Below are 115343 nucleotides of genomic sequence, written 5' to 3'. Positions count from 1 at the left end.
ATTAACTGCCTTGCTGGGTGGTGAGGATATGGCTAAAACAATACAGTTATTACTTGAATATGCGCCCCTGCCGCCATTCAATGCCGGTTCGCCCAAAGTAGCCGAGCCGCGTATTGTACAGCAGGCCATGGACCTAACCCAACAGGCATTTGATGTAAGGCTGAAATTGCTTGGTAATATTGTTGAACATCGTTAACCGGGGGAATAGCCAAAGGATAATATAGCGGAAGCCATTGGCTAATAATATTATACGATTACGGGTCAGCAGGAAAGCCGTCGGATTTTACCCGATGGCTTTCCTGTTAATGTAGGGTTGATGTTGCAATGTTCAAAGGCAAATGGAGCAATTTTTCTGAATTATATGGTAAATCGCATAAATCAGATCTATCTATAGTTAATGAAGCAGGATAACTGCTTTAAAAAAAGATTTAAAAACACTTGCGTAGTTAAATGGCTACATTTATATTTGTAGTCAAATAGCTACACGATGAATTTACGACGAGATGTATTTCAAGCCATTGCCGATCCAACCCGGCGGGCTATCCTTTTGCTTGTGGCCACACAAGCTATGACGGCCGGTGTAATAGCGTCAAATTTTGATACCGCCAGGCCTACCGTTTCCAAACACCTGCAAATACTTACCGAGTGCGAATTGCTTAAACAGGAGCAAAACGGCAGGGAGATCTATTATCATATCAACGCAGAAAGAATGAAAGACGTAGCCGACTTTATCGAGCCATTCCGCGCTATGTGGGAAGACAGGTTCAACAAATTAGAAGACATCATGAAAAACTATAAAGGGAAATAACATGGAAAAGAAAACAAAAATAGACGCCGAAAACGGCAAACAGGACTTAACCATAACCCGGGTGTTTGACCTGCCGGTCGAGCTGCTTTTTAAAGCCTATATAGAGCCCGAAATTGTGGAGCAATGGATGGGAACAAAAGTGCTGAAGCTTGAAAACAAAAAGCACGGCAGCTGGCAGTTTGAAACAAAAGACCCCCACGGCAACGTAGTTTTCAAAGCCAACGGAACAATTCATGAGTTTATTCCCGGCCAAAAAATCACCCGCACGTTTGAAATGGACAATGCACCGTTTGACGTACAGCTGGAGTTCCTGGAGTTTGAAAAACTTACCGACGATACCAGCAGGCTCAATATGCACGTGGTGTACAGAACGCCCGAACTCAGGGATCAGATGCTGAAGCTGCCTTTTGAATACGGTATAAACATGGCGCACAACCGCCTGCAGGAAGTATTAAAGAAATTGAAATAATAACCTGTTATGAAAAGGAATAAAATTATTTATTGGATTGCCACCCTTTGGCTGGCACTGGGGATGATATCAACCGGAGTTGTACAGTTAATGAAAATGAAATCAGGCGCCGGCGGTGCCGACAGTATTGCTCATTTAGGCTATCCTGCGTATTTTCTGACTATATTGGGGATTTGGAAAGTTTTGGGTGTTATTGCAGTATTGATGCCTAAGTTTCCGGTAGTTAAGGAATGGGCATATGCAGGTTTTTTCTTTGCCATGTCGGGAGCAATATTTTCGCATCTTGCAGCAGGTAATGCAGTAAATGAGATATTTCCTGCTTTGCTTTTACTGGTACTAACAGTAATTTCGTGGTATTTCAGACCGGCCGATAGAAAGATGAGCCCGGTTAACCAATAATAAACAACATGAACCCAAAGGTTGATTTTTATTTTAACGAAGCCGAAAAGTGGCGGGAAGAAATAGAGCAATTGAGATTGATTGCACTTGATTGCGGATTGACCGAAGAATTGAAATGGGGCTGCCCATGTTATACTTACCGCGAAAGTAACGTCGTTTTAATACACGTTTTTAAAGAATACTGCGCGTTTTTATTTTTCAAAGGCGCGCTGTTGAGCGATACACATAAAATACTGATCCAGCAATCGGAGAATGTGCAGGCGGCCCGCCAGATCAGGTTTACCAACGTTGAAGAGGTAACGGATCAAAGAAGTATCCTGAAAGCCTACATTTTTGAAGCCATCGAAGTAGAAAAAGCCGGTTTAAAGGTAATCCTGAAAAAAACGGAAGATTTTGCCGTGGCCGACGAGTTTCAAAGTAAATTAGACTCGATCCCGGCCCTCAGAGCCGCATTTGAGGCCCTAACGCCGGGACGCCAAAAAGCCTATCTGCTGCATTTTTCACAACCCAAACAATCATCAACCCGAGAGGCGAGGGTTGAAAAATGGATGCCACAGATTTTAAATGGTAAAGGATTGAATGATTAATTAAACATTCCCCAAAAGCGTGGTCTGCGCGATTCCCCTCTTGAGAGGGGCGTAGGGTGTGTTTATCCCGAAGGTAATGAACGCCGAAGAAACACACCCCAGCAATCACACTATCTCACGCGCCCCCTCTCAAGAGGGGAATTAAAAATAAACCACAAAACGATAACAATGAAACTATCACCAGAACAGCAGAAAGAACTCTTCGGTATATTAAAAAAACGCTTTGAGAAAAATATGAACCGTCATAAGGATATCGAATGGGTGAATGTACAGGCAAAGCTGGAGGCCGGCGCGGAAAAACTATGGTCGCTCAACGAAATGGAAATAACCGGCGGCGAACCCGATGTTGTCGCTTATGATAAAAACACCGGCGAATACGTTTTTTATGATTGTGTTGCCGAAAGCCCTAGGGGGCGGCGAAGTGTTTGTTATGACCATGAAGCCCTGGAGGCCCGGAAAGAATATAAACCGGCAAACAGCGCAGTTGAAATGGCGAAGGATATGGGGATTGAGCTTTTGAATGAAGAACAATACCGCGAACTGCATAAGCTGGGAAAGTTTGATACCAAAACATCAAGCTGGATAAAAACACCTGCCGGCATCAGGAAACTTGGAGGGGCTATTTTTGCCGATTACCGCTATGAAACTATCTTCATTTACCATAACGGAGCCGAATCATACTATGCTGCCCGGGGCTTCAGAGGAGCGTTAAGGGTTTAGGCTTTTGCATCCTCGCTTTAATACGGATTTATGGTATGGAGCATCAGGAATAACTATGCATTTGGATTCAGTTTTTAGTTAATGTTCGCACTCTGGGTGCTGGCAAATTTTGAGGATATGAAAGCTCGGAGGAATTTTGTGAGGTAACATTCGCCGGATGGGAAAAATTGTCGCCAGGGAATTAGTTCTTAGCCGACTCTTTTTCCCAGAATTTTTAATCCTCTTTCCTCTCCATCCAGCACAGCTATATCAGGTAGGTTTCCCCATTCTTCAAACCCAAAGCTTTTGAATAATTTTAGGCTGGGATCATTGTGTGCGAAAATAAAGCCGATGAGGGTTTTTATTTGAAGCGTTGGGGCAGTAGCTATACTGTATTCAAGCATTTTTTTTCCGAGCCCCTTGCCCCGGTGGTTAGCATCAATATAAATACTGATCTCAACAGTGGCATTGTAGGCCGGTCGGCCGTAGAAGGATTGGAAGCTAACCCAGCCAACAACATTATTATCGTTCTCCTCTGCTATCCATAATGGCCTCGTGTGGTTATGTTCATCAAACCACTTCTTCCTGCTCTCAACAGAAACGGGTTCGGTATCGGCCGTTGACATCCGTGATGCAACGGTTGAATTATATATTTCAACTATTTTATCTAAATCAGCTTCAGCTGCATCTCTAAAGTTTATCGGCTCCATATAGTTTAAAACTTCTTTTATTCAAAGGTAGAGGGATGTTATATGTTAAAAAATGCTGATTTGTTATCTATTGATGCGGGCGTTGCATTAATGAGGCAACCTATGGTCAGTATTATCACTGCACCATTATTTAACCTGATATTTAATATAAACAAAAAGCCTTCAGATTGTTCATCTAAAGGCTCTCTGTTCAAGTCGGGATGGCGGGATTCGAACCCACGACCTCCAGCACCCCATGCTGGCGCGATACCGGGCTACGCTACATCCCGAAGAAAAAGATTAGCTCTATCTAACGATTGTAACCGTCTGTAAACCTTTGTCTTGCATTTAACAAGCAGGGTCAGTAAATCTGTTAATTGTCATTAGCTAAAACGATGCTCTAACACGGTAGTACAACAAAGAGTACAAATGTTAGAGTAGCAAATATAAAAACTATAAGAAAAAGGTCAATAGATACTTTAAGTTTCTACGGGTACCCTCTTGGAGTAAAAGCGATTGAGGTTATCATAAGCTATTGAGTTAAGTGAATAAATGAATTATGGAGCTTCGACACGCTTATAGCAATCAAGTGCAAGGAGGAACGGAATAAATGATAGGTTGCGCGTAGGCTTGTGTTTATGCCGTAGTTCCTTGCAACGCTTCAGCAGCTATAAGCGTAACTTTGCTTAATAATTCATTTACTCATATATTAATAGTCAGCTTTTTTAGTTCCTCTGCTAATCTTTTGACTTCACTTTTAAGCTTAGCGTTTTCTTCGAGTAGTAAATAGGCCTCATAACTGCCAATTTCATTTAATTTATTCATTACTGGAAGAAGGTAGCTATGCACAAAGCCAGGAAAAGCAACGAGGCTTGGTATCTTGATCTGACAAGGCCTATTTAATCTTACATCAAGAAAAGTCAAAAGTCCCGTAACGTCTATATCCAGTAATTCGAAATCACCAAATTTTAGATAACGGCGCTCATCATTTGTTGTTATGAGCGCTATTGACTTATAATAATGTGGGTAAGATACTTCGAGTATTACTCTAAAAAGATATTCAATACCCTTTATTTCCTCTAGTTCATTTAATGTGGATTTTTCTACGTGAAGTCCATTTGAAAAAACACCTATATAAATCATATTTGAAAGTATGGAGATTTTTCCATTTAACTACTACAGATTTTATAAGATAGGGCTTTTATAGCCCCCAGTTATCTAAAGTGTAGTAGATCGTAAATTGAAGAAAGTAATTTTAGAAGAGTAAAAGCCAGTTTAACCGGCTTCATTTAAAAGGTAGACATTGCAAGTGCCTTTCTAATTTTCTTTATAATCTTGTAATTGCCCTATAAAGGTGAAAGATCAAGAAAAGTTAGAATTTGAGAATGAGGTTGTAATGTTAGTTTGATTGGCTGTTTAAGGATTGGGGAATACCATTTTCATTCGCTCGTCCTAAAAGGTAACTGAATCCGATAGTTTGCAAAATGACTTGTCCAATCACTCAAACGTCAATAGAATTCAGTACCTTCTAATAATAGTATTGTACGTTTTATCGGTAAACAACATATTGCTACTTCAGCCAAATGAAGAAAAGACCGTCCCCATACTTCGAGATTACTGATGGCAGCGACATTGTGCGTGTTACTGTTGACGGCTATGCTACTAAACCAAGTGAAGCTAGAGCGGGTAGTCAATGGTTGGAATCCGTCATTACTGTTAAAGGCTGCACTCTGGGTGGTCAGTATATTGCTGAATTCCGGCCAATAGAATTTAACCGATTCAGGCAACAACTAGTGTCGCTCATCTATGGGCTTGAAAGAACAGCAACTTTTGAAAGCGAATCAGAATTCCTTCGCTTGCAATTGGAGATGATATATGAAGATTTTGCTGAAATAGATGTCAGAGCATGTGATGTTCCGGGAGTCGGTTCTGTATTGAACTTCAAAATGGGAATGGCTGTATCGGATATTAATGGTCTCGTGCTGCAACTCGAAAACATACTAAATCGGTATCCTCTACATGAAGCATGATTCGGCATTGGAGGTTAGACCGTTACACACCTGAAAGCTCAAATTCAAAGTTAGGACACCTTCATAAGGTAGGTTTTGTTTATAAATGGGAGCTCTTTTAAAGCACTTGCTTTATAAGAGATCTAATCCGATAACGTTCCGAGTAATCTGCAAATGACTTTGCCCTCAATCGTAATCAATAACCTTTTAATACAACCATCAAAACGTTTCTTCGATTGATTTGTAGTTAGTTATGATTATAGATTATGGCAGCAGAGAATACTACTTTAATTGTTAGCGCATTTTCAGGGCTTGCAGGTGCTTTGATATCCCAGGCATTAACTGGTTTGTTCGCCTACTTTGGGGATAAGCGAAAGGCAGATATTGAACTTAAGAGTCAATACCGGAGCAAGCAGGTTGAAATAGCCGAGAGCTATTACTACGTCACTGGTGAAACGATGTCCATCCTGAAGAAAAGCGTACAGCTATGGAAAGGTCGGAATATCCCACGTAGTGAGGCCAGTTATAAATCCATAACTGAAAGCCTTAAGCAAGCAGATGAGCGGCTTAAGCAGATGAACATTGATAATTGGAAGCATAATCTCGTCGGCCTTTACTTCAATGTATCCCTATCCTACAATGATCTAATTGCCGCCAATAACAAATCGCACGAGTTGTATTTAAAGGTGCTGGATATCGAAAGTAGATTACGAGGTGCAGATAACGAGGAAGATAGAGAATTGTACTTTGGCCAATATAGCGTGGCCATATTCGACCTGTGCAGTCAATATGATGCTGTATATGACATCCTTGCCGGGGATATGAGTAAAGTTAAAGCCGAGTTGTTAAATAACTTTCAGATTTGAGTGAGAGGGCTCGAACCTCAAAGATTTTATTTGCAACTAAAAACTGAATAGGCAACCATCCAATGTTAATCATTAGTTACTATTACAATACTTTTCTATCAGACTATTAAACTGGTTTGTTTGAATTAGTTTTTTAGCCATCTTCAAATCATCACAGGCAGACTCTTTTCCTAACTTAGCTTTAGCCAATCCACGGTAATAATAAGCAAACGCATTGCTTTGATTTAATGATATCGCGATATTACAATCATCTATAGCTTCAATATATCGATTGTATTCGATGTATATTTGAGCGCGGTTGATAAGGGCGTCAGCGTCTTTATTATTTATTTTAAGACTATGATTAATGTCTATTAAAGCACCAACCCAATCTAGTAAATCAATTTTAAGATTTGCCCTGTCTCTATAAAGGTAAGATGTCCTTTGAGGTTCTTTATTATATTGAATAGCATTTGTATAGTCTTCTAAAGCATTTATAGGCTGTTTGGTCTGCTCTAATAACGCCCTTTGTTCATAAGCTGGGGCAAATTGCCTATTGATGTTTATAGACGCTGTAAAGTCATGATAGACGCTATCATAGTCATACGGGTTAATATACATTGCAGCATTACCACGTACATAGTAAGCTAGATAATTGTTAGGGTTTATTTTAATGGCTTTTGAAGCAAGTTGTTTCGCCTTTTGATAATTACTATTATTGTATTGTTCCTTAATGGCTAGCTGAACTATTGGAGTCAATATTGAGGTTTGGTTTATGCGTTTTTGTTGCGCTTGAAGTTTTATACAACATATCATTACCATGCTTATTAAGATGAGGAATTTCATTTATGTGAGAATTTGGGTATCAAATGTAATAAGTTAGTTGCCATTCCAACCACATGTCCTAAAAGGTCACTGAATCCGATCTCTTGACAACTGATCCTTTAAATGAACTTTGCAGGCACTCGAAATCAGTAACCTTTTAATAAAAGCATTAGAAGCTAATCTTCACTTTCAGCCTGTATGATCTTTGTGTATTCGCTCCAAGCGTTATCGTTTACACCATTGTTTAGTTCTGCCAATAGCCTTCGTACGTGGTTAAGTTCTGTAGTGAAGCTATCCACTTCTGCCTGGTATTCTTTTATTACTTCTAAAAGCTTTTCTTCCTCTCGTAGTAATCTCTCACGTTGTGTTTGTTTGTTCATGAAATTCCAAAATAAATAAGTTGTGCATAGTACTGCCAACCATAAAAGTTATGGCTTACGTAGTTTGAAAAGAGTTGCATATCTAATGATCAATTTTTTTCGTCCCGCATTTGAAAAGTCTATTGAAGCAATCGGGCCTTGGGTATTATCTAGCTCTATTTTGAATATCTGTCCAGTTCCAAATCTTTCGTGTTCCACGAGATCATTAACCCTGAAAACCTCCCTGTCGATTTCAAAACTTTCTAACGGCTCAAGATCATCTATATTTAGATTGATCTCCTTTGAAGTAGGCTTAGGTTGAGGTTTGCTTTCAAGGCTCCCCAGTCGCAATGATATATCTTGTAGGGATTTCAATATAAGTTCAGTATCAGCGGAGATTTCGACCTTTTCAGTAACCTTTGCCTTACTTATTCCGAGTAACTCTATAATTGAATTTACATCGTTGCCCTTATTTTGAAAGGTATCAGCTAAGTTCTCTGCAAGCTTTGCCACCATTCCGTTTACATCATCTATTCTAAGGGAGCTATTATATTCAATATCCCTAAATCCTTGAATATCAAATATCCGCTTGGTTATATTATCTTTTATAAAACTTACCGGTAAATCGAACGCCTGCCTAATTCCAACTTCATACAGGACGTTTGGATTCTGTGCGCTTAGGTCACATATAGCCATATCTGAATTTAGGAGCTTACGAAGAATATCGATTACTATGACGTTGGTCATTTTCACGTCATCTGCTCTCACTGGGACAAATCCGGCTGCAAGGCAAGCTGGTTTAATTATGTAGTCGTAAACACGTTTAAAATGACCTGTTTCATATCCTTCAACATCAGAAATAGGCATAATTATAAAACAAGTCTTTTCAGCTTTTATTTCTTCTTCTAGCATCTAACAAATTTATTTTGGCAGTAAATGTTTCTATATCTTACCTTTTACAAACACCACAGGTCAAACCTTCCTTAGCGCAACGTTTGCAATACTTACAGTTCTTGCAAGCACGACAAGGATTTTCACCTTTACAGGTGGCGAACATTTTGTTTGTTGTTGTGGGAGATGGATTAAAGCTGGTTGTACTCACGAGAGTTCCAACAGCCAGGCTGAGGATGATAAGGTGTCTTTTCATAACTGTATTAGGTTGTCAATATAAACCTAACAAATACTTACGACATATCAAAGCCAATCATTCTGTTTACGAGATAGTAGCGCAGCTTTCGTTATGTTGTATTCTTGGTCGAGATAAAATGTATGCCAATGACTTATCTGTGAAACCTTATGACGAACAGTTACAGTTATATGGACTTTCTCTTTGCCCATACCAATCAGTGTGGCTTTAATGATGATACAAACCTTTCTGACAAACTCATCGATCATTGGCTTCTTCTCTTCAGGAGGAAAGAATACCTCATTGTAATAGGTCAAATCAAAGCGGCACAAGTCAATTGACAGACCTCTACGGCTATGAAACTCAAACAGATATTTGAGGTCATGTGCGGTGATTTTGTCCTTTAGCTTTGGGTTATCCTCTATCCATCTAATGAGGTTTTGTTGTACTACCTCGTAAAACTTGCCTATTGAATGCTCTGTCATACACCATCAATTATAAAACAAACTTGCTAAAATAATTAGTAAAAAGTCAAATAAAGATTTCCACCTCTCATTTGCTTTCATACATTTGCCATATGAGAAAACAAGTATTATCAGTAGCATTGATAGCCATTTCGGCGGCTTTAGTTTCATGGGGATATAAAGGTCATAGAGCCGTTGCAACGATAGCGCAAAAGCATTTAACCGCTAACACCGCTTATGCAGTTTCAGCTTATTTAAAGGGTGAAAGCATGGCCGATGTAAGCACGTGGGCAGACGATCATCGCAATCCCACAACAGGTAAATGGCACTTTCTAAACTTGCCTTTAGGATTAAACCATCAACAGTTTGTAGACTTCGTTAATCAGCAAAGTAATGATAACGTATATGGTGCTATCCTCAAAGAAGAGGCTATTATAAAAGACAAAGCTTCAACGCCTGACCAACTTAACAATGCCCTTAAATACCTTATACATTTAGTTGGCGATGCTCACCAGCCTATGCATATCAGTCGTGCCGAAGATAAAGGCGGTAACACTATACAGGTACGTTTTGATAATGCCGGTACTAACTTACACAGCCTTTGGGATAGCAAGCTTATTGATCATGAGGGCTTAAGTGAGGAACAAATTGCAAAGCAGTATGACTGGGCAAATGAAGCTCAAATTAAGAAATGGCAAGCTGATAGCCCTATGGAATGGCTTTGGGAAAGCTACCAAATCAGCAGTGAATTATATGCAGATGTTAAGCCAGGGCAGCAAATTGACGAGGCCTATTACAAGAAATACATTCAGACTATCCACCTCCGCATAGACCAGGCTGGTATCAGATTAGCCGGTGAACTTAACCGGTTGCTAAAAGACGCTAAAGCTGACGTTACTCCCGTATCTTCACTGAAGAAGGTTGCAGCTTCAAGCAATAAGAAAATTGATGTTACACAAGATTCGGTGGCACCAATGATCGAGTTAAAAGACGTAAAGGACTTCCTGCAAAAAGATGTAGCTGTAAGTGGTAAGGTATATAGTGTTAAGGATATCGGTAGCATGGTGCTTGTAAACTTAGGGGCTGCCTATCCAAATCAATTGCTTACTGTTGTATTAAAAGGTGACGCTAAACAATTAGCTGTTCAAATAAAAGATAAGACCATAACAGTGGTAGGAAAGGTTATTGACTTTAAAGGCAAGCCTGAAATTGTAGTTACAGATAAGGAATCAATTACCATCGGAAAATAGTCAATGGAGACACATCACAGCTCTCTATAGGCTTTATTAATTATTTTGATATCGAATATAATAAGTAAAGACGTGTATTATTGATAGGATATATTATATTGCATTTATTAATGTAACCAATACTTTAACCTTATGCAACATGTTAATCGATTAATTCACTACTATGAATTAAACATCACTTTTGATAATAGATTCAATCCGGTCGATGGCCTTAGATTTAGGGAGCTTTTTCGTATAATTACTCAAATGGCTCGAGAGAGAAGAGAACAGCGCTACCAAAGGCTTGGAGATAAAGTCATTTTTGTGCATGAGATAGTCATTAATCCAGAGGAGCACGTTCTTTATGGCAAGTTAAGATGCATTCGCAAAGATTTATTCCCAGAGTTGATGAACACAACGACTGACGAAGAGCGAGGGATCGAAGCTGCAGAAGATGAGGGCGTTGTTGAAACTACGCATTTTGCGATTTATCATAGAGGTGATAGGCAGAAATTGGCGTTGGAATATAATCTCTACGGAGCAAAAATAAATGATTTTGCAGCGTACTTAGAACGTATTGGGCGTATTCACGAAGCATTAACGATTGTAAGATATATTCCTATTGTTCGAAATCAACTTGACACTATACAGGATAGAATAATTAGATGTGCCTCTTTTGAAGTGAAAATTCACAAAGACAATATAGGAGCGGTTCGAGACATCGATACGGGTACATATGCTGCTTTGCAAGCCTCTGTAGATCATTTCAATAATGACTACGCTTCTTTGACGTTAAATTTTGATTATAAAAAGAAAACGGCAACACCGGAGGTCAATAATGTAATATTCAGATTTGTGCGTGAATTAATCAATCATCAAGAAAAGGTTGATTTATTCGATACATTAAGGGTTGTGGCTGAAGATTCTGACCGAAATAATAAATTACAAGCATTCGATCTATTAGTTGATAAAGTGAAAAGCAGTATTAACGTTGAAAAAAAACAGAATCATAGATCGATAGTTTCGAACGATATTTTTGATAAAATGTATAGTGAAATGCGAACACTAAGAATGTTATAAACTGATCATGTATGATAACAAAAGCAATGGACGCTTATTTAAAGCGTCCAATCATTACAGATTTTATCGCTTTAATAATAATATGGGCGGTATCTTCAAGATTAGAGATTTTTAACTTCAAAATAGGCGAGCAAGATAAGCTTTTGGATATTTTATCTTCTTTAATCGGCACTATGATATCGCTATCTGGCTTTATTTTAGCCGCCTTAACGATTATTGTTACATTTAAATCGAGCCTGAGAGCTAGAGGCATAGAAGATGCAACTAACGCATTGGAGATGTTATTTTCTTCAAGACATTATGCTGGTATTGTTAAGGTTTTCAAGGATGCCATTGTAGAATTTGTCTTGTACAGCCTCTTGGGCTATATAGCTTGGCAATCATACAGTAATTTTACATTGGCGACTTTCAATAAAGTTATTGCTTCGATAATTTTATTGATTGCTCTTACATCATTTCGAAGCCTATTTATAATGTTTAAAATTTTAAATTTAGAAAATCATCAACGTAGCTAAGCATTTATACGATAGCGTAAATTAGGTGGCTAAGTCTTTGATGGCGCAGACGCCAAGCTGCCTGGCGTTTGATTTGCTAACCATTTCCTGTATGCCCTCCTTCCGATAGAGTACTTGAGTCTGAAATCATTTCATAGCTCGAGTTACGAACTTGAAGTTGGTAGTTTAAATACTGTTCGTAAAAGTGCTTAGCTTTCCTATGATCGCTTATGTAATAAAGCTCGTTGATCCCAGAAGGGCTTTTAAGGTGGATCGATCCATATAAGACAATAGGAATTTTATAGTTACCTACAAATCGTCTATCGGGAGAGCCATCTTTATTCACTCTATACCAAGTTTCGCCAATCGATGTTGCATCGCCTACTATGTCTTCTTTCCTTTCTAAAAACTGTTGTTCCTTGTATTCGATATAAATGTCTGTATAATCAATGATAGCAATTTCCTCACGTCCTTTGAAGTAAATAATAAACATCGGGTAAAAATAAAAGTCACCACCGTTGAAGTTCGCGACATGCAAAACCTTTTCATTGGTAGACAGGATATCCAATCCTTTAAAATCGAATTTAACCTCATGCCGGTCAATAGATGTACCCGCTGCTGCTTTGGTGTCTAAATTCATTTGTGCGGTGGTGACATCCCAAATCTTATTAGCTGATTTCATGGTGGTGAAAGAGCTTGTTAGGTCTGAATAAGCATCTGTTAGCAGAGAGTTTTCATACTGATATTTAAGATCAACTCTTGATCCCAATTGCGATTCTTTAAGAGAATTAACTTGATTTGAAAGCTGTTCTACTAACACGGTTTCCGTTGCTATCTTTTTCTTGTACAGGAAACTAAGTAACGATGACTTGCGCTTATCAAGGCTTTGAGACTTAGCACGTAATTCATTAGAGAAAAGATGAAACTCTGATGTTAACTTTTTTCTTAGGTAATGAGTGCCAATTACGAGCTCCTTGAAACCAGTGAAGTTGAAAGAGTTAAGGCGTTCGGTATTGAAATGGCTTTGAATATCTCCATATTCAACTGACTTTGGGAATAGTTTATTTACAACGCCTTTGGCAAATTGCTCCCCAAATTCCTTAGCAGTGATTTGATCGCTGGTATTTGAATTGGCTAAAAAGCCTTCGCTGACCTTTAAGGTCACTTGTTTTGTTGTAATTGTATCAGGGTTCATATTTGTCTTCAAGAATGATTAAACTACAGATCTTAGGGTACTGCGATACTTTGCTTCTTCAACACGGTCTATAAAATTTATCAAGCCATTCGGCCCCATGTTCGTTGTAACGAATACAATCTTAGAGCCTCCATCAGAAGAAACAACACATACGTGCTTTCTCGTGGCAAAATACATCGAAATCAGAATGACAGCTAAGGCAATTGCAAAAGTGCTGCCATAGGATAAATAGTTGTGGGCACCAGGAAATAGTCCCGCAAGACCAACTATAATACCTATTATCAAAAGCAAAGGGTAACTCTTGTAGGTTGCTTTTATCGAACTGATTTTGTCCAGCATGATTGAAGTCGTTTCCCGATGCCCCCAATTAAAACTGTTAGTAGATCGAATACGATGAGTTGTAAGAATGACAATGTTGTCGTCGGCTGTGGTAAGTATCTTCTCACCTTCAAATAGGTTCATAACGTGATATTGTTTGGTGATACAATATAATAAGTTGTGAAATAATATACAAGGGTGCTTAAAATAAGCTACCCTGCACTCCATTGATAGGTTGCGCTGCCCTAACAGGTTCAAAAGGTTTAGGAAATGTTGACTTTAACTGAGTGGAGTTCAATTCATGTAGCCAAATGTTGCTTTGCTCCGGCTGTGTGAACTCAACATAATATGGATAGTAAAAGCCATTTACTAAAGTTATATTAACCTCATAACCGGTGTAAAAGGCATTGCTAAGTGAGTTCATATGTGCAATTTCACCAGTTAGTGAATTTAACAGCAGATTTAACAATGCCATTTTACAACAGGTGTTGTCAAGATCAGCACCGTACAGCTTTAGGTACCGGTTAATCTTTGCTGCAGCTAAAAATGTTCTACCAGAACCGCATGCACAATCTGCCACCGATTGCCCTGGCTTTGTATCGTTTCCAAGATTCATTATAGCCAACATATCACATATTGGTGTTGGGGTGAAATACTGACCATTGTGGCCATTTGAAATTGCTTGCATATAAAGTTCCCCAAGAGGATCATTAAAGCCTTCTGACAGGTCGCCAATGAGTGTAATTAGTGCTGTGAGATGTTTGATCTTAGGGTGCGACTGGTACTTTTGAAATGCAATGTTTTGCGATTCTGCATCGTCCCATTTCCTAAAAGGTAACAGCGCCCAATCTAAAAGATCAACAAAGGCAGTATGTAAAGATTGTCCATAAGCAAAGCGTTCAAATGCAGTTAGTAGCTGTTTAAAATCTGTCATAGCAGTAAGTTTTATGTCGAGTGAATTCTCGAACGACTCACTGCTGATTAGCAGCACTAAGGCAAGGTGGAGATTGAGTAATTGTGGTGGGGTCCCTTCGGGATACCCAATTACGAGATACTACCTTGAAGTGAAACGGCTATGTGCTGCTTATTAGCTAACTTTGTTAAGAGAATAACCTCACAACGTTTTTATATATGCCCTTAATAACTCTCACGGTACAGCGTACAGGGACTGTCAATAAATATCGATTGGGTATAAACCTTTATGATTCACTTCATTACTTTCATTTAAGAGGCACTCGTGTAATTATGACGATAAACAATCATACCATGCAAGTAAAAACGACATGTGGGCCCCCGTTAGCGAAAGGCTTTGATTTGTATAATCTGTGGTTAAGCCAATGGATAATAAGTCACCAATATCACAAATATCCAGATAGGCATCCTACCAAGCTTCGCTTCGACTTGCAAGAAATCGATGGGAATATAGTTTTAACCTTTATTGGACTAACATCTTTATGTATAATACCGGTATGCCCAGATACTACCTTGAAGTGAAACGGCTATGTGATGATGTATCAGCTAACTTTGTAATGAGAATAGATTAGGGTTCCCAAGGGAATTTCCCGAAATAGTCTTCCTCGATTTCTTTTCCAATATTAAAGTCGCGTTCTGCTCTAGTTGTCATGAAATCTCGCAACCCCTTATAGGGCAAGGGTTCTCTTTCACTTCCTCTATATTCAACCCTATAAGTGTTCGAGCCAAAAATATCACCTCTAGTAATCAATAATGCTCCTTCTTCGATACGAAACCCCTCAAAAAGACATGTTCGAATCGCATCGCAAATATAATTGGCGGCTCGTGTCAATTCTAAAAGCAAATCTTCTAATAGAGCAACATGATAATTATATTTGGAAAGAGCCTCTAATTCAGCGTCACGACTATAAGTTCTTCCTGAATACAGACATTTATCATAATAATACTGCTTGTAAAATCGATCAACCGCATAATTGGCACTATCGCTTTTGCGTTCACTAGGAAATTCAAAATAAACTTTAAAAAAATCGTTTAAGACGTTCTTGAAATTAAACATCGCAGCTTCAAGGTTATCATAACGATGTGGCCAGATTCTTGAAATTATATAATCCGGCACTTCTCGCAATGATTCGAAAATATGTCGAGGAATTATCTCAGACGAACCTAAGAACCAGGAAGTCCAATTATTCCAATTATGTAACTCTGTAAGTTCAATGAATTTCTCTAAATATGTCGCATAACGCTCATCATCCTTTTGTTTAGCGCTGTCAACTATTAGGTTGTCTAAAACATATTTCAAGTGATTTGATTTATAATCTTTTAGCAAATCGACTGTGTACTTTTCCTCTTGATCGTCTATGACTTTGTGATGATTCCTACATAATAAGATTAAATTATCAAACTTATCTCTTTGTTCCGTTGAAAGTTCACTACGACCACGAGGCCCTTCATCTTTTTGACCAACAATATGCGCTTCTTCGCCTATAATTGATGGATCGTCTGTTTCTGTTTCATCCACAACAAGTACTGTCTTACAATTTGGGAACGAGCACATATTACCAGATCTTCCCCAAAGCATTTTATGTGTTTTTAGCGAAATAGCCATATAGTTACGGGAACTTTGGTAATTATTTTAAAGCCCTATTTACACTCTCAAATAATCTTACAAATCCGTCGGTTTCGCCGGGAGCCAAATCGCTTGCTGTGTGATTTCTCGTCCAACGTATATACGCCTTAGCAAGTTTGTATTTAGAAAAGTCAGCAAACTCAGTTGTGAAAATGTCTATTATCGGTCTCCCCGGTTGTTTGGCGACACTTGTTGAGAAATCTACTTTAAATTCATCTTTCATGATTTTGACTAACGTGAATCTTAACAAATCTTCGATTTCAGGTTTAGCAATGCCTTCGACATAATCTTTTGTTCTCAAAATATTTTTGTTTCCTAACGTGTGTACTAAATTAGACTGTTGTGCTGCCTGATCTCCTGCCGCATCGGAATCTAATAATGCTGCGACTTTCAATTTATGGGCAAAGAGAATAGTTGCGTAATACACAACTTTACCTGCCGAGTTTGCAAATACAAGAGCAATTTTGTCATTTAAAGCACCAAGCCCTGCCTCCCTCATAAGTTCTGAGGTTGCGTCCATGTACCAGTAATCAGTGATTCCTTCTAAGATTAAGTTTCGTTGTTGGGAAAAAAGACTTTGTGCTAAATCATATCCTAACGCTTCTTGAAGCGGCAATAATCCAGCTGGATCACTTGATGATATGGTCGTGTGAACTTTTGTGCCATCTTTCCTATTTTTCATTTCGACAACCCGAACTATGTCTAACTCATCCGGACCTACTAAAAAAGGAGAATGGGTTGTATATACGGTTTGGTTATTTTCTGCCAACCTCGATATTGTATCTCTGAAGTCTCGTTGCTTTAGGGCATGTAAGCTCATTCCCGGTTCGTCCAATAAAAGGATTGCATTCTTGTGTTTATCCATCGCTTCAGCAAAAAAAACAACAAAGAAGGACACCAGCCATTGGAATCCTTCTGACCGTTGATCAAGCTCTATTTCAACACCAAGATCGTCCTCAACGACAACTTTTAAATATTGCCCGTCAGCTGTTACTTTTAATTTATCTGCTTCAGGGCGTTCGGGGTTGGGCATCCAAACAGTACGTATTTCATTTGTCAATCTAACACTTGCGGCATTTAATTGGTACGTTCTACTATCCAATTTGTCTTTATAAGCTTGCAATTCACCTGAATTCGATATGCTTGGGCTAGAAATATTTCCTAATTCAGAAAGCTCTCGAGGAGTAAAACCTAGCAGTTTAAGTAAGCAAAGATTCCCATAATCATAATAATCGTCATCTAAAATATTTTGTTCAGTCCTTTCAGCAAGATGGGCTAGATGAATTGATGGCTTTACTTTAAAATAATTATTAAATAAGATAAATATCGGTGTTCTGTCAGATAGCGTATTTAAAGCGGATTCATATGTTGTATTAAACTCGATGTTCTTCAAGAGAGAGGAGTGTCTTGATTCTTCAACTGAATTGCCTTCCTGTACGTAAAGAAAGTTCTGCGTTAAAAATGATTTTAACTTATCAGCGATATCTTTCACGATGATTGTTTCATCAGCTATATTTTGTGTTAAGCTGGCAAACAATACAGAGGGTTTCTTCAAGTCTTCACTCGGGTTTTCCTTGATATATTGCTTCTCTAAATGACCAACCATTCGAAGTAAGTCAGCTTTTAAATCAACATACTTCACTTTATCTGGGCCTCCCGAAAATTCGTGTAAAATTCTGTTATCAAGAGTCTTGTGCCTTATATATACAGAGTCATGGAAGTCTGAGGGGATATGTTCTTTGTCGGTATCTTCCAATGTAAAGTGCCCCGTTACGATAATAACATCCTTTTCTAATATCCGCTTTGAAGTAATATCGTTATATAACGCCCTAGGATAGTCACGTAATGCTTTGAATTCCGCTACCTCAGTCGGCTTTTTCAATTGTTGTAACGCTTGTAAAATAACAGTCTTTCCAGCTTCGTTTGGCCCTACAAGAATAGTTTTGAGAGATTCGATTTCAAATGTACCGGTATCAATTATGCTTCTATAGTTTTGTACTCTTGCTTTCGATAATCTCATTCTGTTTTGGTTTAGTGTAATCGCTTGGTTTTGATACTAAGGTATTAAAAATTGAAATAATATATTAACAGATTGTATAATAATAGAACGTATGCGAGCCGCTGCGAATAGAGGAGAGGATCTTTGTGGAGATAGCACGAAGTGCGGCCACCAAGAATGCTTCACACAAAAAACTGGCGTTGCGTTTGACATCTTAGGGCTGTGCTTTGGTCTTTCAAACGCCATGACAGTTGTGAAGTCCTCGACGAGGCGCAGGTGAGCCTAACAATATGAGCGGCTGGCTGAATTAATCTTGAACGTTGCAAGCTCACCTGGTCGAATAGACTAAGTGAAAGCGCAGCATAAGAGAAAGGTTGATGAAGACAGAGAGAGCTCATGTGATGAACGACTTTGCTACTGACAACAAGCATGACAGGCAGGCGATAGCCGATGTAGTTCAATGTGCTGCAAGCTTATTGAACGAAATGAAGCCTGGCGTGATTGTATGTGTAGCTTAAGAGTGAAGAACACCGATGGACCTGGTGTGTGAAAGGCCTCTGCGCCCAGCCATAAGCAGAGCTATCCTTTCCCCTTGTAAGCCACCAAAGAGGGAAGGATAGTGAGTGCTTATGATTAATTATAGGATAGATTATGATTGTATTTTCTTTAGATTTATCAATAATTGTTTAATACCATGTTCAATCATTTAATAATAGAGCAAAGCTTTCCGACACCTATAGGAATCGTTAAGTGCGGTATGAGTAGTACAGGTAGCGTACTTATGTTGATGGGTAACAACAATTACGAGAATGGGAAATCTGTTATCTATAAAACCTTGTCGCATAGCATAGAAGTCATAACGTTCAGGCGAAGGCTACCACTGTACAATGGAGAATCAGTTAAGGATTGCCAAGGATGGATATGGAGAATAACTAAAGAAAGCGGGGATAGTGAACATTTACAATTAAATTGTCTAATAAGTGATATAGCTACAGATGTAATATCGCTCGGCAGTGATCCTGGTGAGCATTTGGATTCGTTTGCTGTTAATAACGATAGGTGGATAACCCATATTGGATCTGAAGATGGTGAGGTAATGCATTATAGGGCTATAAATGATGACTGGATGCCTTCAAGATATAAAGACGCTTTAGATTTTACTACATCTTTTACAAGTATTCAATCGAATGGTTTATCAACCTTAGTACCAGATCTCAGGGAAGGAGAAAGAATCCATTTTCATTATTTAGCGGCGTATGATGAGTACAGTGAAATACGAGTCAACACATGGTTCGCCGTTGATGAAACTAAGCGTAACTTGGAGAACTGGATAGGGATTTGGTAAATCGTTCTTAAGCATTTTAATCGGACAGGCATAAGCATAGCTCACCTTTGATCTCTTAAGCAACAAATGGGGGCTAAGGCAAGAGTAGACTTATGTATACTTATTGAATGCTGTGAACTAACTGCGTTGATTATGACTAACGGGCGTATTTGTTTTCCACATGCGTGTTTGCAAGGTGCATTTACCGGAGCATTCAGATAATGATATCAACTTAGAACAAATCATTACGTTATTGACAATAATTGTCGGCGTGAAGCCCAATATTTTATAGTGTCAAATTATCGTAACCTGCAAACCCTTAGACGATTAATTTACAACTGCATTTATAATTGACTGTTCTCGAGGCTGTTAATTTTTCATCAATATAACAAGTGCCCCAAAAGTGTGGATAACACGGGTGTTTGTGAAAAACTATCATTCACAACTACACATCTCAAACATTAACTTTGCTGTACAAGCAAAAAGGAGCTCTCGCTCCCTTTAGTCTTGATAGTTCATAAGTACAATAATATCAGTCCGGCAAGACTGGTAGAAAAGAGAGTAAACATATACACTCGCATGTGTTATGGTAATCTCGGGAAACCTCGGAGTTCGTACCTTCGGGGTTTCTTTTTGTTATTTGATAGTACAAAGGTAATGTACAAAGCCAAAAATTACATCTATTTGTTTTAGAAGATTTCAACATTTCGAACCACTTTCTAAGCTTAGAAGAGGCTTTTTGCTCGACTGTGTTGAAAAAAACGTGATGTAGAAAGAGTATCTTATGGCATTTTATCAACAAGATTATTACTGTTGCCAACTTTATTAATAGTACGTAAAGTATCTGCCATATGTCCCTTAAATGTAAGACGGTTGTTATCTTGGGTTTCGATTAGTAAATCAAACTCAACTTTGTTCACGGTATAAGTTTTCAAAAGAGTAACATTAGCACTACTTTTGCTTCCATCATGGGCATTTTCATAAGTCCAGGTAAACGATTGGGTATCGCTTGGCTCTTTACTTGAAGTTTGAATAAGTCGCTTCGCAATGATATATGATACGTCACCATAAGTTTGAGTTTCAGTATCTCCCATTATCCCACCAAAAGCTATTGGATTGGAGCCGGTTCGGTAAAACACAAAGTAAGCATTATTAGCTAAGTACCTTTCTGTTACATCTCGGTCATTGATGTAGGCTTCAGTGACGATGAATGTTGCCAGTATCCGTTGCTTTGACTTGTTTCTGTGTGAAATAATAAGCCAGATAAGTCCGGTAATAGCCATTATGTAGGGCATCATATTGGGTTTAAGCGTAAATGAAAGTAAAAGAGCCTACCATTTTAGGTAAGCTCTAAGCTGGTACGTCGAGATATTTTCAGAATCGTTTTGCAATTATTTTCCAATAATTGTGACGATACTGACCTTTGTTTTCAGCAGCAGTAAACGTTAGTTCTACAGATGTAGTGAAACCGACAGTCTTGACAAGTTTTAATGTTAGCTTTAGTGTTTCCACGCTGCCCGGTTTACTTAAGTCCAAAAGGTATTCGTTATCGGTTACCTTATGCATTAGTTTGGCATCCTCATCGGCTAGCTTTACAGAAATTGATGTGTCGTATACATCAAGTTTTAATGGTTTGCCCATTACTTTAGCTTCTATATCATCAAACCTTTTGGTATCGGAAACGAAGCCCGTAACCTTAAATGTTTGTGCATTAGTTATAGTAGATAATAGCACCGCAAGTACGAACAAGTAAATTAGTTTCATAGTCTATAAAGCGTTATGGTAAAGTAGTATTGAATTACTTCTTGATGTAACGAGATGATATGTCGAGGGTGAATAATCGTAGAGTATCATCATTTGTGTCCGCGTAGTCAGTTAGGAACAAATCTGTACGTGAATCCATCGGTAGGCTATCATCACCTTTTCCCGTAGTTGTGAAATGATGCTTAGGCTTATCACTAAAATAGGTAAGCCTACCACCTTTGTATTCACCAGAACCAACAATTGCCTGTTGAAACGCTAAGTATGTTGCTCTATCATAGAAGGCATATCGTATCGAGTATTTAATGGTTTCGGTATCCTCTTCTATATATAGTGCTATAGCTGTGGTATCTGTCTTGCCATCTTTGAGCGTCCAAACATAATAACGTGTATTTTCCGATGTTCCCTTTGAGGTCATCTCCCATTGTAGGTTGTTTGCCCGTAGCTTGTTAAGAACGGGAAACATTGAAACATCCTTTCGTTCTTTCCATGTGTTAAACAGCTCTTTGATTTCGCTGTAATTGAGGTTTTGAGCCTTGGCGTAATTGCATGCCAGTAGTAGTAAGCATGCTGTTATAATCTTTTTCAATGTGATTAGTTAAGGTACCGAACAGTCCTTAATCGGTAGGTTTATATTGCACGAAAGCGCCCGGACTAAACTTAGTAAGCACTTCAGAGGCTCGGCAAAGGGCCCGTACAGCAACAAACAAGTCTTCGCCCAGACGCTTTCGCGTAGGGCGTTGAACTCGTTCATCCGTGCTGTACTAAAATTTTGCCGATTTCTGAAGCAGAACAAACAAAGCTTAACGCTTATATCTTCTATATAATAATATGTCTATGTAATGGTATGTTTGCGGTTTCCTCCTGTTTTTATGCGAAGTTAATAATTAGTGATTAATCCTTTATGCCACTGCATGCATTTGTTTACGCTTAGCTACGGATGGCCTGTATCTGATCTGTTTAAACTGGTGGTGCTTGTTTCTCTCCTCGATGTATTCATACATTTCAGAACATAGGTATATGCAATAGTCTGTACGAACAGCATCCTCAATGTTTACGTCGGTAGCATCCTTATTTGTTACCTTATAGATAGTGCGGACAAATGCAGATGTAATGCGTGCAAATTCATTAAATGACTTGGATTCTTCAAATCCGTAGTGTATAGCGAACGCGTTCGTCGGATGGCATTCCAAACGCAGGTATAACAATGGGTTGATGAACTCGTGAACAATGGTGCCAACTATGGGCTGCGCCTTGTCTTCACGCTCCAATGTATATCGAAGCTCCTCATTTTCAAGTGTAGATAATAGTTGTTTGGCTTGCTTGTAGATAGCGTTATATGCCTGCTGAACGCATTTATTATAAGGTGACTGAACCTGTATTGAGTTTTGTTTCTGTTTCATGTAAAGTGGGTTAAAAGGGTTTGTAAATGAATAGAAAGCAAAAGGCCCTGGTTGATAAACCAAGGCTTTGCGTGTGTTTTGAAGATGTTTGTTAATGAGGTATCGGAATCAGTGACCTTTTAAAGATAGTATCAGTCCGCAGTTCGGAACTCATATAGCCGATTAAGCGGAACGAAGTAAGCAGAATCTAAATACTCCTGGTCATCAAATGCTTGATAGAGTACGCATTCGCTGCGAAACCAATCGGCTTCCATCAAATCCTGAACGAAAGGCCATCTGACTAAAACATAAAGTTCATCGACCGAAGTGGCCGAACTGAACTGCGGTAAGTTATTGCTCATGATATTAAGTTTTAAAGTGTGTGAATGAATTGTGCCCCTTGATAGACCTGTACGCCCCTGAAGAAATCAGCTAAGTTTGGTAGCCTCGGTTTGTATATAAGTAAACCAAGCTCCCTGGCATAGCCAACGCGCCAAAGGACATCTTCGATAGGAGTAAAACCTGCAAAGTCGTATTCAATCTGCATAACGCAATGGAAGTCGCACGTAAGGACGAATGAGATTTGATCGCAAATGAAGCTGTGTAACAGGAAAGGATCAGTCGGGTCGTCGCGGTAGTCGCGTTCAAAATACAGCGTTCTCGGCTGTAAGTAATCACGCTTGATCTTCTTGAGGGTATTGTAATACTGGATTTCAATCGTGGTGTTTTGAGCTTTGAGTTTGTTAGGGTGGGATGGATCGCTGACCTTACGCCAACGTTTGCTGATACGATGATTAGGGTCGATGCGCACTTCGGGTTCTGGTTGAGGTTTGAGGTTGTTAAGCAGTTCCATAGTTTATTATTTACAAGGCTTGTGAAAAGTATTTGCTGTCTTCCAGCCTTGCTGTTCGCTTGAAAGCAGTAATAAGATCGGGTTGCAATCGGATTTGAGTGGTGAAAGGGCTGCGATCAAAAGGCATAAGCAGCTTCCTAATCTGCGCTTCAAAAGGACAGTTAGCAAAGCAGTATTGTACAACGAAGGTTTGGCACTCATCGCAAGACAAATACCAATAAAAGGTTTTGGTCATGAAATGATGAACTGCTCCTGGTATATCCTGAACGGGTTCTTCCATATAGTTCCGTTCGTAAGATAAATCGGGAAATAGGCGCATAAGTTCTGACTTAACGGTCAAAAGAGTTTTGTAGTAGAAGTCGAATGTTTCCTTATTTGATCGATGGGTTTCGGGATCGACGTGTTCGAGAGATAGGGCAACTTGCCATCTCGGTTTTGGTTTGTAGTTGTCTGTTGTTGTTCGTTCCATATCTCGGTTGTTGATTTTGGGTTAGTGATTGGGATGGTTTCTGCTTTGGAGCAAGATTAGCAGTGGTTTCGAGGCAGTACTGATGGTTGAGTTTTGCTTGCCAAAGGCAAGCCATCGTGTCAGCGCGTTTTTGTTGAGTGGGGTGCACTGCTCTTGCTCTTAAAACAGAAAACAATTCTCTTTCCTCAACATCAGGGATAGGGGTTGAATTTCGTACCGCCTGGTTTGCGTTCAACACATTCAAGAAAAATTACGGCAACAAAGTGGCTATATGCAGAATGCACTTACTATAGGGTATGGAGGGGCAAGTTATATTGAGGGCTATATATCAATTGTCGACTGCTCTTATTAAAAGGTTACTGAACCAAATACCTCGCCAATGATTTGCAACGTCTACCTTATAGGAAATGCGGTCGACGGGTACATATACATCAGTATCAAAACGCAGTAAACAAAAAAAGCTGCACTATGGCAGCTTTCTATGAGTTATTTTAACCGATGATTGAAGTTAATATCGCAAAGGTTTCCGTGTATTTCACTCAATTCATCCAGATACTCCTTTTGTGTATCTTCATTCATCCATTCGAGGAATGCAACTTTTAGATTTAATAAGTCCTCAGAGTCTGAAGTCCTAAGTAAATCATCTAACAACCTAGTTAAAATAAGTGTAAGTTGTTTACATCCGATGTATTCAGCTAAAGCGATAACTCGACTTTTAGCTTGTTCGTTTGTTTCAGATTGGTCTTTAAGTGTATAACGATCGCTGTTAGGTAAAGTCTGAGAATCTAAGAAAATTGAGTTTAGTTGTTCAAGGGTGATGGTAAACATTGTCTTTAGTCATTAATAATTTAAACATGGGCATCTTTGGTAAAATGATCTAAGTGTTCGTCACACGGTTAGTGACCCTTACACATTGAGCGAGTGTTTTACAGCTGTTATGAGATAGGTTTATTTTAATCCACGCTTGCACAGTGAGTTATGCTATGCTTTAATTGAACGCAAATAATCTTCAATTTCGTCAAGCTGTTCTTGAGAATCAGGTACTTCAGAGCGAAGTGATTTCAACAACTCTAATAGAATGTCCGTGTATTTATCAAGTTGCCGGTCAATTATCTTAAAAGAGTTTATAATCGAATCCAGTGATTCATCTACGGATTTTAATATATCATTAGTACGATTCTCGAGGGTTTGACATTTAGATAGCAATTGGATATTTGTTTGCTGCAGCTGTTGTATGCTCTGATTCATGGTCATTTAATTTCATTGGAATTTTATGGGTTAAACTTAACGGCTGCACCAATTAAGGAGAACCGAGGGTATCTCAGACTGCAAAGCGATTTCAATTTAATGTGCTGTTTATCAGCTGCTTTGCTAATGTAAAGATACGAAATATTGAGCTTTTAAACAAAGAAAAGATAAACTTGCAGGTGTCAGAAGTCCAACCACTAGTATTAAAAGGTTAGTATTGCGAGAGGTGTTTTCGTATAGCCCTCAATCTATTTTTTACGGTACTATTTGCTGAAAATGCAATATTTATCATTTGGTTTAATTTCCATAGCAAAGAAAAATCTACTACAGTTTAGTTGAATGGGGGGTATAAACACCCTTTTACAAAATACCTGTAGTAGATTGAGTTAGTTATTCCTATTTTGGCAATTGAGTAATAACATAACCTTTGATTTCTTTCCTGGTCTTTGTTTTAGTTTGATATGTGCAACGTTCAACCATGCAAAATTTCTTAAGAAGAGTTACGCCCGGCTTAAGGCCGGATAAATTTAATTCTTGTAAACCTTTTTGAAGGACTGTTTCTATTTGATCAGTATTATAACATTGATGCTTCCTAAAGCTTTCGGCTATAAAGTTTATTAACCCAAAGTGGTCATATTGATCTTTATTATTAAGTTTATTTATAGCTTTCTTAATAAGTTTTGGGTCAAAATTTAATCTTTCAACCTCATTGTATCCAAGACGTTTGAAATCAGCAAGTGGTTTAGGATATTCCATCTGTAGGTGCATCTCGGTGAAAAACATTTCATACATTGTATACTTGCCGGGCTCATATAAATCTTTTAAGATGGGAATAATTATCTCGTAAACAGATTTTAATCTTGAGGAACGAAGAGCCCTCAATTGATCGGCCTCGGTAAAGGCGTTCTGCTCCTTTGAAATTGACAAATTGAATTGGTTACTTAACCTGTAAACAGCGATAAGGTTTTCTTCGGATTTGTAGAAAGATTTTGTCTTTTCTTCGTACACAGTATTATCCACCATGTAATAATTCCGTTCGCCCTTCCAATCAACATATTTTGCGTAGTCAACCCATTCTAACATTTGCCTTAATGTTTCCTTTCCTGCTAAGCTGGTACTGCCTTCGTAAAACCGCCTTACAACTTTATATACCTTATGAGAATCATTAATATCTCGCTTTACTTCATCCTCGGTTTTTGATTTGAGTAAGGGGTTTAAGTTTGTTATGTGTACAAAATCTTTCAATGGTTTTCTGAATCTGCCAGATATTTGAACAACTTCGCTGCATGGATCAAGCATTGAATGTTCTACTGTGATGATATCGGACACAATTATAACAGATGGATCACCGGAATACTCAATATCAACTGCTGAATTGAAGCGGCTTGTAAAAAAATTATATTTTTTAAACTCAGTCAATGAGGTGGATACATTACTGAAGCCATTTGCTCGAAGTTTCTGTTTACTATCTTTCGCGCAGAATATCGCACTCTCTTTCGTGAAGTTGAATGCTTTAATAATGCGGGCGATATGCTCAGTCGATTTGATAAAGATAAAATACTTTTCTCTTGGGTTATCGTCGATAAAGCGCTTTAAGCTGAGCAGCGTATAATCGGTGATTATTAACTTTAAATCTTTTTTATGATCGAACTCAGGCGTCAACGAGACATAAGTAAACTTATGTTTGGAAAACCGGGGGTCCGAAGGCATAATTGGAGTTGCGGAAATAAAAGCTTTGCTTTTGAATTTAAAGAAGTCTTGCATTGGCAAAATTACCTTTCCTCGGTACCCTACATCTTGAATTGCGCGTTCGCATTCATCGAAAAGTAAAAAGAAATCATCGTACAAATTGTATCCTAACGCATTTATAGCGTCTTTTACTCGTTCGAAAGATTCCGGAGTGACAACGATCTTTTTATAGCATATGGTCGAGCCCAAGTAATCAATGATTTGGTCTTCTGTTACACCTTCATAGACGCCACGAATAAGCATTTTGCTTTTTGTATTATACCTTGCCATTTTGCCTTGAATGACGGGTACATTGGGTTCTATAATAATGGAATTGCGTCTTGAAATTAATTCAAGCGTTGTTGCACCGATACCGGGTAGGGTTTTGTTGAAAATAATATTTGATGGTATCGTTTCCCAAATATCCGATAGGTATTGGCCATTCAATATTTTATAGTGTTTATGAGGTATCATGATCTTATATTTATGTTCTGGTATAGATTTGTTTAAGCATTTTTAAAAGCAAAGTGCAGTCGGAGGGAAACTCCGACTGCGTTTTAGGTTACTCTGCTTCTGTTTCGATTTTTGAAGCTTCAACGATTAGCTCGTCAAAAGTAAAGCAAGGCGTGATTTTGCCTTTTTGGCAGTCTTTAATAAATTGAAGCAGGCCGGGATGGTAAATCATCCTGAATTTTTGAGAAGAGTTTGGTAGTTTGAAATTAACCCAAATCGCCATTTCGCCAGTCTCTCTATCTTCTGATCCGATGGGAAGGCTTGTAATTGCAAACCCCTCATTGGTGTATTCAAAGAATAGATCAAGCTGGTCTTGTTGTCCAGATGTCAAAGACTTAGAGTACGTTAACAACTCTATTTTTGACATATAGCCATTTACATTTTCATCGGTAAAAAACTGATCTTTTTTCACTTCGCCAGCGGGCTTGCTGGTCGATAATAACGCTTTATAGCGTTTTTCAGAACCTTTGTTCATTTTTTTAACCGGATTGTTTTTTGCCCGGTGATACAAAGGTTGATTGGGGGAATTTTATGCTAAAGCAAGTGGAGAATAGAAGTTAAATATCTTTGTAATGTGCTGTTCTTCAGTTGGATTAAATAAAAGGGATGTGTTAAAAATAAAATGTTGGGAAATCAAATTTCCCCAACTTGTTTAGCTTCTTTCATCATCAATCGGATTGTTTCAGATGTAATACCATTTTGGTTGTAGAACCGTGACATATCTTCATAGTTCTTAGGGAACTCTTTTGGATTCTTTAACTTCAAAAGCTTGAAGATCGCAAAATAATCAAATAAAAATCCTGCTACAGCAAGCTTACTTTTGATCAGTTTGTTATCAGTTAGATATTCACTAATCACGGTACCTATCTGAATTAATGATTCATTTTGTCTGATTACATTACGCTTGTATTGTCTATATAACTTCTTAAAATCATCTGCCGTCAATGGAGTTTCAGATATCGTTTTATAAAAGTTAGTGTTATTTAACCGATGCTCTTCCAGCATGGAATTGAATGTGTATTTGAAGAGTTCAGCCTGAAGGCTTTGGGGAAGGTCAAATTTGGGAACAATTACACCGTCAAAGTTGCGGAGCTTTTGTTCGCTTGCTAAATTAAAGGCCAAATCGTAAGGCACATAAAGTTCGGTTAGCCCTATATCAAAGCGCATATAGGAAATAATGTCGCCAGGATTATCGTTGGGCCTGAACTCTATGATCTCCTCTATCGGATACTTTTCAACAACAGAGGTTCGCGCAAAGAAATATTCAGTTGTATAAGGATCATGTATAATCTGATAATTTTTGTCCTTTAAATAGCGGTGTATATGAAGTTCCGAATTTCTACAAATGTCCAGGATGAACTTGGTATATTCGAGTAATCTGTTGTACCGATTATTGTCTACACTTTGCTTTTCAACATCTTCACCATAGAATCTAATCAAATATAGTAGCTTATGTTTATGCTCTGATCCAATGCCATGCTTACTTAATATCATGTTAAATGCTTGGTTAAAGGAAATGATCGCTTCTTTTGATCTAAATTGAGTGCCGTAAACGCCTCCAAAAGTATCAATATATGGATCGGGTGTATTCTTCCAGAACCCTCGGTAGGTTTCATTCTCCTGGGTTGTGCCTTTTACTTGAGCCAGCAATGGATGTGCGTAAGTTTTGATTAGGAACTCTCTGGGGATTGATATTTGTTGAGAGTAATATTTAGGTTCTGACATTTCTGTACTACTATTTTTAAAAGTTACTAAGGTAAAAAAAGCAGGACAGTTGAACCATCCTGCTTATACAGTTTACATCTCGAACATTTTATTTTCCCATGTTTCAATCACCCCCTTTTCAAACTCATCGAGATATGTTTGCGTTTGTTCTTGTGTAGCATGTCCCAATGCTTCAGTAATGTATGCCGTGTTTGCACCTGATCGTTTTAGGCCAGTTGCGTAGGTATGTCTAAGTACATTGGTACTTAGCCTTAAATCAGGTTCATCGATCATCTTAGCTAACTTTTTTAAATTGTCATTTACTGCCTTCAATGAGCTTTTACGTCTTGTGTAGCGTTGCTTAGATGTGATGTGTATTTCGGGGTCTATAATGGGGAAAACGTAGCCTTCTTGAATCTGATAGTTCGCTTTAAAATATTCAAGGATAGGCTTGTTGTAATCGTTGATAGGTATTTCAAACTTTCCACGGGTTTTGTTGCGGGTGTAGTATATATGGGTGTTCGTTATAGCTTTCCATTTCAGATTCGCGATGTCACCGAAGTTCATGCCCCGGCAGTAGTAACTAAACAAAGCAATCTGTTGTGCGAAATGTACGGCTGTGCCTGGTTCAAGTATTAATGTTTTAAGTTTGCTAAACTTATCAAGAGCCATCGCTTTCTTCCTGGTTTTGTGATCGAGCCTCTTGTTTATACTGTATTTCTTTTCTCCAAAAGGATAATCGTCCTTGTTGAACAGTTTATCGTCTATTGCTTGGTTTATTACTCTTTGAAGATTCCGCATTTTCACGCTAATGGTAGTGTCAAGATTGCCACGAACGTTCCTCATCCAGTACTCAAAGCTTTCCAAGAATCGAAAATTAACGTCTGAAAGATGAGCGTTAGGATTAAACTTCTTTAAGGCGCGTTGGCTCTCCTTGTAAACGCCAGCCATACCATCCCGATGTTGTTCTTCGAGTATGATAATTTGTTGAGAATAGTATTCCTCAATAGTAAGTTTAGATATAGCTAACAATTGCGTTTCCAGTTGAACTTGTTTGACAACCTGCGGTTTGTTTTTCAAGTCTGCTTCGAAACGCTCGAATGTAAAAGCTATTCCCTCTTCGTCATACCTCTTTAGGATTTCATTTGCCTCTTTTAACTTGCTTTCCAAAATGGCATTACATTCTTTATAGGCTGAGAATGTCTTTAGAAATTTGCCAAGCCCATTGTCTTCGGGTTGGGGAGCCCTCCAGTTTTTTTCTGTGCACCTAAATTTTAGAGATTGATCGGTTAGCAGTGTGTTTATCGAAATGTATTTTCTTTTGTAATGATGTGTTAAACGTAAGGCTACGGGGTGTTCATTGTTTGTTAGTCTCTTAGTATTGTTCAAGACTATTGCTACAGTCGCCATTTGAAAGGATGTTGTAGCTTGTTGGATGGTAGTACAAAGGGGAGTACAAATGAGTTAAAAAAAGCGTGGATTTAGCTATTCTGACCTCCAGCAATGATAGCCGATAGGCTATCGTTGCGAGCGTTAGCGGGCACCCCATGCTGGCGCGATACCGGGCTACGCTACATCCCGATTAATGTTTAGCCGGGTTACAAATATAATTGTTGGTGGGATAATTCAAAATGCAAATAAAACCTATTTACTTTTCCTACCTGCAATGAACAGCGCGATACCTATTATTACAGTCGGAACCCAATATATAAATGAAAACTCTCCAAGTTTAGAAACGAGTGGACTCAAAGCCCCTCCCCGATAGGTGAACATACCTGCGCCAAAGATTAACATCCCTATTCCTAAAAGAAAGATCAGCAGCCCTGCTATTCGAATACGTGGCATATTAGTTTGCAATTGGTTCTCAAATGTAAAAAGTTCGTTTGCTATTCCACGATAAAAACACTGCTATTCCGGGCATATGCTTTATCCGGAAACGTTGTTTCCAAACAGCTGTATCGTTATGAAATGAACGTTAGGCCCAGCCCGGTTGGCTGCTTAACGGACATCCAGTTCAATAAGCTGACACGATCTTGTCAGTGTTCAATTTTTAAAAAAAGGGTGTTCAACCTTTGAAAAAAGGAAATTTGTAACTTATTGATTTTCAGTGACTGTTTGTTCAATCTGGCTTTTAAAGCATATTGGTCAAAATGCAAGTGTTTGACAGTCAGCAGTGTTTTTTTATGGAAATAAAGCAGGTGTTCACACTTTTAAAATTGAACACTTGTAAATTGGCCAGGGCGCGCAACCTGAAAAGCGCAATCACCTCTTAGTCTGTGGTTCGTTACGGGTAATTGCAAACCTTCCGGATAGTTTTACGGGTGCTCCATATTCGTTATAATAAACCCTGCCAGCGGCATTTATTTCTTTTGGCCGGCTGCCATTTAATGGGTTTACGAGGCAGGTTATTGAAAAGTCGGCACCTGTTTTAAATGATTTTTCAACCGCATCCGTAAGTACTGCCCGGTGCCGGGGATCGACAATATCGATAGCCTCATTTAAAACAGGCTTTGTATTTTCCGGAAAGCCGAAGAGCTTTAACCCATATTCGGAAAGCGTAATCTCGTTGCTGCCAAAATCCAGCGACCAGTCCCACATAGTATGGTCATATGCAGCTGGCAATTCAAGATTATCCAGGATTTCTGATAACTGGTCATTAAGCTTGTCCGATTTCATGTACGAAAGCTCCAGCTCCTGTCCCAATGCTAAAAGTTCATTTTTCAGGGTAATTATTTCATCATTTAAATCGGCGTTTGTTTTGGACCCGGTGTTACCTGCAGCCGACATAGCAGACTCGTCTTTTTCACCAGAAGGTTCCGCAACCGGCTGTCCCTTATAAGTTTTCTTTCGCCGGGTTAAAAAAATGTTGATATATATTAGCCCCGATATGGTGGTGTAAAATGCAATATTTTGCCAGGTGCTGCCTACACTAAAATAGTTCAATATGGGGGTATTGAGTTGGATTTGTAGTATCATGATAGGGCAGCGGTTAAATTAATGCAAGATAATAATTAACTATACGTTCAACAACCCGTAAAAACACCCATTTTATGTTAGTTTACGGGGCTAAAATTAATCGATGGTTAAGTTAATGCAGGGTTGAATGAACGGATTGTAATAGTTATTTATAGGCCGGTTGTTGATAGGTATTAATAAAGGCCTGGCTTTTTCTCAATTATTTTAAGGCATAAATTTCCGTACAGGGAGGTATAATTTTTATATAAAAAATCAGTTTATATCTTACTTGTAAACCTTAAATTGTTTAATATCAGTGAGTGCAGAATTTGGTTCCCCGTGCTGCAAGTGGTGTTTTAAAATATCAGCATGATTATAATGCTATATTAAGAAGCTGTTCTGCACGTTACAGAAATGCCCTATTGTTATTTTATTGACAGCTATGTATCTTGTTGACGTCCTTAATAAATTATGAACAGGTCATTTACATATAGCTTAAAAGTATGGTTGCTGATGGTGATCATAGCGCCATTACTGCATCTGGTGTTATCCTGGTTTATTATTGAGAATCCTGAAATAAGCCTTATTGATGAAATAAAAAAGGACTATATCATTTTTGCAGATATGATCCTGCTGGTTACTATTCCTTTCGCTTTTGTATTTTGGATAACGGTGTATTCGCTATCAAAGAAAAAGGAGCCGTTTTATATAAAGCAGTTTTTAACCACAGCCATACTCATAATTACCATGTTTCCTTTTTTTGAATTGCTTTTCGAAAAAAAGGTTTCGGCGGTAACTTCAATTGCGGTGATTATATTCCCATATTCAATTACCGCAATTGCAGGGATCTGGCTGCATAAACTGGAGCCGGCCGGGGTAGAAGAAGAGGAAGCAGTTGAAGAACCCGAATAGTATAGATAGCTCCTGATTTTTTCCGGTAACGTTGTTAAAAGTTGTACATTATCCCAATAATGCGCCGCAATCACTTTTATTTGTCATAAACAATTAACATTTTATTATTATTGCTTTAATTTTTAACTTAAACCAATACGTAATTATATATAATACATAGCTTTTACGTTTAATGAGCATGTGTATTTAATGTTTTTTTACCCGTAGTATGGCCTCGACAGAAAATTATGAACTTTTGCTTGGCAAAATCAATACTTTCACCCGGAAGTATTATTTCAATAATTTTCTGCGTGGATTAATATTTTTAGGTGCCGGTCTTTTCAGTGCTTATGTAGTTATTACCCTGAGCGAATATTTTGGCAATTTCAGTATCCTGTTGCGCACTATTCTTTTTTACTTTTTTATCCTGCTCAATACTGTGCTGGTTTGCTGGCTGGTTTTACCATCATTGCTGGCCTGGCTTAAACTGGGTAAAACATTAACGCATGATGAGGCGGCCGAAATTATAGGCCGGCATTTTAACGATGTTCACGACAAGCTGCTTAATACGCTGCAGCTTAAAAAGCTTGCTTCCGAAGACGAAAATCACCGTGCGTTGATTGAAGCCAGTATCGATCAAAAAATAGAGGCGCTTAAACCGGTAAGTTTTCCATCGGCCATCAACCTTAAAGAGAACACCAAATATTTAAAATGGGCGCTTGGTCCGCTGGGGGTGATTATCATTATTGCATTGGCTGCGCCATCAGTACTAACCGAAAGCACAAAAAGGCTCATCAGGCATAACGAGTATTTTGTGCCCGCCGCTCCGTTCAAATTTATTGTGTTAAATAATACGCTTTCGGTTGTTCAGGGAAACGATTTAAAACTCGACCTAAAACTGGAAGGGGATAAGCTTCCTGCCGATGTTTATGTTGAAACAGGCGAAAACACTTTTAAATTGGATAAAGACAACATCAGCCGTTTTCATTATCAGTTTAGCAATCTGCAGCAAAATACGCGTTTTAAATTTTCGGGCAACGGGTTTAGCTCGGCGGTTTACGAAATTAAAGTGAACCAGAAGCCGGCGCTGTTGCATTTTGATGTTGAACTGAATTATCCGGGCTATCTCCATAAAAAAAATGAAAGATTGCTAAACGCTGGTGATTTGACAATACCTGCCGGTACAACAGTAAGCTGGCAATTGCATACCCAATATGCCAGTGCACTTATGTTTGATATGAATGGTCAAAGCCATCCGGCTGCGCAAAGCAGCGCTGATTTGTTTGAACATCGCGAACGGGTATTGAAAAATTCGGTCTATAAGCTTTTGCCGATTAATGCACTGGTGAACCAAAGTGATTCGGCCATATACCGCATCAACGTTGTTACTGACGAAGCGCCGTCTATCTCTGTTGATGAAAAGCCCGATTCGGTAAGCATGAAAGCGTTTTATTTTAATGGTAAGATCCAGGACGACCATGGTTTTTCATCACTAACGTTTCATTATACAATCGAAGCTGCAGGCAACAACAAGGAAAGAGAATTTACCAAAAAAGTTAATGCCGACCTGGCCCAAACCCAAACCGATTTCTTTTACTACTGGAACCTGAAGGAAATGGGTATCAACCCCGGTGATCATGTAAGCTACTTTTTTGAGGTTGCAGATAACGACGAAGTGACCGGATATAAAACAGCACGTACAGCAAAACGTACACTAAATGTTCCTGACAACAAGGAGATTAACCAGCAGTTAAATGCCGGAACAAAAGCTATAAAAGAAAAAATGCAATCTGCCATTAAGCTGGCCGGGCAGGTTGAACGGGATGCACAAAAGCTAAATCAAACCCTGCTCAACAAAAATACACTGTCGTTTGATGAGAAAAAGCAGGTGGAAGACCTGATGCAAAAACGGAAAGACCTGGAAGATTTGGTAAAAGATATCCAGGCAGATAACAAAAAGAACTTATACAACCGCCAGGAAAATCAGCAGCAAACAGAAGAGATATTGGCTAAGCAAAAACAGATAGAAGACCTGTTTAATAATGTGCTCGATCAAAAAACAAAGGAGCTGCTTCAAAACCTGCAGCAATTGTTAAATGAGCAACAAAAGGACGCTACCCGCGATGAATTAGCCAAAATGCAGATGGATAATAAATCGCTTAAGAAAGAGCTGGACAGGGTGTTGGAATTGTATAAAAAGCTGGAGTTTGAACAAAAGCTCAATCAAAACCTTGATCAGCTGAATAAACTGGCCGATGAGCAGCAGAAATTATCCGAACAAACCAAACAACCCAGTGCCGACCAAAAGAACCTGCTGCAACAACAGGATAAACTGAAACAGGATTTTCAGGATGTAAAAAAGGGCTTTGATGAGTTGCAAAAAATCAACGATCAGGCCGAACGTAAGTCCGACTATCAAAACCCTGAGAAGGAAACAAAAGATATCGAACAGCAGATGGATCAAAGCTCCGGCGATCTGCAAAAAAAGGATAATTCAAAGGCTTCAAAATCGCAGCAGCAGGCGGCAAAACAAATGAAAGAGCTTGCTGCCAAAATGCAGAAGGACAGTGACGAAGGCGAATCGAAAGAGAATGCTGTTGATGCGCAGCAACTGAGGGAATTGTTAAAGAGCCTGGTTAACAGTTCATTTAACCAGGAAAAACTGATGCAAACGCTTAAAAATACCAATCCTACAGATCCATCATATGTTACGCTGTCGCAAAGTCAAAAGGATATTAAAGACAACCTGAAAACGGCTGAAGACAGCCTGTATGCCATCAGCAGGAGGGTGCCTCAAATCCAGTCGACAGTGAATAAGGAGATTACGAGTATCAATGAGCATATTGACCAAGCGCTCGAGTTTTTGGGCGACAGGCGAACGCTTGAAGCCAATCGCAACCAGCAATACGCCATGACATCCATGAACAACCTGGCCCTGATGCTAAGCGAAGCGCTTGAGCAAATGCAAAAAATGATGAATAAGGGTGGTAAAGGGGGCAAGGGCAAACAACAGTCGATATCGCAACTGGCAAAAATGCAGCAGCAGCTTAATCAAAACATGCAAAAAGCTCGTGAGCAAATGCAGCAACAGGGCAACCAGGGCAAAGGACAGCAGGGGAATAGCGGCAATATGAGCGAGCAGTTTGCTAAAATGGCACGTCAGCAGCAGATGATCCGTCAGGCTTTGCAACAAATTGACAGGGACGAAAACAAGGACGGAACCGGTGGATTGGGCAATTTGGATAAAATTTCGAAAGAAATGGAACAAACCGAACGTGATCTCGTAAACAGGAAGATCACAGATGATGCGCTAAAAAGGCAGCAGCAAATACAAACCCGGTTATTAGAAGCCGAAAAGGCTGAGCAGCAACGAGATCAGGATCAGCAAAGAGAGAGCAATGCGGGGAAGGATTTGCCACCGGGATATATAAAGGCACTGCAGGGATACCAACAACAAAAAGCAAAGCAGACGGAGCAGATCAGAACGGTATCTCCGGCACTTAATTTGTATTATAAACAAAAAATAAAATCTTACTTTGATCAACTTAATGCCAAATAATATGGAAGAGGCAAATGTTCAAACCAGCGAGCTATACACGTTGCAGCTGCCGTCAAAACCGGAGAGCATAACGTTGCTTGAGCAGCTGATAGAAGAAATTGCTGACAAATATCATGTTGAGGAAGATACCTTCGCCAACATGATGACCTGCCTTAATGAAGCGGTTATCAATGCCATCATGCATGGTAACAAACAGGACGAAACAAAAAAAGTGATTGTTAATGCCGAAGTGGAACCGAAGCGTATCATCTGGACTGTTACAGATGAAGGCCCGGGATTTGACTATAATAACCTTGCCGATCCTACAGCCCCCGAAAACCTGGAGAACCTGACCGGCCGTGGCGTGTTTATCATTAAACACCTTGCCGATCAGTGCATCTTTAACGCCTCGGGTAATGAAATTGAACTTCACTTTAAGATCTGATGCCCGCTATTAACTTTTTTGAAGAAGACACTACTTTTAAACCGAAACAAAAAGCACAATTAAGACAGTGGATAAAGGAGACGGTGATTGCCGAGGGCTTTAAACTGAAAGAACTTAATTATATTTTTTGCTCAGATGCATACCTGCTGCAAATAAACCGGCAATATCTTGATCATGATACGTATACCGATATCGTAACTTTTGATAACTCGGAAGTTGAGGGAGACATTGTTGGCGATATTTTTATTTCGATAGACCGCATCCGCGAAAACGGGGACAAATTTAAAACCGGCGAAACCAACGAATTGCACCGTGTTATCATTCACGGCGCATTGCACCTGTTGGGTTACACGGATAAAAGTGTTGTTACAAAACAAAAAATGACACAAAAAGAAGATGAGTACTTAGCTAAAAGAAATTTTTAGCCTTACTTTTATAGTGGATTATTAAAAATCAATTGTAAAAACCATGAAAACACTGGCACTCATCATCGCCCTGTTATTTGCCACCGCACCATCATCAGTATATGATTTTAAACTGAAAACTATTGATGGCAAAGATTTTAGCCTGGCTAAATACAAAGGCAAAAAAGTATTGATTGTAAACACCGCCTCAAAATGCGGCTTTACCAAGCAGTACGCCGATCTGGAAAAACTATCTGAACAGTACAAAGGCAAATTGGTAGTAGTAGGCTTCCCTGCCAATAACTTTGGCGGCCAGGAGCCGGGCACTAACCAGGACATTAAAACTTTCTGTAAAGAGAATTTCAACGTAACATTCCCGATGAGCGGTAAGGTAAGCGTTTTAGGTTTGGATATTGATCCGTTGTTCCAATACCTTACAACCGCTCCAAACCCTGATTTTACCGGCGACATTAAATGGAACTTTGAAAAATTCCTGATAGATGAAAACGGTAAACTGATCCACCGTTTCAGGTCACAAACAACGCCATTATCTGAAGATATTACCAAGTATCTGAACTAATAGTTTTGGTTATCTAAGAAGTACAGGCCCCGGCAACAGCCGGGGCTTTTTTGTTAAAAATGTCCTTGCGGGGAACATCCAGGGAGAAACCTGAAAAAAATGTTATGACGCGTAAACTATGTTTTAAGGCTGTTGCGAAGGGGCTGCGTTAGGGATAGAAGCGTAAAGCCCACAGCGCGGGTTGGGTCTACGGGCAGGAAAGGCGAGGACTTGCAGCGGATAGCCCGGGCCGCAGGCAACGCCCACATCATAATAGATGCTCCGAAAATGTATTTAATAATCAATCACTTATAGTTTTGCCATTATAATGAACGAAGCAGTCACATGCTATACAGAGTGGTTTTGTTTCCGTGCAGTTGCCACACTTCGCTCGAAGACATAAATTTTTCGACAAGACTGATTTTTTGCGTCAAACAACACAATGCGTTGCTGAAATGGAACTTTTCCCTATCTTTGGTTCATCAACAAATGGTAACAGCAAACATTAAATATGGCACCGCCGGGACTTTGAAATCCCTTATTCGCAATATCCTTGCGTCGGAGCCTTTTTTTAATGATCCGCCACCAGCTCTTTTTTGCTAACAGATCATCGATAATTCTATCGGGTCTGAATATCCAACATTATTTTCAAAACAATTTATTTAATGCGGGCAATTGCAGGTATTGTTATGCTTTGCCCAACCTATTCTTAATTTAGCAAAAAATGAAAAAAACATTTGTTCTGTTACATATAGCTGTAATACTGGCTGGTTTTACCGGAGTATTCGGGAAACTTATTTCTTTAAATGAATACCTGCTTACCTGTTACCGTACCCTGTTTTCTTTTTTATTTCTGGTAATTATCGTTTGGATCAAAAGGCCGCAATTTAAATATTCATGGAGTAACATAACGGAAATGGGTAAGGCCGGATTATTGATAGCCTTTCACTGGGTGTTCTTTTATGCAAGCATCAAATACTCCAATGTTTCTGTGGGCGTAGTTTGTTATTGCCTTACCAGTTTTTTTACTGCGTTTTTGGCCCCGTTGATAAACAGGAAGCCATTTAATATAACCGAGTTGTTGTTAAGCACACTCACGTTGGCTGGTATTGGTTTAATCTTCCGTTTCGATACCTCATTCCGTACGGGCATTGTGCTTGGGGTTATATCGTCTTTCCTGGCGTCGCTGTATACGATCTTTAACGAACGCCTGGTTAAAAAGTACGACGCAACTGCTATGAACCTTTACCAAATGCTGGCCGGAACTATTGCGTTGGTAATAGCATCACCGCTATATCTTCATTTCTTTCCTTCAAAAGCGATACTACCAGGCACATTAGATATCATTTATTTGCTGCTTTTATCGCTTTTTTGCACGGTTGGGCTTTATGTTATGGTAGCCGAGGTTTTAAAAAAGATGTCTGCCTTCACAGTTAATTTGACATTTAACCTGGAACCTGTTTATAGTATTTTACTGGCGATGATTTTATTCAACGAATCCCGGCAACTCAATGTATCGTTTTATGCAGGCCTGTTGATCATTATAATCTCGGTGGTTTTACAGGCCGGATTAAGCCGACGGAAAAGAGTAGGGGCAGATTTGTGATGGAACTCGGAACCCTCCAGACTTACGAAGTTTTAAAAACTTCGTAAGTCTTTAACAACGTTTATTTTTACCCTCGCTCAGACACTCTCGCCGCCGCTTGTGCCGGTAAATCCATATTGCCATCCTGCTTAATGAGGTTAAGTTTATGTTTGGCAATGATCCATTTGTCATTGCTTTCGATAAGTTCGGTATCGTAGGTGCCTTCAACAGTCCAAAGCTCATCGCCAATAAAATGATCGGCTTTGCCATAATAATGAACAAGCGCGGCTGATCCGTTTTGCATTACATAAAAATCGGCCAGTTGGTGATGCGTTTCGTCGAAACCGGGCAGGAAGCCGCGCCACGCTGTAATAATGTCTTCAGACGTTACAGTACTTGCCGGATTGCCGGTCATGGAACTATAGTCAAGCTCTACATTTTCGGCAAGGGCATTTTTAACTTTGCCCCAGTCGCGCTCGTCGGCCCCGGCAAATAAGGCTGTTATGGTTTCAATTATTTGATCTTTCATGGTTTTGCATAGGTTAAATTCACTCAAATATCAATTATCCGGCTCATTTTACATATTAACAACAATCTTTTATATAAACTTGTACTGTTAATGGTTGTTTTCCCAAAACAGCCTCACCATAAAACATGAGTCAGGATTTTTACCAACATATATTTGCTAAACAGCAAAAGCTGGAGGCTGTACCTTCAAACAGGGAAATTACGGCCTGGGCATTAAAAGTTATTCATTTGCTGTACCCCGAACAAACCGGGCAGCAATATGCCTCGGTTGAGGAACTGAAGGATGAGTTTTTAAGGCTTGAGAACGAATTGTGCGAAATTATGCACGCCACCAAAGCATGCAGTAACTGCGATACCTCAAAGCTGGCTAAAAAGTTTTTTGAAGGCCTTCCTGAGTTGTTCCGGGTTCTGAATACCGATATCCAGGCCATTTTTAATGGCGATCCGGCCGCGCGTAGCGAGTTTGAGGTGATCCGTACATATCCGGGCTTTTACGCCATTTCGCTTTACCGGCTGGCGCATAGTCTTTATGTTGATGATATTCCGCTGTTACCAAGGATCCTTACAGAATATGCACATTCTAAAACGGGGATAGATATCCATCCTGCTGCCCAGATAGACGAGTATTTCTATATAGATCATGGTACCGGTATTGTTATTGGCGAAAGCTGCAAAATAGGCAAGCATGTAAAGCTGTATCAGGGCGTTACTCTGGGGGCCTTAAGTGTAGACAAAAGCATGGCCAACACCAAACGGCACCCTACAGTGCAGGATAATGTAGTAATATACTCCGGCGCTACTATTTTAGGGGGCGAAACCGTTATAGGTCACAACAGTGTGGTAGGGGGGAACGTTTGGCTCACCAAAAGCCTGCCACCGAATTCAAGGGTTTATCATACACCGAATCACAGGGTACTGAAAAGATTGAGCATTAAATTGTTCGGCCACAAGAAATAAAACATTTACCTAATAAAAATATATAATGGCTGCATTGATAGACCTGATAGGCAATACGCCTATGGTAGAAATTAAAAAGCTGAACCCTAATCCTAAAGTGCGCATCTTCGCCAAGCTGGAGGGCAATAACCCCGGTGGCAGCGTAAAAGACCGTGCGTCGCTTAATATGATCAGGAGTGCCATTGAGCGTGGCGATATCAAGCCGGGCACTAAATTGATTGAAGCAACCAGCGGTAATACAGGCATCGCACTGGCCATGATAGCCCGCCTGTTTGACCTGGAGATAGAATTGGTAATGCCATCTAACTCCACCCGCGAGCGTACGCTTACCATGGAGGCCTTCGGGGCCAAAGTTACCCTGCTGGAAGGGATAGAACTTTGCCGCGACTATGCCGAAGAAAAAGCAGCCACAGGCGAATATTTTCTGTTGAACCAGTTTGCCAACCCGGATAACTACATGGCGCACGTGAAAACCACAGGCCCAGAAATCTGGCGCGATACTGAGGGAAAGATCACACACTTCGTAAGCGCGATGGGTACAACAGGTACCATTATGGGATGTTCAAGGTATTTGAAAGAGCAAAATGCCAATGTGCAGATCGTAGGCTGCCAGCCGGTTGAAGGTTCTTCAATTCCGGGTATCCGCAGGTGGCCTGAGGAGTACCTGCCCAAGATCTTCGATGCGAAGCGGGTAGATAGGGTAATGGATATTTCGCAGGAAGAAGCTACTCAAATGGCCCGCCAGATGGCTAAGGTAGAAGGCGTATTTGCAGGCATGAGCAGCGGAGGAGCGTTATCTGCGGCAATAAAACTGGCTCAGGAGCTTGGTGAAGGCGTGATCGTGTTTATCTGCTGCGACAGGGGAGACAGGTATTTGAGTAGTGAGTTGTTTGGTTGATAACGTATGGAGCCTACAGAAGATCTCAGTAATTATAAATACGGCGTATTTTACTACAATAAAAACGACAGGCGAATCATCGTACCCAAAAGGATCAAATACCTCGGCTGGACATTAAATTTTGCCCGGCCGGTTAGCTATTTTATTATGGGCGTATTAATAACGCTGATAGTTGTAGCCTGGATGGTTGCGCCGGATAAATAGGTTTGGGCACCGATATATCTTAAATTCATGTCATTGCGAGGAACGAAGCAATCTCTTAGCTATACAGAGCGGATTTGCGTGCGTGCGATCGCTTCGTTTCTTATAATGACATAAATTTATATTCAGAGGCCGTGTCCCCACAACCGATCTGTAAAGTTTTTACAAAATCTCCAATCCCTTCAACTCCACTTCTAAAGCATCTGATGAGGTGAAGTGAATACATTTGATCCCCATTTTTTCGGCTGCTAAAATATTGCGATAGTTATCGTCAATAAACAATGCTTCGCCGGCCTTCACGTTGTAACGGTCGAGCAGGATCTGATAAAAGGCTGGGGTTGGTTTCCGCATTTTTTCGGTGCCAGATACTACAATACCATCAAACCAGTTTAAAAAATCAAAGCGTTCCTGCGCCATCGGAAAAGTTTCGGCCGACCAATTGGTCAATGCGTAGATTTTGTATTTGCCGCTTTCCTTTAGCTGTTTGAAAATCTCTACGGTGCCGTGAAAAGGCTCGCCCAACATTTCTATCCAACGCGAATAGAAAGCGCGGATATTGGCTTCATGTTCGGGAAATTGAGCGACAAGCAAATCGGTACCTTCCTGTAGGGATCTGCCGGCATCCTGTTCCTCGTTCCAGTCGGGAGTACAGATATTGGCCAAAAAATCTATTATTTCCTGTTCGTTGGTAAACAGGGTACGGTACATATAATGTGGGTTCCAGTCAATTAAAACGGCACCCAAATCGAATATTATGGTGTTGATCATTTCTTTTTTGCGTGGGTTTCGTGAACCTCGGCTTTGGTAACCACCGAATCTTTCAGGAAAACAACAAGCGTTTGGGTATAAATTAAAGTTCCCTTATTGTATTGCCTGTCGAGATCATACACCATGCTATCCTTGCTGCTTAATTGTGGGCGGTGGAGCAGATGGATCACCTTTTGATATTTAAGGCCATTGAGTTGCTTACTGGCGATAAGATCTTCAACCATGCCGGGACGGTAGGCAAAGGTAATGCCGTCTCCATCATCCCATTTATCACGATCAAACTTTTGTTTGCGGCTGCAGGCCGTGAGGCAAACTGCCAGGAGGCAGGTAAATATCAGGGTTTTGTTAAGCATTTTTGTTTCGGTATTGAGGCTAACCCGTTATTGCGAGGTACGAAGCAATCGCGAACTATACAGGGCGGACCTGCTAATAGGGGATTGCTTCGTACCTCGCAATGACATGTTGGTGGCGGCTTTCTTTTGAAAGCTTTTTCCAGCAGCTAAAAATACTGAAATTAATCAACCCCTAAAAGGTAGCCTTTAAAATCAGCAAAATCTTTACCGATGGCTATTGCCAGTTTGGTTTTTGACTCCAATTCTTTTACCTGTTCCGGCACATCAATTTTAGCGGCTACTTCTTCGCCGAAAACATCCGGGAACTTACATGGGTGTGCCGTTGAAAGGAATACGCCCGCAGTATCAACAGCGGCATGGTCCTGCTTGTAGTCGGCTAATGCCTGCCATGCGATAGCGGTATGCGGGCAAACCACGTAACCATAGCTGTCAAATACCCAGTTGATGGCTTTTACGGTTTCTTCGTCGTCATATTTAAAGCCAACAACCAGTTCCTTAAGCGCTTCTGTATCGTTTTTAAACAGATCGGCAATACGTACCCAGTTGCTTGGGTTGCCAACGTCCATCGCGTTTGAAAGTGTTGCTACCGACGGCTTGGGCTGATAAACACCGGTTTTTAAAAACGCGGGCACGGTATCATTAACATTGGTAGCCGCGATAAATTTTTCGACAGGTAATCCCATTTTCCAGGCCAACAAACCAGCACCGATATTGCCAAAGTTGCCGCTTGGTACCGAGAAAACTACTTTTTTAATGCCTTGCCTTAACAACTGCGCATAAGCATTGAAGTAATAAAAAGTTTGCGGAACTAAGCGTGCTATATTAATTGAGTTAGCTGATGTAAGACGGAATTTCTCGTTTAGTTCGTCATCAACAAAGGCTTGTTTCACCAAAGCCTGGCAATCGTCAAAAGTGCCATCTACCTCAAGGGCACGAATGTTTTGACCGTTGGTAGTTAGCTGCTGTTCCTGCACGCCGCTCACTTTGCCTTTTGGATAAAGGATCGTTACGCGGGTATTAGGTACGCCCAAAAAACCAAGCGCAACAGCGCCGCCGGTATCACCGCTGGTGGCAACCAGCACGTCCAGTTGCTTTTCGCCGGGCTCAAGGAAATAGCTCATTACACGGCTCATAAAACGGGCACCAAAATCTTTAAATGCCAGCGATGGGCCATGGAAAAGTTCAAGAACGTAAACATTATCTTCCAGCTTTACGATGGGGGCCGGGAAGTTAATGGCATCATCGATCAGTGCTTTCAGATCAGCTTCCGGAATAGAATCGCCAAGCAGGTTTTGGGCTACTTTAAAAGCAATTTCGGGCAGGGTATATTTATCAAGGTTATTGATAAAATCATCATCCAAACGTGGGATGCTGTAAGGCATGTATAGGCCTTTGTCCTGAGGCATGCTATTAAAAACCGCGTCTTTGAACGATACTTCAGATAGGGTATTATTGGTACTGTAGAGTTTCATTTTTTTGATTTCGGAATTCGGATGTTCGATTTCGGATTTATTTGCATTATGTCATTGCGAGCGCAGCGCGGCAATCGCGAACTGTACAGGGCAGACCTGCTTATCGGAGATTGCTTCGTGCCTCGCAATGACATGTTTTTTAGCTTTCTTTTAGAGAGGGCTACTACCCCAAAACCTTCGGCCCCACGTCATTGATAGTTGATACGTAGCTGTTTGAACCGATCTTTAAGCTGGTTAAATGCTGTTGTAGCTTTTGGGTGATGGCACGGGCCGTTGCTTCATCTTTAGTAAAAGCAAAAACCGATGGGCCTGAGCCTGAGATACCAAAGCTTACTGCGCCAAGTTCCATCGCCATTTCGCGCATTTTATAAAAATCGGGGATCAGCATAGAGCGTACCGGTTCAACCAGTACATCTTTCATACTGCGGCCAATCAGGTCGATATCCTGCATAAATAAACCACTCACTAAGCCTGCAATATTGCCCCATTGGGTTACGGCATCCTTCATCTGGATGTTTTTGCGGATGATCTGGCGGGCTTCGCGCGTAGGTACATCCACATCCGGGAATACGATAGCGCACCACAGGTTTTTAGGATGCGGCAGCCTTACCACATCAAGCGGCTCATAACTGCGGATGAGCACAAAACCGCCAAACAGGGCAGGGGCTACGTTATCCGCATGACCATGACCGCAAGCCATTTCCTCTCCTTTCATAGCAAAGGGAAGCAGTTTTATCGGGTCGGCATCGTCGCCTAATAAGGTTTTAATAGCAAACAAACCTGCTACGGTACTGGCCGAGCTTGAGCCCAAACCGCTGCCAATAGGCATTTTTTTGTGCAGCTCGATATCCAAACCAATATCGGTACGGCCAACGCTTTGTAAATAATGCTGTACGCTCACACTTACGGTGTTTTTTGCAGGATCAAGCGGCAGGCGACCGTCATCGCCGGTAATTTTGCTAAGGGTGATGCCTGGTTTGCCAGTCACACGCATAATTACCTCGTCGCCTGGTTCATCAACCGCAAAGCCCAGCACATCAAAACCGCAAACCACATTGGCTACGGTTGCCGGGGCAAAAACGCGGATGCTACCCCCCCCGCCCCCTGAAGGGGGGGCTACCTGGGGGGCGGCTTTTATTTCTTCTAAATTATTTTCCATGTTTAAAATATCAAACTATTCCTCCCCCTTCAGGGGGCCGGGGGGTTAATTCGCGCCCACATTTATTAAATCAGCAAATACGCCGGCGGCAGTTACTTCGGCACCTGCGCCTGGGCCCTTTACAACCAGTGGGCGCTCGCGGTACCTGTCGGTAGTAAAGGATATAATGTTATCACTGCCCGACAGCATGTAGAACGGATGGTTTTCATCAACCATTTGCAGGGTGATGCTTACCTTGCCATCTTCCAGTTTGCCGATGTAACGCAAAACCTTACCGTCTTTTTCGGCGGCATCTTTTAGCCTGGCAAAATGAGCATCTTCAGTTTTTAGTGTCGCATAAAAATCCTCAACAGTTTTAGCTTCAAGGCTCGCTTTAGGCAGTACGCTTTCTATTTCAACGTCGGCTTCTTCCATCGCATACCCGGCGTCGCGGGCAAGGATGAGCATTTTACGCATAAAGTCCTTACCGCTCAGGTCATCACGAGGATCGGGTTCGGTATAGCCTTTTTCCTGGGCTTCTTTAACCACATCGTGGAAATTGGCATCGCCTTTAAAGTTATTAAAGATGAACGATATAGTACCCGAAAGTATTGCCTCGATACGCTGTACCCTGTCGCCGCTGTTCATCAGGTTTTTAAGGGTATTGATAATTGGCAGACCGGCGCCAACGTTGGTTTCATAAAAGAAATCAACACCATGGGCACGGGCGGTATCTTTAAAGGTACGGTATTGTTTGTAGCTACCCGAATTGCCTATTTTATTGCAGGTGATGACCGAGATATTGGCTTTAAAAATCTCTTCGTAAAAACCGATAGGAACAGGGCTTGCAGTATTGTCAATAAACACACAGTTTGGCAGGTTCATTTCTTTCATCCGGTTGATGAACGATTGCAGATCGGCCTCATAAGGTGATGCTTGCAGGTCATTCTGCCAGGTATCTAAAGAGATGCCGTCACTGTTAAAAGTCATTTTGCGGGTATTGCTGATGCCGGCTATTTTAACCTGTATGCCATTGTTATCTTTTAAGTAGTCGCTATGGGCATTCAATTGATTAAACAGCGTTTTGCCGATGTTGCCGGTACCCAGGCAAAACGCATGCAGGGTTTTGGTAAGCTGTACAAAGAAGGCATCATGAACGGCATTTAATGCTTTTGACAGGTCATTAGCCGAGATGATCACCGAGATATTATATTCTGATGACCCCTGGGCTATAGCCCTCACATTAACCCCATTACGGCCCAGCGCATGGAACAACTTGCCCGACATGCCCGGGGTTTGTTTCATGTTTTCGCCTACGATGGCCAGGATAGCAAGGTTTTTTTCGATAACCAGGTGCTCCAGTTTTTTGGCGGCAAGTTCCAGTTCAAATTCCTGCTCAATAACTTGTTTGGCCCTTTCGGTATCCTGGGGCTGCACCGCAAAAGTGATGCTATGCTCAGATGACGACTGGGTAATCAGGATCACGTTGATCTGCTCGCGGGCAAGCAAGGAGAATAAACGGCCGCTAAAGCCCGATTTGCCCACCATGCCGCTGCCCTCTAAGTTGAGGATGCTGATATTGTTGATAGATGAAATACCTTTGATTGGCAGGGTAGAGGCCTTGCAGTCGTGACGGATCACGGTGCCTGCAAACTCCGGCTCAAAAGTATTTTTGATAACGATAGGGATCTTCTTTAAAAACGCAGGGATCATGGTTGGCGGATAGATCACCTTGGCGCCAAAGTACGAAAGCTCCATGGCTTCGGTATAGGTAAGCTCGGTTAAAGAGAACGCTTTTTTCACCATACGCGGATCGGCGGTCATCATACCGTTAACATCTGTCCAGATCTGGATTTCCTGCGCGTTTAATGCCGCACCGAAAATGGCAGCCGTATAATCAGAACCTCCGCGGCCCAATGTTGTAGTTTGTCCGGCGTCATTTGAGGCGATAAAGCCGGTAACGATCAGGGTTTTACCTTTGTTTTCGGTATACAGGCCTTGTACCAATCTTTCGGTAAGCTCGGTATTTACTTTGGCGTTGCCGAAAGCGCTATCGGTTTTGATCACATCGGCGGCATCAACAAATAGCACATCTCCAAAATGCTGGGCTGCAACTTTGCTCACCATCAGGGTTGAGCAGCGCTCGCCGAAAGCCAGTACCTGGTCGCGGGTTTTCGGGGTAAGTTCGCGAAGGGTAAGTACGCCCTGCAGCAATTCTTCCAGCTGGTTGAAGTGAATTTTTAAACGGGTAAGCGCCGGGTTTTGGTTTTGTACATCCAACAGGGCCTTTACCGTATCGAAATGGCGTTTCTCCAATTCGGCCAAACCGGCGGTAAACTCTTTGCCATTTGCCGCGTCTTCGGCCATAGCCGAAAGCAGGTTGGTTACACCGCCCATGGCTGATAATACCACCACGGGTTTTTCATCATTTTTTACTTCATCCTTCAGGATGCTTAACAGGGTTTGGATGCTGCTTACAGATCCAACGGAAGTACCTCCGAATTTTAAAACTTTCATTTATGGGTTAGTAATCGTTCTATAACAAAAAAACCCTCCTCTTTGCGGAGGAAGGTTTTTCTTTTGGCTTTCATTTTATGTTTTTACACCATACGATTATCTTCCTCCGAGGTTTATGCCGGTGGTAATAATAATTGTAGTAATGGTGTTGTTAATTGTCATATATAATGTCTGTAAAGTAAGTAGATTATTTTCTGATTTGCAAGGAATATTTAACAAATTATGATTTTCGCAATAATTGTCAGGTAGTTGGGTGAGTAAATGATGGATTTGATAATGAGGGTGGTAAGTAAAAGGTTTTATCAGCAATTGCATCTTATTGAAGATTGAGACATGGTATCAATAAACTGTTTTGAGACTTACGAAGTTTCAAAAACTTCGTAAGTCTGGATTCTAATTAAAAAGACTAAACGAGCGTCATTGCGAGTAACCATCAGGGAAACCCTGAAAAAATGCGTAATGACGTAAAAAATATATTCCGCGATGCTGTGCGGGAGCCGCGTTAGTGATAGTAGCGGATACCGGCCAATGTCATTAAGTTAAGAGATTTATATACTGCACCAGAGGTGAAAAAGGTTTGTAGAAATCAAATGAATGGCATTTTTGGTGTGCCAGAGGTACACAACTCCGGTGTTCCGTACCTCTGGCACGGTTCTTTTGGGATATAATATTGCTACAAACCTTTACCCCCTCTGGGGGATTTCCTTAACTTAATGACATTGGGATACCGGCCATGTGGCTAATGCCTGTGCAGTATGAGCGGATAGCACGAGCCGCAGGCAACGTCCATATTCACAAAACCGATCAAAAAAACATGCTTAATAATCAATAACTTACAATCACGTCATTATAAGGGACGAAGTAATCCCTAATAGGCAGAGTTGCTACACAGGTTCGCCCTGTAAAGTCGGGGATTGCTTCGTACCTCGCAATGGCGGTAGTATAAGAGTCTGATCCCAGAATCCGCAATAAATTTAATTTGCTACTTTTGAAGCTTGACAATATGCAGGGACTAATAACAAAATCAACAGGAAGCTGGTATCAGGTACAAACCCCCGATGGGCAAAAGATAGATTGCCGTATCAAGGGCAAGTTTCGTATTAAGGGTATCACTACGACCAATCCTATTGCTGTTGGCGATATAGTTGATTTTGAAATGGAGCCCGACCGCGAAGATGGTGTGATCACCAATTTGCATCAACGCAAAAACTACATCATTCGTAAGGCCATTAACCTGAGCAAGCAAGCGCAGATCATTGCCGCCAATCTTGATCAGGCTATTTTGGTGGTTACGCTGGCCTCTCCGCGTACCTCACTTGGCTTTATCGACCGCTTTTTGGTTACTGCCGAAGCATACGATATCCCAGCAAGGTTGGTATTCAATAAACTCGATCTTTTCAGTGATGAAGGCCTGGAAGTATTGGCCGATTATAAAGCTATTTATGAAGATATCGGCTATCCGTGTTTTGAAGTTTCGGCCATTGAGGGAACCAATATCAGCCAGGTACAGGACCTGCTGAAAGATAAGGTTACCTTGTTTTCTGGTCACTCGGGGGTGGGTAAATCAAGCCTGATCAATGCGCTGCTGCCAGAGCTTGAGCTACGCACACACATGATATCCGATTGGAGCGACAAAGGGATGCACACGACCACTTTTGCCGAAATGTTTGAACTGCCACAGGGCGGTTTTATCATCGATACTCCCGGCATCCGCGAATTGGGTGTTATCGACATAGAAAAACAGGAGCTCAGTCATTTCTTCCCTGAAATGCGTGAGCGGATGCACGACTGCCGTTTTAATAATTGCCGTCATATCAACGAACCCGGCTGCGCTGTGCTTGAAGCTTTGGAAGAGGGAGAGATAACCCTATCCCGCTACGAAAGCTACCTGAGCATTTATAACGGGAACGATACGAGAGCTTAGGAGAGAGAAGCAAGACCGTTAGAATCAGGAGACAAGAAGAATACAACTCTTGTCATTTCGATGGAGCGTGTAGAGGAAAAGCATCGGGGCGAAAGAGAAATCTTATACACTATGTAAGCCGCTCTGTATAGTTCGCTCAGCATGATGCATAAGATTTCTACCGATGGTCGAAATGACAAATTTGTATTGATACTCTTACTTCTTTGCCGCTTCCTTTACCAGCACATCAACAATCGCCTGCTTATTAGGCAGGTACTTATTGCACAAAAACAAGCCTCCTTTGCCGGTATCCGGGTTAAAGAATAAATAAGTCCCAACACCCGGGTCATCTCCGTCATGGCCAATAGTGCCGTTGGTGTATAAATTCCAAAAAATGCCTTTGTTGCGGTATGTTAAATTGATGTTTTTGGGCGGATGCTCTTTGCTGAACTGTGTGGTAAACATTGCCTGGTATGATGCCTCGGTAAGCAGCTTTTTATCATGCATGGCTATCGCCATCAGATATTTGCTCAGGTCTTCGGGCGAAGTTTTGAGGCCGCCATCGGGATAAGTAACCAAGTCATATAACGGGAAGCGGTTCTTTTGATCAAGATATAATATTGCGTGATTTTTTAAATCCATATCAGGTATATGCCAGCCTGAATGATCCATTTTTAAAGGTTTCAGGATATACTTCTTAGTGAATTGGGTATATGACAGGCCCGATTTAATTTCGATGAGATAAGCCACCAGTGCCGAGCCAATGTTACAGTATGAAGATGTGCCCCCGGCCGGACCTTCACCAAAACTGGCTTTGCTGTAATACTTTCCCTGCGGCGATAAATAATTATAAAAAAACTGAACTAAAGAAGTGTCTCTTAGCTTGTCTCCAAAGCCAATCTGGTTCAGGGTGCTTACCGAAATACTATCGTACGCCCTTAGTTTGGGATAAAAATGATAGCTGTAATGATAAATCTCCGGATTGTCGACAATGCCTGACGTGTGATTAGTTAACTCCCTGATAGTTATTTTTCCGTTTGGATCGTTAGGGTTAGTTACCCTAAAAGGCAGTACATCGTTAATATCAGTTTCCAGCGTAAAATACTTTAGTTCGATGGCTTTCATTAGCGCTACAGCAATAAACGTTTTACTCACCGAGCCGATATTCTGAACGGTATTGGCCGAATAGGGGGTTTGATTAGCAACATCAGCGTAACCAAAGCCATGGGAATAGGTTATTTTGTTGGCATCGGTCATGATCACATACATACCGGGCAGGCTGTCTTGCGTAAATGCCTGTTGCAATTTGATGGTTAAAGAATCTGGTTGGGTTTGTGCCTGGATACCGTTAGTGATAAAGGCAAAGATTAGCACACAAAGAAGTGTTTTCAAGGTTTTGTAGGTTTTCATATATCTATATTACAACAAACAGCATATAAACCCCTATTGGTAATGAAAATTATTTTACGAGCTGATAAGATAGATGCAGGCAGATGATGTTTTAATAAAAAAGGCCTTGTGAATAACACAAGGCCTCGATATTTATTCGCCTAAAGCGGTCTTGAAATCCTCAAGCAAATCGTCAAGGTCCTCAATACCAATCGATAAACGGATCATACTTTCGGGGATGCCCATTTCGGCACGGCGCTCGGCTCCAAGCTCAAAGAAAATAGTTTGCGCAACCGGGATAGCCAGCGTGCGGGTATCGCCAAGGTTGCTTGATTTAACAACCAGTTTCAGCTTGTTTAAAAACTTTAGGCAATCAATACTTTCGTCAAGCTCAATGCTCATTAAACCGCCATAGCGTGAAAATAGCTCACCAGCTAAAGCATGCTGCGGGTGCGATTCAACGCCGGGATAAAATACTTTTTTAACTTTCGGATGCTTATCGAAATATTGGGCTAATGCTAAAGCATTACTGCATGCACGGTCAAGGCGAAGGGCCAGTGTTTCGGCACCTACAGAGATCGTATGTGCAGCTTCAGGCGATAAAGTGCCGCCGGCATCACGTAATCCTTTCTTGCGGATCTGGGTCATGCCCAAATTTTCGGGTTTTACAACTGCCTTAAAGCCGGGGAAAATGTTTGGATAATTTGCCCAATCAAACAAGCCGGTGTTAGTTACCGCGCCACCAAGGGCGTTACCGTGGCCGCCAATATATTTGGTAAGCGAGTTGATCACCAAACTGGCTTTAACGTTGATTGGATTAAACAAATATGGTGAGGTCATGGTATTATCAACCACATACATAATACCTTTTTCTTCGCACAGGTCGCCAATGTTTTTAAGGTCGGCTACTTGTGTGGCGGGGTTGGCAATGGTTTCAACAAACACCATGCGGGTGTTTTCTTTTACTGCCGCACGTACGTTGTCAACCGAGGTAGCATCAATAAAATCAATGCTGATACCCATATCAATAAAGGTTTGGAAAATACTGCGGCTATTACCAAACAGGAAGGAGCTTGCCACAATATGATCAGTACCCTTAATAAGCGCCATCACTGTTGCCGAAATAGCGGCCATGCCCGTTGAGAAAGCAATGCTTGATACACCATGTTCCATTTGGGTTACCTTTTGCTCCAAAGCGGTAACGGTAGGGTTACCCTGGCGCGAATAAGCGTAACCGCTCTTTTTATTTTGGAAAATATCAACCAAATCCTGCACATCCTCATGCCCATAGGTTACCGAGGTGTGGATGGGTTTATGCAACGAACCGTGCTCGGGTTTGCCAAGACGGTCGGCATGTAATATGGTGGTAGTGAAGCCTTTTTTAGTAGTCATTTTAATCCTATTAATAAGATATACATAATAGCGGTTGCGAACTTAATTAATTACGCCCTAATTACACGAATGGAATTGACACTAATTGTACTAATGATAACGAATTGACACGAATGCTTTTATGATAACTTGAATTCGATCGAATTACACAAATTACTTTATATAAAATAGACGATTAGTGAAATTCGCCTAAATTGTGGCCGATATAAAAGAAATTCGCGAAAAAAATATGAGAGCTGTACTACAACGCGTTACCCAGGCAAGCTGTACTGTTGACGGAAAGATCACAGGTGAAATAGGTGCCGGATTTTTAGTTTTATTAGGAATTGAAGATGCCGATACCACCGAAGATTTGCAGTGGCTGGCCAATAAGATAGTCGGCATGCGTGTTTTCGGAGATGAAAATGGCCTCATGAACAAAGCCCTTGCCGATATTAACGGAGATATCCTATTGATTTCGCAGTTTACGCTGTTTGCTCAAACCAAAAAGGGAAACCGTCCATCGTTTTTGAGGGCTGCCAAACCGGATAAGGCTATTCCGATGTATGAGCAAATGATCCAAACGCTTGAAACATTGACAGGCAAAAAGGTAGCAACAGGCATTTTTGGTGCCGATATGAAGATCAACCTGTTAAATGATGGCCCGGTAACTATTATTATGGATACAAAGGATAGGGATAATCATTGAGGATGAGTCGGGTAATGTAAATAACATGGAAAAGAAATTTTCACACGAATTTATTCGAATTAACTAATTACACGAATTGTTTTAACTCAGAATCAATATATTCGGTTAAACTAAAAATTTAAACTTTATCAATGTATGGCTATCTTATTTAAAGAGGAATCGTTTAAAATAATTGGAGCTTGTTATGAAGTTCATACAGTTTTGGGACACGGGTTCATCGAAGCAGTTTATAAGGATGCCCTTGAAATAGAATTTACCAGGCTTGGCATTCCATTTACGCGTGAAAAACCTTATACAATAATCTATAAAGCACAGGAATTAAAGCACTACTTTTTTGCCGATTTTGTAGTTTATGATAACATCATACTCGAAGTAAAAACCAGCGGCAATATCATCGATCCGCATCTTAAACAAACACTAAACTATCTGAAAGCTTCCGGTCTTAAACTTGGTATCGTTTTAAACTTTGGTAAACCATCTTTCGAATCGCAAAGAGTAATTATTTAAGCGATACAACCTGAATTAGTGTAATTTGAATAATTGTATATAATGTGAAAATAATTCGTGTAGAAATTTTTAATTAGCTCTTCTCATTCGTGATAAAATCTATTTATTACCCAACCCCTCTTCAATCCTCGCCTGCAATTCTGCTTTAAAAGCATTATCCAATTTCAATTCATTATTCAACGAATCCCGAAAAAGCTGCTGTACCATATCATTAATAGCACGGCTTTGTTTATTGTATAGTACGCACATACCGCAGCCAGCCAGGTGAATCCGTAGTTCAATTTCCTCGCGGAAGCTTAGCCTTTTGATCTGTTTTTTTTCGATCAGGAAAGTAGCCTGTTTACAGTTATATATTATTTTATTTAAATAGCTCATTTAATTCCAGTTTTTTTGAAGGCATGCCCTCAGGTTAACTTTTGCCCGGTGAATAATTACCCAAAAGTTTGCCTGGGTAACATGCAGTTCGGTGCAGATATTTTCGGTAGCGGCATCATCAATGTGTTTCATGGTAAAAACCGCATTCCACAGGGCCGGAAGTTTTTGCAGGCACATTTGTAAAATACTGTTCAGCTCTTTTTTTAATAAGGGATCCTGCTCATCCATTCCGGTAATGGGCTGCGGAGCATACTCCGCTTTCCAGTGACCGTTATCTTCCTCAAAAAAATCGTCCTGCTCCTGCGCCGCTTTATTGGCCGATGCTACGGCAAGTCCCGATGACTTTTTGCGATATACATCAATAATTTTATTTTTAAGGATAGCGGTAAGCCACGTTCGTTCAGTGCTTTTGCCTTCAAACCTGTTAACCTTTTCAAGAGCTGCCAAAAAGGTTTCCTGCACAAGGTCTTTAGCTAAATCCTCGTCATTGATCCGCACAATGGCATACATGTACAGGTAATCGGCATAGGCGGCAACCCATTTATGAGGGTTTAATACATTAGTTTCGGTTATCATGGAATGCAATATGCTTATACATTTGTCAGGTTAGTCGGGCGCAGACATTAATCCTTACAAAAATAATCTCAAAACGGTGTTTATTCCTTACCAGTGCTTCCGGTTAATAACTAAGTTACGTTACTTGAATTGATAATGAGCTTATTATACCGATATTTATATCAGCAAAAAAAATAAAATTTGTTGTAAGGTTATCCCCATAAACCCGACAAAGCAGTAAAAACGTATATCATTTAATCTAAATAAAATGAGAAAGATCAAAGTGTTAGCGCTTGTGTCGATTATAATAGGCGCGGCAATTATTTCAACGGCTTTTACTAATTGTAAAAATACAGCAAAAGGGAATAGCAAAACATCCGCGAGGGAGGGCGAAGGTTTTGCCTTGGTAGAACTGTTCACTTCCGAAGGCTGTTCGAGCTGTCCGCCGGCTGATGACCTGGTAGCCAAAGTTCAAAAAGAAATAGGAGATAAGCCCGTTTACATTTTGGCTTACCATGTTGATTACTGGAACCGTCTTGGTTGGAAAGACGTTTTCAGCAGTGCTGATTATTCAAAACGGCAGAATGAATATGCCCGGTGGCTCAATCTGTCGCAGGTTTATACACCTCAGATTGTGGTTAACGGCAAAACTGAGTTTGTGGGCTCGCAGGAGGGGAGTTTGCGCAATGCCATCAAAAATGGTTTACAGGATGGCAGTAGCGTTAATTTAAACCTGGACGTTGCCCGTAATGCTAATAATACAGCTACCATACAATATAGAATTGAAGGCAATATGGGAAGTGGCAACAATGTTGTATTACTGGCGCTGGTGCAAAAGCAAGCCATAATAAAAGTTGAACATGGTGAAAACGGTGGCCGCACACTGGCACATGCTCAAATTGTACGTAATCTGCAAACCCTGCCTTTAAGTAAAAAAGCCGGCAGCGCAACCCTTGCTTTGCCCGCAGGGTTTAATGCACAGGGCTGGGAGGTAATAGGTTTTGTGCAAAACACCGGCAATGGCGCGATTTTAGGCGCGTCAAAAGCCCAGTTTAAAGTAACGGCAGCTGTTGATAGGCGAGATACCTCAGGCAAATTGTAGTTAAAAACAGTTGTGTCAAAAAAACATATACTATTAGATGAAAGTAATTAAAGAGAAACACCCCCTGTTAATGCGCTGGACGCATTGGGTAAACTTTCCCATCCTCACCATTATGATCTGGAGCGGGTTGCTCATTTATTGGGCCAACGATACCTATACGTTCACCATTTTCGGTGTTACTTTTATCCGGTTTTTTCCGCAGGGTTTTTATGATGCATTGCATATTCCACGCCGACTGGCCGAGGGCATGGCTTTCCACTTTTTGTTTATGTGGTTTTTTGCGCTTAATGGTTTTTTATATGTGTCATACACCATTATATCGGGCCAGTGGCGGGAGCTCGTGCCCAATCGGCACTCTTTTAAAGAGGCCTGGCAGGTAGTTTTGCACGATCTGCATATCCGTAAAATGGCGCCCCCTCAAAACAAATACAACGCGGCCCAGCGCATTGCTTATACAGCAATTATTGTAATGGGCTTTGGCTCGCTGATAACAGGGCTTGCTATTTATAAGCCGGTACAGTTTAACTACCTGGCCTGGATTTGCGGCGGGTACCACCTGGCCCGCATCTGGCATTTTGTGCTCACTATTGGCTATGTGCTGTTTTTCCTGGTTCATGTTGTTCAGGTAGTACTTGCCGGGTGGAATAATTTCCGGTCGGTTATTTCGGGTTTTGAGGTAATAGATGAAAAGCCACTGCCCGCCATTCAAATTCAAAGCGATGAAACTAACGAAAAAGCTGAATAAGGTTTTCAGCAAAAATAAAGGCCCCAAAAAGGAGCTTACTGTTGAACAAAAGATCAGCCGCCGAAATTTTATCTCTTTCGGCAGCTTCCTGGTATTGGGCGGTGCCGCATATGGCGGCTGGCGCTGGCTTTATACTTCGCCAAATGAGGTGCCGGGTATAACGGGAGAGGCCCACAAACCATTGCGTGCCGTGCTTAACGCCAATGAAAAGGTGGTGCGCCAGTTATACAGCAATAAAAACCTGGTAAAAACCTACCCAAAGGAAATGGCGGCGAAGGTAGTGCGCCACAATAGTGATATAGGTTCGGAGGGGTTAATTGACGTAGACGCCTGGAAACTGTCGGTCAAAAAGCAGAGTGGCGAGATGTTGCACATCGGTATCGACGAAATAAAGAAACTTCCTAAAACAGAGATCATTTATGACTTTAAGTGCGTAGAGGGCTGGGATCAGATCTCGCATTGGGGTGGCGTAAAATTCAGCGATTTTATAGCTCATTTTAAACTTGATGCTGAAACCCAACTGGAGTATGTTGGCATGGAAACCCCCGACAAAGAATATTATGTAGGGGTTGATATGCCGAGCGCTATGCACCCGCAAACCCTGCTGGCCTATGAGGTAAACGAAAAACCGTTGCCGCCAAAGCATGGCGCTCCTTTAAGGCTTATCATTCCGGTAAAATATGGTATCAAAAACCTGAAGCGGATAGGTAGTATCTCCTTCAGTAACAGCCGCCCCCGCGATTACTGGGCCGAACAGGGATATGATTATTACGCAGGGTTGTAAAGTGTAAAGAACCGTTAAATCGCCGTTGTATATTGATGTAATATTTGCATATTGCATTAAATGCCGGCCAATAAACTACCACTTTCCAAACAGCTTGCTTATGCCTGCGGAATGATAGGGTGGAGCATCATGACCAATATTATTATTGTGATGCTTCCTTATTTTTACCTGCCACCAAACAATGCCGGACTTACGCCGCTGGTTCCTCAACTGTTACTTTTTGGCATCTTCAACATCATGTCTGTAATCACAGCTTCGGGGCGTTTGGTGGATGCCTTTTTCGACCCTTTTATAGCTTCATTAAGTGATAAAAGCGAAAACCGGCGCGGGAGGCGCATCCCTTTTATGCAGTGGGCTGTTTTACCTGCTGTTTTATTTTGCGGTTTAACCTTTTGCCCTATGTTAAAGGTTGAAAGTATTCATAATGCTTACTGGCTTACCTTTACGCTCATTTGCTTTTTTATGGGCGCTACGGCCTATATTATCCCCTATAACGCGCTGCTACCCGAGCTTACCCGTACAGGGCGCGAACGTGTTAAGCTGTCATCATTACAGCAGGTTGGCTTTGTGATAGGCATCATCTTATCAGCCATGGTCAATAACTTTGCCGACTGGGTTGAGCGTTTCGCCGGCATAAGCAACCGCGAAACCGCCGTGCAATACACTATTTGGGGGCTTGCCGTATTTGCAGGGCTGGTAATGCTGATCCCAGTATTTACGATTGACGAAAAACGCTATTCAAACGGTCACCCATCTCACCTATCGTTATTCCCGGCTATTCAAAAAACCTTTCAGAACCGCAATTTCAAATATTACCTGATTTCCGATTTTTCGTTCTACATGGCATTAAGCATCATATCAAGCGGCTTACTGTTTTTTTTAAAATCGCTTTTAAATCTGCCCGAATCAATGGGAGGAGAGCTTATGGCTGCCATGGTACTGGTGTCGCTGTTGTTTTACCCGCTGGTTAATTACCTGTCGCAGGCAATTGGTAAAAAGCCTGTTGTGCTTTTTTCGTTTGGGTTATTGAGTTTGGTTTTTGTTGCGATATTTTTCCTCGGTAAACTTCCGCTAACGCCGCAGGCGCAAATCTATACGCTGGTTATCAGCGCGTCGTTTCCGCTGGCTTCATTGGGAATATTGCCTAATGCCATACTTGCCGAAATAGCGCAGAGCGATGCTAAACGCACGGGTGAAAACCGGGAAGGGATGTTTTTTGCCGTTAAATACCTTTTTGTAAAGCTTGGCCAAACATTGGGTATCGCACTGTTTGCCTTTTTAACTATCTATGGCAAAGATCCGGGTAACGATTACGGCCTGCGCCTGAATGGTATTTGTGGTTGTGTACTGTGTTTGCTGGCTATTGTTTTCTTTAGCAGGTTCAGGGAGCGGCGGAATGGCTTCAAAAGAAAAACCGCAAGTCATTGAGTTTGTTCTTGACTTTCAGAATGTATGTAAATCTCATCGGATAGATAATACACTTGTTCCTTTGATGCGGCTGTTTGCCGGTTTTGCTTCGGCGGCACAGGCAAAAAGGAAAGATGCCAGTAATATAACTATGAGGTATTTGATTATGGCCGGACTCATTTTTACTTAACGTTAAATACTATAAGTGATTATACTTATTAAAGCAAAAGGCCTGCCATTTATTTTAAATGCAGGCCTTTTAAATATCATTGTAAAAGTAATATTACACCAAATTCTTTTTGATATAGCTGATACTTTGGCTAATACTATCGAAAGGATCGCCGGGGCAAACATCCTGTTCAACAAAGAAATATTTTAAGCCTGATTTTTTGGCCTGGGTAAAGATCTTTTTAAAGTCGATAGTACCGTTACCAACCTCAGTGAATTTCTTTTCAGGGGTTTTGTCCATATCCTTAACATGCCATAGCGGGAAACGGCCCGGATGCTTGTCAATCAGCGCGATAGGGTCCTGGTTGGCTTTAGTTACCCAATAAAGGTCCATTTCCATTTTTACCATATCCTTATCCGTATTTTCCAGGAGAATCTCGTATGGATATTTGCCGTTTTCCTGTATAAATTCAAAGTCGTGATTGTGATAGCAAAGCTGGATACCCGCACCTTTACAGGTTTCGCCGGCTATATCAAGCATGTTTGCTACGTTTTTATAATGGTCGAGATCGCCACGCTCTGATTGTGAAAGATAGGCACATACCATGTATTGTACACCAGCCTCAGCAGCATCATCAACAGCTTTTTTCCAATCGTTCATGATGGTGCCTTTTTGATGTTCGCCATTTACCAGCTCTTCGCCTAAGCGGTAATGTGCGCTTGGCATAATGAGGCCGTTTTGCTTTAAAACATTGGCAAAATCGCCCGGGCGCATGCCATAAAATAATTCGGTGCCGGTATAAGTTGCACCTTCAACAGAGGTGAAGCCCGCTTTGGCAACTTTTGCCAATGCAGCAACAGGGTCGGCGGCCATGGCGTCACGTACGGTATATAATTGCAAGCCGATGTATTTTTTATCGTAGGCAAACAAATTAGGAGCTGCCAGCAAGCCTGCTGAAAGTAGCGCCGAAGTTTTTAGGAATGAGCGTCTGGTAATCATTGGTTTATGTTTTATTGATTGGTTGTGTAAATATAACGCATTAAAAATGCCAAAACAAAGACCGAAGTTACGTTGATTGGTTTAATGCAGCGGTATAGTATTGCAATTTTTACAACGAAGGCCAACCTGGGTGCAAAAAGAAAAAGCCACATTTCAGTGGCCTTTCATAACGGTGTAAAATGTTATCTTCCTTTTTTTACGTTGGGGAACTTCATTTTATAATCCACATCAACCATGCCTTTTGAAATATCGTTAAGCTTTTTTTCGATAAGGCGCTTGCGCAGCGGGCTTAGCTTATCGGTAAACAGCTTGCCTTCAATATGGTCATATTCATGCTGGATAACGCGGGCGGCCATGCCCTTAAACGTTTCTTCATGGTGCTTCCAGTCGGCATCATAATATGACATGCGTACAACCGGCTTGCGGTATACATCTTCGCGGATATCGGGTATGCTCAGGCAGCCTTCGTTAAATCCCCACTCTTCGCCGGTTTCTTCCAATATGGTAGCATTGATAAATGCTTTTTTGAAGTCTTTCAGCTCCGGCTCGTCATCATCAAAAGGTGTAGCATCAACCACAAATAAACGCATGGACATACCCACCTGCGGCGCGGCCAAACCAACACCACGGGCGGCATACATGGTTTCAAACATGTTTTCAACCAGTTCTTTTATATGCGGATACTCGTCGGGCTCAATGGCTGTTGCTTTCTTTCTTAAAACAGGATCACCGTAGGCAATGATAGGATACTTCATCTTGCAAAAATAAAGGATTATTGTTTAGGCTCAAACAGCAAAGTGATCAAGCCGTTATTATCAAAAATTTCATTACTGATCTCCAATAACTGCTCGGCGCTCACTTTGTTAATTTTTTCAAAAATCTCTTCGAGGGTGTCAATACGATTAAAATCAACCATGCTTTTAGCCATGGCAATAATGAGGCTCATGCGGTTTTCTTCGGCAAGGGCTATTTGCCCAATAAATTTTTGTTGTGCCTGGTGTAACTGCAAACTACCGAGCTTTTGCTCCCTCAGTTTTTTTAATTCTTTATGAACCAGTTTTGATGCTTTGTTCGCTTTTTCGGTATCGGTACCAAAATAGATGGAGAAGATGCCGGTATCTGTTAACGGTGTATAATTTGATTCGACGGTGTATGCTATACCATGTTTTTCCCTGATCTCGAGGTTAAGCCGGCTGCTCATGCCAACACCACCTAACAGGTTATTTAGTAATAATAACCCCCATTTATGGTCATGCCCCGACGGGTATGCCTGGGTACCGATAATGCAATGTGTTTGCGAAATAGGTTTGTTAACAAGGTGAATACCGCCGGGGCTCAATGTTGGTTTTACCCGGTTTTTTTTAAGCTGATTGAGAGGGATATGCCCGAAGTATTTTTCGGACATGGCAACCAGCTTTTTGAAATCATAATTGCCATGTACGGCAAAAATCATCTCGGTTGTGTTGTAATTGGATGCTATAAAGCTGCGGATGTCGTCGCCATTAAGCCTGCCAACGGTTTCTGGCGTGCCTAAAATGTTTTGGCCCATTGGGTGCCCTTTAAACAGCAGCTCCTCAAAGTCATCCTGTATGGCTTCTTCCGGCTGATCGAGATAGGAGGCTATTTCATCTAAAATAACCCCGCGTTCCTTTTCCTGCTCATCATCCGGGAATGTGGAGTGAAATAAGATATCCTCAAAAAGGTCCATGGTGCGGTCGAGGTGCTGATTAAGCAGCGATGCATGGATGCAGGTATATTCTTTGGTAGTATAAGCGTTCAAATCAGCGCCCACAAGCTCAAGCCTGTTGAGGATCTGGTTGGTGTTGCGGCGCTCGGTTTCTTTAAACAGCAGGTGCTCGATAAAATGCGCCAAGCCTTCCTGTCCCGGAATTTCATCACGCGAACCCGCGTTTACAATAAAGCAGCAATGTGTAATTGCCGATGGCCAGTGCTTGTAAAGTATACGAATGCCATTAGGCAAAGTATAAAGTTGATAGTCAATCATTCGGCTGCAAAGATAAGGTTATATGTCACAATTATTTTTCATGTTATTGTAAGTGATTTATAGTATTTTAGGCGCTTAAACCCAATTGCATCTACTGTTAAATGATATTTATATGCATTGGAAAACATTTAAAAGCCTGACCCCGAATGAAAAAACAAATTGCCGACCTTGGATTTGAAGTATTGATAACCGCCCAACAGATTGAAGAACGTGTAAAAGCCATTGGCACGCAGATAAGTGAAGATTTTAAAGACACCGTTCCGGTTTTAGTTGGCGTACTCAACGGCAGCTTTCTTTTTATAGCCGACCTGATTAAACAGGTATCAATTCCCTGTGAGATAAACTTCACCAAATTGGCCTCATATTATGGCGGTACCACCAGTACACTAAAGATACGCGAGGATATCGATTTAACGGTTGATATAAAAGGACGTGATGTACTTATTATTGAAGATATCGTTGATACAGGCAATACAGCCCATTATTTAATTGAAAAATTGAAACTAAGAGAACCTGCATCATTGAAATTATGTTCGTTATTATTAAAGCCCGCTGCTCTGCAAAAAAAGATAGATGAGCTTAAATATGTGGGTTTTGAAATTGAAAACGAGTTTGTAGTTGGTTATGGCCTTGATTACAAAGAAATGGGCAGGAACCTGCCTGATATTTACAAAAAAGTAGAATAACATAGGTCATTTTTTGACGGCCGATACGTTGCCGTGGGGACACGGCAACGGGGATTAAATAACATAACACACAATAAGAGCTACCCGAAACCGGGTAGCTCTTATTGTGTAACAGCGAATCTGATAGCAATTCCCGACAAGCTACAAATCCATCCCCGGTTGTCGTGTCCCCACGACAACATGCCAGATAAACTATATTCTCCAGGCTGTTATCGTTTCTCCAAATTCTTATTAAGTTTATTTAATGGAATCTATTTTTATACTGCCACAATTAACAACTGGATCCCGCTGCTTCGGGCTGATAAATTTAAACACATTGTTTTAAACAGCCTGATCTACCTGGTTAAACAGAAAAAAATAGAAATCTATGGTTTTGTAATTATGCCTAATCACATTCACCTGATTTGGTCGGGATCAAAAATGAATGGCAAGGAGAAGCCTTTTGCCAGCTTTATGAAGTTTACCGGGCATCAGTTTTTAGACGAATTGCGGGAGACAGATGAGCAGCTACTGGCAAAGTTCAAAACAGATTTGAAAAACCGGAATTTCCTGTTTTGGCAAACCAATTCATTGCCGATAAAAGTGTTCGACCGAAAAATGTTAGAACAAAAGTTGGATTACATTCACCTCAACCCCTTACAGGCGCATTGGAATTTGACCGATGATCCCAATAATTATTATTTTTCGTCGTGTTCGTTTTATGAGCAGGAGGATAAAAAGTTTGATTGGCTAACGCATTATATGGATGCGATGTGAGCACATTCCTTTACATGTGTGTTGCCCTGGGGAGATGGCAACCGTTTTTTACTCCCTGTTGGCGTGTCCTCACGCCAACTCTTCAACCAATGTCCTCACGCCAACCCTCTTCACTAATGTATAAAGCAATGTTGCCGAGAGGACACGGCAACGGGGTAATAAAATACTATCGTCCCGGTTGGTGTGTCTCTAAGGCAACATTTACATCAAATTTACCCAATCCCCGCCACCTCGCTAAGCATCCTTACCGCTTCGTCAACACTATCAATGCCCTCAATACCTAACCGAAGCGTGTTTTTAACCTCTTTCAGATTTGTGCGCCTTGGGTTGGCCTGTACAAAACTAAGTACATTCCTGAAAGCCTCCGTTTCAAAATAGCTTGATTGTTGATTGGTAATAAAATAGCCTCTCAAAACATTTTTCTTGAGCGAGATTTTTTCAAAGCCAATTGCCTTGCCCAGCCATTGCAGGCGCAGGGTGTTGAGCAGCCCATCAACCTGTGCTGGTACAGGGCCGAAACGGTCATGCAGTTTTTGTTGAAATGCCTGCAATTCCACTTCGTTTTCCAGTTTGGAAAGTTCGGTATACAGGTTATACCGCTCTGAGATATTGGTTACATACTCATCGGGGATGAGGATCTCCAGGTCGGTATCAATTTGGGTAAAAGATATATACGGACGGGGCTTATCTTCCGGGAATACGCCTTTAAATTCGTCTTCCTTAAGCTCCTGTATGGCTTCGTCGAGGATCTTGTGGTACATTTCAAAGCCTATTTCGGCAATGAAGCCGCTTTGTTCGGCCCCAAGAAGGTTACCGCTGCCGCGGATGTCCAAATCGCGCATCGCTACGTTAAAGCCGCTGCCCAGATCGCTGAACTCTTCAATAGCACTGAGGCGCTTGCGGGCCTCACTGGTTAAGGTTGATAACGGAGGACTTAATAAATAACAATATGCCTTTTTATTGCTACGCCCCACGCGACCGCGCATCTGGTGCAGATCGCTAAGGCCAAACATGTGGGCGTAGTTGATGATGATGGTATTGGCGTTAGGAATATCCAAACCGGCCTCAATGATAGTTGTGGCTACCAGCACATCGTACTCATGGTTTACAAACTTGAGCATCACATCTTCCAGGTCGTCGCCCTCCAGTTGTCCGTGGGCAATGCCGATACGGGCTTTAGGTACCAGTTTATGGATCATGCCGCCTAATTGTGGAAGATCGGCTACGCGGTTGTGAATAAAGAAGATCTGTCCGCCCCGGTCTATCTCAAATTCAACAGCCTCCTTGATCAGCTTATCGTTGAATACATGCAGCTCGGTAACTACAGGTTGGCGGTTAGGCGGTGGTGTTGATATGATGGAAAGGTCACGCGCGCCCATCAATGAAAAATGGAGCGTACGCGGGATGGGTGTCGCCGTTAAAGTAAGCGTATCCACATTGGCGCGCATCTGTTTCAGTTTTTCTTTGGTTGATACACCAAACTTCTGCTCTTCATCAATGATCATCAGGCCAAGATCTTTGAACTTGACATCCTTGCTCACTAAACGGTGGGTGCCGATGATAATATCAACTTTACCTTCCTTCAGTTTTTCAAGCGTGTCCTTGATCTGCCGGGTTGATTTAAATCGGTTTACGTAATCTATATTGGCCGGGAATCCCTTAAGCCTGTCAGTAAAAGTCTTGTAATGCTGTGCCGCTAAAATAGTAGTTGGTACCAGTATGGCGACCTGCTTGCTATCGGCTACTGCTTTAAAGGCAGCCCTGACAGCAACTTCCGTTTTACCAAAGCCCACGTCGCCGCAAATGAGGCGATCCATAGGGTGGGGCGATTCCATATCCCTTTTGAAGTCAGCCGTAGCTTTTTCCTGGTCGGGGGTATCCTCGTACAGGAAGGATGCTTCCAGCTCGGTTTGAAGGTAACTATCGGGCGAAAAGGCATTGCCATGCTGGGCTTTACGGACTGCATAAAGCTTGATCAGGTCACGGGCGATGTCCTTAACTTTTTTTTTTGTTGTTTTCTTGAGGCGCTCCCAGGTATCGGTGCCCAGCTTATTCATTTTTGGAACCGAGCCTTCTTTACCGCTGAATTTGGAGATGCGGTTAAGCGAGTTGATGTTCACATACAACAGGTCATTATCTGCATAAATCAACCTGATCATTTCCTGTTGTTTGCCATTCACATCCACTTTTTCAAGTCCGGCATATTTGCCTATACCGTGGTCGATATGGGTAACATAGTCGCCCGGCTTAAGGTCACGGAGTTCTTTAAGGGTGATGGCCTGCGAGCGTTGGTAGCCCTTGCGGGTTTTGTATTTATAATAACGGTCAAAAATCTGGTGATCGGTATAGCAGGCCAACTTTTGCTCATGATCAATAAAGCCTTCACGAACCGAAATGCTCACCGGGGTAAATTTTACTGTTTTATCCAGGTCATCCAAAATGGCATATAAGCGCTCAACCTGTTTGGCCGAATCAGTAAAGATGAAATTCTCTATTTTATCGGCCTCGTTGTTTTTAAAGTTGTGGATGAGCAGCGTAAAATCCTTATTGAATGATGGCTGCGGCCGCATATCAAAATTGATGGCGGTAGCATCGTTATAAAAAAACTGCTTGCCAAACTCCACAACCGGGAAATCATGCAGTTGATCGCCGATCAGTTTTTCGTCGGTAAAGCCAAATTTGGGATCTATCCAATCGGGATTTTGTGCTTTTTCATCAGCAGAAAGAGCTTTCCAAAGGTTCACCGCTTTTTTATAGCCTGTTTGGATTATATCCAGCGTAAACTGAACATCTTTGATCCACACCTGTGTGCCTTGTTCCACATACTCGAGCAGGGAAATATTGTTTTCGGTTAAAAATTTGGATTGTACGTTGGGTACAATGGTAATGCTTTTAACATGTTCAACCGATAGCTGGCTCTCGATCTCAAATGTGCGGATAGACTCAATAAAGTCGCCGAAGAACTCAACCCGGTAGGGAAGTACATGCGAAAACGAGAAGATATCCACAATGCCCCCACGAATAGAAAACTGCCCGGGTTCGTACACGAAATCAACCCGTTCAAAATCGTACTCTATCAAAAACTCGTTGATAAAATCGATACTGAGTTTATTTCCGACAGCTATTTCGAGGGTGTTTTTTTCAAGCGAAGAGCGGTCAATTACCTTTTCGGCCAAGGCCTCAGGGTAGGTAACAATGAGCTGACCGTATTCTGTACTGTGGTTAAGCTCATTCAATACCTCGGCTCGGGCAAGCACATTGCTGCTATCGGGCTGGGTAAATTCAAATGGCTTTCGGTATGATGAGGGGAACAGCAGAGCTTCTTTGCCGGTAAGGTTTTCCAGGTCGGCCTGGAAATAGCCGGCTTCTTCACGGTCAGGCAGTACAAACACCATGTGTTTATGCTGCAAAAAATACAATGCTACCGCCATGGCCGAATCGCTTGATCCCACCAAACCTCGCAGCTGTACTCTTGGATTTTTTGAGACGTTAAGTGCAGTAGCTAACGCTTTTATCCTGTCATCAGCCTTATATCTGTCTAATATATCGCGGATATTCAAATCGCGGCAAAGATAAACAAAAAGAAAAGCCAAATTAAAAAAGCATTATGGTAAAAATTAATGCAAACAATATGAGGGCTTATTTACTTTTTAATGATAAATTTATGTATGTAAAACATGCATACCGATTTATAAACTCAACCTTAATTATTTAATTATGAAGAATGCAGCGTTATCAGGGGGAATCATCGGCATCTTAAGTATTATCTGGATATTTGCCATGCCGCGGTTTGGTGTTATGCCGCAAAAAGATGTGGTTGCCCCGGCCGAATACTTTTCGTTTATAATACCGGCTATAGGTCTTTTCTTCGGTATCATGAGCTATCGAAAAAATGACTGTAACGGCCAAATGGGTTTTTTAGAAGCCCTTTTTCAAAGCTTTAAGATATTAATTGTAGGCGGTATCATAGCCGTTTTTGGTTCAATACTTTATATCAGCTACGTATCGTCAGCGGGCGATAACATAAAGGATTTTTCTGAACGGATTTTTGGTGCATTGATAGTTGGGGTACTGCTCGCCTTCGCGGTATCATTGTTATTTACCAATAAAGCAAACAAACTTGATTAAACGTTATTTTTCAAAATATTTTGAGCTCTTGTTCTGGACAGCCGCGATGCTTTCATTGGCGATGACCTCGCCGACAGAAGCATCGCATTTTACCCTGTGCCCACTTAAGTTGATGGGCATTGGCTGGTGCCCCGGCTGCGGTCTGGGCCATAGCATTATTTATCTTTTCCATGGCGATATCAGCAATTCATTTCGCTCGCACTGGCTTGGCATCCCGGCCGTAGCAGTGATCTTTAACCGCATTTTTGTGCTTACCAAAGCAAGGCTGATGGAGAGGAGTCAGTTTAAAAGCCTCACCTGATTTTTATTGTGTGCGTGTGTGTTGTTAACGCGGGCACGCCGGCTTAAGTGCTATAGGATTCGCTAATAACATTTATTTGGTATCAAATCGACATTACTATAGTTTTGAGCACCGCAACAGCTTATGCCTAAACTTCATTTGGTTTACAATTATATTGATGACTATTCTGATCTAACTATCCCTTTTATTGTAGGCTTGGTTTTAGCTTTGTTTGTATTTGCTACATTATCCTACTATTTTAAAAAGGAAAATTTAATTACGCGTCTTTTTGAATTAGTTTGGGGAGATAAGGCATGGAATAACACATTGTTTGGCTCTTTTTTTATTGGGGGGATATTTTTTTTGATTGGAGGCCTGATTATCCCTAACTTTTTAAACCTGCGAAAAGTTTATACCTGTCATCAACTTACATTTATAGCGGGAAAAGTAACTGATTTTGGCCCTATGCCTTATGGTGGGCATGCCCCCGAGTATTTTAAAGTTAAGAATGTGCCGTTTCAATTTTCCAATTACGAAACAGGTATAGGAGGTTACCACAATGCAGCCGCATATGGTGGCGTTTTTAAAGAAGGCCTTTACGTTAAAATAGGGTATTATCCTACATCCGATCGTAATCTTATTCTTTGGCTTGAAACGGAATAATTAAGCTTGAAATTTTTGGTCTTTCGTGTATTGGCGTTGCCTGCGGCCCGGGCTATCCGCTGCAAGTCCTCGCTTTGCCAGCGCTCAATCCTAACCTGCGCTGCGGGCTTTACGCTACTATCCCTAACGCTGGCCGTCGCATTATAATCTCCGGGCAAAACACGATGCCGGTAAGATTTCCACGTTCCTTTTCACCGCCAAAACATATCATTTCACCGACTACTTATCTCCGCTAACCTATCTTCTGTAGGCGTTTTATGGCTGCTGCTGTACCTTTATATCATAAAACAATCGCAAACTTTAAAACTTACTGAGATGAACGCTTATCAAAATCCATATATGTCTTTCGACGGTATCACTCCCGAAGAATATACATTTCTGCAACAGGCTACTGCCTCACTAACAGAAGATCAGGCCCGTACTTTTATGTCATTTTATGCCAGTAAAAGGCGCAACCCCCAAGATATTATGTTCGCAACGCTTGCAGGCTTTCTTGGTGTATCAGGTGTACAACGTTTCATGACCGATCAAATTGGCATGGGTATCCTGTATTTTTTCACAGCCGGTTTTTGTTTCATCGGTACCATTGTCGACCTCATCAACTACAAAACCATCGCCAACGATTACAACAGGCAAATGGCCTACGAAAGCTTTAACATAGCTAAAATGAGCAACTAAATCCCTTCAAGGGTTAGTTTCACTATATATCAATAAAAAATCCACCTTCTGTTACGGGGTGGATTTTTTATGCCTCACCCAACCCTCTCCTAAAGGAGAGATTTAGAGGGGCTTCTACTTCATCGATTTATCCCTAATCGCTTTAAATTCCGAACCGTTTTTCCAGCCGGGGAATGTGGTTTCGTTGCTTAGTTTAGTGCCAACTTCGTAAAGGATATTGGCTATCTGTGCCATGCCGGTTGCATCCATGGTGTCGGTATAATTATCGGTCTGCTGGTGATAGCGGTTATCGCCGTAATCTTTTTGTTTAGCTTCGCCATAGCTGCCATCATGAATTACGCTGATGCTGCCATTATTAATATCAAGCGCAGGTATACCCACTTTGGCAAAATTGAAGTGATCAGAGCGGTAGTAGCTGCCTGCTCCGGGATGCCTGTCGCCAACAGTGCTTAGGCCTTGTGCTTTAACAAGCTCGTCAACGTAATCTTCCAGATCGTTCTGGCCTTTGCCCGTAACTGCTATGTCTTTAGTTTCGCCATAGTCGCCAAGGGCATCCATATTAAGGTCGGCAACGGTTTTATTAACCGGGTAAATGGGGTGGGTGGCATAATACTCCGAACCCAGCAAGCCCTGCTCTTCGGCAGTAACAGCTAAAAATACGATGGAGCGTTTAGGTTTTTCTTTAGCCTTGTTGAATGCATTGGCTACGCTGATGATAGCGGCAACACCATCGGCGTTATCAACCGCCCCGTTGTAGATACTATCGCCTTTGGCATCGGGCTTACCTATACCAAGATGGTCCCAATGGGCGGTATATAGTACATATTCGCCAGGCTGCGAGCTGCCTTTGAGCGTGCCGACAACATTATGAGATGTTGAATATTTTAACTGATTATTGATGGTTAAAGTAACCGACTGTTTAAGCGGAACGGCCTTAAAGTCTTTTTTGCGGGCTAATGCACGGAAATCGCCGGTGATGCCAGCTTCGGCCAACAGTTTTTTACCCATATCTTCGGTGATCCAGCCTTCAACCTTGCAGCGGTTCATGTGCTTGTCTTTTTGTTGCAGGTAAAGTTTAGCTCCTGTGTTACTGTTTGATACTACTTCCCAACCATAGCTTGCAGGCTCTTTTTGATGGATGATAAGCACACCTGCAGCACCCTGGCGGGCGGCTTCTTCGTATTTGTAGGTCCACCTGCCGTAGTAGGTCATGGTATCGCCTTTGAAAAATGTAGGATCGCCGTTTTTAAAACCCGGATCATTCACCAGCACAACAACGGTTTTGCCTTTAACATCAAGACCTGCATAATCATTCCAGTGGTACTCGGGTGCAACAACGCCGTATCCGGCAAAAACCAGCGGCGAATTTTTAAGCGTTACAGAATCAACCTCACGGCGGCTGAACGTTACAAAATCAGTAGTAGCGTGAAGGCTTAACGGAGCCTTACCTCCGGTGATCTCCATTGTTGGAGAGGGGATACTGGTGATCTGCACCATAGGTACATCCTGAAAATAGCTGCCATTGTTGCCCGGCTCAAGCCCGGCCAGTTTAAATTGCTCCGAAATGTATTTGATTGCCTTGTCTTCGCCGGCGGTGAAGGGCTTACGGCCCATCATCGAATCGTTGGCTAATGCCGAGATGTATTTTTTTATTTCGGCAGCGGTTATGGCTTTTTCGGCGGGCACGGTTTTATTATTCTGGCAGCCTGCAAAAATAGCAAGACCACCAATAAGCATCAGGTATCGGTGTTTGATTTTCATATTGATGTGAATTTTGGGAAAAGATCGAATTTACATAAATCCCGGCCAATTATCCAATCATCAAAATGTTGAAGAAATTTAAGCCACGAATTTTTTCAAATTAACCGAATTACACGAATTTTTCTTTCTGCGTTACGATTTGTGAAATCCGAACTAATTGTATTAGACAGCCAATATAATTAGTGTATAATCATTGCTTCAGGTCCGGCCTGCTCAGCTTAATAATTTGCCATGCCACCTCAGCACTTGATAAGGCCACCAATGCAAAAATAGCCGCCGAGAGTGCTTTAGGTGTTGAGCTTAATGCCCCGCCAAGTGCAACAGCGTAAACAATAAATGGCAGCAACAAAACCAAACATAGCCCGGTAACACTAAGCGGAATGCGGAATGGCCGCTCTTTCAGCGGTTCTTTGATCCGGAGTTTTACAAGGGCAATGTATTCTAAAGAAAGCCCGGCGCCATAAACGGTTACATCAATAATGAGCAGGTCTGCAAAAGTCCACAGTACCATAAAACTTACTACTATGGAGCAGATAATGATGGAAACGAAGGGTGTTTTGAAACGAGGGTGCAGTTTGTTGAGTCCTTTAGGCAGTAAGTTATCTTCAGACATTACCTGCGGAACGCGTGATACCGATAACAATACGGCGGTATAAATTCCCAGTGTGCTGGCCATACCGCCTGCCGCAACTACTATGCCCAGCCAGTGCCCACCAATCAGTACCCCTAATGCAGGGAAACCGCTATCGGTTAAGGTATCATGGTTAATGCCCGATTGCTGGGCAACCCAAATAGCAAAAAAGTATATCACCATTACCAGCGCGAAAGCCGTAAAGATAGAAATAAGATAGGAGCGCACTGGCTTTTCAACCTCCTCTGCATAGGTGGTTACGTTATCCCAGCCCAGGCAGTTCCACATTACGGTATATAAAGCCATGCCGAATGATGGAAAACTAAGTCCTTTTAATGATGATGTGGGGATGTGCATCGCTCCACTGTGGTGATAAATGCCTAATCCGATCAATAATATAATAGGGGCAAGTACAGCGGCACTTAAAAACAGCGAAACCTTGCCCACGGGCATAATGCCCAAAATGTTTAGCCCGGCAGATGCCCAGATGATCACCAAACAAACCGGGATCTGAAAGTTTAACAGCTCGGGGAAAAAGAAACCGGCATATTGTACAAAAAGTACGGGGTAAATAGCCAGGTCAACAAAGGTATAAAGCCAGGTCCACCAGCCTTCAATAAAGCCCCAGTGCAGGCCCAGAGCGTATTTTACCCATTTATAATAGCCGCCGGTTATAGGCATCATGCTGTTAAGCTCAAGCACAGTAAATATGGCCGGTACATCCCACATTAAAGGGGTAACAAGCAGGATGATCAACGCCCCATGATCACCAGCATAACTCAATAATGGTTCGAGACCGTAAGGGCCGCCGGATACCGTAAAGAAAATAACAGCGACAAGCTGTATGGGGCGTATTTTTTTTAATGAGGCTGCAGGGGGCATAAGCTATAAAAATATAACTTATGCGTTAATATTTTAATTTTTTGTTGATGTCCTTAGGTCGTGCTGAACTTGTTTCAGCATCCCATGCGCTAAGTAACACGCATACTAAGCAATCAGCAGCTTGTCCTGTGGGGGACTTAACAAAAAAGGCCAGCTTTGCAGCCGGCCTTCGTGGATCATTCATAATGTCCTCGTAAAGAATAAACATTGATGGTTTCATCAACCACATCATAGATAATGCGGTGTTCGGAGTTTATTCGTCTCGACCACTTTCCTGTTAATTTATATTTGAGAGGCTCCGGTTTTCCTATTCCTTCAAAAGGATGGGCTTTCATATCATTAAATATCTGCGAGATCTTTTTTTGAATAGCCTTATTGCCGGATTTTTTCCAGTATTCAAAGTCCCTTATCGCTTTTTCGTATAAGTCTATTTCCATAGGTCGTCGGTGTTTACCCTAACGCCTTTTTTGCCTGCTTTTCTTGCCGCTTCGCCTGCTAATACCTGTTCAACAAATTCGGCATTGTATGAGCCTTTATCATGTTTCTCAAAATTGATTTTGAGCGCTTTTAAAAAAGCTTTTATTGCTGCTGACTGTTCTTTGTTTTCAGGATGTACAATGAATGTTTCCATATACAAATTTAATCAATAATATTTAATTGGCATTAACAAAGAAGGCGCCGTGATGGGCGCCTCTTCTCAGTAAAAAACAATTTTTAAATCCTTAACCACTTTTTCCTTACAATCAATTGCTGCTCGCTCGGGCTGTCAACAGTTACAATATTATATTTAACACGGTTACTCTTCAACAAGGTAACCGGGAGGATAATGGCTTGTCCATCGCGGGTTACAGTAACTTCGATTTTATCGCCGGGATTTTTACCATTAATCATAGTTGCAGCATCGGTAACCGGTGTGCCGTCAATCGCGGTGATCTCGTCGTTTACGTTAATGCCATCGATATAAGCAGCGGTGCCACGTTGTACGCCGGTCACAATGATTTTTTTATTGGCTGTTGTTGCGGTGATGACACCTAAGGCGGCGTCATTTTTATCGGCCAGCTCGTCAACTACCTTATAACCGGCATAACCCAAGTATTTATTATAGTTTATAGGGGCAAGGCCGTTGATGTAACTGGCATAAAAATCATCCAGTTTTTTACCTGCGAATTTTTCAAAGGCAGCTTTAAATTCAGCATCGGTATAACCACGTTTTTTGATCTTGTAATACTGAGTGTACATGTACTTCATGGCATCATCTAACGAGTATTTGCCCTTGCTATCGTTGATGATCTCCAAATCAAGCATCATACCGATGATAGCACCTTTATTGTAGTATGAAATAGTGGTATTGTTTGAGTTTTCGTTAGGGCGGTAAGCTTTGATCCAGGCGTCGAAGCTTGATTCGGCAACGGTTTGTACATCTTTACCGGGCAGGTTTTCAAGGATATTGAACTCGCCTTCCAGGGTATCAAAGTAGTTGCCTACAGGGAATAGCTGCGTGCGGCGAACAATGATGCCCTGATAATACTCTGTAAAGCCCTCGGCTATCCACAGGTTGGTAGTGTAGTTTTCGTTATCATAATCAAACGGGCCTAACACAATTGGGCGTAAGCGTTTTACATTCCACAAATGGAAATGCTCATGTGCTACAAGGCCTAAAAAGCTTTGATAGCCTTTGTCATTAGCGTAGTTATCGCGTGATGCTCCTAAAACGGTGGAGCTCAGGTGTTCCAGGCCACCACCGTTACGCTGACGGTTGTGTACTATAAATACATAATGCTTGTTGGGGTTTTCGCCAAAAACGGCGACTTCCTGGTCTACAATTTTATGGATGTCTGATTTCAATCTTTCCTTATCATAATTACCGCCGCCGTACATGCAAATTTCATAATGAACGCCGGATGCATCAAAGCCAAAAACATCCTGGTTGCCTACTTCGATAGGCGAATCGAACAGGATATCAAAATTGGGTGATAAACGGGTGAAGGGATCATTGTTAACCATGTCGAGGCTGGTTGAAACCTTATCCCAGTTTTTGTATGGTTTAATGTGGATGATAGCGGGCGAATGCAGCATGTTGGCCGGATAAATAAAGATACCGGTAGTTGAGAGGAAAGCATGTGATGCATCTATAAAGCTGGTACGTACCGAAAGTTCAAATGCGTAAACCCTGTATTTTACCGTTACCGCCGAAATTCCTTTTGTAACAATTTGCCAGGTATTCTTATTGATTTTGGGTGCTGCAATTGGCTTGCCGTTGGTTTCGGCATTTAATGATTCAATGTTTTTTGCGAACTCGCGTACCAGGTATGAGCCGGGCGTCCATACCGGCATTTTAAGTTCGAGGGTATTTTGCTGAAGGCCGGTAATGTGCATTTCAATATCAGCATAATGGGCCTGGGCTTCCGGAAACGAAACATTGTAGCTGATTTGAGCGTTGGCGGCCGCTTTGCTGATGGTAGTACTCATAATTAAAAGCGTTAGAAAAAATAACGTGCGTAGGTTGGTCAGTTTCATGGTCGCAATTTATAAAAATTATATAATCAGTTATGAATGTGGCATTACTGCACCCCAAACACCGTTGTAAAATGGTTGATACATGCAACTATTGTTAATATTATGCTATTAGTTTTACATCGATTTTTAAGTCGATGGAACTGATTGAACCTATTTCGCGCAAGCTGATCCGCTTAGGTAAACTGTACGTGGATGTACTGGTTAAACATACCACTCACCTGGATGTTACCCGGTACCATTACATACTTTCGCTCATTTACGTTCATGACGGTCAACTTACCCAAAATGCTTTGGCGCACCTGCTGGGCAAGGATAAATCGGCCATGGTGAATATCATCAACCTGCTTACCGAAAAAGGTTTTGTTTACCGCGAAAACAACCCGAACGACAGGCGGCAGCAACTGCTACGGGTTACCGATAAGGCAAAACTGGCCGTGCCACAGATCATCGAAACATTTGAAAATATCAACGCAGATAGTACCGAAGGCATATCCGAAGCCGATATGCAGGTATTTGAAAGCGTACTTAGCCGCATGCATAAAAATTTAAAACCATTAATATCACCCGAAACAACCCTACAAGCTAAGCCACACACGGATTAAACAAAGTATGAAAACGAAATATATTATTTACACGGCGCTGGCCCTGCTGGTTGCCTATTTAGTTTACAATAAATTTTTTAGCGAGGGGGCAAAGAAATCGGCCGCGGCTATGGCTTCGGGTAAGGGTGATAAGAAAAAAGGCGGTCCGGTAGGCGTTAACGTAATGATAGTTAAAGATACCGCCGTAAATAACATTATTGATATTACCGGTACCATTGATGCAAACGAAAAAGTGAGCCTGATAAGTCAGACAGCAGGTAACATTACCGGCATATATTTCAACGAAGGCACTAAGATAACAAAGGGGCAACTGCTGGTTAAAGTTTATAACCAGGATTTGGAAGCATCCCTGCAGCAAAACCAGTACCAGGTGGCATTGGCAAAACAACAGGAGAGCCGTAACCGCCAGCTGCTTCAAAAAGAGGCCATAAGCCAGGAAGAATATGATACCTCGTTAACTTCCTTAAACTCTTTGAAGGCTGCCGCCGATGTGATCAAGGCGCAGATTGCCCGTACCGAAATCCGTGCGCCATTTTCAGGCACTATCGGTTTAAGGAATGTGAGCCCCGGCAGTTATTTGTCGCCATCATCGCCTATTGCTGACCTGGTTAATATCGATCCGGCTAAGGTGACTTTTGCTGTGCCTGAAAGGTACCTTTCCATACTTGGCCCGGGAAGCAGGATCAGGTTCAAGACCGAAAGCTCGATGGAAAATTTTACAGGCACGGTATATGCCATTGATCCTTCCATTGATGCAAGCTCACGTACCATCACCGTGCGTGCTAAGGCGCCAAATCCTAAAGGCATCCTTACCGCGGGTAGTTTTGCCAAAATCAATTTAACACTTGATCAGATCCCTAAAACTATCCTGTTGCCAACAGAAGCTGTTATCCCCGATTTGAAAAGCAGCCTGGTTTGGATCTACCACAATGGCATAGCGGTATCAAAACCGGTAAAAACAGATCTGCGAACAGATACCAAGATCCAGGTTATTGAAGGGTTACAGCCCGGGGATAGTGTTGTTGTATCGGGCCTGATCCAAATGCGGCCGAAAGTGCCTTTGAAAATTTTAAAAGTTATTAAATAAACCAATATGAGTTTATCCTCAGTAAGTATTAAGCGGCCGGTATTGGCAACAGTAATGTCTGTGGTTATTGTTGTGTTTGGTATTATCGGCTATAAATTTTTAGGGGTGAGGGATTTCCCTTCGGTAGATCCGCCCATCATTTCGGTATCCACCAGTTACTCTGGTGCCAATGCCGATGTAATTGAATCGCAGATCACGGAGCCGCTTGAAAAATCCATTAATGGAGTACCTGGCATTCGTAACATCTCGTCAACCAGTTCGGTTGGGCAAAGCAATATCACTGTTGAGTTTGACCTTGATGCCGACCTGGAAACTGCCGCTAACGACGTGCGCGATAAAGTAAGCCAGGCCCAGCGCCAGCTGCCGCAGGATATTAACGCACCGCCGGTAGTAACCAAGGCCGATGCCAGCGCTGATCAGATCATTACCCTTACCGTAAGCAGTAATACCCGAAACATCAACCAACTGGATGATTACGCGGAGAATGTTTTGCTGGAAGGTCTGCAAACCATCCCCGGGGTAAGTACCATCAACGTACAGGGACAGCGCCAGTATGCTATGCGCCTGTGGATTGATCCTAACAAACTTTCGGCCCTTGGTGTTACGGCAACCGATATTGGTGCAGCTTTGGCTAAAGAAAACGTGGAGCTGCCTGCCGGTAAAATTGAAGGTAACAATACCGAGGTTACCATCAGGGCCTTAGGTAAACTGGCAACCGAGAAAGATTTTAACAACCTCATTATCCGTGCCGATAGCAGCAGGGTGATCAGGCTGAGCGATATAGGCTATGCGGTATTGGGTTCGGCGAATGAAGAAACCATCTTTAAAGAATCTGGTGTGCCGATGGTTGGTTTGGCTTTAGTGCCGCAACCGGGCGCTAACTATGTACAAATAGCCAAAGATTTTTACGCCCGTTTAGAGCAGATTAAAAAGGATCTTCCTCCGGATATTTCGGTAAAAGTGGCTTTGGATAATACCCGGTTCATTAACCAATCAATATCCGAAGTACAGGAAACACTCATTGTGGCCTTTGTGCTGGTGGTAATTATCATCTACCTTTTCTTCCGCGATTGGTTGATCGCTTTCCGTCCGCTCATAGATATCCCGGTATCACTGATCGGCGCGTTCTTTATCATGTACATTTTCGGTTTCTCCATCAATATATTAACCCTTTTGGGGATAGTATTGGCAACGGGCCTGGTGGTGGACGACGGTATTGTGGTAACGGAAAATATCTATAAAAAGGTAGAGGCCGGTATGGCAATCCGCAAGGCGGCTTTTGAAGGTTCGGCCGAGATCTTTTTCGCAGTTGTATCTACATCGGTTACGCTTGCAGCGGTGTTTTTACCTATTGTGTTTTTACAGGGCTTTACCGGCCGCTTGTTCCGCGAGTTTGCGGTAGTGGTGGCCGGGGCGGTGTTGATATCGGCATTCGTATCCCTGTCGTTAACACCGATGCTTAACGTGAAACTGATCCGTAAAAATCAAAAGAAATCAAAGTTCTACGAAAGAACGGAACCATTCTTTGTAAACATGATCAACTCATATTCTGAGTCGCTGGTTAAGTTTATGAAGCGCAAATGGGTGTCATTTGCCATTCTTGCTGCTTCAATCATTATCATTGGGGTACTGATAAAAGTTATCCCATCCGAGCTTGCCCCACTTGACGACCGCAGTCTGCTGCGTTATAGTGTAACCGGTTCGGAAGGTGCAACCTATGAGTACATGACCAAATACATGGACAAGGTATCTAACCTGGTTGAGGATTCAATTCCCGAATCAAACGTTAACCTTGAAATTGTTTCGCCATCATTTGGTGGCGGCGGCGCCTCAAATACCGGCTTCGGTAGGGTAGGGCTTGTTAACCCCGATGAACGGAAACGGACCCAGCAGGAACTTGCCGACTGGCTCAACGCTAAACTGAGGAAGATGCCCGATGCCCGCGCTATTGTGGTGCAGGAACAAACCATCAGCGGTGGTGGCTCGGGTTCCAAAACATCATTGCCGGTGCAGTACGTTATTCAGAACCAGGATTTTGAAAAGATCCGCAAGGTACTGCCAACGTTTTTTGCCGAGGTGTCCAAAAGCCCTGTTTTCCAGGGAACAGACGTTAACCTGAAATTTACCAAGCCCGAGCTGCGCGTAGTGACCGACCGTGAGCGCGCCCGCGATTTAGGTGTTTCAGTTGATGATATTGCTCAAACGCTGCAATTGTATTATAGTGCCGGCCGTTTGGATTATTTCCTGATCAATGGCAAACAATACCAGGTGATAGCTCAGGTTGACCGTGCCCATCGAGATCAGCCGCTTGATCTAAAATCAATTTATGTGCGAAGCTCAAAAGGTACATTAGTGCAGCTGGATAACGTAGTTAAAACAACCGAGGGAGCAACACCTCCGGCCATTTATCACTTCAACCGTTATAAATCGGCAACACTATCGGCTGGTTTGGCTCCGGGTTACACCGTTGGTGATGGTATCAAAGAAATGGACAGGATCTCCAAAAGCCTGCTTGATGATACTTTCAGTACTGCGTTAAGTGGTCCGTCACGTGATTATGCCGAAGGTTCATCGAACATCCTTTTTGCTTTTGGTTTTGCACTGTTATTGATCTACCTGGTACTGGCCGCCCAGTTTGAAAGCTTTATGGATCCATTTATCGTGATGCTTACTGTGCCGTTGGCTATTTCGGGTGCATTTTTATCACTGTGGCTGTTTAACCAAACGCTCAATATTTTCAGCGAGATCGGGATCATCACCCTTGTGGGCCTGGTAACCAAGAACGGGATCCTGATTGTGGAGTTTGCCAACCAGCGGATGGAGCAGGGGGTAGCCAAATACGAGGCTGTTGTTGAAGCTGCAACTGCGCGTTTACGCCCGATATTAATGACGAGTTTAGCCGTAGTGCTTGGTGCCGTGCCTATTGCGTTTGCCCTTGGCGCCGGTGCAAAAAGCCGTGTATCATTAGGTATAGTGATTATGGGCGGGATGTTGTTCTCTTTGGTTTTAACACTTTACATCATCCCGATGATGTACCTGCTGCTGGCCGCTAAAACCCGTAAAGACCATGACCATGATCCCGAGGATATGGCCGCCGAAGCCGAAATGGCCGAAGCCGCACGTCATCCGCATCACCATGAACCTAAACTGATCGAAAACCTGTAATATAATATGATGATCAAGAAAATAACCTGCCTGGTTTTTGGTTTCGCGATGGTGTCAACCATGGCCTCAGCCCAGCAGGATGCGCAGTTACTGACTTTAAAAGATGCGGTAGAAATAGCGCTGAAGAATAATTATAATATCAAGTTGTCGCAAAACAACTCAACAATAGCATCAAATAATGTAACATTGGGCAATGCAGGCGTTTTGCCGCAATTAACCGGAAATTTTACAGATAATAACAGCCGCCAGTCAACCAAGCAAACGCTTAGTACCGGTAAGGATAATAACATTAATGCACATAACTCAAACAATAGTTATGGCGTAAATCTTAACTGGACAATTTTTGATGGCTTCAATATGTTTGCCACTTATGACCAGTTGAAACAGCTTGATAAGCTTGGCGTTTTACGCTTACAGGATACTGTACAGCGCACAGTAGCCAACGTGGTTAATACTTATTATGATCTGATCAGTCAAAATGAACAGATCAAAGCGCTTAAGGGGGCCATAGGTATCTCACATACTCAACTGCGTATTGCTACAGATAAGTTTAATGTAGGCCGGGCATCAAGGCTTGATGTGCTTAATGCACAGGTAAATCTCAATACCGATACCGGCAACCTGGTTATCCAGTATCAGCTGTTCAAATCAACCAAAATACAGCTTAACCAGTTGCTTATCCGCGATTTGCAAACAGACTTTTCGGTGGCAGATACCATTGTGGTTGACGATAAACTCATCCTGGCTGATGTGCTTAACAATGCGCAGCTGCAGAACCCCGGCATACTATCGGCACAAATTAATCAGCGTTTGGCCGAGATCAACCTGAAACAGGTTCGCTCCACACGCTATCCGCAGGTGGGCTTAACATCAGGCTATGTATTCACCAACAGTAAAACGCCGGCAGGCTTTACGGTATCACAAAACGTGCACGGGTTTAATTACGGGCTTACGGCATCTATCAATATTTTTGACGGCTTTAATCAAAACAGGCGCGAAAAAAATGCAAAGATCCAGATTGACAATGCAGGTATCGCTGCCAAGCAAACCAAACTGAATATTGAAAGCCAGATTAACAGTTTGTTTGTAGCATATTTGTCTGGACTTGATTTGGTTAAGCTCGAAGAAGCCAACGTAAACCTTAACAAAAAGAACCTGGATATTACACTTGATAAATATAAGTTAGGCAATATTACTCCGCTCGAAGTTAGGGAGGCACAGCGTAACTATCTTGATGCACAATCAAAGTTTTTTGCTGCACAATACCAAAGCAAACAGGCCGAAATCATGTTAAAACAGATCACCAATAGCATTAACATCCAATAAAAAATATTTTAATAATAAGTTTAAAAACTTATTTTTGAAACATGACCGCCCCTTTTAAAACCTGCTTGCTTATTGATGATAACTACATTGATAACTTTATAACACGCCGGGTTTTAGAGAGCAGCAACTTTGCCGAAAATATCATTGTGCGTCAATCGCCAATGGAGGCTATTGAATCATTAAAAAACGGATCGGTAAACCCCGATGTTATTTTTTTGGATATCAGGATGCCTTTGATGAGCGGTTTTGAGTTTCTGCATGAATATGACGGTTTAGAAATTGCTAAAAAAGGAATAAAAATATATATGTTATCATCATCGCTTGACCCTACAGATATGAAGCAATCAAGCGATAATAAACATATAACCCAGTTTATTCATAAGCCACTTACTGTTAAAGCGCTCGAAGAAATTTGTCAATGATCTTAGTTGCAGATAGCGGATCATCAAAAACTGATTGGCTGCTGACCGTTTCAGACCAGGAAACCCGCTCGTTTCTTACCGCGGGGTTAAACCCTTATTTTTTAACCGAAAAGGAGATAGCCCGCATTGTGCTGGAGCAGGCCCCGGAAATGGTGGCGCTTGCTGCCGAGATTTCTGAAATTTATTTTTTTGGCGCCGGCTGCAGCAGTCCCGACAGGCACGAGATTGTATCCAATGCCCTGAGCACACATTTCGGCAAAGCTTATATCAGTGTTGACAGCGATTTGCTTGGGTGTGCTTATGCAACCTGTGGTCATGAAAAAGGTATTTGCTGTGTGCTGGGAACCGGGAGTAATATCTCTTTTTTTGATGGCGAAGACATTTATGACGGCCAGCACGGTCTTGGTTTTGTTTTGGGCGATGAAGGCGCCGGCACCTGGTTTGGCAAAAAGCTGGTTACCGACTTTTTATATGGCAATATGCCACACGATATCAATCAGAAATTTGATAAGGCCTACCACCTTAACAAGGAGATCGTAATCAAAAACGTATATCAAAAGCCTAATGCCAATACTTACCTGGCATCATTTAGTAAGTTTGTAAGTGAAATTAAAACTACCGAATACGGCCATTCCATGCTGGTTGATGGTTTGGTTGAATTTATTGAAACAAATATCAAATCATACCCCGAGTATCATAAGTATAAATGTCACTTTGTTGGCTCCATAGCTTATTCGTTTTCTGAAGAGCTTGTATCGCTGTGCCACCTGCACGGCGTAAAAACTGGCAAGATCATTAAACATCCTATAAACGACCTGATGACCTTTATCCTGAAAAGGAACGAAATGGCAACGGAAGAGTAGGGCTCAGGGAAATCGTTTTGTCGTTTAATCAACGAAGCGTTTTGTTTTGCCCCTCTGGGGCAAAGGGTATTTCTATACTTTTTATGCTACAAATCTTTTGCACCTCTGGTGCACCTGTATTTAAGTACATCTCAATTAAGGCCTGTTTAAAATCCTCCAGAGGGGGAAAAGGTTTGTAGACAATAACGTCCAACCCATTATCTGAACCCCAGAGGGGTTCAACTCGCGCATATTATCACTTACTATTGATTTGTGGGTTAACTTAAACTCACAGAGAGCCCAAAGAAGACATAATAGGCTCGTATCTTTTGTCATCCCAGCATAATAAAAAACAATTTAGGAACGATTGTTCCAAATTGCACATACATTTGCGGAACGATTATTCCAAAATTAAATTAATCTTCCATAAAATGAAAAAATTAGAGAACAAAGTAGCAGTTGTAACAGGGGCATCAAAAGGTATCGGTGCAGGCATAGCTAAAAGCCTGGCCTCAGCAGGAGCGGCAGTAGTTGTAAACTATGCGTCAGATAAAACAGGCGCCGATAAAGTTGTGGCTGAGATTGCCGCAAATGGTGGCAAAGCTATCGCTGTACAAGGCAGCGTAGCGGTAAAAGCAGATGTTGATCGGCTTTTTGCTGAAACCAAAGAAGCTTTTGGTGGTGTTGACGTTTTGGTAAACAATGCAGGTGTATATCAGTTTACGCCGATAGAGGCCGTTACAGAAGAAGAATTTCACCGTCAGTTTAATACCAACGTACTTGGTTTGTTGCTTGCTACTCAGGGAGCGGTAAATAACTTTGGTGATAATGGCGGTAGCATAATCAACATAAGCTCAACTGTAACCCGCATTACCCCACCACAAAGCGCTATTTATACCGGCACTAAAGGCGCGGTTGATTCTATCACACAGGTATTATCAAAAGAGCTTGGCCCTAAAAAAATCCGTGTAAACGCAATTAACCCGGGCATGGTTGAAACCGAAGGTACGCACACAGCAGGGTTTATCGGCAGCGATTTCCAGGTTGAGATTGAAAAAACTACACCGTTGGGCCGCATCGGTCAGCCGGATGATATTGCACCTGTTGCCGTATTCCTGGCGTCTGATGAGTCACGCTGGTTAACCGGCGAAATTATTCTTGCAAGCGGCGGTGTAAGGTAAATTACGCTGCTTAGGGCTATTTAGGGGCGCTAACGAGAATACAGATTAACAATTAACTAAAAATGAATAGCTTTGCCCACAAAACGGGTAAAGCTTTTCTGTTATGGCACGAAGTAAAGATTTTGATGAAGCCGAGGTGTTGAGCAAGGCCGTTTGCATTTTTTGGCATAAGGGCTACAATGGCACGTCTATGCAGGATTTGGTTGACGGTTTAGGTATAAGCCGCTCGAGCTTGTATGATACCTTTGGCGATAAACACGCTTTATACATTAAAGCTTTGGATAGCTATCAAAAGGCCGGGGGAAGCCAGATGTGTGATATTATCAATAATACAGCATCGGCCAAAGAGGCGATAAAGAAACTTTTGGAGCTTACTATGAGCACGCTGCTAAATGATGAGCAACGCAAAGGTTGTTTTATGGTAAATGCAGAAATTGAACTGGCATCGCTTGATGCTGAAGTTAAAAATGTGATATGCCGGAATGAGCAGCAGTTTGAAAACGCGGTTCTTAGTGCTATAAAAAAGGGACAGGAGAGTGGTGAGATCCGTAACACCCAGGATTCCCTTGCATTGGCCCGGTTCATAATGAATGCGGTAAGGGGCATGCAGGTATCTGCCAAAGCAACTGCCGACAAGGCTTTTTTTGATGATATCATCAAAACCACCCTATCAATACTTGATTAACGGTTTATGTGTTAAACTTTTAAGCCGTTAAGGTTTGTTTCTTCCTCAACCTCATTCCTAATAAAAATAATATGCCAACGCCAGCTAACGCACTGCCTGCTTGCGGGATATAATCGCCGTGTTTAACGTAGAAAGTAAGCTCGCTGTTAAGGTTAATATCCTGTTTGATGGCGGTTTTAACCCACCAGTCGGTGTGTTTAACCACATCGCCGCGTTGATTGATGAAGCCGGAAATACCGGTGTTGGCCGATTGACAAACCCAGCGGCGCGTTTCAATAGCGCGAAGTTTGGCGTAATCCAAATGCTGGTCTTTACCCGAGGTGTTTTCCCACCAGCCATCGTTGGTGATAATGGCGATAAACTGGGCTCCTTTTTTAACCGAGCGGGCAATATACCCTCCCCATATCGATTCATAGCAAATAACAGGATCAACCCCAATGCCGCTTTGGGAATAAAGCACTTTTGCATCCTTTTCGGGGGCATAATTGCCTGTGGCGCCACCTAAATGCTCAAATACGGGTTTTAAGAATGAAAGCGCATCTCCAAAAGGCAATGACTCTGCCCCGGGCACTAAACGCGATTTGTGGTAGGCTTGGATGCGGTCGCCATTTTCAATGTTGAGGGCTGTACTGTAAAAATCTGCAAACTGGTCGCCCCCCCATGGCGAAGGAACCGCTGTTGGTGTAGCGCGGTTGTTATACAGCCTGTATGTTTCAGCTCCGGTAACCAGGTTGCCGTTCGGGTACTTGCGTAAAAAGAACTGGGCTTGTTTAATAAAGTCGTTTTGGCCTATCTGATCTTCGTTAATATAAACAGGCGCTGGAATAGCCGTTTCGGGCCAGATAAAAAATTCGGTGTTGGGCTGTGCCACCTGTCTTGAAAGATGGATCAGGATATCAATTTGCAAGGCCGGAGGGATGGTACCGTCCTTTTCATATGGGTCGATATTGGGTTGTGCAATAACAATATTTGATGGGTTTACTTCTTCAACGTAATTGCTGTAAACCGATAGTGAGTAACCGATAGGCGCTGCTATCGCTATCAGCAAAGCTGCGGATAAAGCCATCCGTGTGTTTTTTGTTTGAGCTTCGCGAAAGCCAATGTAAATTAAAAAAACGAGGATATTTACAGCCCAGATCCATACAGTACCACCGTACACGCCGGTGTACTCATACCATTGCACCCACTGATGTGCTACGGCAAAGCCGTTACCAAGGGTCATCCATGGAAAGTAAAGATCCCAGCTTTGGTGCAGGTATTCGTATCCTATCCAAAAGCAAACCAGGCCAATGAGCGCTATCCAGCGGGGAGCAACCAATCTTAGTCTGTAATATAGCCAGAAAGCTGTTGCCATCAACAGTGGCCCAAGCGAATAGGGGATAAGCGTAATGGGAATAGCTACAACCTCGCCAACTATTTTAAGCGCATTGTAAACCCAGTAAACAGACAGTGAGTTCCAGATAAAAAATCCGATGAAAGTTACATTAAATACCCGTCTGCCTTTTTTAGGCCTGGCATCATTAATGATGTTTTCAATGGCCAGCAGCATAGGCACAAAGCCTATAAAAAGTAAAAATGTAGTATAAGGGGTAGGCGGCCAGGCTATCCATAAAAGTAAGCCCGATAGTATGGCTAATGGTAGGTTTTTTTTCATGTAGATGACAATGTATTATTCAGTTGTCGCTGTATTTATTCAGAACCGTCATTACGAGGTTATTTAGTTTATTTACTTATATTAACAATGCCATTGCGAGCGCAGCGTGGCAATCGCACGGAAGTACAGCCGTTCTGTATAGTATGTGATTGCTTCGTACCTTATAATGACGTGATCGTAAGTTGTTGATTATTAAATATATTTTAAAATCGATTTTATAACATGGGCGTTGCCTACGGCCCGGGCTTTCCGTTACAGGTCCTCGCTTTTCCTGCCCTCACTCCCTACACACGCTGTGGGCTTTACACTGCAATCCCTAACGCGGCCCCCGCACGGAAGCACAGCCGCTCTGTATAGCATGCGATTGCTTCGTTCCTCGCAATGACATACAGGAGAGCAGTTGCTTTATTCCTCCTCATCCCTTTCATATTTCCCCTTTGCCGGCTTAGCCGCCGCCCCCGCCACACATATTACAAACTCGCCTTTCATAGGGTGTGTTTCAAAGTATTGTTTTACTTCAGCCACGGTGCCCCGTACGGTTTCTTCAAACATTTTGGTAAGCTCGCGCGATACGGAGATCTGCCTGTCGGCCCCGAAATAAGTTGCCATTTCATCCAGTGTTTTTAACAAACGGTGGGGCGACTCATATAGTATGATGGTCCGTTCCTCTTCGGCTAAAAACTTGTACCGGGTTTGACGGCCTTTTTTCAGCGGTAAAAACCCCTCGAAACAAAACTTATCGGTAGGGAAGCCCGAGTTAACCAGTGCCGGCACAAAGGCGGTAGCGCCCGGCAGGCATTCCACGGCGATATTAAACTTTAATGCTTCACGTACCAGGAAAAATCCCGGATCAGAAATTGCCGGTGTACCCGCGTCTGAAATAAGCGCGATGTTTTTCCCCTGCAGCAAAAACTTAATGATCTCGTTGCTTGATTGATGCTCGTTATGCTGATGGTGTGCGAATACTTTTTGATGGATCTCGAAGTGTTTGAGCATCGGAGCAGAAGTGCGCGTATCTTCAGCCAGTATCAGATCCACCTCCTTCAACACGCGGATGGCCCTGAAGGTCATATCCTCCAGATTACCTATCGGGGTGGGGACTAAGTATAGTTTGCCAGTTGGGTTGTTCATGGTTCATAGATCATAGTTCATGGATATTGGTTGATGGTTTTTAAATTTCATAAATCAGCTATGAACTATGAACCATAAACAATGAACTAATTATATCTTTGCCTAAAAAATAAAATAATGCTGCAAGTTAGTTATATCCGTGATAACCGGGAACAGGTTTTGGAACGTTTGGCTGTAAAAAATTTTAAACAGCCCCAACTGGTTGATGAAATAATTGAACTGGACGATAAACGTCGCTCCACTCAAACCAGTATGGATAATGTTTCGGCCGAGGCCAATGCAGCTGCAAAACAGATAGGTGAGCTGATGCGCGCCGGAAAAAAAGAAGAGGCTGAAGGGCTTAAAGGCAAGACTGGTGCCTGGAAAGAGGAGATCAAGAAATTGGGAGACCTGCTTACTATTACCGAGGAAGAATTATATCAAAAACTGGTATTGCTGCCTAACCTGCCGCATAGCTCGGTACCTAAAGGCTTAACTCCTGAGGATAATGAGGTTGTGTTAGAGAACGGTATTAAGCCCGAACTACCTGCCGATGCTTTACCGCACTGGGAGCTTGCTGCAAAATACAACCTGATTGATTTTGAACTGGGCGTTAAAATAACCGGAGCCGGTTTCCCTGTATACAAAAACAAAGGTGCCAAACTGCAACGCGCATTGATCAATTACTTTATTGACGAAGCCGAAAAAGCAGGCTACAGCGAAGTAAGCGTGCCTTTAATGGTAAACGAAGCATCTGGTTTCGGTACTTCGCAATTGCCGGATAAAGAAGGGCAGATGTACCATGTAGGTATCGATAACCTGTACCTGATCCCTACTGCCGAAGTGCCTATTACCAACCTCTACCGCGAGGTGATATTAAAAGAAGACCAGTTACCTGTACGTAACTGCGGCCATACACCATGTTTCCGTCGTGAGGCTGGTTCATACGGTGCACACGTACGTGGATTGAACCGCCTGCACCAGTTTGATAAGGTAGAAATCGTAACTATAGCTCATCCTGATAAATCATACGAAATTTTGGAGTTGATGAGCAGCCATGTGCAAGGCTTGTTACAAAAATTAGGCTTGCCATACCGTGTATTACGTCTTTGCGGCGGCGATATGGGTTTTGGATCTGCCTTAACTTATGATATGGAAACCTGGAGCGCAGCACAACAACGTTGGCTGGAAGTTTCATCAGTATCAAACTTTGAAACTTTCCAGAGTAACAGGCTTAAACTACGTTTCCGCAATGCCGATGGTAAAACACAATTAGCGCATACGTTAAACGGCAGTGCACTGGCCCTGCCGCGTATAGTTGCTACTTTATTGGAGAATAACCAAACCGAAAAAGGTATTAAAGTGCCGGAGGTACTTGTGCCGTATACTAAGTTTGAGTGGATTGATTAGTAGTCCCCCAGCCCCCTTAAAGGGGAGTCTGAAATTATAAAGCCCCGACACAAATGTTGTGCCGGGGCTTTTTTGTAGTTGCATTTTCCCTGCGCTCGTTTTCAACGAGTGCTTAACATGGGTTAGCGTTTGTAACGCGACTGGCGATGCAATCGCCAAACCGGATTAAGCGCTCATTACAAATGAGCGCAAGTTGTACACTGGTGGTGATGTGTACATCGGTATCTTAATATCAAAGCCAAACTACTTTCTGAAAACTTTCATGTTCGCGGCCGATGATATCGCGGTATAGATCAGGCTTCCTGGCCTGGATGTAACGATAGCCACCTGCTTTTTCCAGCTTATCGGGTGTTAATTCAGCTATTGTAAATTCGTTTTCAAGTGATCTGCATTCGCTCATAATATCGCCGTATGGATCAATGATCATGGAACATCCGTTTTTTAGCTGGTCATCGTCCATGCCTATTGGGTTGGAGAATATGGCATAAACCGCGTTATCATAGGCCCGCGCTGGCAACCATTTCATCAGCCATTGCCTGCCCTTAAGGCTGTCAAACTCCTGGCGAAGCAGATGAGCGTTTGCTTCTTTATTTTTCCATAATTCCGGGTCAACAAAACCGGCACCTGGTCGGGTTGACGGTGTACACATGGTAACGTGCGGCATAAAAATTACCTGTGCCCCAAGCAAGGTAGTTGCGCGTACATTTTCAATTACATTATTATCATAACAAATAAGGATCCCGCATTTCCATCCATACAAATCAAATACGGTATATGCGGTGCCCGGTAAAAGATGCGTATTGATAAAAGGATGTAATTTGCGATGTTTGGCAATGAGCCCGGCTTTATCAACGCATACATAGGCTTTAAACAGATTGTCATCTTTGTCCTTTTCAAACAGGCCGGCCAGTATGGCAATGTTATATTTTCGGGCATATTCGGTTAATGTGGTGATGCTCGGTCCGCCGGGAATTTCTTCGGCGAGATCAAGCATCTGTGCTTTGTTAAGTTTCCTGGCAAATGTGTAGCCTGTTATAGAACATTCATGAAAAGCAATTGCTTTGGCTCCTTGCGCCGCCGCATCCGCCGTCATTTGCTCAATAACCGATAAATTGTAGGCTTTATCGCCACTTTTATTTTCAAATTGTGCCGTGGCGATTGTTAGGTTTTCCATATGCTGATCATTTTTTTTCATTTCAAAATTATCCGAAGTATAGCGGATTGCATTGTAAAAAACCGACAAATGCAATTTTAAACCAACGGCATAAAGTTAATTGCCAGTAGATTATGGTTGGCTTTGTATTGCAGGGGAGTAACGCCGGTATGTTTCCGGAAAAAGTGATTAAGATGCGCCTGGTCATAGTATCCGCAGGCATAGCTCAATGAACTTAGCTCTTTTATTGAAGATAGTTTTTGTAGTTGCTTGAGATAGGTTTGAAATTTTACTGCGTCGATAAACTTTTTGGGAGAGATGCCAACTTCCTCGTTGAACTTACGCTCAAGCTGCCGTTCGGTTACAGGTATCTTGGTCAGCAGGGTTTGAACGTTGATAATGCCTTTATTTGCATGAATGATGCTTATAGCCTGATCTGTAATGCCAGCATATTTGACTTTGGAAGCGGTCTTTCTTAATAAAAACTGTTCGGCAATTGCGGCTGCAGCAGGAAGGTTGGCAGCGTTTGCGATCCTGTCTTCAAGATCGAGAGCTTCCTGTCCGAAAAGATCTTTTAACGGTACGGTGTTGTCATTTAGCTCATAGGCATGCAGGCCAAGCAGGGGTAGCAATGCATTGGGTTGTAAAACTATAATCAGCATAGCCAGTTCACCCGCCGAAATAATATCACTATAATGAGTAATTTGCCCATAAACAAAACTGCCTGGCTGCTTGCTGGCAAAGGTGTGTAGCTGGTTGTATTGGAGTAGGGGAGCTTTTAAATGAAATACCATCCCAGGGTTTCCGTCAGAAAACAGACGGTAATTCATGACAGCATGCTGTTTATGCGCTATAATTAAATAATGCTTAACAATACCCGAAAGCAAAGGATGTGGGGCTATTTGCATGGTGATGTGACAAATCCTATAAAGATAATTATTCCCTCTTGTAAATAATTATCCAGTTATGGAGCTGTTCGATACTCCCCCTTTAGGACCCTTTAGGGGGCGGGGGGCTAATATTTTCTATAAACGTTATAAAGTATATTTAAATCCAACTGCGTCATTACCGGTGTTTCATCAGTTTGTACAAAGTGACGTTTAAAAGCAACGATGGCCACAGGCAGGTTGCTGATATCATAGCCGATGAGCTTAAGTGCAGTGGCATAATCAAAATTATCGGGCGGAAGCTCAAGCAACTCTTCTCTCCAAAAACCAAAGCCTTTTTGAGCTAATAGTTTCCATGGAAATAATGGTCCCGGGTCTGGTTTGCGTAGCGGTGCTATATCCTGGTGCCCGATAAAATTGGCCTGCGGGATATTGTAAGTTTTCTTTAACTGAGCCAATAAAGCCAGCAGGCTTTTTATTTGTACATCATTAAAAGGTTCGTGCCCGTTATTGTCAATCTCAATGCCAATGGAACAGCTGTTCATATCAGTGATACTTCCCCATTTGCTGATGCCTGCATGCCAGGCCCGCAGGTAATCATTGAGCATATGATAAACCTTACCGTCTTTACTTACTACGTAATGTGCGCTTACCTGGGGTTTTACTAAGGTGAAAGTGTTGAGGGTTTGTTTAACCGAATCCTGTGCAGTATAATGAATGATTACATAGTTAGGTTTGCGCAGGTTAAAATTTACGGTACCTATCCACTCTGATGGAATAGCCTCACCTACACTGTCAACCAGCATAGCCGGTTGTTCGCGACTGATGACTTCAACTAATGAGTCGGTTTGGGTATGATACACTTTATTGGTGGTAGCGTAGGGTTGTACTTTAGGTGAGCATGCGCTAATGGCGGCTATAGCTGCAATAAACAATGAAATGTATATATTTTTCAAACCTTGATTCTCCTGATTTAAGGATTTATCCTGACAACTAAACAAGTATACAAAAAACCTTGATCCATTTGATTTAAAGACTTTCTGATTTTATCAGGTAATCCGCAAATCAAGCGAATCAAGGTTCAGATAGTTTACCTCTTTTGAGATAGCTTATGATTTTATTTTCAGCGGTTTTATATAGCTGTCGACCGCCTGATTAAGCCTAATAAAAGCGCGATAATGGCTATTACCAGCAAGATATGGATCAGGCCGCCTACCGATGTGAAAAATACGCCAATTGCCCATCCTATAATAAGGATCACTGCAATGATATACAGGAGTGAGTTCATAATACTTTGTTTTAATTAATGATTTTCATAGATATTAGTATAATAGCCTTATTGCTTTAAAAGTTTTAAGAAATTACTTTTTTGCGGATAAAAGCGCTCATTTACAGCGCCTGTAATGTATCTTTAGCAACATACATCATAAACCGATGAAATACTTTTTACTGTTTATCTGCCTGCTTCCGGCAGGGTTTGTTATTGGCCAGTCGAAACTACCCGTGATCAAAGCGACATCAAAAAAAGTAGCCATTAACGATGGCGGATTTCTGGATAAGAATGCCTGGTCGCTTTCGCCAAAAATGCGACCTGATGTTTATACTGCCGACAGGACACGGGCAACTAAATGGGTTACTTTTTATACAGATATAGATTCCATAAGGATAAAGGTTAAACCTGGTACCCGATATAATTTCGTCATCCTGCTTAACGGAAAGGATTCGTGCTATACACAAATAGCGAGCGCTATTCCACCGGTAAATAAACAGAATGGGGGCGTTACCAAAAACGATACTATTCCGTTTAAGCTTACGGCCTATAGCGCCATAGCGGTAAAAGCTGTAATGAATGATACCGATACGTTAAACCTGCATTTTGATCTAAGTTCGTTTGATTTTCATTTAACTAAGGATGCTATACTAAAGAAGACTAAGCTATTGCCCAATCACGCCGATGTGCTGGCGGGTAAAGCAAAGCCGAATTTTAATGAAATGAGCAAAGTGCTAAAACTGCAAATGGGAACGGCTGTTTGGCACAATCAGGAAATTTTACCCACAAACATAACCTCGACGGGAATGGATGGCCGGTTTGGCTGGAACCTGTTTGAAGGTAAGTTGGTAGAGGTTGATTATGATAACAATCGTATCATCATCTATAACACAAAGCCAAAGGGGTTGAAAAACTATGAGCGCTCGAAGATTGGGTTTATGCGGTCGTTTCCTTATGCTATCGGAATGTTTGAAATAGGCAGGAAAAAATACACCGGCAATTTTTCGATGGATACCGGGTCCGATCAATCAGCAATACTGGACAGTGCCTGGGCAGCTAAAAATGATTTCCCGACTAATTTAAAAGTTATCAAGTCATCCACCATCAGCGACCCTCGTGGGGTAAAGTATGATATGAAAATAGTAGAAGCTCCGCTGTTCAGGCTTAACGGCTTCCCGGTTACCAATGTGTCAACGCTTATTTTGAGCAATAAAAATCCCCTTGGTTTTGAAATTAACTATCTGGGTAATGGTTTGTTAAAGAGGTTCAATATGATAATCGATTTTAAGAATGATTATCTTTATTTGAAACCGAATAAATTATCGACCTGAATTTGATTTAGCCCCCAGCAGGCACCGCCCAGCTTTGCTGGTCCAAAACCGGGTTCACATCCATATTGTCATATTGGATATTAAGCTTTTGCTGGCCGCTTGTTGTTGCCTCATGATAGGGAATGGTGATACCCTGTACCGGCCGAAGATCTGACAACATCGAGAACAGTGTTTTGTCGCCCACCTTATAGCCGTAAGCCATCAACTGGTTTTGATCATTTATAGCAAATATATATTCGTTACCATTTAACTTGCATTGAACGGTGTACATGTTATTGGCGGGGATTTTTTGCGTATTGATGATCTGCATTTGATCAAGCAATGATTTACGTAAACCGAGAACCCCGGTGTAAAGGGCTGTTTTTACCTCGGCTACGCTACTGGCCGGCAGATCGGACTTGTTACCGCTGCTCCACTGCCATCCGGTATTGCCTTCAGTTTGCTGCACCGAAACAGGTTTGCCGTTTTGCCATATTTCAACACGCACCTTGCTGTTGGGTATATCAATCAGCTCAACAACTTTTAACCCCGAAACAGAGCCTGTTAATCGTGCTGTTTTCAATGCATTCAGTTTATCGCCACCATGAGTGGCATTAGCGTTTAAAAGCAGTGTTTTTCCATCCGGGGCAGCGGCATTATTGGCAGCAGTGTTTTCCGAAGTCTTTTTAGCCCCTGTTAATGACTTTGTGTTGTTGGCAGTAGCATTGTCATTATTGTCTACAAAAAATACCCGTCCGTCAACCACAGCCATACGGGTTTTACCACCCATATCGCAAAAAAAGCTGTGCAGTTCGGTATGGCCATCAGTATAGGTAAGCGTAAGCACCCCTTTGTTTATTTTATAGGTACCGCTGCCGTCCTTACTGCTCGAACTGCCGCCGCCAACATTTTCGCCGGCTACAACGGAGCCCGAATAACGTGAATTGCTAAAGTGACCCTTTTCGTCGAAATTTAATCCCTGTGTGCTTAAAGCACCTACGTAAGTTGTGCCATAGGCTGCGCCTCCACCGCCCATAGCGCTGATAAATGAATAATAGCCCGCAGGTATAATATTCCCCTGAAGCTTAAACAACTCATGTGCATAATTAGAAAGGCTTCCGTATTTGGTTATGGCATAAACAGACGAGCTTTTGGTGTATTTAAGGGTTACCTGTCCTTTGCTTATAGTGTAATGGCCACTCACGTTGGTTTGCCAGTCGGTACGGTTAAGCACATCATTGAAAGTGCCATCGGGCCTGAACAATATAGCAATGTCTGTTCTGTTCATGCCGCCGCCAAATATGGGGCTTGGCGAAAATTCGCATCCGGCATAAGCGCCATCTAACTTATCCTGGGCAAAAACAGAAGCGCAAAAGCAGACTAAAAAGGCAAATAGTACCAGTTTGAATTGTTTCATAGGGCGTCGGTTTTTGACGATAAACCATATTCTCTGGTTATTGTTTGTGGAAAGATTTTAATTAATAGGAGAGTATACAAGTCATTTCGACAAGGAACAAGGGGAAATCTTATACATCCAGCCATCTATATAGCATGCTGATTTGCGAGGTGTATAAGATTTCTCTTTCGCCCCGGCGCACACGCCCCGCCCGGCTCTGTCGAAATGACAATTTGGATGAAAAGGTTTTTTTACAAAAACGGCCGCAAGGAATAAATCCCCTGCGACCGCTCTTAAAAAAACTAATAAACGGTTTAAGCTTTTTCTGCTTTTGATGCCTGGTTAATGCCGGCCTCGGCAATTTGAGTGAGCAGGCTATCGCATGTTTTTTCTTCCTGTAAGGTTGAATCAAGCAGTTCGGCTGCATGATCATACCCCAATACACTGGCCAAAGTGCGGAGCGTACCGTAAGATGCAATTTCATAGTGCTCAATTTTTTGAGCTGCTGAAATAATCCCTGCATCGCGGGTAATGCTGCCTTTTTCTGTTTCGGATACAATTTCTTCGCCTTCCTTGATCAATCCGGCCATTGCTTCACATTTTACTGCTACGGCCTTTTGACCGATAGATGCGAAAGCATCTTCCAAACGGATGACCTGGCGTTCAGTTTCGGCCAGGTGGTTTTCAATAGCAGAACGTAATTCATCAGATGTTGCTGCTTTAGCCATTTTGGGTAATGCTTTGGTAAGATGTTTTTCGGCCCAATAAATGTCTTTTAATTCATCAATAAATAACTCGTTCAAGGCCGATTCCTGCACATTGGCAGTTTGCTCGGGTGATTTTACTTTTGTAGTTGCCATGGTAGATATTTTAATGTTTTTGCGAGGAAATATCTACAAACACAAAGCCGAATTTTATTATTTAAACAATTAAATTAATTATTATGATAATTTTAAGCATATCCAAGACTGGATTTTTCGTCTCAGCATGAAACTTGCCGGCAAGCGCCTGCAATCAAAAGTTCTAAAAAGCATACAACATGCCCGATTTTAAGGAATTAAGTAAGCCGACATAATACTTCCAACTCCCGGCTTCGGACTTCATCAAGCTCCTTTCTTTGTTTTTAAACTTGCCATCAGTTGATCGTATAGATCATCACCGCCGGTTTTACGCGGTTTAAGCTTTTTAACCTTGGCGCGTTTGCCTTTTGATTTGGCTTCGATGATTTTGAGCAGTTCATCATTATACTCATCCTTAAATTTGGATACGTCGAAATCTTCGGCGTATTGGTTTATCAGGGTGAGCCCCATATCCAGTTCTTTTTTACTTACATCAATCTTATCGGGCAGATTAAGGTCATCCGTATTGCGGATCTCCTGTGCAAAACGGATACGGGTAACCACCAGTACATTTTTAAGCGGATGAACTATACAAAGGCTTTCGGTACTGCGCAAAACGAAACGCGCCAGTCCTGCTTTTTTTGATTGTGTCAATGCCTGGATAAGCAGGGCATAGGCTTTATTGTTTTTGGTATCGGGCTCGGTGTAGTATGATGTTTCATAAAACATAGGGTTTACATCGGCTATATCAACAAAGCTTTCTATTTCAATTACTTTGCTTTTTTCGGGTGCGGCATCTTCAAAATCCTGCTCATCCATAATCACATAATCCTCATCCAGCTTGTAGCCTTTTACTATTTTGTCGTACGGTACCTCCTTATGGGTATTTTCATTCACCCGCTGATAGCGGATGCGCGCGTGATCGCGACTGTCCAGCATATCAAAGTCGAGCGAACTGGTTTGCACCGCCGAATACAATTTAACAGGAATGCTCACCAACCCAAAACCTATCGAACCTTTCCATATCGATCTCATAGCCAAATAACTTAATGTGTTGTAATATAACCATTAAAGGTTGAATGGGTTTGAGCGAGTGTTTATTAGGTTTCTGTGGAGAGGGGAATTGAAATTTCACTCCAGGCAAAACCACTCCTTTTTATTTACAAGCATACCAGTGGCTTAGTAAATAATTGTAGCCTTACTGTTACATATTAAACTAAATACACGTTACCTTAGTCATAACATCAAATAAAATACACATGAAAAAGCTATTTATCCTTGCCGCACTATTAGCAACTACTGTTGGAGCATTTGCCCAAAACGTTGACCTTAGGCGTAAAATTGAAGTTACCGGTATTGCCGAACAGGACGTTACCCCTGATATTATAAATGTAACCATATCACTACAGGAATATATGGATGGCAAAAAACACATCGCCATTAACGACCTGGAAGATCAGCTGGAAAAAGCCGTTAAAGACGCCGGTATTCCGTCATCAGATTTTACAGTGAATAATGTATCGGCCTGGAACAACACTTACCAAAAGAAAAAAGCACCCGACTTTTTGGCCAGCAAACAATACGGCTTACGTGTGCGCGATTTGAACAAGTTTAACCAGATCATGTCGAAGATTGATCCCAAAGGCATCCAATCAACCAATATTGAAAGCTACGACTATTCAAAAATGGCCGATCTGAAACGAGATCTTAAAATCAAAGCCCTACTTGCCGCACGCGATAAAGCAACTTACCTGTTAGCTGCCCTTGGCGAAAAACTGGGTGGTGCAATTAACATTACCGAAAGTGATAACAGCAGCTTCCCGCAGCCACGCGTTTATGCCAATGCTATGATGTTCAAAGCATCGGCCGACAGCAATGTTGCAGAATCAGATATCAGCTTCAAAACTATTAAGCTGAGCTTCCAGATCCAGGCGGTGTTTGAGATAGTGAAGTAGTATCGCCCCCCGGCCCCCTGAAGGGGGAGTTTAAAAAATCTGAAGCCTCTGTGAAAACAAACAGGGGCTTTTTTTATTATCTCTAAAATAAACACCCCCTTTAGGGGGTTGGGGGGCAAATATGCAATGGTTTGGCAGACGCGAAAGTGATAACGTTAACGATGAACGGGGCGGAGGCGGTGGCAGGTTAGCCATAGGTGGAGGATTGCTTGGCTTGATAGCCGCTGCAATTTATTTTTTTACCGGGGTCGATCCTTCGGCCCTGCTTAACCAGGTGGCAACCAATAGGCCAAGGCAGGAGCAAACAGCCAACAACGGCCCCGAGGATGCGGGCAAGCATTTTGTACGCGTAGTTTTAGCTGATACCGAAGATATCTGGACAAAGCTATTTGATGATATGGGTAAGACCTACGAAAAGCCGCAGTTAACTATATTTAATGGTTATGTACAATCAGCCTGTGGTACGGCAAGCTCGGCAAGTGGTCCGTTTTATTGCCCGGGCGATTCGCAGGTATATATAGATCTTTCTTTTTACGACGAATTGAAAAACCGTTTTGGAGCCTCCGGCGATTTTGCACAGGCTTACGTAATAGCGCATGAAGTTGGTCATCACGTGCAAAATCTGTTAGGTGTTTCGCAAAAAATGGACGCGGCACGGTCTCGTTTAAGTGAAAAAGCATACAACAAACTTTCAGTAAAGCTGGAATTACAGGCTGATTTTTACGCGGGTGTTTGGGCGCACTACGAAAAAAGCATGAAAAACGTGCTTGATAAAGGAGATATTGAAGAAGCCCTGAACGCGGCCAATGCCATCGGTGATGACCGTCTCCAAAAGCAGGCCCAAGGACATGTTGAGCCGGACAGCTTTACCCATGGCACCAGCGCCCAGCGCATGTACTGGTTTAAAAAAGGCTATGAAACCGGTGATATTAACCAGGGAGATACTTTTGGTAATGGGGATTTGGATTGATTAGCTGATTGGGTAGCTTGGGCTTACGAGGAGAGGGGTAGAAAGGAACTTTATTAGTAATTAACTTACATCGTTGCCCTCTTGGCCGGGCGGCCAAGAGGGCAACGATGTAAGTTATAAAACACAAAAGAATTTGATTACCAACCTAAACACCTCAAAATAAATTAACCCCAAAGCTCCATCCAACCCAACCACTCCAGTTTCGGTTATCATGAATAAATGAATGATGCAGATCCCGCACATAGGCGTAGCCATTAACAGGTGTACGCTGATCGGAATATAGAAAATTTAATGACGGGCCTGCGAAAATGGAAAATTTGCGACTAACCTTATAAGTAAAATCAAGATTGAATTTATTAAGCTGATTGGTTTTTAACCAGGTACCCTGGTACAGGTAACTTGAGCCGATTTCGGTGTTGATAGCCAAATGTCTGCCTAAACCAAACTCGCGCCCAAAACCTAAACCAAACGAATATAATTTGCTATTTCCATCAACCCGCATGCCGCCCTGCCAAATGGTATACAGGTTATGGTTACCGTTTTTAAAGGCGAGGTTGATATTCTGTGTTTCGTTGGTGGAGATAGCCAGCTTATGATACCCACTGTTGATGATATTCAGTAACCCAATGCTGAAGCCCGACGAAGTATCGGCAATGTTTACCAATGCCAGCTGCACCCCGGTTAGGTGTTTGGCGTAATTAAACAAGCCCGCTACCTGCAGGCCACCAAATTTTTGTTGTGCAATGTTGCCAATACCTCCAATCTGAAATGCGTCAGAATTTTTACCGGCGATATTGCCTATGGCTCCTAACTGAATACCCCTAACCGATCCACGGGTATGATTATATAGTGCTGACAATTGTAGGCCATTCATATTTTGTTTTACGCTGTTATGCAGCAACGCCAGTTGAATGCCCCGCACGTTGCCCAGTACATTATTATACAAGCCACCAAGCTGAATACCGTTTACGGACCCGCCGACAACGTTGAAGATCCCCGCTATTTGCACCGCGCCAACATCGCCTTTATCTAAATTGAAAATAATGCCCATTTCAAAACCGTCGACACCGGCATTGTACCCGCCGACTGCATTGAGGGAAACTACATTCACTACCTGTCCGCTGAAATTGCCATGGGTGCTAACGCCGGGTATGGCCGAAGCCTGGAAGGGAGCTTGTGCAATCAATCCGCCGAGATTGGCTGCCTGGATCTGTTGTTTGGTAGATAGGAATAATCTGCCCAGGGAAGTATTCTCAACGCCAGAATAATCATCACTAAGGATATAACCCAGCAGGCTCTTTTTCTTCAATGTAGTATCTGTACTTCTTACGTTAACATCAGCCAGGAAGGTAACGGTGGTGTCTTTATAAAATTCCCTGCTTATGGTTAAGGTGATCGGTTGACCTTGATTGCGAATCGTCATATCAAAATGACCGTCTTTATCTGTCAATACTGATTGTAGTTGCTCATGCGAGTATACGCTGGCATTCGGCAGTTTGTGGCCGGTTTGCTCGTCGGTAACCGTGCCGCTGATGGCATAACTATCGCCCTCCGTAGCAGCCTTATCGGTAACTATGGTGAGTTGGAGGGGGGCATATCTCAGGATAATAAAATTCTTGGTTTCGCGATACTCAAAACGGTAGCTGAGCATATGGTCGAGCACTTCCTTTATTGTCCAGTTATCAGCGTTAACGGTGACCAGGCTATCAGTTTTTACGATGTTGCTATTGTATGAAAAATAGAAGTTACCCTTTTGCTCGATGGTTTTAAGCACAGTACCCAGGCGCATTTCGGTTACATGTACAGAAATATTTTTGGACAGAATAGAATCGGCATGAGCTGTGAAGGCCGTGAGGAGGAGCAGGGCGAGGGTATAGTTTAGGTAACGATGTAGTTTATATAACATAAAATATTCTTAATATTAATAAACTATGTCATTGCGAGGAGGGACGACGAAGCAACCGCATGCTATACAGGGCGGTTATGCTTCCGTGCGGTTGCCACGCTATCGCTCGCAATGACATGCTTTTATAGTAATTAGTATAGCTACTTCCTTACTTCAACACAATCCCCTTTTTCCCCCGCTCCACTTTAATCTTAAACGTTTCGGAAATCACCAGCAATATCTCATCTAACGACTGATCTTTAAACACCGTAGTAATAGGCAGGTTAGTAATGGCCTTGTTGCCGATAACAATATGCGCCCCATAAATCTCGTTCAGCGAACCCACCAGCTCATGCAGCGGGGTTTCATCGCAAACCAGTTCATGGGTGGCATAATAGTTATACAAACGCCCTTTAATGTTCTCTTTCGCTTGCAAGCCATCCTTGCCCGTAACCAGGACTTTCTCGCCGGGGTTAAGGTTCACGTTTTTGTTTTTCTCGCTTACGTTAACAATGCCCGTTTCAACAATTACCTGCGTTTTACCGTCGCGGCTCTTTACATTGAATGACGTGCCAACCACCCTAACCGTTACACCATTCACCTTAATAATAAACGGTTGGGTTTTATTGGGCGTTACTTTAAAGAACGCTTCGCCCAGCATAGTAACTGGTCGGATTTTGCCGGTAAACTTTTCGGGGTAAATCAGGGTACTGTGATTATTCAGCGTAACTACCGAACCATCGGGCAGGGTTTGCGTACGGGTTTTGGCTTCGCTGTTTATCTTAACAAAAGCAATGTTTCTATTATCATAATAATGACTGATGGTTAGCCAGGCTACGGTACAAATCAATAGCAACGATGCCGCTATGCCAACCCACCAGCTGGTTTTCATTTTGCGAACCGGCGCGGGTTGGGTAGCTGTTGGAGCTGTATTATTCAGTCTTTTTTGCAGGCGAAGATAGGCCGCATCTTCATCGAGTGTTTTGGTAGAGGCGATGCGCTGGCTCTCATCCCAGATCAGTTTAAAATTATCATATTCCTGCCTGTTAGCAGGGGAGGCGGCAATCCAATTTTGTATAGCTTCCACCTCGGCGGGCGTAGCTTCGCCAACCAGGTATTTCACCAGCAAATCATCATCTATAGGCATACCGGTATAGCTCATACAAACCAATTCATAAATAACAATAAAATAATGGGTAAAAATTCGGCCAGTTTTTGGCGCATTACCCGCAGCGCCTTGCCCATCTGGTTTTCGATGGTTTTGATAGATAAACCCATCTGATCGGCAATTTGCTGGTATTTAAGTTGCTCAAACCTGCTCAGCTGAAAAATGATGCGGCACTGCTCGGGCAGTTCGCTCAGGGCTTTTTCGATATGCTTTTGCAGCTCGGCGGTGAGCAGTTTTTTTGAGGCCAGTTCACTGCTGCTGTTCTGCTCCATTTCATCAGCATAATAAACGCCAAAATTGGCGCGGACCTTCTGATGCTTTAAGTAGTTCAAACTTTCGTTATGTACAGACCGGTACAGGTAGGCCTTGATACTACCGTCGGTTTTAAGTTGATCGCGTTTTTCCCAAATGCGGCAAAATACATTTTGTACTACCTCTTCGGCCATTTCATCATCCTTTAAAAAAGTGTAGGCATAGGCGTGCAGACTTTTAAAGTGATCTTTAAAAAGCCGCTCAAAAGCCTTCTGGCTTCCCTGTTTAATTAAACCGATGGCCGTGCTATCGCTATATTCCACTTGTAAGGTGTAGATGTTAGCGCTAAAGATAGCTTGTTTGGCCGTTAAATTCATAGAGCCCAAATGTTAAAAATCAATCAGGCCAATTGGATCTGGATAGTGTACAGCGAATGATGAATATCAACCTTGCTGCACACGCCATTGGTATAGCTGTAAAAATTATAGTTACCATCGGGCAGGTCAATACGGTATACATGCGGGCTTACCTGTTTAACCTGCAGAAACTGCTGAAAATTATCTGAGTACACCTGCGCCTGGTTTTCGGGTTCGCGGCAGTACAGCAGCATCAGGTTGGCGGCAATTTGTTTTTGATCAACTGTTTTACCGCATTTGCCTTCGGCGATGGTTTGGTAGCCCGTGGCAACAGCCTTGGTTTGGCGATTGCATTTTTCAGAGCCGTTAACATGCCGGCATACCTGCGAACTGATGAGCTTGCCATTGTTAAAAGTGCTCTCCTCCTGGATATCGACCTTAACGCTGAAAATGAAGCGCATTTTTACTTCGGAGATCATTTTGAGGTACAACTCGTCGCCCTGGCGTTTTTGGTACAGGTTCATGTGGCCAACCACCTTGCCGCTGTGCAGTACATTGTACTTAACCGTTTGCTCCTGCGCCACAGCACCAACGGCAAGGCATAACAATGCCACCACCACAGCCACCCACCTAAGCGGACCGAAGATATTTAACGTTGGGAAAGTTTTGTTTTGGAGGGCAGGCCGGATATATTTTTTAAATAACCAAATTATTAAAGCGGGTATCATGGGTAATTATTTTAAAGTGATTGAATAAAGCTTTTAACGCGTTTACTTTATTACAACACTCTAAACTTTTACCCCTATGCCTTTGCATTATTTTGCTTAATTAATTAAATACTACTATATCTATCTGTATTATATAGATTGCAAACATAGTAAAAAAAAATCGGGTGTCCCAATTTTTTGATTCCCCACGAAAAATTGAAAATCTTCGCCGGGATCTTTTGTTGAAAAAGGGCAATGTTCCAAAAACTAAGAGTGAAACGCGGAACGGGTTGAAACGCCATTTGTGTTGATTATCAATGCTTTAGCAAATGGTATGAAACGAAATTAATGCGCAGAGGATCAGTTGATTAACCTTTTTTAGATGGAATTTGAGCGTTCCGGCCGAGGTTTGGGAAATGGTTAATTTTTCATTGATTTTTTGATGTTTTTTGCAGAAAAATGCATGTAGGCGATGTGGGGTGATTTGGGGCACTGACAATATAACGCCACCAATTGTGTGGGGTTTAAGCGCTATTTTTTATAATAATCATTTTCGTAATCACGAAAATGATTGAACGTTATGTGTGTTGGTTGCTGGACTGTCGATATAGATCATTTTTTGAGAAAGATTTTATTCAAAGGAATAACTGTTATAATGCTTAAATATGTAGTATTGGAATTATATTTATAAGTTTAACTCTGTTAGCAGTATTAAAATGACCTTAGACAACTTAAAACGTGTCTTTCTTGAAAACGGTTGCGATAAACTATATATAAAGGTTCTATCCGCAAACGATAATTCAAAAAATCAGGTTTATTTAAGTGGGAGTTATGATATCTTAAATGTTTTTCCCATCTCAGAAGTCAAAGCCGACTCTTCCGGTGATTGGAAAAAGGAACGTTTTAAAGCAAGTATTAGATTTAGCTGGATTATGGAGGATGGCAACTTTGCTTTGGCTCCAAATGCTCAATTTATTTTATATCCGAAGTACCCAGAAGTTCGTTTTTCTGGCTTTCTCAAAGGTTCGGAGAACGCCCCTTCTGGATTAATGAATGTTAGGTTGCCGGGAAGGATACTAATTTTGGGAGTGGGAAAAAATGGGCAAACATTTGGATATGTTGCATCACCTGAGGCTGAACTCACAAAATCCATCCTTAATATTGTCGATCTATATCACTACGGAGTATTTAAAGTTCTCGACTTAAAGCCACAGATTGACTATAAGGCATCTTTATTAAATGAATTGTTCCGCATACATTCTTTGGGGTGGATTAATTCCAAAAGATTACATAAAACAGGAGCAATATTGCCGTGTAATTCTCCCAACTGCGGGGGGTATACATTAGAGGCGGAGTTAGGAATTTCAGCTAATGGGTATTCAGAGCCTGACTATTTAGGCTATGAAATTAAACAATTTAAAGTAACAAATTTTGATCGAATTTCAAGTGAGGTAATTACTTTGATGACACCTGAGCCGACAGGCGGATTGTATGTCGATAATGGAGTAGACAGTTTTATCAGGTCCTATGGGTATGATGATAAAAATGGTATTCCAGATAGATTAAACTTTGGTGGAATTCATAAGGTTGGAAGCAGGCAAAAATTGACCGGATTAACCTTAGAATTAAAGGGATTTGATATTGAAAGCTCGAAAATTAGAAATGCCAGTGGTTCTATTTCTTTAGTAGATGACAACGGCAATGAAGCATCCAGTTGGAGTTTTACATCCATGATAAAGCACTGGAATAAAAAGCATAACCAAGCTTGTTATATTCCTTCAAAATCGATAACAGTACCTGCGCGTCAATATTATTATGGAAATAATGTCTTACTTGGAGATGGCACTGATTTCCAGTTGTTCTTGAAACAAATGGCGATTGGCAATATTTATTATGACCCAGGGATCAAAATGGAACTGGCTTCTTCTAATCCTCAAATAAAAAGGAGGAGCCAGTTCCGAATAAAATCAGGCAATTTAACAGAACTATATCATAAAGCGGAAACAATTAATCTACTGAAGTTTTATCATTGAAGGATAAAATGACGTTCGCTACCTCTTTGCCTACTGCTTGAATCAATGGTGTTACAACAGAATTTCCAAACTGTTTATACGCTTGGTTATCAGATACCGGTATTCTAAAGCTTTTATTTCCCTTGTTTACAGGATATCCCTGTAATGCTGCGCTCTCCATTGGGGTTAGCCGTCGGGGGTTGCCGGTTGTCTGAGGTATCAAAATTTCAGATCCATCTTTATAATATCGCGCACTCATTGTTCTGCTAATGCCATCCAAATTAACAAGTCCGAAACCAAAGCCGTTTCCTTTTAGCTTGTGTTTTTTTGAATATTCCTGAAGGAAATTCCATAGTTTGTCTGATAAAGTATATTTCGGGTCTACGTTTTCCTGAAGAATCGTTCTGATCTGCTTGTCAGCCTCTGGTAGTTTAACCAAGTCAAAATCAAAACTTATGTCTTCCCCATAAACGCTTTTGTCAAAACCAACCATCAAAGTCCTATCGCGATGTTGTGGAACAAAATGTTTTCCATTAAGTACCCTATGATCAAAAGAATAGCCTAAGTCTAAAAGGGTTTGTTTAATTACTTTAAAAGTGTTGCCCTTGTCATGCGAAACAAGATTCTTAACATTTTCGAGAAAATATGCTTTCGGGCGATGCTTTTCTATAATTTCAGCTACATGAAAGAATAGGTTACCTTGCTTTTCATCTTCAAAACCATGCTTTCTACCTAAGCTGTTTTTCTTTGATACTCCTGCAATTGAAAACGGTTGACATGGAAAACCGCCACACAGGATATCAAAGTTTTGAGGAATGAATGATTTAGTTTCTTCTTTTGTTATATCTCCAAATGGTGTCTCACCAAAATTTGCAAAATAAGTTTTTTGGGCATACTTGTCATATTCTGAACTGTAAACGCATAGACCGCCTAAATTTTGCAAAGCGAGTCTAAAGCCCCCTATTCCGGCAAATAAATCAATGAATGTGAATCTTTCAGTTCCTTCTTTTGGGCCGGGAAATGGAACGTCGGTAGCGTCAAAAAGATTTTGCTGTACTGCTGAATATAATGTTTCAGGTTCATTAAATTCGTTTGACGCGTTTTCGACTATCTCGTACGCCTTTTCCTTGTATATCGGATTTTGAGTAACAACGTAATGTGTTAAAACTGCTGAGTCAAGCTGGTCTGGCAACAGCGTTGATGTGGCTTTCATGGATTTAACCGCCATTAATTGGTTCCTCCATTGAAAGATTCACTGTTAAAGAAATCTCTAACCGTTACGTCGAGTGCGCAAATTATTTTTTCAAGATTAATTACAGAAACATTGCGTTTTCCGTTTTCAACTTCATTAACATAGGTCTTATCTATTTCAGCCTTAAAGGCTAAGGCTTCCTGGGTGAGTTTTAAATTTGTTCGGTATTCCTTTATGCGCAAACCGATTTTCTTCCGAATATCCATAGCTGCAAGCTATCGCCTATTCGACTATAAGTCAATCGGATATAAGTGAACTTTAGAGAATTATTGAGTGTTAAGAGTCGCTAACAACGAGTTGAGAGAATCGTCAAGAAAAGTTTTTTTTAACTCGCACTCCCATATCTTGATAATCTTCCAACCGTTAGCTATCAAAGTAGTTTCGGCTTTAACATCATTTAATGTATTCCCCTGAATCTTATTTAACCACCATTCAGTTCTGGTTTTCGGCACCACAAAATACCGGCATCCCTCATGCCCATGCCAAAAACATCCATGAATAAAAATCACAGTTTTATATTTCGGTAATACTATATCTGGTTTACCCGGCATGTCTTTTACATGCAGCCGGTAGCGGAAGCCGTTTTTATGCAGAAACTTGCGTACCAGAAGCTCAGGTTTGGTGTCCTTACTCCTGATCCTCGACATGTTGTAACTACGCGTCTCCTTTGAATGAACGTCTGTCATACCCCTAAACTACAATCTGAACAAAGCAAAGTTTTATTATCAATTCTCTATATAATATTCAACAATCGCCACATCCGCCTCCGCCCAATCCAAAGCCAATAATTCATCTTTAGCTACCCATTTAAAATCAAGATGCTCTTTTAACAAAACTTGCCCCGAGGTAATTTTGCAAACAAAAGGGATCAGTTGTACAGTAACATTAGGGTATTGATGCGTGTTGGCTGGTAATGAAGAAACAATCTCAACATCCACATGAAGCTCCTCCTTAATTTCGCGCATGAGGCAGGCTTCGGCGGTTTCGTCGGGTTCAATTTTACCGCCGGGGAACTCCCATTTTAAGGGCAGGCTCATGGTCGTGCTTCGCTGGGCAGCAAAAACAAGTCCGTCGGTATCAACAATTATGGCGCAGGTTACTTTGATCACGTTTCTAAGATAGGGGTTTAGGGCAAGAAACAATACAGCAAGAGTCAAGAAACAAGACAGAAAGAGCCAGGGGGAAAGACAGTAAGAGTTAAGAAATGAGAATAATAAAAATGATGTCATTGCGAGCGCAGCGTGGCAATCGCACGGAAGCAAAGCCGCTCTGTATAGCATGCGATTGCCTCGTCGCGCCCTGGCACATTCCCTGTGCTGCTCCTCGCAATGACATGATTTTTATTGATAATTTCCCAAATAAAAGCGCGCCGGCCCGACAAAAAAGCGGGCCAGGGGGTATGGCCTCCCGATGGGCATCGGGACAGGTCGTGGGCTGAAGCATTTTTTGTCTTGATGTTTGGTTACTTTGCATCTAAGGTAAAGGAGGGCGACGATGTCAGTCAGTTACAACAAAGGTTTAAAAGAACTAACTTTAACCTGTTAAAAACGCATCAAACCATGAAAGCAATAATTTTAAAAAGCTCTGGCGGGGTTGAAAACCTTGTACCTGCCGAAATACCTGTGCCAACTATAGCTGCCGATGAAGTGCTGGTAAAGCTAAAAGCCATCAGCATAAATCCTGTCGACGTTAAAACCCGTTCGGGGAAGGGCGTTTGGGGACGTATTAAGGATGAGTCGCCGGTTATTTTAGGCTGGGATATTTCGGGCGAGATTACCGAAGTAGGCGCAGATGTTACCGGCTTTAAACCCGGCGACGAGGTTTTTGCCATGATAGCTTTCCCTCAAAGCGGCAAAGCCTATGCCGAGTATGTTAAGGCCAAAGCCGGCGAACTTACGTTGAAACCAGCTGGGGTTAGTCACGAGGAAGCTGCCGCTGCTACACTTGCCGCGCTTACGCCATGGCAGGCTTTCCATACCTATGCGCAAATTAAACCCGGCGACCGTGTATTGATTCACGCTGCATCGGGCGGGGTTGGCCATTATGCCGTACAGATCGCTAAGCATTTGGGTGCTTATGTTATTGCTACCTCATCAGCCGCTAACCGCGATTTTGTTTTAGGCCTCGGTGCCGATGAGCATATCGACTATAAAGCAGAGCCTTTTGAAACTGCTACACACGATATCGACTTCGTGCTCGATACCATCGGCGGTGAATATATCGACCGCTCGCTGCAGGTGATGAAAAAAGGCGGCACTATTGTAAGCATCGTATCGGGCATGAACGAAGCCGTTACCCCTAAGGCTACGGCGTTAGGCATTAACGGTCATAATATCCTGGTAAAGCCAAGTGCCGAAAACATGACAACTATTGCCGGTTTGCTGCAAAAAGGCATCATCAAATCGCATGTATCTAAAGTGTTTCCGTTTGAACAAATGGCCGATGCGCATTTGCAACTGGAAAGCGGGAGGACGGTTGGTAAAGTAGTGCTGACGTTTTAAAGTGTTTTTTAATGTCATTGGGGAGCGCAGCAGAGGATGTGCAACGGGGGCGACGTGGCAATCTCGTAGTCATACAACCCGGAAGCATATCTGCTTTGTATAGCTGCGAGATTGCTGCCGTGCTACGCAATAACATAATTCGATTTAAAAAGACCTTAGTTGTATTTAACAAACATTGGCCCGCTCAATTGCCGCGGGAGGGCTGTTACTTTTGTCTTGACACAAAAGTAACCAAAAAGTCAAGTCAGCAGATAGGCTTCTTTGCCGCACAGGCCTTTGCTCACTTGTCCTTTCCTGGCCTTTGCCCTGCAAAGCGGGCAGAACCACAGGCTGCAATTATTTTGCCCCGCTTCGCACGCTCTTGGCCCCGCTTCTGCAAAAACTTGCTATGCCATTTCCTTCGCGCGAGGCCACCATTGTTCTGCCCGCTTTCACCCGAAGCTTACCTGCCGACGGGTTTGGGGAAAGAGACAAGACTTTGAGATTCAGGAAACAAGATAAGAGCTATTAAAATCAAAACCATGTCATTGCGAGCGCAGCGTGGCAACCACACGGAAGCATTGCCGCTCTGTATAGCATGCGATTGCCGCGTCGCGCCCCGGCTCATTCCCTTGCTGCTCCTCGCAATGACATGGTTTTTGTGATGGCTTAATGAAATCAGAGCATCTTATAATCCCCAAAACAAAAGCGCGTCGGCCCGACAAAAAAGCGGGCCTGGGAGTATGGCCTGCAGGGGGGAAGCATTTTTTTGTCTTGATGTTTGGTTACTTTGCATCTAAGGTAAAGTAACTGGCCCTCCCGCGGCCAAGAGCGGGACGATGTAAGTTATAAAACCACAAAAGCCCTTTTTAGAGTCTAAAAAAGAAAGCCTCGATCTAAACAGATCAAGGCTTCCAATATAAAATCACTTAAAAAAAAGCTTATTGGGCTGGGAACGCACTGCTGAAGTGCGAACCATCAGGGTAAATACCGGCAATGATAATGTTGCCCTGTATCGGTTTTACAATTGCCCTGTCAATATCATCAATACTGCTGATAGCTATTTTATTGATGCTGGTGATCACTACGCCTTCAGGAATTTCGGCAGCATCAAATAAACCGCCTTCACGTACCTGGGTTACCAGTACGCCTGCATTAACATGCAGCTTGGCTTTTTCGGCAGGGGTTAAAGCGTGGAAGCTTGCACCCAGTTTGTTAAACAATTCTTCTGCAGATTTAGAGGATGCTGTACGGTTTGAAGATGGTGCCGCATCGCCTTTTAGTGTTACCGCGAAATCTTTGTCCTTGCCATCACGCAATACGGTGATATTGATCTTATCACCGGGTTGTAAACGGCCTACACGCTCCTGCAAATCTGATGATTCATAAACCGGCTGGCCTTCAACCTTAACAATGATATCGCCTTTGCGTAAACCTGCCTGTTCGGCGCCACCACCCGGTACAAGGTCGTTAACGTACAGGCCGTTGGTGGTTGCTACATCAAGTTTCTGGGCTACATCAGGGTTAAGCTCAGTGAAAGTAACACCAACAAAACCACGTTTTACAGTACCGAATTTTTTGATATCGTTCAATACTTTTTTAGCCAGGTTAACCGGAATAGCGAAGCCATAACCTTCATATGAACCGGTGTGTGAAGCGATTGCTGCGTTAATGCCTATCAGCTCGCCGCGGGTGTTAACCAATGCACCACCGCTGTTACCAGGGTTAATGGCCGCATCTGTTTGAATGAACGACTCAATAGCCTTGTTCAGCTTAGGGCCTGATTGATTACGGGTACGCCCGAATGGATTCTCATCCTGGTTGTCTTCACTGCCAATGATACCGATGTTACGGCCTTTGGCGCTGATGATACCCGCTGTAACGGTTGATGTTAAGTTAAAAGGGTTACCTACGGCTAAAACCCATTCACCAACTTTAGCGTCATCGCTGTTGCCTAATTTAACAATGGGCAGGTTGGTAGCGCTCACTTTAATCAGGGCCAGGTCGGTACTTGGATCGGTACCGATAACTTTGGCACTGTAAGTGCGGTGGTCGTTTGTGGCAACGGTAATTTTATCGGCCTTTTCAACCACGTGGTTGTTGGTTACGATATAACCATCAGGCGAAATGATAACGCCTGAACCTGATGCCATTTGCGGGCCCTGCGGGCGCACACGCTGACCAAACATATCACCAAACATCTGCTCCAGCTGGTCCTGGCCGCCACCACTTGCTTTGCTGCTATACGTGGTGCGGATATAAACCACCGCCGGAGTAGCTACAGCTGCCGCCTGGGTAAAATCCAGATCGCCGGTTGATGATACCGGGGCCGAAGGGTTACTTGTAAAATATACTTTTTGTTTGTCCTCAAAGCTCATGTTGTCTGAGTACTTGTTTTCGATAACCTTGTACGTACCTAAGGCTATCGCACCCCCAACAAAAGCGGTTAATAGTGTTAAACCTATCTTTTTCATTTATTATTTGCCTTTCTTATTATTAAGTTTACTTATTTTACAGATCAAATTTAATACCATATAGACGAGATAATCAATGATAAGTTATCCCGTTTTTTGTTAAAATTTGTTAAATAGGTCATCGTTGGCGTTTTTGATTGTTAGCATGGGTTTTGCTAATACTAAAACGCTGACATTAAACAGCATTATACAGTGAAGTTACATTTTTATAAGTACCAGGGTGCCGGAAATGATTTTATTTTGATTGATAACCGCGATAATAGCGTTGATCATCATAATCCTAAGCTGATTTCGGGCCTGTGCGATCGTCGTTTCGGTATCGGGGGCGATGGCCTTATGCTGCTGCAAAACAAAGAAGGGTACGATTTTGAGATGGTTTATTACAATGCCGATGGCCAGCCGAGCAGTATGTGCGGTAATGGCGGGCGCTGTATTGTGGCTTTTGCCAAATTTTTGGGTGTCATTGAATCCGAAACGGAATTTTTGGCGGTTGATGGCCCGCATTATGCCAAAATTTCAGACGAAGGTAATTGGGTAAGCCTGCAAATGATAGATGTAAATGATGTTAGCAAAGATGCCGAAGCCTATGTGCTTAATACCGGCTCGCCGCACTACGTAAAATTGGTTGACGGCCTTGAGCAGCGCAACGTTTACCAGGAAGGTCATGCTATCCGTAATAATGCTACTTACCGGAAAAATGGGATCAATGTAAACTTTGTTGAACCCATGGAAGAAGGCTACTTTGTACGCACTTTTGAACGCGGGGTGGAGGATGAAACCTTTGCCTGCGGTACAGGAGTAACGGCTGTTGCCCTGGCTATGGCGCAACACAACGAGCAAACCGGGCATATAACCACCCCTATAAAAGTATTAGGCGGAAACCTCAACATCCGTTTTGATTACGATGGCAAAGCTTTTACCGACATCTTTTTAGAAGGGCCGGCAGTAAAGGTTTTTGAAGGAGAGGTGGTGATTTAAGTAAGAGTATTATTACTTCCCGTCATTGCGAGGCACGAAGCAATCGCGAACTTTACCGGGCGGACCTGCTAATAGGGGATTATTAATAATTATAATTTGATTTTTATAGGTATTAATGAGCTCCCTACGGTCGGTTGTCTTCGTGCCTTATAATGACGTGGTCGTAAGTTGTTGATTATTGGGCGTGTTTTTTTTGATCTGTTTTATAATATGGGCGTTGCCTGCGGCCGGGCTATCCGCTGCAAGTCCTCGCCTTTCCTGCCCGCAAACCCAACCCGCGCTGTGGGCTTTACGCTTCTATCCCTAACGCGGCCCGCGCAACAGCCCTAAAACATCATGTACATATCATAACGTAAGTCCCATCAGGATACGGTTATCAAATTTTGGATCTTACTCCCCCTTCAGGGGGCCGGGGGGCCTAATGAACTGGTTTCAACAAACTAAAAAACGTTCCATCCATTATAACATTACCAATGGCGTCGAATACACTTTTTCGCGTGGCTTCTACCTTCATATCTTCCGCATAAAAAATATGGTCAACGCCTAATGTTTTCAGCAATGGATCAATCTTGGAGTGCCATTTATTTTTATAGCAGCAAATCTTAATGCTTTTGTATGCAGGGTTTGAGCTTAAGCGCCGAAGGATCTTTTCTATATCTTGAACAAGATAATCGTAATCGAGAATTAATAAATTGGGTTTGATATCGTGTATTGCCGGAAATATGGCCGCGGTGAGTGAAATATGCTTGAAGACCTTGTTATTAGGCAATACTTCAAGGCCAACTACATGAGGGGCAACCAACAGTACAACTTTAGACCGTACACGGATCATGATCAATTAATTAGGATGCTTAAAATTAGGAGTTAAATTTCTACTTGTCAAGCACTTATTAAATTATTTAATAAAATCCCTGATCTTTTAATCAAATCTTCATCTGTTAGTTCCTTTTACCAGTTAGGTTTTTATAATTTTAATATTAATTTAACCTTGCAGTTAGTTTTTTATGCTTTTGCATCTGTTTTTCACCCCTTTTTTAAGCAGTTAATGAGGACGCCACACGTCATTTCAATTTTTCGTTGTTTTTATGCCGTTCTGCATCCCGGATACTCTTCTTTTGCATATTTTTTTCCAGGGCTTCGGTCAGGTCGATACCTGTTTGATTGGCCAAACAAATCAGCACAAAAAGTACGTCGGCCATTTCATCGGCAAGGTTAACCTCTGTATCCGATTTTTTGAAGGATTGTTCGCCGTATTGCCTGGCCATAATACGCGCTACTTCACCAACCTCTTCCATTAAAATGGCCGTATTGGTGAGTTCATTAAAATACCTGATACCCATTGTTTTTATCCAGTTATCTACAAGTTGCTGCGCCTCGCTGATCTTCATAAATTATTTTCTTTGTGCAGGAATTGAATGCGCACGAATTTCACGATTTTTTTCGGATTGGCACTAAGGGAATGGCATTGGAGACAAGGAAATCGCGTTAAAATAATCAGTCTCTTTTGCCAGGGCTGACGCTTAATAATTTTTACCACGAATGCATTGCAATACTTCCGCAATTAATCGAATTACACGAATTGAATCAATTTAAAATTCATGTAGAAATTTTTCATTTATAGTTTGCTGTTAAAAGCGGTTCTCTCTGGTGCCAAAAATAAAATGAAAATACTTTGTAAGGTTTCACATTTCGCCCCGACTAAGGGGTAAAATATTAACTAAAAGAACCAAACATGAAAACCAGATCAATCATTTCAGGCGCCCTTATCGCCATTTTTACTATCGCCGGCCTTACTGTTAATGTACAGGCGAAAACATTGGGTCCTTTACATAATACTGTTGCCCTTAGCGATACCGGTAAAATGAAAAAGGATAAAATGAGTAAAGACAAAATGAGCCATGATAAAATGGCTTCAGACAAAATGGGCTCTGATAAGATGAGCAAAGACAAAATGTCAAAAGACAAGATGGGTGCAGACAAGATGAGCCACGATAAAATGTCTAAAGGCAAAATGGGTAAAGGTAAAATGGGCAAGGATACTACAGGCAAAATGTAAGTGTTGTTTTTGATCGTTTTGAGGGAGCTGCAAAGCTCCCTTTTTTGTTTTAGTGGATCCGGCCTTTTTCATCCTGGTTACCGGTATCTTGTTTTTCTGCTTTGTTCTGGCTATTGCCAAAGCGGTAACTGATCCCCAGTAAAACGTACCGGTTGATCTGGAAGTTGGTGTATTTTTGCCTTACGCCGTTAACAATTGTAGTAACTGCCGATGCGCTGCTCCTGAAAACATCGTTCATCACAAATGATACATCTACTTTCTTTTTAAAAATGGACGCTTTAAGGCCAAGATCAAGTTTGTAATAAGCATCACTTCGGCCAATATGATCAATCTCCGGAAACTGGTACCAGAAATTCACCGCGCCTGAAAATGATTTATCAGCATTAAAATAGATGTTATTGTTGGTTGCGATATAAGCACCGAACCCGCTGATACCTTTTACAGCATCAAGGGCAGATTTAGCATCGGTATGGTAAAAGGTGAACTGGTTGTTATTATCAAGCCAGCTTAGTAATTGCGTTGAATAATTTTCAGAAATGCCCGCCCTGTAGGTTTTGATAAAATTGAGCGGTGTGGTATAAACCAGGTTGGTATCCGGCCGGGCAATGGTTATATTGTTAAAACCGTTGTTGGTAACATTTAAAAATATGGCCGAAGTAAGCCTGTTTTTGTAGGTATGCGACAGCTCAAAGTTGGTATTGTATTCGGGCTGAAGATAGGGATTACCCTCCCCATAGCTGTAGGCTGTGAACAGGCTTTTGAACGGATTAAGGTTCCAAAAGGTAGGCCGGTTTACCCGCCTGCCAAAGTTTAACGATAAACTATGATCTACTGCAGCCTGATAACTTACCGTTGCCGATGGGAATAGCCTGGTGTAATTATTTACAGTAGTTTGATTTAGTGTGTGCGAAAAGCCTTTGGTTTCGGTGCGTTCAACCCGCAAGCCGGCCTGGTATTTCCATTTGCCGTCCTCACGATTGATACTGCCATAAACAGATTGGGTGTTTTCGGTGTAGGTAAATTCATTGCTCAGGTTTGGGTCATACTTTAGCGAGTCATTGGCCGTCTTGTTA

General features: G+C 42.0%; 117 protein-coding genes and 1 tRNA gene (2 of these 118 running past the window's edge). 51 read left to right on the top strand and 67 right to left on the bottom strand.

Annotated elements, in window-relative coordinates; genetic code table 11:
* The 6 genes from AC59JO_RS22155 to AC59JO_RS22130 form a co-directional block, all read left to right on the top strand.
* On the top strand, positions 1–196 hold the end of the coding sequence (locus AC59JO_RS22155) for a DJ-1/PfpI family protein (RefSeq protein ID WP_497308060.1). It extends 485 nt beyond the left edge of the window; 196 of the gene's 681 nt are visible here — the last part of the coding sequence; its start codon lies off the left edge, out of view; it ends in the stop codon at positions 194–196.
* 291 nt (positions 197–487) lie between these two features.
* A complete protein-coding gene (locus AC59JO_RS22150) occupies positions 488–808 on the top strand; it encodes an ArsR/SmtB family transcription factor (RefSeq protein WP_091210231.1) in 321 nt (106 codons plus the stop codon).
* Position 809: 1 nt separating this feature from the next.
* Positions 810–1277, top strand: a complete 468-nt coding sequence (locus AC59JO_RS22145; RefSeq protein WP_497308058.1) for an SRPBCC family protein — start codon at positions 810–812, stop codon at positions 1275–1277.
* Between the two features lie 9 nt (positions 1278–1286).
* The gene (locus AC59JO_RS22140; RefSeq protein WP_413670559.1) at positions 1287–1676 is read left to right on the top strand and encodes a DoxX family protein; all 390 of its coding nucleotides are present in this window, start codon (positions 1287–1289) and stop codon (positions 1674–1676) included.
* Between the two features lie 8 nt (positions 1677–1684).
* Positions 1685–2263, top strand: coding sequence for a YdeI/OmpD-associated family protein (locus tag AC59JO_RS22135; RefSeq protein WP_497308056.1), 579 nt, complete (start codon positions 1685–1687; stop codon positions 2261–2263).
* 168 nt (positions 2264–2431) lie between these two features.
* A complete protein-coding gene (locus AC59JO_RS22130) occupies positions 2432–2983 on the top strand; it encodes a DUF4256 domain-containing protein (protein ID WP_497308054.1) in 552 nt (183 codons plus the stop codon).
* A 188-nt stretch (positions 2984–3171) separates the two neighbouring features.
* On the opposite strand, the gene AC59JO_RS22125 is transcribed toward AC59JO_RS22130, so the two are convergent.
* From AC59JO_RS22125 to AC59JO_RS22115, 3 genes are all read right to left on the bottom strand, one after another.
* Positions 3172–3672: a GNAT family N-acetyltransferase gene (locus tag AC59JO_RS22125; RefSeq protein WP_413670562.1), complete on the bottom strand. Its 501-nt coding sequence runs from the start codon at positions 3670–3672 to the stop codon at positions 3172–3174.
* Positions 3673–3867: 195 nt separating this feature from the next.
* Positions 3868–3941, bottom strand: a tRNA-Pro gene (locus AC59JO_RS22120).
* Positions 3942–4353: 412 nt separating this feature from the next.
* Positions 4354–4794 (bottom strand): hypothetical protein, encoded by a 441-nt coding sequence (locus AC59JO_RS22115; RefSeq protein ID WP_497308052.1) that lies wholly within the window; start codon positions 4792–4794, stop codon positions 4354–4356.
* Positions 4795–5234: 440 nt separating this feature from the next.
* Here AC59JO_RS22115 and AC59JO_RS22110 point away from each other — a divergent pair, with 440 nt between their 5' ends.
* Together AC59JO_RS22110 and AC59JO_RS22105 are read left to right on the top strand one after the other, a co-directional pair.
* Positions 5235–5681: a WapI family immunity protein gene (locus AC59JO_RS22110; RefSeq protein ID WP_091212191.1), complete on the top strand. Its 447-nt coding sequence runs from the start codon at positions 5235–5237 to the stop codon at positions 5679–5681.
* A 245-nt stretch (positions 5682–5926) separates the two neighbouring features.
* Positions 5927–6526 carry a hypothetical protein gene (locus AC59JO_RS22105; RefSeq protein WP_497308050.1) on the top strand — a complete coding sequence of 200 codons (600 nt, stop codon included), beginning with the start codon at positions 5927–5929 and terminating at the stop codon, positions 6524–6526.
* A 72-nt stretch (positions 6527–6598) separates the two neighbouring features.
* Here AC59JO_RS22105 and AC59JO_RS22100 read toward each other — a convergent pair whose 3' ends face one another.
* The 4 genes from AC59JO_RS22100 to AC59JO_RS22085 all read right to left on the bottom strand — a co-directional run bounded on the left by AC59JO_RS22100 (position 6599) and on the right by AC59JO_RS22085 (position 9300).
* Positions 6599–7351 (bottom strand): tetratricopeptide repeat protein, encoded by a 753-nt coding sequence (locus AC59JO_RS22100; protein ID WP_497308048.1) that lies wholly within the window; start codon positions 7349–7351, stop codon positions 6599–6601.
* 155 nt (positions 7352–7506) lie between these two features.
* Positions 7507–7749: a hypothetical protein gene (locus AC59JO_RS22095; RefSeq protein WP_497308046.1), complete on the bottom strand. Its 243-nt coding sequence runs from the start codon at positions 7747–7749 to the stop codon at positions 7507–7509.
* A gap of 9 nt (positions 7750–7758) precedes the next feature.
* Positions 7759–8601 (bottom strand): hypothetical protein, encoded by an 843-nt coding sequence (locus tag AC59JO_RS22090; protein ID WP_497308044.1) that lies wholly within the window; start codon positions 8599–8601, stop codon positions 7759–7761.
* A gap of 282 nt (positions 8602–8883) precedes the next feature.
* On the bottom strand, positions 8884–9300 hold the full coding sequence (locus AC59JO_RS22085; RefSeq protein ID WP_121811986.1) for a hypothetical protein: 417 nt from the start codon (positions 9298–9300) through the stop codon (positions 8884–8886).
* Positions 9301–9392: 92 nt separating this feature from the next.
* Here AC59JO_RS22085 and AC59JO_RS22080 point away from each other — a divergent pair, with 92 nt between their 5' ends.
* The 3 genes from AC59JO_RS22080 (at position 9393) to AC59JO_RS22070 (ending at position 12103) form a co-directional block, all read left to right on the top strand.
* Positions 9393–10529 (top strand): S1/P1 nuclease, encoded by a 1137-nt coding sequence (locus tag AC59JO_RS22080; RefSeq protein ID WP_497308042.1) that lies wholly within the window; start codon positions 9393–9395, stop codon positions 10527–10529.
* A gap of 132 nt (positions 10530–10661) precedes the next feature.
* Positions 10662–11588, top strand: coding sequence for a hypothetical protein (locus tag AC59JO_RS22075; RefSeq protein WP_497308040.1), 927 nt, complete (start codon positions 10662–10664; stop codon positions 11586–11588).
* Between the two features lie 11 nt (positions 11589–11599).
* Positions 11600–12103: a hypothetical protein gene (locus AC59JO_RS22070; RefSeq protein WP_497308038.1), complete on the top strand. Its 504-nt coding sequence runs from the start codon at positions 11600–11602 to the stop codon at positions 12101–12103.
* Positions 12104–12179: 76 nt separating this feature from the next.
* On the opposite strand, the gene AC59JO_RS22065 is transcribed toward AC59JO_RS22070, so the two are convergent.
* The 5 genes from AC59JO_RS22065 to AC59JO_RS22045 all read right to left on the bottom strand — a co-directional run bounded on the left by AC59JO_RS22065 (position 12180) and on the right by AC59JO_RS22045 (position 18214).
* On the bottom strand, positions 12180–13277 hold the full coding sequence (locus tag AC59JO_RS22065; RefSeq protein WP_497308036.1) for a hypothetical protein: 1098 nt from the start codon (positions 13275–13277) through the stop codon (positions 12180–12182).
* Positions 13278–13295: 18 nt separating this feature from the next.
* Positions 13296–13739, bottom strand: a complete 444-nt coding sequence (locus AC59JO_RS22060) for a hypothetical protein (RefSeq protein WP_497308035.1) — start codon at positions 13737–13739, stop codon at positions 13296–13298.
* A 58-nt stretch (positions 13740–13797) separates the two neighbouring features.
* Entirely contained in the window at positions 13798–14529 is a 732-nt protein-coding gene (locus AC59JO_RS22055) for an N-6 DNA methylase (protein ID WP_497308033.1), read from the bottom strand.
* A gap of 606 nt (positions 14530–15135) precedes the next feature.
* The gene (locus AC59JO_RS22050; RefSeq protein ID WP_497308031.1) at positions 15136–16173 is read right to left on the bottom strand and encodes an HNH endonuclease; all 1038 of its coding nucleotides are present in this window, start codon (positions 16171–16173) and stop codon (positions 15136–15138) included.
* A gap of 22 nt (positions 16174–16195) precedes the next feature.
* Positions 16196–18214, bottom strand: a complete 2019-nt coding sequence (locus tag AC59JO_RS22045; RefSeq protein ID WP_497308029.1) for an AAA family ATPase — start codon at positions 18212–18214, stop codon at positions 16196–16198.
* 356 nt (positions 18215–18570) lie between these two features.
* Between AC59JO_RS22045 and AC59JO_RS22040 the strand changes: the two genes are divergently transcribed.
* Together AC59JO_RS22040 and AC59JO_RS22035 are read left to right on the top strand one after the other, a co-directional pair.
* A complete protein-coding gene (locus AC59JO_RS22040; RefSeq protein WP_497308027.1) occupies positions 18571–18711 on the top strand; it encodes a hypothetical protein in 141 nt (46 codons plus the stop codon).
* 176 nt (positions 18712–18887) lie between these two features.
* On the top strand, positions 18888–19538 hold the full coding sequence (locus tag AC59JO_RS22035) for a hypothetical protein (RefSeq protein WP_497308025.1): 651 nt from the start codon (positions 18888–18890) through the stop codon (positions 19536–19538).
* Between the two features lie 761 nt (positions 19539–20299).
* Here the strand turns inward: AC59JO_RS22035 and AC59JO_RS22030 are convergent.
* The 14 genes from AC59JO_RS22030 to AC59JO_RS21965 all read right to left on the bottom strand — a co-directional run bounded on the left by AC59JO_RS22030 (position 20300) and on the right by AC59JO_RS21965 (position 32151).
* Complete coding sequence (locus AC59JO_RS22030; protein WP_497308023.1) at positions 20300–20815, bottom strand: hypothetical protein; 516 nt, start codon at positions 20813–20815, stop codon at positions 20300–20302.
* Between the two features lie 76 nt (positions 20816–20891).
* Entirely contained in the window at positions 20892–21281 is a 390-nt protein-coding gene (locus tag AC59JO_RS22025) for a hypothetical protein (RefSeq protein WP_497308021.1), read from the bottom strand.
* Between the two features lie 34 nt (positions 21282–21315).
* Positions 21316–21867, bottom strand: coding sequence for a hypothetical protein (locus tag AC59JO_RS22020; RefSeq protein ID WP_497308019.1), 552 nt, complete (start codon positions 21865–21867; stop codon positions 21316–21318).
* A 313-nt stretch (positions 21868–22180) separates the two neighbouring features.
* Positions 22181–22681: a hypothetical protein gene (locus tag AC59JO_RS22015; RefSeq protein ID WP_497308017.1), complete on the bottom strand. Its 501-nt coding sequence runs from the start codon at positions 22679–22681 to the stop codon at positions 22181–22183.
* 131 nt (positions 22682–22812) lie between these two features.
* On the bottom strand, positions 22813–23022 hold the full coding sequence (locus AC59JO_RS22010) for a hypothetical protein (protein WP_497308015.1): 210 nt from the start codon (positions 23020–23022) through the stop codon (positions 22813–22815).
* Positions 23023–23033: 11 nt separating this feature from the next.
* Positions 23034–23513 carry a hypothetical protein gene (locus AC59JO_RS22005; protein ID WP_497308014.1) on the bottom strand — a complete coding sequence of 160 codons (480 nt, stop codon included), beginning with the start codon at positions 23511–23513 and terminating at the stop codon, positions 23034–23036.
* A gap of 10 nt (positions 23514–23523) precedes the next feature.
* A complete protein-coding gene (locus AC59JO_RS22000) occupies positions 23524–23982 on the bottom strand; it encodes a hypothetical protein (RefSeq protein WP_497308012.1) in 459 nt (152 codons plus the stop codon).
* A 486-nt stretch (positions 23983–24468) separates the two neighbouring features.
* Positions 24469–24810 carry a hypothetical protein gene (locus tag AC59JO_RS21995; RefSeq protein ID WP_497308010.1) on the bottom strand — a complete coding sequence of 114 codons (342 nt, stop codon included), beginning with the start codon at positions 24808–24810 and terminating at the stop codon, positions 24469–24471.
* A 153-nt stretch (positions 24811–24963) separates the two neighbouring features.
* Positions 24964–25230 carry a hypothetical protein gene (locus AC59JO_RS21990; protein ID WP_497308008.1) on the bottom strand — a complete coding sequence of 89 codons (267 nt, stop codon included), beginning with the start codon at positions 25228–25230 and terminating at the stop codon, positions 24964–24966.
* Positions 25231–25626: 396 nt separating this feature from the next.
* On the bottom strand, positions 25627–27432 hold the full coding sequence (locus AC59JO_RS21985; protein ID WP_497308006.1) for a hypothetical protein: 1806 nt from the start codon (positions 27430–27432) through the stop codon (positions 25627–25629).
* An 88-nt stretch (positions 27433–27520) separates the two neighbouring features.
* The gene (locus AC59JO_RS21980; protein WP_497308004.1) at positions 27521–27946 is read right to left on the bottom strand and encodes a hypothetical protein; all 426 of its coding nucleotides are present in this window, start codon (positions 27944–27946) and stop codon (positions 27521–27523) included.
* A 158-nt stretch (positions 27947–28104) separates the two neighbouring features.
* Positions 28105–29196: a hypothetical protein gene (locus tag AC59JO_RS21975; RefSeq protein WP_497308003.1), complete on the bottom strand. Its 1092-nt coding sequence runs from the start codon at positions 29194–29196 to the stop codon at positions 28105–28107.
* A gap of 72 nt (positions 29197–29268) precedes the next feature.
* The gene (locus AC59JO_RS21970; protein WP_497308001.1) at positions 29269–30585 is read right to left on the bottom strand and encodes a tyrosine-type recombinase/integrase; all 1317 of its coding nucleotides are present in this window, start codon (positions 30583–30585) and stop codon (positions 29269–29271) included.
* A gap of 852 nt (positions 30586–31437) precedes the next feature.
* Positions 31438–32151 (bottom strand): hypothetical protein, encoded by a 714-nt coding sequence (locus AC59JO_RS21965; RefSeq protein ID WP_497307999.1) that lies wholly within the window; start codon positions 32149–32151, stop codon positions 31438–31440.
* 450 nt (positions 32152–32601) lie between these two features.
* Between AC59JO_RS21965 and AC59JO_RS21960 the strand changes: the two genes are divergently transcribed.
* The 6 genes from AC59JO_RS21960 (at position 32602) to AC59JO_RS21935 (ending at position 39573) form a co-directional block, all read left to right on the top strand.
* Positions 32602–33042 (top strand): hypothetical protein, encoded by a 441-nt coding sequence (locus AC59JO_RS21960; RefSeq protein WP_497307997.1) that lies wholly within the window; start codon positions 32602–32604, stop codon positions 33040–33042.
* 208 nt (positions 33043–33250) lie between these two features.
* Positions 33251–36580 carry a coiled-coil domain-containing protein gene (locus tag AC59JO_RS21955; protein ID WP_497307995.1) on the top strand — a complete coding sequence of 1110 codons (3330 nt, stop codon included), beginning with the start codon at positions 33251–33253 and terminating at the stop codon, positions 36578–36580.
* A 1-nt stretch (position 36581) separates the two neighbouring features.
* A complete protein-coding gene (locus tag AC59JO_RS21950) occupies positions 36582–37004 on the top strand; it encodes an ATP-binding protein (RefSeq protein WP_091174936.1) in 423 nt (140 codons plus the stop codon).
* Positions 37004–37429 carry an rRNA maturation RNase YbeY gene (ybeY, locus tag AC59JO_RS21945; protein WP_413670566.1) on the top strand — a complete coding sequence of 142 codons (426 nt, stop codon included), beginning with the start codon at positions 37004–37006 and terminating at the stop codon, positions 37427–37429. Before AC59JO_RS21950 ends, ybeY begins: the two co-directional genes overlap by 1 nt.
* 43 nt (positions 37430–37472) lie before the next feature.
* Positions 37473–37988 carry a glutathione peroxidase gene (locus tag AC59JO_RS21940; RefSeq protein ID WP_497307992.1) on the top strand — a complete coding sequence of 172 codons (516 nt, stop codon included), beginning with the start codon at positions 37473–37475 and terminating at the stop codon, positions 37986–37988.
* A gap of 703 nt (positions 37989–38691) precedes the next feature.
* A complete protein-coding gene (locus AC59JO_RS21935; protein WP_497307990.1) occupies positions 38692–39573 on the top strand; it encodes a DMT family transporter in 882 nt (293 codons plus the stop codon).
* A 67-nt stretch (positions 39574–39640) separates the two neighbouring features.
* On the opposite strand, the gene AC59JO_RS21930 is transcribed toward AC59JO_RS21935, so the two are convergent.
* Positions 39641–40081, bottom strand: coding sequence for a nuclear transport factor 2 family protein (locus AC59JO_RS21930; RefSeq protein ID WP_413670569.1), 441 nt, complete (start codon positions 40079–40081; stop codon positions 39641–39643).
* A gap of 125 nt (positions 40082–40206) precedes the next feature.
* On the opposite strand from AC59JO_RS21930, the gene epsC reads away from it, so the two are divergent.
* From epsC to AC59JO_RS21915, 3 genes are read left to right on the top strand one after another with little or no spacing between them, the layout of a single operon-like run.
* The gene (epsC, locus tag AC59JO_RS21925) at positions 40207–41037 is read left to right on the top strand and encodes a serine O-acetyltransferase EpsC (protein ID WP_413670570.1); all 831 of its coding nucleotides are present in this window, start codon (positions 40207–40209) and stop codon (positions 41035–41037) included.
* 25 nt (positions 41038–41062) lie between these two features.
* Positions 41063–41935: a cysteine synthase CysM gene (gene cysM, locus AC59JO_RS21920; protein WP_413670571.1), complete on the top strand. Its 873-nt coding sequence runs from the start codon at positions 41063–41065 to the stop codon at positions 41933–41935.
* Positions 41936–41941: 6 nt separating this feature from the next.
* Complete coding sequence (locus AC59JO_RS21915) at positions 41942–42139, top strand: DUF5808 domain-containing protein (protein WP_413670572.1); 198 nt, start codon at positions 41942–41944, stop codon at positions 42137–42139.
* A gap of 159 nt (positions 42140–42298) precedes the next feature.
* On the opposite strand, the gene AC59JO_RS21910 is transcribed toward AC59JO_RS21915, so the two are convergent.
* The 5 genes from AC59JO_RS21910 to thrA all read right to left on the bottom strand — a co-directional run bounded on the left by AC59JO_RS21910 (position 42299) and on the right by thrA (position 48384).
* A complete protein-coding gene (locus AC59JO_RS21910; protein ID WP_413670573.1) occupies positions 42299–42904 on the bottom strand; it encodes an HAD family hydrolase in 606 nt (201 codons plus the stop codon).
* Positions 42901–43257: a hypothetical protein gene (locus tag AC59JO_RS21905; protein ID WP_413670574.1), complete on the bottom strand. Its 357-nt coding sequence runs from the start codon at positions 43255–43257 to the stop codon at positions 42901–42903. Before AC59JO_RS21905 ends, AC59JO_RS21910 begins: the two co-directional genes overlap by 4 nt.
* 161 nt (positions 43258–43418) lie before the next feature.
* Positions 43419–44729 (bottom strand): threonine synthase, encoded by a 1311-nt coding sequence (gene thrC, locus AC59JO_RS21900; protein ID WP_497307987.1) that lies wholly within the window; start codon positions 44727–44729, stop codon positions 43419–43421.
* A 163-nt stretch (positions 44730–44892) separates the two neighbouring features.
* Entirely contained in the window at positions 44893–45888 is a 996-nt protein-coding gene (locus tag AC59JO_RS21895) for a homoserine kinase (RefSeq protein WP_497307985.1), read from the bottom strand.
* 45 nt (positions 45889–45933) lie between these two features.
* On the bottom strand, positions 45934–48384 hold the full coding sequence (gene thrA, locus AC59JO_RS21890) for a bifunctional aspartate kinase/homoserine dehydrogenase I (RefSeq protein ID WP_497307984.1): 2451 nt from the start codon (positions 48382–48384) through the stop codon (positions 45934–45936).
* Between the two features lie 1003 nt (positions 48385–49387).
* Here thrA and rsgA point away from each other — a divergent pair.
* Positions 49388–50308: a ribosome small subunit-dependent GTPase A gene (gene rsgA / locus AC59JO_RS21885; protein WP_413671132.1), complete on the top strand. Its 921-nt coding sequence runs from the start codon at positions 49388–49390 to the stop codon at positions 50306–50308.
* A 195-nt stretch (positions 50309–50503) separates the two neighbouring features.
* On the opposite strand, the gene AC59JO_RS21880 is transcribed toward rsgA, so the two are convergent.
* Together AC59JO_RS21880 and AC59JO_RS21875 are read right to left on the bottom strand one after the other, a co-directional pair.
* Entirely contained in the window at positions 50504–51697 is a 1194-nt protein-coding gene (locus AC59JO_RS21880) for a serine hydrolase domain-containing protein (RefSeq protein WP_413670578.1), read from the bottom strand.
* A 132-nt stretch (positions 51698–51829) separates the two neighbouring features.
* Entirely contained in the window at positions 51830–53068 is a 1239-nt protein-coding gene (locus tag AC59JO_RS21875) for a cystathionine gamma-synthase family protein (protein ID WP_497307982.1), read from the bottom strand.
* A 229-nt stretch (positions 53069–53297) separates the two neighbouring features.
* On the opposite strand from AC59JO_RS21875, the gene dtd reads away from it, so the two are divergent.
* A complete protein-coding gene (gene dtd, locus AC59JO_RS21870; RefSeq protein WP_497307980.1) occupies positions 53298–53756 on the top strand; it encodes a D-aminoacyl-tRNA deacylase in 459 nt (152 codons plus the stop codon).
* A gap of 135 nt (positions 53757–53891) precedes the next feature.
* Complete coding sequence (locus AC59JO_RS21865) at positions 53892–54263, top strand: GxxExxY protein (protein ID WP_497307978.1); 372 nt, start codon at positions 53892–53894, stop codon at positions 54261–54263.
* Between the two features lie 99 nt (positions 54264–54362).
* On the opposite strand, the gene AC59JO_RS21860 is transcribed toward AC59JO_RS21865, so the two are convergent.
* The gene (locus AC59JO_RS21860) at positions 54363–54638 is read right to left on the bottom strand and encodes a hypothetical protein (protein WP_497307976.1); all 276 of its coding nucleotides are present in this window, start codon (positions 54636–54638) and stop codon (positions 54363–54365) included.
* Positions 54639–55214, bottom strand: a complete 576-nt coding sequence (locus AC59JO_RS21855) for a sigma-70 family RNA polymerase sigma factor (RefSeq protein ID WP_497307974.1) — start codon at positions 55212–55214, stop codon at positions 54639–54641. It lies immediately after the preceding gene.
* 247 nt (positions 55215–55461) lie between these two features.
* Between AC59JO_RS21855 and AC59JO_RS21850 the strand changes: the two genes are divergently transcribed.
* From AC59JO_RS21850 to AC59JO_RS21835, 4 genes are read left to right on the top strand one after another with little or no spacing between them, the layout of a single operon-like run.
* Complete coding sequence (locus tag AC59JO_RS21850; protein WP_497307972.1) at positions 55462–56295, top strand: DUF1223 domain-containing protein; 834 nt, start codon at positions 55462–55464, stop codon at positions 56293–56295.
* A 37-nt stretch (positions 56296–56332) separates the two neighbouring features.
* A complete protein-coding gene (locus AC59JO_RS21845; RefSeq protein WP_413670584.1) occupies positions 56333–57040 on the top strand; it encodes a cytochrome b/b6 domain-containing protein in 708 nt (235 codons plus the stop codon).
* The gene (locus tag AC59JO_RS21840; RefSeq protein ID WP_413670585.1) at positions 57015–57824 is read left to right on the top strand and encodes a molybdopterin-dependent oxidoreductase; all 810 of its coding nucleotides are present in this window, start codon (positions 57015–57017) and stop codon (positions 57822–57824) included. The genes AC59JO_RS21845 and AC59JO_RS21840 overlap by 26 nt, the downstream gene beginning before the upstream one ends.
* 60 nt (positions 57825–57884) lie before the next feature.
* Entirely contained in the window at positions 57885–59252 is a 1368-nt protein-coding gene (locus AC59JO_RS21835; protein WP_413670586.1) for an MFS transporter, read from the top strand.
* Between the two features lie 33 nt (positions 59253–59285).
* Here the strand turns inward: AC59JO_RS21835 and AC59JO_RS21830 are convergent, their stop codons facing one another.
* The 4 genes from AC59JO_RS21830 to AC59JO_RS21815 all read right to left on the bottom strand — a co-directional run bounded on the left by AC59JO_RS21830 (position 59286) and on the right by AC59JO_RS21815 (position 62401).
* Entirely contained in the window at positions 59286–59411 is a 126-nt protein-coding gene (locus tag AC59JO_RS21830) for a hypothetical protein (protein WP_497307970.1), read from the bottom strand.
* Between the two features lie 103 nt (positions 59412–59514).
* Positions 59515–60399, bottom strand: a complete 885-nt coding sequence (locus AC59JO_RS21825; RefSeq protein ID WP_413670588.1) for a sugar phosphate isomerase/epimerase family protein — start codon at positions 60397–60399, stop codon at positions 59515–59517.
* 182 nt (positions 60400–60581) lie between these two features.
* Positions 60582–61154, bottom strand: a complete 573-nt coding sequence (gene def, locus AC59JO_RS21820) for a peptide deformylase (RefSeq protein WP_112568308.1) — start codon at positions 61152–61154, stop codon at positions 60582–60584.
* Positions 61155–61171: 17 nt separating this feature from the next.
* A complete protein-coding gene (locus tag AC59JO_RS21815) occupies positions 61172–62401 on the bottom strand; it encodes a M16 family metallopeptidase (RefSeq protein WP_413671133.1) in 1230 nt (409 codons plus the stop codon).
* 149 nt (positions 62402–62550) lie between these two features.
* Between AC59JO_RS21815 and hpt the strand changes: the two genes are divergently transcribed.
* Positions 62551–63090, top strand: coding sequence for a hypoxanthine phosphoribosyltransferase (gene hpt / locus AC59JO_RS21810; RefSeq protein ID WP_413670589.1), 540 nt, complete (start codon positions 62551–62553; stop codon positions 63088–63090).
* 180 nt (positions 63091–63270) lie between these two features.
* Positions 63271–63846 (top strand): transposase, encoded by a 576-nt coding sequence (locus tag AC59JO_RS21805; protein WP_497307967.1) that lies wholly within the window; start codon positions 63271–63273, stop codon positions 63844–63846.
* A 212-nt stretch (positions 63847–64058) separates the two neighbouring features.
* Here the strand turns inward: AC59JO_RS21805 and mfd are convergent, their stop codons facing one another.
* Positions 64059–67406: a transcription-repair coupling factor gene (gene mfd / locus AC59JO_RS21800; RefSeq protein WP_497308195.1), complete on the bottom strand. Its 3348-nt coding sequence runs from the start codon at positions 67404–67406 to the stop codon at positions 64059–64061.
* A gap of 157 nt (positions 67407–67563) precedes the next feature.
* Here mfd and AC59JO_RS21795 point away from each other — a divergent pair, with 157 nt between their 5' ends.
* The 4 genes from AC59JO_RS21795 to AC59JO_RS21780 all read left to right on the top strand — a co-directional run bounded on the left by AC59JO_RS21795 (position 67564) and on the right by AC59JO_RS21780 (position 69595).
* Positions 67564–67974: a DUF4199 domain-containing protein gene (locus tag AC59JO_RS21795; protein WP_413670591.1), complete on the top strand. Its 411-nt coding sequence runs from the start codon at positions 67564–67566 to the stop codon at positions 67972–67974.
* A complete protein-coding gene (locus tag AC59JO_RS21790) occupies positions 67967–68275 on the top strand; it encodes a DUF2752 domain-containing protein (RefSeq protein ID WP_497307965.1) in 309 nt (102 codons plus the stop codon). The genes AC59JO_RS21795 and AC59JO_RS21790 overlap by 8 nt, the downstream gene beginning before the upstream one ends.
* A 123-nt stretch (positions 68276–68398) precedes the next feature.
* The gene (locus AC59JO_RS21785) at positions 68399–68917 is read left to right on the top strand and encodes a hypothetical protein (RefSeq protein ID WP_497307963.1); all 519 of its coding nucleotides are present in this window, start codon (positions 68399–68401) and stop codon (positions 68915–68917) included.
* A gap of 315 nt (positions 68918–69232) precedes the next feature.
* The gene (locus tag AC59JO_RS21780) at positions 69233–69595 is read left to right on the top strand and encodes a TM2 domain-containing protein (RefSeq protein ID WP_091210286.1); all 363 of its coding nucleotides are present in this window, start codon (positions 69233–69235) and stop codon (positions 69593–69595) included.
* Between the two features lie 114 nt (positions 69596–69709).
* Here AC59JO_RS21780 and AC59JO_RS21775 read toward each other — a convergent pair whose 3' ends face one another.
* The 5 genes from AC59JO_RS21775 to AC59JO_RS21755 form a co-directional block, all read right to left on the bottom strand.
* On the bottom strand, positions 69710–71356 hold the full coding sequence (locus tag AC59JO_RS21775) for a M28 family metallopeptidase (protein ID WP_497307960.1): 1647 nt from the start codon (positions 71354–71356) through the stop codon (positions 69710–69712).
* A gap of 190 nt (positions 71357–71546) precedes the next feature.
* A complete protein-coding gene (locus tag AC59JO_RS21770; RefSeq protein WP_497307958.1) occupies positions 71547–72869 on the bottom strand; it encodes an APC family permease in 1323 nt (440 codons plus the stop codon).
* Positions 72870–73045: 176 nt separating this feature from the next.
* Positions 73046–73306 carry a Txe/YoeB family addiction module toxin gene (locus AC59JO_RS21765; protein ID WP_091210289.1) on the bottom strand — a complete coding sequence of 87 codons (261 nt, stop codon included), beginning with the start codon at positions 73304–73306 and terminating at the stop codon, positions 73046–73048.
* On the bottom strand, positions 73297–73500 hold the full coding sequence (locus tag AC59JO_RS21760) for a DUF2683 family protein (RefSeq protein WP_091210290.1): 204 nt from the start codon (positions 73498–73500) through the stop codon (positions 73297–73299). Before AC59JO_RS21760 ends, AC59JO_RS21765 begins: the two co-directional genes overlap by 10 nt.
* Positions 73501–73583: 83 nt before the next feature.
* Positions 73584–75338: a M61 family metallopeptidase gene (locus AC59JO_RS21755; RefSeq protein WP_497307956.1), complete on the bottom strand. Its 1755-nt coding sequence runs from the start codon at positions 75336–75338 to the stop codon at positions 73584–73586.
* Positions 75339–75520: 182 nt separating this feature from the next.
* On the opposite strand from AC59JO_RS21755, the gene AC59JO_RS21750 reads away from it, so the two are divergent.
* The 8 genes from AC59JO_RS21750 (at position 75521) to AC59JO_RS21715 (ending at position 84696) form a co-directional block, all read left to right on the top strand.
* Positions 75521–75988, top strand: coding sequence for a MarR family winged helix-turn-helix transcriptional regulator (locus AC59JO_RS21750; protein ID WP_413670597.1), 468 nt, complete (start codon positions 75521–75523; stop codon positions 75986–75988).
* A gap of 7 nt (positions 75989–75995) precedes the next feature.
* Positions 75996–77075 (top strand): efflux RND transporter periplasmic adaptor subunit, encoded by a 1080-nt coding sequence (locus AC59JO_RS21745; RefSeq protein WP_497307954.1) that lies wholly within the window; start codon positions 75996–75998, stop codon positions 77073–77075.
* A 6-nt stretch (positions 77076–77081) separates the two neighbouring features.
* Entirely contained in the window at positions 77082–80240 is a 3159-nt protein-coding gene (locus AC59JO_RS21740) for an efflux RND transporter permease subunit (RefSeq protein ID WP_497307952.1), read from the top strand.
* 9 nt (positions 80241–80249) lie between these two features.
* Positions 80250–81566: a TolC family protein gene (locus tag AC59JO_RS21735; protein WP_497307950.1), complete on the top strand. Its 1317-nt coding sequence runs from the start codon at positions 80250–80252 to the stop codon at positions 81564–81566.
* Positions 81567–81607: 41 nt separating this feature from the next.
* Positions 81608–81988 (top strand): response regulator, encoded by a 381-nt coding sequence (locus tag AC59JO_RS21730; protein WP_110584211.1) that lies wholly within the window; start codon positions 81608–81610, stop codon positions 81986–81988.
* The gene (locus tag AC59JO_RS21725) at positions 81985–82851 is read left to right on the top strand and encodes an N-acetylglucosamine kinase (RefSeq protein WP_497307948.1); all 867 of its coding nucleotides are present in this window, start codon (positions 81985–81987) and stop codon (positions 82849–82851) included. Before AC59JO_RS21730 ends, AC59JO_RS21725 begins: the two co-directional genes overlap by 4 nt.
* Before the next feature lie 410 nt (positions 82852–83261).
* Positions 83262–84011, top strand: a complete 750-nt coding sequence (locus AC59JO_RS21720) for a glucose 1-dehydrogenase (protein ID WP_091210298.1) — start codon at positions 83262–83264, stop codon at positions 84009–84011.
* Positions 84012–84114: 103 nt separating this feature from the next.
* Positions 84115–84696, top strand: coding sequence for a TetR/AcrR family transcriptional regulator (locus tag AC59JO_RS21715; RefSeq protein WP_413670602.1), 582 nt, complete (start codon positions 84115–84117; stop codon positions 84694–84696).
* Positions 84697–84715: 19 nt separating this feature from the next.
* On the opposite strand, the gene lnt is transcribed toward AC59JO_RS21715, so the two are convergent.
* Positions 84716–86350, bottom strand: a complete 1635-nt coding sequence (gene lnt, locus AC59JO_RS21710) for an apolipoprotein N-acyltransferase (RefSeq protein ID WP_497307946.1) — start codon at positions 86348–86350, stop codon at positions 84716–84718.
* 405 nt (positions 86351–86755) lie between these two features.
* Positions 86756–87481 (bottom strand): 16S rRNA (cytidine(1402)-2'-O)-methyltransferase, encoded by a 726-nt coding sequence (rsmI, locus tag AC59JO_RS21705; RefSeq protein WP_497307944.1) that lies wholly within the window; start codon positions 87479–87481, stop codon positions 86756–86758.
* 117 nt (positions 87482–87598) lie between these two features.
* Here rsmI and serS point away from each other — a divergent pair, with 117 nt between their 5' ends.
* Positions 87599–88870 (top strand): serine--tRNA ligase, encoded by a 1272-nt coding sequence (gene serS / locus AC59JO_RS21700; protein WP_497307942.1) that lies wholly within the window; start codon positions 87599–87601, stop codon positions 88868–88870.
* 232 nt (positions 88871–89102) lie between these two features.
* Here serS and AC59JO_RS21695 read toward each other — a convergent pair whose 3' ends face one another.
* The 4 genes from AC59JO_RS21695 to AC59JO_RS21680 all read right to left on the bottom strand — a co-directional run bounded on the left by AC59JO_RS21695 (position 89103) and on the right by AC59JO_RS21680 (position 92198).
* Positions 89103–90044 carry a nitrilase-related carbon-nitrogen hydrolase gene (locus AC59JO_RS21695; protein ID WP_497307940.1) on the bottom strand — a complete coding sequence of 314 codons (942 nt, stop codon included), beginning with the start codon at positions 90042–90044 and terminating at the stop codon, positions 89103–89105.
* Between the two features lie 77 nt (positions 90045–90121).
* Positions 90122–90931, bottom strand: a complete 810-nt coding sequence (locus AC59JO_RS21690) for an AraC family transcriptional regulator (protein WP_497307938.1) — start codon at positions 90929–90931, stop codon at positions 90122–90124.
* A 107-nt stretch (positions 90932–91038) separates the two neighbouring features.
* Positions 91039–91866, bottom strand: a complete 828-nt coding sequence (locus tag AC59JO_RS21685) for an N-acetylmuramoyl-L-alanine amidase (RefSeq protein ID WP_413670608.1) — start codon at positions 91864–91866, stop codon at positions 91039–91041.
* A gap of 176 nt (positions 91867–92042) precedes the next feature.
* On the bottom strand, positions 92043–92198 hold the full coding sequence (locus AC59JO_RS21680) for a lmo0937 family membrane protein (protein ID WP_143065138.1): 156 nt from the start codon (positions 92196–92198) through the stop codon (positions 92043–92045).
* Between the two features lie 146 nt (positions 92199–92344).
* Here AC59JO_RS21680 and AC59JO_RS21675 point away from each other — a divergent pair, with 146 nt between their 5' ends.
* Positions 92345–93511, top strand: coding sequence for a hypothetical protein (locus AC59JO_RS21675; protein ID WP_497307936.1), 1167 nt, complete (start codon positions 92345–92347; stop codon positions 93509–93511).
* Between the two features lie 7 nt (positions 93512–93518).
* Here the strand turns inward: AC59JO_RS21675 and AC59JO_RS21670 are convergent, their stop codons facing one another.
* The 3 genes from AC59JO_RS21670 to ku all read right to left on the bottom strand — a co-directional run bounded on the left by AC59JO_RS21670 (position 93519) and on the right by ku (position 96760).
* Positions 93519–94907, bottom strand: a complete 1389-nt coding sequence (locus AC59JO_RS21670; RefSeq protein ID WP_497307934.1) for a hypothetical protein — start codon at positions 94905–94907, stop codon at positions 93519–93521.
* Between the two features lie 293 nt (positions 94908–95200).
* Positions 95201–95746, bottom strand: coding sequence for a YciE/YciF ferroxidase family protein (locus AC59JO_RS21665; protein WP_413670611.1), 546 nt, complete (start codon positions 95744–95746; stop codon positions 95201–95203).
* Between the two features lie 243 nt (positions 95747–95989).
* A complete protein-coding gene (gene ku / locus AC59JO_RS21660; RefSeq protein ID WP_413670612.1) occupies positions 95990–96760 on the bottom strand; it encodes a non-homologous end joining protein Ku in 771 nt (256 codons plus the stop codon).
* Positions 96761–96984: 224 nt separating this feature from the next.
* Here ku and AC59JO_RS21655 point away from each other — a divergent pair, with 224 nt between their 5' ends.
* Both AC59JO_RS21655 and ypfJ read left to right on the top strand, forming a co-directional pair.
* On the top strand, positions 96985–97680 hold the full coding sequence (locus AC59JO_RS21655) for an SIMPL domain-containing protein (RefSeq protein ID WP_413670613.1): 696 nt from the start codon (positions 96985–96987) through the stop codon (positions 97678–97680).
* Between the two features lie 121 nt (positions 97681–97801).
* Positions 97802–98650, top strand: coding sequence for a KPN_02809 family neutral zinc metallopeptidase (ypfJ, locus tag AC59JO_RS21650; protein ID WP_413670614.1), 849 nt, complete (start codon positions 97802–97804; stop codon positions 98648–98650).
* Positions 98651–98804: 154 nt separating this feature from the next.
* Here ypfJ and AC59JO_RS21645 read toward each other — a convergent pair whose 3' ends face one another.
* The 4 genes from AC59JO_RS21645 to AC59JO_RS21630 form a co-directional block, all read right to left on the bottom strand.
* Positions 98805–100556: a carboxypeptidase-like regulatory domain-containing protein gene (locus AC59JO_RS21645; RefSeq protein WP_413670615.1), complete on the bottom strand. Its 1752-nt coding sequence runs from the start codon at positions 100554–100556 to the stop codon at positions 98805–98807.
* A gap of 148 nt (positions 100557–100704) precedes the next feature.
* The gene (locus AC59JO_RS21640) at positions 100705–101697 is read right to left on the bottom strand and encodes a FecR domain-containing protein (RefSeq protein WP_497307931.1); all 993 of its coding nucleotides are present in this window, start codon (positions 101695–101697) and stop codon (positions 100705–100707) included.
* On the bottom strand, positions 101694–102332 hold the full coding sequence (locus tag AC59JO_RS21635; protein ID WP_497307929.1) for an RNA polymerase sigma-70 factor: 639 nt from the start codon (positions 102330–102332) through the stop codon (positions 101694–101696). Before AC59JO_RS21635 ends, AC59JO_RS21640 begins: the two co-directional genes overlap by 4 nt.
* A gap of 23 nt (positions 102333–102355) precedes the next feature.
* Positions 102356–103039, bottom strand: coding sequence for a DUF6134 family protein (locus tag AC59JO_RS21630; protein WP_497307927.1), 684 nt, complete (start codon positions 103037–103039; stop codon positions 102356–102358).
* Between the two features lie 695 nt (positions 103040–103734).
* Here AC59JO_RS21630 and AC59JO_RS21625 point away from each other — a divergent pair.
* Complete coding sequence (locus AC59JO_RS21625) at positions 103735–105051, top strand: MvaI/BcnI family restriction endonuclease (RefSeq protein ID WP_497307925.1); 1317 nt, start codon at positions 103735–103737, stop codon at positions 105049–105051.
* Here AC59JO_RS21625 and dcm read toward each other — a convergent pair.
* From dcm to AC59JO_RS21605, 4 genes are read right to left on the bottom strand one after another with little or no spacing between them, the layout of a single operon-like run.
* Positions 105026–106243: a DNA (cytosine-5-)-methyltransferase gene (gene dcm, locus AC59JO_RS21620; protein WP_497307923.1), complete on the bottom strand. Its 1218-nt coding sequence runs from the start codon at positions 106241–106243 to the stop codon at positions 105026–105028. The genes AC59JO_RS21625 and dcm overlap by 26 nt on opposite strands.
* Before the next feature lie 14 nt (positions 106244–106257).
* Positions 106258–106488 (bottom strand): helix-turn-helix domain-containing protein, encoded by a 231-nt coding sequence (locus AC59JO_RS21615; protein WP_497307921.1) that lies wholly within the window; start codon positions 106486–106488, stop codon positions 106258–106260.
* Positions 106489–106548: 60 nt separating this feature from the next.
* Positions 106549–106968, bottom strand: a complete 420-nt coding sequence (locus tag AC59JO_RS21610) for a very short patch repair endonuclease (protein ID WP_497307919.1) — start codon at positions 106966–106968, stop codon at positions 106549–106551.
* A gap of 39 nt (positions 106969–107007) precedes the next feature.
* Positions 107008–107391, bottom strand: a complete 384-nt coding sequence (locus AC59JO_RS21605) for a (deoxy)nucleoside triphosphate pyrophosphohydrolase (protein WP_497307917.1) — start codon at positions 107389–107391, stop codon at positions 107008–107010.
* A 450-nt stretch (positions 107392–107841) separates the two neighbouring features.
* On the opposite strand from AC59JO_RS21605, the gene AC59JO_RS21600 reads away from it, so the two are divergent.
* Entirely contained in the window at positions 107842–108783 is a 942-nt protein-coding gene (locus AC59JO_RS21600) for an NADP-dependent oxidoreductase (RefSeq protein WP_497307915.1), read from the top strand.
* A gap of 920 nt (positions 108784–109703) precedes the next feature.
* Here the strand turns inward: AC59JO_RS21600 and AC59JO_RS21595 are convergent.
* Positions 109704–111236 (bottom strand): Do family serine endopeptidase, encoded by a 1533-nt coding sequence (locus tag AC59JO_RS21595; protein WP_497307913.1) that lies wholly within the window; start codon positions 111234–111236, stop codon positions 109704–109706.
* A 192-nt stretch (positions 111237–111428) separates the two neighbouring features.
* Between AC59JO_RS21595 and dapF the strand changes: the two genes are divergently transcribed.
* A complete protein-coding gene (dapF, locus tag AC59JO_RS21590; RefSeq protein ID WP_497307911.1) occupies positions 111429–112214 on the top strand; it encodes a diaminopimelate epimerase in 786 nt (261 codons plus the stop codon).
* Positions 112215–112632: 418 nt separating this feature from the next.
* Here dapF and AC59JO_RS21585 read toward each other — a convergent pair whose 3' ends face one another.
* The gene (locus AC59JO_RS21585; RefSeq protein ID WP_413670626.1) at positions 112633–113046 is read right to left on the bottom strand and encodes a hypothetical protein; all 414 of its coding nucleotides are present in this window, start codon (positions 113044–113046) and stop codon (positions 112633–112635) included.
* 229 nt (positions 113047–113275) lie between these two features.
* Entirely contained in the window at positions 113276–113602 is a 327-nt protein-coding gene (locus AC59JO_RS21580) for a nucleotide pyrophosphohydrolase (RefSeq protein WP_413670627.1), read from the bottom strand.
* Positions 113603–113946: 344 nt separating this feature from the next.
* On the opposite strand from AC59JO_RS21580, the gene AC59JO_RS21575 reads away from it, so the two are divergent.
* Positions 113947–114270, top strand: coding sequence for a hypothetical protein (locus AC59JO_RS21575; RefSeq protein ID WP_413670628.1), 324 nt, complete (start codon positions 113947–113949; stop codon positions 114268–114270).
* Positions 114271–114319: 49 nt separating this feature from the next.
* Here AC59JO_RS21575 and AC59JO_RS21570 read toward each other — a convergent pair whose 3' ends face one another.
* Positions 114320–115343 carry the end of a TonB-dependent receptor domain-containing protein gene (locus AC59JO_RS21570; protein ID WP_497307908.1) on the bottom strand. The gene runs 1400 nt beyond the window's last position, so only the last 1024 of its 2424 coding nucleotides appear in the window; its start codon lies off the right edge, out of view — the gene reads right to left on this strand; its stop codon occupies positions 114320–114322.

The organism is Mucilaginibacter sp. A5337, from assembly GCF_059690695.1.
Note: the sequence above shows the minus strand (reverse complement) of the source record. Positions and strands in the feature narration are given on the sequence as shown.

Excerpts from the sequence above, each read along its gene's own strand:
- AC59JO_RS21860 (WP_497307976.1), bottom strand. The coding sequence starts at position 54,638 with ATGAGCTATTTAAATAAAATAATATATAACTGTAAACAGGCTACTTTC.
- AC59JO_RS21795 (WP_413670591.1), top strand. The coding sequence starts at position 67,564 with ATGAAGAATGCAGCGTTATCAGGGGGAATCATCGGCATCTTAAGTATT.
- AC59JO_RS21615 (WP_497307921.1), bottom strand. The coding sequence starts at position 106,488 with ATGGATATTCGGAAGAAAATCGGTTTGCGCATAAAGGAATACCGAACA.
- AC59JO_RS21670 (WP_497307934.1), bottom strand. The coding sequence starts at position 94,907 with ATGAAACAATTCAAACTGGTACTATTTGCCTTTTTAGTCTGCTTTTGC.
- AC59JO_RS21640 (WP_497307931.1), bottom strand. The coding sequence starts at position 101,697 with ATGAGCTATACCGGTATGCCTATAGATGATGATTTGCTGGTGAAATAC.
- AC59JO_RS21625 (WP_497307925.1), top strand. The coding sequence starts at position 103,735 with ATGACCTTAGACAACTTAAAACGTGTCTTTCTTGAAAACGGTTGCGAT.
- ypfJ (WP_413670614.1), top strand. The coding sequence starts at position 97,802 with ATGCAATGGTTTGGCAGACGCGAAAGTGATAACGTTAACGATGAACGG.
- AC59JO_RS21755 (WP_497307956.1), bottom strand. The coding sequence starts at position 75,338 with ATGAGTACTACCATCAGCAAAGCGGCCGCCAACGCTCAAATCAGCTAC.
- AC59JO_RS21895 (WP_497307985.1), bottom strand. The coding sequence starts at position 45,888 with ATGGAAAATAATTTAGAAGAAATAAAAGCCGCCCCCCAGGTAGCCCCC.
- AC59JO_RS22080 (WP_497308042.1), top strand. The coding sequence starts at position 9,393 with ATGAGAAAACAAGTATTATCAGTAGCATTGATAGCCATTTCGGCGGCT.
- AC59JO_RS21805 (WP_497307967.1), top strand. The coding sequence starts at position 63,271 with ATGCCAGATAAACTATATTCTCCAGGCTGTTATCGTTTCTCCAAATTC.
- AC59JO_RS22140 (WP_413670559.1), top strand. The coding sequence starts at position 1,287 with ATGAAAAGGAATAAAATTATTTATTGGATTGCCACCCTTTGGCTGGCA.
- AC59JO_RS22115 (WP_497308052.1), bottom strand. The coding sequence starts at position 4,794 with ATGATTTATATAGGTGTTTTTTCAAATGGACTTCACGTAGAAAAATCC.
- AC59JO_RS21765 (WP_091210289.1), bottom strand. The coding sequence starts at position 73,306 with ATGGAAATAGACTTATACGAAAAAGCGATAAGGGACTTTGAATACTGG.
- AC59JO_RS21635 (WP_497307929.1), bottom strand. The coding sequence starts at position 102,332 with ATGAATTTAACGGCCAAACAAGCTATCTTTAGCGCTAACATCTACACC.
- ku (WP_413670612.1), bottom strand. The coding sequence starts at position 96,760 with ATGAGATCGATATGGAAAGGTTCGATAGGTTTTGGGTTGGTGAGCATT.
- AC59JO_RS22130 (WP_497308054.1), top strand. The coding sequence starts at position 2,432 with ATGAAACTATCACCAGAACAGCAGAAAGAACTCTTCGGTATATTAAAA.
- dcm (WP_497307923.1), bottom strand. The coding sequence starts at position 106,243 with ATGAAAGCCACATCAACGCTGTTGCCAGACCAGCTTGACTCAGCAGTT.
- def (WP_112568308.1), bottom strand. The coding sequence starts at position 61,154 with ATGAAGTATCCTATCATTGCCTACGGTGATCCTGTTTTAAGAAAGAAA.
- AC59JO_RS21880 (WP_413670578.1), bottom strand. The coding sequence starts at position 51,697 with ATGAAAACCTACAAAACCTTGAAAACACTTCTTTGTGTGCTAATCTTT.
- AC59JO_RS21825 (WP_413670588.1), bottom strand. The coding sequence starts at position 60,399 with ATGATTACCAGACGCTCATTCCTAAAAACTTCGGCGCTACTTTCAGCA.
- AC59JO_RS21850 (WP_497307972.1), top strand. The coding sequence starts at position 55,462 with ATGAGAAAGATCAAAGTGTTAGCGCTTGTGTCGATTATAATAGGCGCG.
- AC59JO_RS22100 (WP_497308048.1), bottom strand. The coding sequence starts at position 7,351 with ATGAAATTCCTCATCTTAATAAGCATGGTAATGATATGTTGTATAAAA.
- ybeY (WP_413670566.1), top strand. The coding sequence starts at position 37,004 with ATGCCCGCTATTAACTTTTTTGAAGAAGACACTACTTTTAAACCGAAA.
- AC59JO_RS21695 (WP_497307940.1), bottom strand. The coding sequence starts at position 90,044 with ATGGAAAACCTAACAATCGCCACGGCACAATTTGAAAATAAAAGTGGC.
- AC59JO_RS22060 (WP_497308035.1), bottom strand. The coding sequence starts at position 13,739 with ATGAACCTATTTGAAGGTGAGAAGATACTTACCACAGCCGACGACAAC.
- AC59JO_RS22070 (WP_497308038.1), top strand. The coding sequence starts at position 11,600 with ATGATAACAAAAGCAATGGACGCTTATTTAAAGCGTCCAATCATTACA.
- AC59JO_RS22135 (WP_497308056.1), top strand. The coding sequence starts at position 1,685 with ATGAACCCAAAGGTTGATTTTTATTTTAACGAAGCCGAAAAGTGGCGG.
- AC59JO_RS21780 (WP_091210286.1), top strand. The coding sequence starts at position 69,233 with ATGAACGCTTATCAAAATCCATATATGTCTTTCGACGGTATCACTCCC.
- AC59JO_RS21855 (WP_497307974.1), bottom strand. The coding sequence starts at position 55,214 with ATGATAACCGAAACTAATGTATTAAACCCTCATAAATGGGTTGCCGCC.
- AC59JO_RS22055 (WP_497308033.1), bottom strand. The coding sequence starts at position 14,529 with ATGACAGATTTTAAACAGCTACTAACTGCATTTGAACGCTTTGCTTAT.
- AC59JO_RS22000 (WP_497308012.1), bottom strand. The coding sequence starts at position 23,982 with ATGGAACGAACAACAACAGACAACTACAAACCAAAACCGAGATGGCAA.
- epsC (WP_413670570.1), top strand. The coding sequence starts at position 40,207 with ATGAGTCAGGATTTTTACCAACATATATTTGCTAAACAGCAAAAGCTG.
- AC59JO_RS21835 (WP_413670586.1), top strand. The coding sequence starts at position 57,885 with ATGCCGGCCAATAAACTACCACTTTCCAAACAGCTTGCTTATGCCTGC.
- cysM (WP_413670571.1), top strand. The coding sequence starts at position 41,063 with ATGGCTGCATTGATAGACCTGATAGGCAATACGCCTATGGTAGAAATT.
- AC59JO_RS21970 (WP_497308001.1), bottom strand. The coding sequence starts at position 30,585 with ATGGCGACTGTAGCAATAGTCTTGAACAATACTAAGAGACTAACAAAC.
- AC59JO_RS21975 (WP_497308003.1), bottom strand. The coding sequence starts at position 29,196 with ATGTCAGAACCTAAATATTACTCTCAACAAATATCAATCCCCAGAGAG.
- AC59JO_RS21865 (WP_497307978.1), top strand. The coding sequence starts at position 53,892 with ATGGCTATCTTATTTAAAGAGGAATCGTTTAAAATAATTGGAGCTTGT.
- AC59JO_RS21940 (WP_497307992.1), top strand. The coding sequence starts at position 37,473 with ATGAAAACACTGGCACTCATCATCGCCCTGTTATTTGCCACCGCACCA.
- AC59JO_RS21720 (WP_091210298.1), top strand. The coding sequence starts at position 83,262 with ATGAAAAAATTAGAGAACAAAGTAGCAGTTGTAACAGGGGCATCAAAA.
- AC59JO_RS21950 (WP_091174936.1), top strand. The coding sequence starts at position 36,582 with ATGGAAGAGGCAAATGTTCAAACCAGCGAGCTATACACGTTGCAGCTG.
- AC59JO_RS21980 (WP_497308004.1), bottom strand. The coding sequence starts at position 27,946 with ATGAACAAAGGTTCTGAAAAACGCTATAAAGCGTTATTATCGACCAGC.
- AC59JO_RS21775 (WP_497307960.1), bottom strand. The coding sequence starts at position 71,356 with ATGAAAATCAAACACCGATACCTGATGCTTATTGGTGGTCTTGCTATT.
- AC59JO_RS22050 (WP_497308031.1), bottom strand. The coding sequence starts at position 16,173 with ATGGCTATTTCGCTAAAAACACATAAAATGCTTTGGGGAAGATCTGGT.
- AC59JO_RS21645 (WP_413670615.1), bottom strand. The coding sequence starts at position 100,556 with ATGTTATATAAACTACATCGTTACCTAAACTATACCCTCGCCCTGCTC.
- AC59JO_RS21595 (WP_497307913.1), bottom strand. The coding sequence starts at position 111,236 with ATGAAAAAGATAGGTTTAACACTATTAACCGCTTTTGTTGGGGGTGCG.
- AC59JO_RS22105 (WP_497308050.1), top strand. The coding sequence starts at position 5,927 with ATGGCAGCAGAGAATACTACTTTAATTGTTAGCGCATTTTCAGGGCTT.
- AC59JO_RS21655 (WP_413670613.1), top strand. The coding sequence starts at position 96,985 with ATGAAAAAGCTATTTATCCTTGCCGCACTATTAGCAACTACTGTTGGA.
- AC59JO_RS22030 (WP_497308023.1), bottom strand. The coding sequence starts at position 20,815 with ATGATGCCCTACATAATGGCTATTACCGGACTTATCTGGCTTATTATT.
- AC59JO_RS21930 (WP_413670569.1), bottom strand. The coding sequence starts at position 40,081 with ATGAAAGATCAAATAATTGAAACCATAACAGCCTTATTTGCCGGGGCC.
- AC59JO_RS22025 (WP_497308021.1), bottom strand. The coding sequence starts at position 21,281 with ATGAAACTAATTTACTTGTTCGTACTTGCGGTGCTATTATCTACTATA.
- AC59JO_RS21715 (WP_413670602.1), top strand. The coding sequence starts at position 84,115 with ATGGCACGAAGTAAAGATTTTGATGAAGCCGAGGTGTTGAGCAAGGCC.
- AC59JO_RS22090 (WP_497308044.1), bottom strand. The coding sequence starts at position 8,601 with ATGCTAGAAGAAGAAATAAAAGCTGAAAAGACTTGTTTTATAATTATG.
- AC59JO_RS21580 (WP_413670627.1), bottom strand. The coding sequence starts at position 113,602 with ATGAAGATCAGCGAGGCGCAGCAACTTGTAGATAACTGGATAAAAACA.
- AC59JO_RS22015 (WP_497308017.1), bottom strand. The coding sequence starts at position 22,681 with ATGAAACAGAAACAAAACTCAATACAGGTTCAGTCACCTTATAATAAA.
- AC59JO_RS22045 (WP_497308029.1), bottom strand. The coding sequence starts at position 18,214 with ATGAGATTATCGAAAGCAAGAGTACAAAACTATAGAAGCATAATTGAT.
- AC59JO_RS21960 (WP_497307997.1), top strand. The coding sequence starts at position 32,602 with ATGAACAGGTCATTTACATATAGCTTAAAAGTATGGTTGCTGATGGTG.
- AC59JO_RS21750 (WP_413670597.1), top strand. The coding sequence starts at position 75,521 with ATGGAACTGATTGAACCTATTTCGCGCAAGCTGATCCGCTTAGGTAAA.
- AC59JO_RS21740 (WP_497307952.1), top strand. The coding sequence starts at position 77,082 with ATGAGTTTATCCTCAGTAAGTATTAAGCGGCCGGTATTGGCAACAGTA.
- AC59JO_RS21840 (WP_413670585.1), top strand. The coding sequence starts at position 57,015 with ATGAAACTAACGAAAAAGCTGAATAAGGTTTTCAGCAAAAATAAAGGC.
- AC59JO_RS21955 (WP_497307995.1), top strand. The coding sequence starts at position 33,251 with ATGGCCTCGACAGAAAATTATGAACTTTTGCTTGGCAAAATCAATACT.
- AC59JO_RS22040 (WP_497308027.1), top strand. The coding sequence starts at position 18,571 with ATGAAGACAGAGAGAGCTCATGTGATGAACGACTTTGCTACTGACAAC.
- rsmI (WP_497307944.1), bottom strand. The coding sequence starts at position 87,481 with ATGAACAACCCAACTGGCAAACTATACTTAGTCCCCACCCCGATAGGT.
- AC59JO_RS21600 (WP_497307915.1), top strand. The coding sequence starts at position 107,842 with ATGAAAGCAATAATTTTAAAAAGCTCTGGCGGGGTTGAAAACCTTGTA.
- AC59JO_RS22085 (WP_121811986.1), bottom strand. The coding sequence starts at position 9,300 with ATGACAGAGCATTCAATAGGCAAGTTTTACGAGGTAGTACAACAAAAC.
- AC59JO_RS22110 (WP_091212191.1), top strand. The coding sequence starts at position 5,235 with ATGAAGAAAAGACCGTCCCCATACTTCGAGATTACTGATGGCAGCGAC.
- AC59JO_RS21610 (WP_497307919.1), bottom strand. The coding sequence starts at position 106,968 with ATGACAGACGTTCATTCAAAGGAGACGCGTAGTTACAACATGTCGAGG.
- AC59JO_RS21575 (WP_413670628.1), top strand. The coding sequence starts at position 113,947 with ATGAAAACCAGATCAATCATTTCAGGCGCCCTTATCGCCATTTTTACT.
- AC59JO_RS21910 (WP_413670573.1), bottom strand. The coding sequence starts at position 42,904 with ATGATCAACACCATAATATTCGATTTGGGTGCCGTTTTAATTGACTGG.
- AC59JO_RS21905 (WP_413670574.1), bottom strand. The coding sequence starts at position 43,257 with ATGCTTAACAAAACCCTGATATTTACCTGCCTCCTGGCAGTTTGCCTC.
- AC59JO_RS21985 (WP_497308006.1), bottom strand. The coding sequence starts at position 27,432 with ATGATACCTCATAAACACTATAAAATATTGAATGGCCAATACCTATCG.
- AC59JO_RS21760 (WP_091210290.1), bottom strand. The coding sequence starts at position 73,500 with ATGGAAACATTCATTGTACATCCTGAAAACAAAGAACAGTCAGCAGCA.
- AC59JO_RS21785 (WP_497307963.1), top strand. The coding sequence starts at position 68,399 with ATGCCTAAACTTCATTTGGTTTACAATTATATTGATGACTATTCTGAT.
- AC59JO_RS21845 (WP_413670584.1), top strand. The coding sequence starts at position 56,333 with ATGAAAGTAATTAAAGAGAAACACCCCCTGTTAATGCGCTGGACGCAT.
- AC59JO_RS21665 (WP_413670611.1), bottom strand. The coding sequence starts at position 95,746 with ATGGCAACTACAAAAGTAAAATCACCCGAGCAAACTGCCAATGTGCAG.
- AC59JO_RS21730 (WP_110584211.1), top strand. The coding sequence starts at position 81,608 with ATGACCGCCCCTTTTAAAACCTGCTTGCTTATTGATGATAACTACATT.
- AC59JO_RS21675 (WP_497307936.1), top strand. The coding sequence starts at position 92,345 with ATGAAATACTTTTTACTGTTTATCTGCCTGCTTCCGGCAGGGTTTGTT.
- AC59JO_RS22075 (WP_497308040.1), top strand. The coding sequence starts at position 10,662 with ATGCAACATGTTAATCGATTAATTCACTACTATGAATTAAACATCACT.
- AC59JO_RS22065 (WP_497308036.1), bottom strand. The coding sequence starts at position 13,277 with ATGAACCCTGATACAATTACAACAAAACAAGTGACCTTAAAGGTCAGC.
- AC59JO_RS21745 (WP_497307954.1), top strand. The coding sequence starts at position 75,996 with ATGAAAACGAAATATATTATTTACACGGCGCTGGCCCTGCTGGTTGCC.
- AC59JO_RS21935 (WP_497307990.1), top strand. The coding sequence starts at position 38,692 with ATGAAAAAAACATTTGTTCTGTTACATATAGCTGTAATACTGGCTGGT.
- AC59JO_RS21680 (WP_143065138.1), bottom strand. The coding sequence starts at position 92,198 with ATGAACTCACTCCTGTATATCATTGCAGTGATCCTTATTATAGGATGG.
- AC59JO_RS21990 (WP_497308008.1), bottom strand. The coding sequence starts at position 25,230 with ATGAATCAGAGCATACAACAGCTGCAGCAAACAAATATCCAATTGCTA.
- AC59JO_RS22145 (WP_497308058.1), top strand. The coding sequence starts at position 810 with ATGGAAAAGAAAACAAAAATAGACGCCGAAAACGGCAAACAGGACTTA.
- AC59JO_RS21630 (WP_497307927.1), bottom strand. The coding sequence starts at position 103,039 with ATGATACCCGCTTTAATAATTTGGTTATTTAAAAAATATATCCGGCCT.
- AC59JO_RS21830 (WP_497307970.1), bottom strand. The coding sequence starts at position 59,411 with ATGAGTCCGGCCATAATCAAATACCTCATAGTTATATTACTGGCATCT.
- AC59JO_RS22125 (WP_413670562.1), bottom strand. The coding sequence starts at position 3,672 with ATGGAGCCGATAAACTTTAGAGATGCAGCTGAAGCTGATTTAGATAAA.
- hpt (WP_413670589.1), top strand. The coding sequence starts at position 62,551 with ATGAAAAAACAAATTGCCGACCTTGGATTTGAAGTATTGATAACCGCC.
- dtd (WP_497307980.1), top strand. The coding sequence starts at position 53,298 with ATGAGAGCTGTACTACAACGCGTTACCCAGGCAAGCTGTACTGTTGAC.
- AC59JO_RS22010 (WP_497308015.1), bottom strand. The coding sequence starts at position 23,022 with ATGAGCAATAACTTACCGCAGTTCAGTTCGGCCACTTCGGTCGATGAA.
- AC59JO_RS21725 (WP_497307948.1), top strand. The coding sequence starts at position 81,985 with ATGATCTTAGTTGCAGATAGCGGATCATCAAAAACTGATTGGCTGCTG.
- AC59JO_RS21735 (WP_497307950.1), top strand. The coding sequence starts at position 80,250 with ATGATCAAGAAAATAACCTGCCTGGTTTTTGGTTTCGCGATGGTGTCA.
- AC59JO_RS21585 (WP_413670626.1), bottom strand. The coding sequence starts at position 113,046 with ATGATCCGTGTACGGTCTAAAGTTGTACTGTTGGTTGCCCCTCATGTA.
- thrC (WP_497307987.1), bottom strand. The coding sequence starts at position 44,729 with ATGAAACTCTACAGTACCAATAATACCCTATCTGAAGTATCGTTCAAA.
- AC59JO_RS21965 (WP_497307999.1), bottom strand. The coding sequence starts at position 32,151 with ATGATACTACAAATCCAACTCAATACCCCCATATTGAACTATTTTAGT.
- AC59JO_RS22005 (WP_497308014.1), bottom strand. The coding sequence starts at position 23,513 with ATGGAACTGCTTAACAACCTCAAACCTCAACCAGAACCCGAAGTGCGC.
- AC59JO_RS22035 (WP_497308025.1), top strand. The coding sequence starts at position 18,888 with ATGTTCAATCATTTAATAATAGAGCAAAGCTTTCCGACACCTATAGGA.
- serS (WP_497307942.1), top strand. The coding sequence starts at position 87,599 with ATGCTGCAAGTTAGTTATATCCGTGATAACCGGGAACAGGTTTTGGAA.
- AC59JO_RS21770 (WP_497307958.1), bottom strand. The coding sequence starts at position 72,869 with ATGCCCCCTGCAGCCTCATTAAAAAAAATACGCCCCATACAGCTTGTC.
- lnt (WP_497307946.1), bottom strand. The coding sequence starts at position 86,350 with ATGAAAAAAAACCTACCATTAGCCATACTATCGGGCTTACTTTTATGG.
- rsgA (WP_413671132.1), top strand. The coding sequence starts at position 49,388 with ATGCAGGGACTAATAACAAAATCAACAGGAAGCTGGTATCAGGTACAA.
- thrA (WP_497307984.1), bottom strand. The coding sequence starts at position 48,384 with ATGAAAGTTTTAAAATTCGGAGGTACTTCCGTTGGATCTGTAAGCAGC.
- AC59JO_RS21995 (WP_497308010.1), bottom strand. The coding sequence starts at position 24,810 with ATGTTTACCATCACCCTTGAACAACTAAACTCAATTTTCTTAGATTCT.
- AC59JO_RS21875 (WP_497307982.1), bottom strand. The coding sequence starts at position 53,068 with ATGACTACTAAAAAAGGCTTCACTACCACCATATTACATGCCGACCGT.
- AC59JO_RS21915 (WP_413670572.1), top strand. The coding sequence starts at position 41,942 with ATGGAGCCTACAGAAGATCTCAGTAATTATAAATACGGCGTATTTTAC.
- AC59JO_RS21690 (WP_497307938.1), bottom strand. The coding sequence starts at position 90,931 with ATGCAAATAGCCCCACATCCTTTGCTTTCGGGTATTGTTAAGCATTAT.
- AC59JO_RS22150 (WP_091210231.1), top strand. The coding sequence starts at position 488 with ATGAATTTACGACGAGATGTATTTCAAGCCATTGCCGATCCAACCCGG.